The 111337-nt window shown below is 63.2% G+C and carries 113 protein-coding genes (1 of these 113 cut by a window edge); 56 read left to right on the forward strand and 57 right to left on the reverse strand.

Annotated features, from left to right (window positions below; translation table 11 throughout):
- Positions 1 to 545 precede the first annotated feature (545 nt).
- On the reverse strand, positions 546 to 1589 hold the full coding sequence (locus tag HBA54_RS15655; RefSeq protein ID WP_167226265.1) for a hypothetical protein: 1044 nt from the start codon (positions 1587 to 1589) through the stop codon (positions 546 to 548).
- Between the two features lie 227 nt (positions 1590 to 1816).
- Between HBA54_RS15655 and HBA54_RS15660 the strand changes: the two genes are divergently transcribed.
- Positions 1817 to 2263, forward strand: a complete 447-nt coding sequence (locus HBA54_RS15660) for a GNAT family N-acetyltransferase (protein WP_167226267.1) — start codon at positions 1817 to 1819, stop codon at positions 2261 to 2263.
- A gap of 747 nt (positions 2264 to 3010) precedes the next feature.
- Here HBA54_RS15660 and HBA54_RS15665 read toward each other — a convergent pair.
- On the reverse strand, positions 3011 to 3739 hold the full coding sequence (locus tag HBA54_RS15665; protein ID WP_167226269.1) for a hypothetical protein: 729 nt from the start codon (positions 3737 to 3739) through the stop codon (positions 3011 to 3013).
- Between the two features lie 163 nt (positions 3740 to 3902).
- On the opposite strand from HBA54_RS15665, the gene HBA54_RS15670 reads away from it, so the two are divergent.
- A complete protein-coding gene (locus tag HBA54_RS15670; RefSeq protein ID WP_167226271.1) occupies positions 3903 to 4136 on the forward strand; it encodes a helix-turn-helix transcriptional regulator in 234 nt (77 codons plus the stop codon).
- Positions 4137 to 4173: 37 nt separating this feature from the next.
- The gene (locus HBA54_RS15675; RefSeq protein WP_167226273.1) at positions 4174 to 4611 is read left to right on the forward strand and encodes a YqaA family protein; all 438 of its coding nucleotides are present in this window, start codon (positions 4174 to 4176) and stop codon (positions 4609 to 4611) included.
- 257 nt (positions 4612 to 4868) lie between these two features.
- On the opposite strand, the gene HBA54_RS15680 is transcribed toward HBA54_RS15675, so the two are convergent.
- Complete coding sequence (locus HBA54_RS15680) at positions 4869 to 5468, reverse strand: MarR family winged helix-turn-helix transcriptional regulator (protein WP_205944694.1); 600 nt, start codon at positions 5466 to 5468, stop codon at positions 4869 to 4871.
- 63 nt (positions 5469 to 5531) lie between these two features.
- Between HBA54_RS15680 and HBA54_RS15685 the strand changes: the two genes are divergently transcribed.
- Positions 5532 to 6146 carry a DUF3237 domain-containing protein gene (locus tag HBA54_RS15685; RefSeq protein WP_205944695.1) on the forward strand — a complete coding sequence of 205 codons (615 nt, stop codon included), beginning with the start codon at positions 5532 to 5534 and terminating at the stop codon, positions 6144 to 6146.
- Between the two features lie 165 nt (positions 6147 to 6311).
- Here the strand turns inward: HBA54_RS15685 and HBA54_RS15690 are convergent, their stop codons facing one another.
- Both HBA54_RS15690 and HBA54_RS15695 read right to left on the reverse strand, forming a co-directional pair.
- Entirely contained in the window at positions 6312 to 6878 is a 567-nt protein-coding gene (locus HBA54_RS15690) for a hypothetical protein (protein WP_205944696.1), read from the reverse strand.
- On the reverse strand, positions 6865 to 7002 hold the full coding sequence (locus HBA54_RS15695; RefSeq protein WP_167226277.1) for a hypothetical protein: 138 nt from the start codon (positions 7000 to 7002) through the stop codon (positions 6865 to 6867). The genes HBA54_RS15690 and HBA54_RS15695 overlap by 14 nt, the downstream gene beginning before the upstream one ends.
- Positions 7003 to 7290: 288 nt before the next feature.
- Here HBA54_RS15695 and HBA54_RS15700 point away from each other — a divergent pair, with 288 nt between their 5' ends.
- Complete coding sequence (locus tag HBA54_RS15700; protein ID WP_167226279.1) at positions 7291 to 7932, forward strand: SRPBCC family protein; 642 nt, start codon at positions 7291 to 7293, stop codon at positions 7930 to 7932.
- Positions 7932 to 8258, forward strand: a complete 327-nt coding sequence (locus HBA54_RS15705; protein WP_167226281.1) for an ArsR/SmtB family transcription factor — start codon at positions 7932 to 7934, stop codon at positions 8256 to 8258. The genes HBA54_RS15700 and HBA54_RS15705 overlap by 1 nt, the downstream gene beginning before the upstream one ends.
- A 416-nt stretch (positions 8259 to 8674) precedes the next feature.
- On the opposite strand, the gene HBA54_RS15710 is transcribed toward HBA54_RS15705, so the two are convergent.
- From HBA54_RS15710 to HBA54_RS15735, 6 genes are all read right to left on the reverse strand, one after another.
- Positions 8675 to 9331 carry a class I SAM-dependent methyltransferase gene (locus tag HBA54_RS15710; RefSeq protein WP_167226283.1) on the reverse strand — a complete coding sequence of 219 codons (657 nt, stop codon included), beginning with the start codon at positions 9329 to 9331 and terminating at the stop codon, positions 8675 to 8677.
- 185 nt (positions 9332 to 9516) lie between these two features.
- Positions 9517 to 10374, reverse strand: coding sequence for a ribosome small subunit-dependent GTPase A (gene rsgA / locus HBA54_RS15715; protein WP_205944697.1), 858 nt, complete (start codon positions 10372 to 10374; stop codon positions 9517 to 9519).
- Between the two features lie 965 nt (positions 10375 to 11339).
- Entirely contained in the window at positions 11340 to 12020 is a 681-nt protein-coding gene (locus HBA54_RS15720; protein WP_167226285.1) for a dimethylsulfonioproprionate lyase family protein, read from the reverse strand.
- Positions 12021 to 12278: 258 nt separating this feature from the next.
- Complete coding sequence (locus HBA54_RS15725) at positions 12279 to 13460, reverse strand: methyltransferase family protein (protein ID WP_167226287.1); 1182 nt, start codon at positions 13458 to 13460, stop codon at positions 12279 to 12281.
- A gap of 303 nt (positions 13461 to 13763) precedes the next feature.
- On the reverse strand, positions 13764 to 14516 hold the full coding sequence (locus HBA54_RS15730; RefSeq protein ID WP_167226289.1) for an SDR family NAD(P)-dependent oxidoreductase: 753 nt from the start codon (positions 14514 to 14516) through the stop codon (positions 13764 to 13766).
- 109 nt (positions 14517 to 14625) lie between these two features.
- Complete coding sequence (locus tag HBA54_RS15735) at positions 14626 to 15024, reverse strand: RidA family protein (protein WP_167226291.1); 399 nt, start codon at positions 15022 to 15024, stop codon at positions 14626 to 14628.
- A 184-nt stretch (positions 15025 to 15208) separates the two neighbouring features.
- Here HBA54_RS15735 and HBA54_RS15740 point away from each other — a divergent pair, with 184 nt between their 5' ends.
- On the forward strand, positions 15209 to 15805 hold the full coding sequence (locus HBA54_RS15740) for a TetR/AcrR family transcriptional regulator (protein ID WP_167226293.1): 597 nt from the start codon (positions 15209 to 15211) through the stop codon (positions 15803 to 15805).
- Between the two features lie 223 nt (positions 15806 to 16028).
- Positions 16029 to 16439, forward strand: a complete 411-nt coding sequence (locus HBA54_RS15745) for a DUF1801 domain-containing protein (RefSeq protein WP_167226295.1) — start codon at positions 16029 to 16031, stop codon at positions 16437 to 16439.
- A gap of 60 nt (positions 16440 to 16499) precedes the next feature.
- Here the strand turns inward: HBA54_RS15745 and HBA54_RS15750 are convergent, their stop codons facing one another.
- On the reverse strand, positions 16500 to 17168 hold the full coding sequence (locus HBA54_RS15750) for a biosynthetic peptidoglycan transglycosylase (protein ID WP_167226297.1): 669 nt from the start codon (positions 17166 to 17168) through the stop codon (positions 16500 to 16502).
- Positions 17169 to 17399: 231 nt separating this feature from the next.
- On the opposite strand from HBA54_RS15750, the gene HBA54_RS15755 reads away from it, so the two are divergent.
- The 3 genes from HBA54_RS15755 to HBA54_RS15765 all read left to right on the forward strand — a co-directional run bounded on the left by HBA54_RS15755 (position 17400) and on the right by HBA54_RS15765 (position 19928).
- Complete coding sequence (locus tag HBA54_RS15755; protein ID WP_167226299.1) at positions 17400 to 17996, forward strand: biotin transporter BioY; 597 nt, start codon at positions 17400 to 17402, stop codon at positions 17994 to 17996.
- Between the two features lie 55 nt (positions 17997 to 18051).
- Positions 18052 to 18405, forward strand: coding sequence for a nuclear transport factor 2 family protein (locus HBA54_RS15760; protein ID WP_167226301.1), 354 nt, complete (start codon positions 18052 to 18054; stop codon positions 18403 to 18405).
- Between the two features lie 200 nt (positions 18406 to 18605).
- On the forward strand, positions 18606 to 19928 hold the full coding sequence (locus HBA54_RS15765) for a hypothetical protein (RefSeq protein ID WP_167226303.1): 1323 nt from the start codon (positions 18606 to 18608) through the stop codon (positions 19926 to 19928).
- A 258-nt stretch (positions 19929 to 20186) separates the two neighbouring features.
- On the opposite strand, the gene HBA54_RS15770 is transcribed toward HBA54_RS15765, so the two are convergent.
- From HBA54_RS15770 to HBA54_RS15790, 5 genes are all read right to left on the reverse strand, one after another.
- On the reverse strand, positions 20187 to 20600 hold the full coding sequence (locus HBA54_RS15770; RefSeq protein WP_167226305.1) for a GNAT family N-acetyltransferase: 414 nt from the start codon (positions 20598 to 20600) through the stop codon (positions 20187 to 20189).
- Positions 20601 to 20648: 48 nt separating this feature from the next.
- Positions 20649 to 21179 (reverse strand): AAA family ATPase, encoded by a 531-nt coding sequence (locus tag HBA54_RS29890; RefSeq protein ID WP_367575712.1) that lies wholly within the window; start codon positions 21177 to 21179, stop codon positions 20649 to 20651.
- A 181-nt stretch (positions 21180 to 21360) separates the two neighbouring features.
- The gene (locus HBA54_RS15780) at positions 21361 to 21924 is read right to left on the reverse strand and encodes a sugar O-acetyltransferase (protein ID WP_167226309.1); all 564 of its coding nucleotides are present in this window, start codon (positions 21922 to 21924) and stop codon (positions 21361 to 21363) included.
- A gap of 112 nt (positions 21925 to 22036) precedes the next feature.
- Positions 22037 to 22381: a DUF6665 family protein gene (locus tag HBA54_RS15785; protein ID WP_167226311.1), complete on the reverse strand. Its 345-nt coding sequence runs from the start codon at positions 22379 to 22381 to the stop codon at positions 22037 to 22039.
- Between the two features lie 176 nt (positions 22382 to 22557).
- Positions 22558 to 23655, reverse strand: a complete 1098-nt coding sequence (locus tag HBA54_RS15790; protein ID WP_167226313.1) for a flavin monoamine oxidase family protein — start codon at positions 23653 to 23655, stop codon at positions 22558 to 22560.
- A gap of 275 nt (positions 23656 to 23930) precedes the next feature.
- Between HBA54_RS15790 and HBA54_RS15795 the strand changes: the two genes are divergently transcribed.
- Positions 23931 to 24746, forward strand: coding sequence for a crotonase/enoyl-CoA hydratase family protein (locus HBA54_RS15795; protein WP_167226315.1), 816 nt, complete (start codon positions 23931 to 23933; stop codon positions 24744 to 24746).
- A 136-nt stretch (positions 24747 to 24882) separates the two neighbouring features.
- Here the strand turns inward: HBA54_RS15795 and gcvA are convergent, their stop codons facing one another.
- On the reverse strand, positions 24883 to 25809 hold the full coding sequence (gene gcvA, locus HBA54_RS15800; protein ID WP_167226317.1) for a transcriptional regulator GcvA: 927 nt from the start codon (positions 25807 to 25809) through the stop codon (positions 24883 to 24885).
- Between the two features lie 106 nt (positions 25810 to 25915).
- Between gcvA and HBA54_RS15805 the strand changes: the two genes are divergently transcribed.
- The 5 genes from HBA54_RS15805 to HBA54_RS15825 all read left to right on the forward strand — a co-directional run bounded on the left by HBA54_RS15805 (position 25916) and on the right by HBA54_RS15825 (position 29666).
- On the forward strand, positions 25916 to 26377 hold the full coding sequence (locus HBA54_RS15805) for a carboxymuconolactone decarboxylase family protein (protein WP_167226319.1): 462 nt from the start codon (positions 25916 to 25918) through the stop codon (positions 26375 to 26377).
- Between the two features lie 132 nt (positions 26378 to 26509).
- On the forward strand, positions 26510 to 27415 hold the full coding sequence (locus HBA54_RS15810; RefSeq protein ID WP_167226321.1) for a sigma-70 family RNA polymerase sigma factor: 906 nt from the start codon (positions 26510 to 26512) through the stop codon (positions 27413 to 27415).
- An 88-nt stretch (positions 27416 to 27503) separates the two neighbouring features.
- Positions 27504 to 27947 carry a RidA family protein gene (locus tag HBA54_RS15815; RefSeq protein ID WP_167226323.1) on the forward strand — a complete coding sequence of 148 codons (444 nt, stop codon included), beginning with the start codon at positions 27504 to 27506 and terminating at the stop codon, positions 27945 to 27947.
- 36 nt (positions 27948 to 27983) lie between these two features.
- Positions 27984 to 28748 carry a methyltransferase domain-containing protein gene (locus tag HBA54_RS15820; RefSeq protein ID WP_167226325.1) on the forward strand — a complete coding sequence of 255 codons (765 nt, stop codon included), beginning with the start codon at positions 27984 to 27986 and terminating at the stop codon, positions 28746 to 28748.
- A 228-nt stretch (positions 28749 to 28976) separates the two neighbouring features.
- Complete coding sequence (locus HBA54_RS15825; RefSeq protein ID WP_167226327.1) at positions 28977 to 29666, forward strand: GntR family transcriptional regulator; 690 nt, start codon at positions 28977 to 28979, stop codon at positions 29664 to 29666.
- Between the two features lie 56 nt (positions 29667 to 29722).
- On the opposite strand, the gene HBA54_RS15830 is transcribed toward HBA54_RS15825, so the two are convergent.
- From HBA54_RS15830 to HBA54_RS15840, 3 genes are all read right to left on the reverse strand, one after another.
- On the reverse strand, positions 29723 to 31006 hold the full coding sequence (locus tag HBA54_RS15830; protein ID WP_167226329.1) for a TRAP transporter large permease: 1284 nt from the start codon (positions 31004 to 31006) through the stop codon (positions 29723 to 29725).
- A gap of 2 nt (positions 31007 to 31008) precedes the next feature.
- Complete coding sequence (locus HBA54_RS15835) at positions 31009 to 31569, reverse strand: TRAP transporter small permease (RefSeq protein WP_205944698.1); 561 nt, start codon at positions 31567 to 31569, stop codon at positions 31009 to 31011.
- Between the two features lie 89 nt (positions 31570 to 31658).
- On the reverse strand, positions 31659 to 32657 hold the full coding sequence (locus tag HBA54_RS15840; protein WP_167226331.1) for a TRAP transporter substrate-binding protein: 999 nt from the start codon (positions 32655 to 32657) through the stop codon (positions 31659 to 31661).
- A gap of 264 nt (positions 32658 to 32921) precedes the next feature.
- Between HBA54_RS15840 and HBA54_RS15845 the strand changes: the two genes are divergently transcribed.
- Positions 32922 to 33671: an SDR family NAD(P)-dependent oxidoreductase gene (locus HBA54_RS15845; protein WP_167226334.1), complete on the forward strand. Its 750-nt coding sequence runs from the start codon at positions 32922 to 32924 to the stop codon at positions 33669 to 33671.
- A 29-nt stretch (positions 33672 to 33700) separates the two neighbouring features.
- Here the strand turns inward: HBA54_RS15845 and HBA54_RS15850 are convergent, their stop codons facing one another.
- The gene (locus HBA54_RS15850) at positions 33701 to 34153 is read right to left on the reverse strand and encodes a GNAT family N-acetyltransferase (protein WP_167226336.1); all 453 of its coding nucleotides are present in this window, start codon (positions 34151 to 34153) and stop codon (positions 33701 to 33703) included.
- A 234-nt stretch (positions 34154 to 34387) separates the two neighbouring features.
- Here HBA54_RS15850 and HBA54_RS29125 point away from each other — a divergent pair, with 234 nt between their 5' ends.
- From HBA54_RS29125 to HBA54_RS15865, 4 genes are all read left to right on the forward strand, one after another.
- The gene (locus HBA54_RS29125) at positions 34388 to 35296 is read left to right on the forward strand and encodes an ImuA family protein (RefSeq protein ID WP_240932715.1); all 909 of its coding nucleotides are present in this window, start codon (positions 34388 to 34390) and stop codon (positions 35294 to 35296) included.
- Entirely contained in the window at positions 35181 to 36863 is a 1683-nt protein-coding gene (locus HBA54_RS15855) for a Y-family DNA polymerase (RefSeq protein WP_322096053.1), read from the forward strand. The genes HBA54_RS29125 and HBA54_RS15855 overlap by 116 nt, the downstream gene beginning before the upstream one ends.
- Before the next feature lie 253 nt (positions 36864 to 37116).
- Complete coding sequence (locus HBA54_RS15860) at positions 37117 to 37497, forward strand: endonuclease domain-containing protein (RefSeq protein ID WP_167226340.1); 381 nt, start codon at positions 37117 to 37119, stop codon at positions 37495 to 37497.
- A gap of 386 nt (positions 37498 to 37883) precedes the next feature.
- Complete coding sequence (locus HBA54_RS15865) at positions 37884 to 41171, forward strand: error-prone DNA polymerase (protein ID WP_167226342.1); 3288 nt, start codon at positions 37884 to 37886, stop codon at positions 41169 to 41171.
- Between the two features lie 1073 nt (positions 41172 to 42244).
- Here HBA54_RS15865 and HBA54_RS15870 read toward each other — a convergent pair.
- Entirely contained in the window at positions 42245 to 42850 is a 606-nt protein-coding gene (locus HBA54_RS15870) for a hypothetical protein (protein WP_167226344.1), read from the reverse strand.
- 45 nt (positions 42851 to 42895) lie between these two features.
- Between HBA54_RS15870 and HBA54_RS29680 the strand changes: the two genes are divergently transcribed.
- On the forward strand, positions 42896 to 43276 hold the full coding sequence (locus HBA54_RS29680; protein ID WP_205944699.1) for a helix-turn-helix domain-containing protein: 381 nt from the start codon (positions 42896 to 42898) through the stop codon (positions 43274 to 43276).
- A 374-nt stretch (positions 43277 to 43650) separates the two neighbouring features.
- Positions 43651 to 44523: a DNA-methyltransferase gene (locus HBA54_RS15880; RefSeq protein WP_205944700.1), complete on the forward strand. Its 873-nt coding sequence runs from the start codon at positions 43651 to 43653 to the stop codon at positions 44521 to 44523.
- Here the strand turns inward: HBA54_RS15880 and HBA54_RS15885 are convergent.
- The 4 genes from HBA54_RS15885 to HBA54_RS15900 all read right to left on the reverse strand — a co-directional run bounded on the left by HBA54_RS15885 (position 44520) and on the right by HBA54_RS15900 (position 48371).
- Positions 44520 to 45230, reverse strand: a complete 711-nt coding sequence (locus HBA54_RS15885) for a BglII/BstYI family type II restriction endonuclease (protein ID WP_167226348.1) — start codon at positions 45228 to 45230, stop codon at positions 44520 to 44522. The two genes, HBA54_RS15880 and HBA54_RS15885, sit on opposite strands and share 4 nt — an antisense overlap.
- Positions 45227 to 45457 carry a helix-turn-helix domain-containing protein gene (locus tag HBA54_RS15890; RefSeq protein WP_167226350.1) on the reverse strand — a complete coding sequence of 77 codons (231 nt, stop codon included), beginning with the start codon at positions 45455 to 45457 and terminating at the stop codon, positions 45227 to 45229. The genes HBA54_RS15885 and HBA54_RS15890 overlap by 4 nt, the downstream gene beginning before the upstream one ends.
- 133 nt (positions 45458 to 45590) lie before the next feature.
- Positions 45591 to 46751, reverse strand: a complete 1161-nt coding sequence (locus HBA54_RS15895; RefSeq protein ID WP_167226352.1) for a metal-dependent hydrolase — start codon at positions 46749 to 46751, stop codon at positions 45591 to 45593.
- A 570-nt stretch (positions 46752 to 47321) separates the two neighbouring features.
- Complete coding sequence (locus tag HBA54_RS15900; RefSeq protein ID WP_167226354.1) at positions 47322 to 48371, reverse strand: TRAP transporter substrate-binding protein; 1050 nt, start codon at positions 48369 to 48371, stop codon at positions 47322 to 47324.
- Positions 48372 to 48564: 193 nt separating this feature from the next.
- Between HBA54_RS15900 and maiA the strand changes: the two genes are divergently transcribed.
- Together maiA and bfr are read left to right on the forward strand one after the other, a co-directional pair.
- Positions 48565 to 49224, forward strand: a complete 660-nt coding sequence (gene maiA / locus HBA54_RS15905; RefSeq protein ID WP_167226356.1) for a maleylacetoacetate isomerase — start codon at positions 48565 to 48567, stop codon at positions 49222 to 49224.
- A 116-nt stretch (positions 49225 to 49340) separates the two neighbouring features.
- Positions 49341 to 49823, forward strand: a complete 483-nt coding sequence (gene bfr / locus HBA54_RS15910) for a bacterioferritin (protein WP_167226358.1) — start codon at positions 49341 to 49343, stop codon at positions 49821 to 49823.
- Between the two features lie 236 nt (positions 49824 to 50059).
- Here the strand turns inward: bfr and HBA54_RS15915 are convergent, their stop codons facing one another.
- Positions 50060 to 50275, reverse strand: coding sequence for a (2Fe-2S)-binding protein (locus tag HBA54_RS15915; protein WP_167226360.1), 216 nt, complete (start codon positions 50273 to 50275; stop codon positions 50060 to 50062).
- A 150-nt stretch (positions 50276 to 50425) separates the two neighbouring features.
- Here HBA54_RS15915 and HBA54_RS15920 point away from each other — a divergent pair, with 150 nt between their 5' ends.
- The 5 genes from HBA54_RS15920 (at position 50426) to HBA54_RS15940 (ending at position 56253) form a co-directional block, all read left to right on the forward strand.
- Complete coding sequence (locus tag HBA54_RS15920) at positions 50426 to 51700, forward strand: imelysin family protein (RefSeq protein WP_167226362.1); 1275 nt, start codon at positions 50426 to 50428, stop codon at positions 51698 to 51700.
- A 71-nt stretch (positions 51701 to 51771) separates the two neighbouring features.
- Complete coding sequence (locus HBA54_RS15925; protein ID WP_167226364.1) at positions 51772 to 53280, forward strand: di-heme oxidoreductase family protein; 1509 nt, start codon at positions 51772 to 51774, stop codon at positions 53278 to 53280.
- Positions 53281 to 53303: 23 nt separating this feature from the next.
- Positions 53304 to 54410 (forward strand): imelysin family protein, encoded by a 1107-nt coding sequence (locus tag HBA54_RS15930; RefSeq protein WP_167226366.1) that lies wholly within the window; start codon positions 53304 to 53306, stop codon positions 54408 to 54410.
- Positions 54397 to 55515 carry a DUF1513 domain-containing protein gene (locus HBA54_RS15935; RefSeq protein ID WP_167226368.1) on the forward strand — a complete coding sequence of 373 codons (1119 nt, stop codon included), beginning with the start codon at positions 54397 to 54399 and terminating at the stop codon, positions 55513 to 55515. The genes HBA54_RS15930 and HBA54_RS15935 overlap by 14 nt, the downstream gene beginning before the upstream one ends.
- A gap of 66 nt (positions 55516 to 55581) precedes the next feature.
- Positions 55582 to 56253: a Fe2+-dependent dioxygenase gene (locus HBA54_RS15940; RefSeq protein ID WP_167226370.1), complete on the forward strand. Its 672-nt coding sequence runs from the start codon at positions 55582 to 55584 to the stop codon at positions 56251 to 56253.
- A gap of 24 nt (positions 56254 to 56277) precedes the next feature.
- Here the strand turns inward: HBA54_RS15940 and HBA54_RS15945 are convergent, their stop codons facing one another.
- Both HBA54_RS15945 and HBA54_RS15950 read right to left on the reverse strand, forming a co-directional pair.
- Positions 56278 to 57033 carry an anti-sigma factor gene (locus HBA54_RS15945; protein WP_167226372.1) on the reverse strand — a complete coding sequence of 252 codons (756 nt, stop codon included), beginning with the start codon at positions 57031 to 57033 and terminating at the stop codon, positions 56278 to 56280.
- Positions 57030 to 57596, reverse strand: coding sequence for a sigma-70 family RNA polymerase sigma factor (locus HBA54_RS15950; RefSeq protein WP_205944701.1), 567 nt, complete (start codon positions 57594 to 57596; stop codon positions 57030 to 57032). The genes HBA54_RS15945 and HBA54_RS15950 overlap by 4 nt, the downstream gene beginning before the upstream one ends.
- A gap of 693 nt (positions 57597 to 58289) precedes the next feature.
- Here HBA54_RS15950 and HBA54_RS15955 point away from each other — a divergent pair.
- The 9 genes from HBA54_RS15955 to HBA54_RS15995 all read left to right on the forward strand — a co-directional run bounded on the left by HBA54_RS15955 (position 58290) and on the right by HBA54_RS15995 (position 67634).
- Entirely contained in the window at positions 58290 to 59864 is a 1575-nt protein-coding gene (locus HBA54_RS15955) for a sensor histidine kinase (protein ID WP_167226374.1), read from the forward strand.
- A gap of 606 nt (positions 59865 to 60470) precedes the next feature.
- Positions 60471 to 60920, forward strand: coding sequence for a helix-turn-helix domain-containing protein (locus tag HBA54_RS15960; RefSeq protein ID WP_167226376.1), 450 nt, complete (start codon positions 60471 to 60473; stop codon positions 60918 to 60920).
- 206 nt (positions 60921 to 61126) lie between these two features.
- Positions 61127 to 61900, forward strand: coding sequence for a helix-turn-helix transcriptional regulator (locus HBA54_RS15965; RefSeq protein ID WP_167226378.1), 774 nt, complete (start codon positions 61127 to 61129; stop codon positions 61898 to 61900).
- A 154-nt stretch (positions 61901 to 62054) separates the two neighbouring features.
- On the forward strand, positions 62055 to 62675 hold the full coding sequence (locus tag HBA54_RS15970) for an acyl-homoserine-lactone synthase (protein WP_167226380.1): 621 nt from the start codon (positions 62055 to 62057) through the stop codon (positions 62673 to 62675).
- A 41-nt stretch (positions 62676 to 62716) separates the two neighbouring features.
- Positions 62717 to 62977: a hypothetical protein gene (locus tag HBA54_RS15975; RefSeq protein WP_167226382.1), complete on the forward strand. Its 261-nt coding sequence runs from the start codon at positions 62717 to 62719 to the stop codon at positions 62975 to 62977.
- 86 nt (positions 62978 to 63063) lie between these two features.
- The gene (locus HBA54_RS15980; protein ID WP_167226384.1) at positions 63064 to 64470 is read left to right on the forward strand and encodes a cytochrome P450; all 1407 of its coding nucleotides are present in this window, start codon (positions 63064 to 63066) and stop codon (positions 64468 to 64470) included.
- A 4-nt stretch (positions 64471 to 64474) separates the two neighbouring features.
- On the forward strand, positions 64475 to 65635 hold the full coding sequence (locus HBA54_RS15985; RefSeq protein WP_167226386.1) for an MFS transporter: 1161 nt from the start codon (positions 64475 to 64477) through the stop codon (positions 65633 to 65635).
- A 25-nt stretch (positions 65636 to 65660) separates the two neighbouring features.
- Complete coding sequence (locus HBA54_RS15990; RefSeq protein WP_167226388.1) at positions 65661 to 67199, forward strand: class I adenylate-forming enzyme family protein; 1539 nt, start codon at positions 65661 to 65663, stop codon at positions 67197 to 67199.
- An 87-nt stretch (positions 67200 to 67286) separates the two neighbouring features.
- Positions 67287 to 67634, forward strand: a complete 348-nt coding sequence (locus HBA54_RS15995; RefSeq protein ID WP_167226390.1) for a hypothetical protein — start codon at positions 67287 to 67289, stop codon at positions 67632 to 67634.
- Between the two features lie 68 nt (positions 67635 to 67702).
- On the opposite strand, the gene HBA54_RS16000 is transcribed toward HBA54_RS15995, so the two are convergent.
- The 6 genes from HBA54_RS16000 to cysG all read right to left on the reverse strand — a co-directional run bounded on the left by HBA54_RS16000 (position 67703) and on the right by cysG (position 73846).
- The gene (locus tag HBA54_RS16000) at positions 67703 to 68500 is read right to left on the reverse strand and encodes a cell wall hydrolase (protein ID WP_167226392.1); all 798 of its coding nucleotides are present in this window, start codon (positions 68498 to 68500) and stop codon (positions 67703 to 67705) included.
- 587 nt (positions 68501 to 69087) lie between these two features.
- The gene (locus tag HBA54_RS16005) at positions 69088 to 69867 is read right to left on the reverse strand and encodes a phosphoadenylyl-sulfate reductase (protein WP_240932716.1); all 780 of its coding nucleotides are present in this window, start codon (positions 69865 to 69867) and stop codon (positions 69088 to 69090) included.
- Positions 69868 to 69894: 27 nt separating this feature from the next.
- The gene (locus tag HBA54_RS16010; RefSeq protein ID WP_167226394.1) at positions 69895 to 70437 is read right to left on the reverse strand and encodes a DUF934 domain-containing protein; all 543 of its coding nucleotides are present in this window, start codon (positions 70435 to 70437) and stop codon (positions 69895 to 69897) included.
- The gene (locus HBA54_RS16015; protein ID WP_167226396.1) at positions 70424 to 72079 is read right to left on the reverse strand and encodes a nitrite/sulfite reductase; all 1656 of its coding nucleotides are present in this window, start codon (positions 72077 to 72079) and stop codon (positions 70424 to 70426) included. Before HBA54_RS16015 ends, HBA54_RS16010 begins: the two co-directional genes overlap by 14 nt.
- Positions 72080 to 72107: 28 nt before the next feature.
- Positions 72108 to 72407 carry a DUF2849 domain-containing protein gene (locus tag HBA54_RS16020; RefSeq protein ID WP_167226398.1) on the reverse strand — a complete coding sequence of 100 codons (300 nt, stop codon included), beginning with the start codon at positions 72405 to 72407 and terminating at the stop codon, positions 72108 to 72110.
- A 14-nt stretch (positions 72408 to 72421) separates the two neighbouring features.
- Positions 72422 to 73846, reverse strand: a complete 1425-nt coding sequence (gene cysG / locus HBA54_RS16025; protein WP_167226400.1) for a siroheme synthase CysG — start codon at positions 73844 to 73846, stop codon at positions 72422 to 72424.
- 300 nt (positions 73847 to 74146) lie between these two features.
- On the opposite strand from cysG, the gene HBA54_RS16030 reads away from it, so the two are divergent.
- Positions 74147 to 74524: a hypothetical protein gene (locus HBA54_RS16030; RefSeq protein WP_167226402.1), complete on the forward strand. Its 378-nt coding sequence runs from the start codon at positions 74147 to 74149 to the stop codon at positions 74522 to 74524.
- A gap of 47 nt (positions 74525 to 74571) precedes the next feature.
- On the opposite strand, the gene queG is transcribed toward HBA54_RS16030, so the two are convergent.
- The 8 genes from queG to HBA54_RS16070 form a co-directional block, all read right to left on the reverse strand.
- The gene (gene queG, locus HBA54_RS16035; RefSeq protein ID WP_167226404.1) at positions 74572 to 75693 is read right to left on the reverse strand and encodes a tRNA epoxyqueuosine(34) reductase QueG; all 1122 of its coding nucleotides are present in this window, start codon (positions 75691 to 75693) and stop codon (positions 74572 to 74574) included.
- 27 nt (positions 75694 to 75720) lie between these two features.
- On the reverse strand, positions 75721 to 76878 hold the full coding sequence (gene tgt / locus HBA54_RS16040) for a tRNA guanosine(34) transglycosylase Tgt (RefSeq protein WP_167226406.1): 1158 nt from the start codon (positions 76876 to 76878) through the stop codon (positions 75721 to 75723).
- Positions 76875 to 77912 (reverse strand): tRNA preQ1(34) S-adenosylmethionine ribosyltransferase-isomerase QueA, encoded by a 1038-nt coding sequence (queA, locus tag HBA54_RS16045; protein ID WP_167226408.1) that lies wholly within the window; start codon positions 77910 to 77912, stop codon positions 76875 to 76877. The genes tgt and queA overlap by 4 nt, the downstream gene beginning before the upstream one ends.
- Before the next feature lie 35 nt (positions 77913 to 77947).
- Complete coding sequence (locus HBA54_RS16050) at positions 77948 to 78616, reverse strand: hypothetical protein (RefSeq protein ID WP_167226410.1); 669 nt, start codon at positions 78614 to 78616, stop codon at positions 77948 to 77950.
- Between the two features lie 7 nt (positions 78617 to 78623).
- Positions 78624 to 79109 carry a hypothetical protein gene (locus HBA54_RS16055; protein WP_167226412.1) on the reverse strand — a complete coding sequence of 162 codons (486 nt, stop codon included), beginning with the start codon at positions 79107 to 79109 and terminating at the stop codon, positions 78624 to 78626.
- Between the two features lie 124 nt (positions 79110 to 79233).
- The gene (locus HBA54_RS16060) at positions 79234 to 79806 is read right to left on the reverse strand and encodes a thermonuclease family protein (RefSeq protein WP_167226414.1); all 573 of its coding nucleotides are present in this window, start codon (positions 79804 to 79806) and stop codon (positions 79234 to 79236) included.
- Complete coding sequence (locus tag HBA54_RS16065) at positions 79757 to 80200, reverse strand: helix-turn-helix domain-containing protein (protein WP_322096050.1); 444 nt, start codon at positions 80198 to 80200, stop codon at positions 79757 to 79759. Before HBA54_RS16065 ends, HBA54_RS16060 begins: the two co-directional genes overlap by 50 nt.
- A 368-nt stretch (positions 80201 to 80568) precedes the next feature.
- Complete coding sequence (locus tag HBA54_RS16070) at positions 80569 to 80955, reverse strand: ArsR/SmtB family transcription factor (protein ID WP_167226416.1); 387 nt, start codon at positions 80953 to 80955, stop codon at positions 80569 to 80571.
- Positions 80956 to 81047: 92 nt separating this feature from the next.
- On the opposite strand from HBA54_RS16070, the gene HBA54_RS16075 reads away from it, so the two are divergent.
- Positions 81048 to 81290 carry a sulfurtransferase TusA family protein gene (locus HBA54_RS16075; RefSeq protein ID WP_167226418.1) on the forward strand — a complete coding sequence of 81 codons (243 nt, stop codon included), beginning with the start codon at positions 81048 to 81050 and terminating at the stop codon, positions 81288 to 81290.
- A 19-nt stretch (positions 81291 to 81309) separates the two neighbouring features.
- Here the strand turns inward: HBA54_RS16075 and HBA54_RS16080 are convergent, their stop codons facing one another.
- Both HBA54_RS16080 and HBA54_RS16085 read right to left on the reverse strand, forming a co-directional pair.
- On the reverse strand, positions 81310 to 84615 hold the full coding sequence (locus HBA54_RS16080) for an efflux RND transporter permease subunit (protein WP_167226420.1): 3306 nt from the start codon (positions 84613 to 84615) through the stop codon (positions 81310 to 81312).
- On the reverse strand, positions 84615 to 85733 hold the full coding sequence (locus tag HBA54_RS16085) for an efflux RND transporter periplasmic adaptor subunit (RefSeq protein WP_167226422.1): 1119 nt from the start codon (positions 85731 to 85733) through the stop codon (positions 84615 to 84617). Before HBA54_RS16085 ends, HBA54_RS16080 begins: the two co-directional genes overlap by 1 nt.
- Positions 85734 to 86012: 279 nt before the next feature.
- Here HBA54_RS16085 and HBA54_RS16090 point away from each other — a divergent pair, with 279 nt between their 5' ends.
- The 4 genes from HBA54_RS16090 to dxs all read left to right on the forward strand — a co-directional run bounded on the left by HBA54_RS16090 (position 86013) and on the right by dxs (position 90196).
- Complete coding sequence (locus HBA54_RS16090; protein WP_167226424.1) at positions 86013 to 86942, forward strand: histone deacetylase family protein; 930 nt, start codon at positions 86013 to 86015, stop codon at positions 86940 to 86942.
- 82 nt (positions 86943 to 87024) lie between these two features.
- The gene (locus HBA54_RS16095; RefSeq protein WP_167226426.1) at positions 87025 to 87276 is read left to right on the forward strand and encodes an exodeoxyribonuclease VII small subunit; all 252 of its coding nucleotides are present in this window, start codon (positions 87025 to 87027) and stop codon (positions 87274 to 87276) included.
- Positions 87277 to 87286: 10 nt separating this feature from the next.
- Positions 87287 to 88171 (forward strand): polyprenyl synthetase family protein, encoded by an 885-nt coding sequence (locus HBA54_RS16100; RefSeq protein WP_167226427.1) that lies wholly within the window; start codon positions 87287 to 87289, stop codon positions 88169 to 88171.
- Positions 88172 to 88261: 90 nt separating this feature from the next.
- Positions 88262 to 90196 carry a 1-deoxy-D-xylulose-5-phosphate synthase gene (gene dxs, locus HBA54_RS16105; protein WP_167226428.1) on the forward strand — a complete coding sequence of 645 codons (1935 nt, stop codon included), beginning with the start codon at positions 88262 to 88264 and terminating at the stop codon, positions 90194 to 90196.
- A gap of 45 nt (positions 90197 to 90241) precedes the next feature.
- On the opposite strand, the gene HBA54_RS16110 is transcribed toward dxs, so the two are convergent.
- Complete coding sequence (locus HBA54_RS16110; protein WP_167226429.1) at positions 90242 to 91558, reverse strand: GAF domain-containing sensor histidine kinase; 1317 nt, start codon at positions 91556 to 91558, stop codon at positions 90242 to 90244.
- 223 nt (positions 91559 to 91781) lie between these two features.
- Between HBA54_RS16110 and HBA54_RS16115 the strand changes: the two genes are divergently transcribed.
- Positions 91782 to 93209 (forward strand): MATE family efflux transporter, encoded by a 1428-nt coding sequence (locus HBA54_RS16115; RefSeq protein ID WP_167226430.1) that lies wholly within the window; start codon positions 91782 to 91784, stop codon positions 93207 to 93209.
- Between the two features lie 35 nt (positions 93210 to 93244).
- On the forward strand, positions 93245 to 94003 hold the full coding sequence (locus HBA54_RS16120; RefSeq protein ID WP_167226431.1) for a TlyA family RNA methyltransferase: 759 nt from the start codon (positions 93245 to 93247) through the stop codon (positions 94001 to 94003).
- A gap of 10 nt (positions 94004 to 94013) precedes the next feature.
- Here HBA54_RS16120 and sppA read toward each other — a convergent pair whose 3' ends face one another.
- Positions 94014 to 95843 carry a signal peptide peptidase SppA gene (gene sppA / locus HBA54_RS16125; protein WP_167226433.1) on the reverse strand — a complete coding sequence of 610 codons (1830 nt, stop codon included), beginning with the start codon at positions 95841 to 95843 and terminating at the stop codon, positions 94014 to 94016.
- Positions 95844 to 96100: 257 nt separating this feature from the next.
- Between sppA and HBA54_RS16130 the strand changes: the two genes are divergently transcribed.
- On the forward strand, positions 96101 to 97393 hold the full coding sequence (locus tag HBA54_RS16130) for a class I SAM-dependent RNA methyltransferase (protein WP_167226435.1): 1293 nt from the start codon (positions 96101 to 96103) through the stop codon (positions 97391 to 97393).
- Here the strand turns inward: HBA54_RS16130 and HBA54_RS16135 are convergent.
- From HBA54_RS16135 to fabI, 3 genes are read right to left on the reverse strand one after another with little or no spacing between them, the layout of a single operon-like run.
- The gene (locus HBA54_RS16135; RefSeq protein ID WP_167226437.1) at positions 97390 to 98436 is read right to left on the reverse strand and encodes a threonine aldolase family protein; all 1047 of its coding nucleotides are present in this window, start codon (positions 98434 to 98436) and stop codon (positions 97390 to 97392) included. The genes HBA54_RS16130 and HBA54_RS16135 overlap by 4 nt on opposite strands.
- Positions 98437 to 98474: 38 nt before the next feature.
- Positions 98475 to 99569: a chorismate synthase gene (aroC, locus tag HBA54_RS16140; RefSeq protein ID WP_167226439.1), complete on the reverse strand. Its 1095-nt coding sequence runs from the start codon at positions 99567 to 99569 to the stop codon at positions 98475 to 98477.
- Positions 99570 to 99577: 8 nt separating this feature from the next.
- Positions 99578 to 100417, reverse strand: a complete 840-nt coding sequence (fabI, locus tag HBA54_RS16145) for an enoyl-ACP reductase FabI (protein ID WP_167226441.1) — start codon at positions 100415 to 100417, stop codon at positions 99578 to 99580.
- 172 nt (positions 100418 to 100589) lie between these two features.
- Between fabI and HBA54_RS16150 the strand changes: the two genes are divergently transcribed.
- Entirely contained in the window at positions 100590 to 101858 is a 1269-nt protein-coding gene (locus HBA54_RS16150; protein ID WP_167226443.1) for a YihY family inner membrane protein, read from the forward strand.
- 140 nt (positions 101859 to 101998) lie between these two features.
- On the opposite strand, the gene HBA54_RS16155 is transcribed toward HBA54_RS16150, so the two are convergent.
- The 3 genes from HBA54_RS16155 to HBA54_RS16165 all read right to left on the reverse strand — a co-directional run bounded on the left by HBA54_RS16155 (position 101999) and on the right by HBA54_RS16165 (position 103879).
- Complete coding sequence (locus HBA54_RS16155; protein WP_167226446.1) at positions 101999 to 102346, reverse strand: chaperone modulator CbpM; 348 nt, start codon at positions 102344 to 102346, stop codon at positions 101999 to 102001.
- Positions 102347 to 102392: 46 nt separating this feature from the next.
- The gene (locus tag HBA54_RS16160) at positions 102393 to 103301 is read right to left on the reverse strand and encodes a DnaJ C-terminal domain-containing protein (RefSeq protein ID WP_167226448.1); all 909 of its coding nucleotides are present in this window, start codon (positions 103299 to 103301) and stop codon (positions 102393 to 102395) included.
- A gap of 113 nt (positions 103302 to 103414) precedes the next feature.
- Entirely contained in the window at positions 103415 to 103879 is a 465-nt protein-coding gene (locus HBA54_RS16165; protein ID WP_167226450.1) for an RT0821/Lpp0805 family surface protein, read from the reverse strand.
- 235 nt (positions 103880 to 104114) lie between these two features.
- Here HBA54_RS16165 and pdxH point away from each other — a divergent pair, with 235 nt between their 5' ends.
- From pdxH to HBA54_RS16195, 6 genes are all read left to right on the forward strand, one after another.
- A complete protein-coding gene (gene pdxH, locus HBA54_RS16170) occupies positions 104115 to 104723 on the forward strand; it encodes a pyridoxamine 5'-phosphate oxidase (protein ID WP_167226451.1) in 609 nt (202 codons plus the stop codon).
- A complete protein-coding gene (locus HBA54_RS16175; protein ID WP_322096051.1) occupies positions 104720 to 105643 on the forward strand; it encodes a cation diffusion facilitator family transporter in 924 nt (307 codons plus the stop codon). Before pdxH ends, HBA54_RS16175 begins: the two co-directional genes overlap by 4 nt.
- Positions 105644 to 105805: 162 nt before the next feature.
- The gene (locus HBA54_RS16180; protein WP_167226453.1) at positions 105806 to 106669 is read left to right on the forward strand and encodes a universal stress protein; all 864 of its coding nucleotides are present in this window, start codon (positions 105806 to 105808) and stop codon (positions 106667 to 106669) included.
- 89 nt (positions 106670 to 106758) lie between these two features.
- Positions 106759 to 107034 carry a hypothetical protein gene (locus HBA54_RS16185; protein ID WP_167226455.1) on the forward strand — a complete coding sequence of 92 codons (276 nt, stop codon included), beginning with the start codon at positions 106759 to 106761 and terminating at the stop codon, positions 107032 to 107034.
- Between the two features lie 58 nt (positions 107035 to 107092).
- A complete protein-coding gene (locus tag HBA54_RS16190; RefSeq protein WP_205944702.1) occupies positions 107093 to 107458 on the forward strand; it encodes a hypothetical protein in 366 nt (121 codons plus the stop codon).
- A 94-nt stretch (positions 107459 to 107552) separates the two neighbouring features.
- Positions 107553 to 108293 (forward strand): SDR family NAD(P)-dependent oxidoreductase, encoded by a 741-nt coding sequence (locus tag HBA54_RS16195; protein WP_167226457.1) that lies wholly within the window; start codon positions 107553 to 107555, stop codon positions 108291 to 108293.
- A gap of 149 nt (positions 108294 to 108442) precedes the next feature.
- Here HBA54_RS16195 and HBA54_RS16200 read toward each other — a convergent pair whose 3' ends face one another.
- From HBA54_RS16200 to hemA, 3 genes are all read right to left on the reverse strand, one after another.
- Positions 108443 to 108985, reverse strand: coding sequence for a hypothetical protein (locus tag HBA54_RS16200; RefSeq protein WP_167226459.1), 543 nt, complete (start codon positions 108983 to 108985; stop codon positions 108443 to 108445).
- Positions 108986 to 109154: 169 nt separating this feature from the next.
- Positions 109155 to 110294, reverse strand: a complete 1140-nt coding sequence (locus HBA54_RS16205; protein WP_167226461.1) for an extracellular solute-binding protein — start codon at positions 110292 to 110294, stop codon at positions 109155 to 109157.
- A gap of 249 nt (positions 110295 to 110543) precedes the next feature.
- Positions 110544 to 111337, reverse strand: partial view of a 5-aminolevulinate synthase gene (gene hemA / locus HBA54_RS16210; RefSeq protein WP_167226463.1) — the 3' portion only. Its footprint extends 418 nt past the window's final position; 794 of the gene's 1212 nt are visible here — the last part of the coding sequence; its start codon lies beyond the right edge, outside the window; it ends in the stop codon at positions 110544 to 110546.

Raw genomic sequence — 111337 nt, forward strand, 5'->3', positions numbered from 1 at the left:
CCTCGTCCGCGCCAATCTCATGCACCGAAAGCGCATCGACCGCCTGATCCAGTCCGATCCAGAGCCTCCGATCAACCCCGATCAGATGGTCCTCCAGTGGGCCTAGTCTTAACCGGACACCAGTGGGCTTGTCCCGAGTATCCATGGATCGGCTTCTTCCGAGTCTTGGCCGGGAAGGTTACGGCCGCGGCGCGATGGACCCTCGGAACAAGTCCGAGGGTGACGGGGGAGGAAACATTGCTGGTATGACGCGGCGCGAGGGGACCTTGCTCTCACAGCCCCGCGACACTGGACAGCAGGCTGCTGAGCGGGCCGACCAGCAGCGGCGCCAGCCTGTAACCCTGCGGTTACGGCGCGGCGCTCTTCCCGCTCTCGAATTCACCCAGTGGTCATACTCGGGCTTGTCCCGAGTATCCATGGATCGGCTTCTTCCGAGTCTTGGCCAGGAAGGTTACGGCCGCGGCGCGATGGACCCTCGGAACAAGTCCGAGGGTGACGGGGGAGGAAACATTGCTGGTATGACGCGGCGCGAGGGGCGCCCGCTCTCACAGCCCCGCGACGCTGGACAGCAGGCTGCTGAGCGGGCCGACCAGCAGCGGCGCCAGCAGGCTGAGCACCGTGGCGAACTGGCGGCGGATCGACTGGAAGACATGCTCGTGGAGCCAGTTGCGCAGGTCCGCCCCATCGCTTGAGCCCTCCGTTCCCTGCGCCGCCCCATAGGCCGCGCCCAGCAGGCGCAGGGCCGGCGTGGCGAAGGTCGCCATCAGGGTGATGGAGAACAGCGCGCCCCAGAAAGTGCTGAGCCCGCCGGCGTACTTCGAGACCGCACTCGCCAGCGCCAGCTCCCGGCTGTCGACCAGCAGGCCCGTGGGCAGATGGGCGAAGAGGGTGATGGTGATGGTGCTGGAGACCAGCACCGCGGAGAGCAGATAGACGCTGCGCTGCAGCGCCTTGATGCGCCGGTCCAGCGCCGCGCGCCAGGCAGCCTCGTCATTCCCGTCATGTGGCGGCAGGTCCCGCGCGTTGCCATAGGCAAAGGCGGCGGCAAAGGCGGTGGCGCCGATGCCGGAGAAGGTGGGCACCCAGGCCAGCCAGGTCAGATGGCTGATGTCGCCCTCCCGAAAGCACTGGCCCGGCGCGACCAGGGCGGTTGGCAGGTCTGCCGCCGCGATCAGCTGGCAGATCGCCTTGTAGCCGAGCTGCACCAGCACCACGCGGTTGGCCTCTGCCTTGAAGTAGAGGACGAGGACGGCCAGCAGTGCGAAGACGGCGGCCAGGAAGATCAGCGCGGCGCGGCGCTGGCGCCCCGGCAGGCGCAGCGTCCACAGCACGAAGGTGATTACCACCGCAAGGCAGAGCAGGCTATGGAAGGCAGCCAGCGCGTGGTAGCTCATCATGTCGCCGAGGTGGATGAAGTCGCGCAGCGGCCGGGCGACAAACCCATCCGCATCGACCGCCAGGAAGCTGAGCTGCTCGGCCGTATCCAGCAAAGGCGCCAGCAGCAGCGCGGCCAGCACCAGCGGCGCCAGCGGCACCAAGGGCAGCCAGGCATCGCGCAGCGGAAAGACGGGTGAGGCGGATGACGGCATGAATTCCCCCGGCGGCGTTGAGGCAGGCGGTCGCGGCGTGGGCCGGAGGTGTCCGGCTCTCCCCTAAGCGCGTTGACCCTCTAAGCGCGTTGACTAGGGGCCACGCTAGCACAGGGCGGCGGCGAAGGGGGAGGCCGAAGGAGGTACGCCGCGCAGTATGCTAGGCTCTTTCAGAGTTTCACGGCACCGGCCCGCTCCCCCTCCCGGCCTCTTTGAAAAGGATCGACATGACCGAGGTAACCGTTAAGCGCCTGTCTGCCGGCGAAACCGAAACCGCCGGCGCGCTGTTTTCCATGATGGCGGCGGTCTTTGAGGAAGAGAGCGAGGATCTGAGCCCGGGCTATGTCGAGCGGCTGCTGGGCCGCGACGACTTCTGGGCCATGGCCGCCTTCATGGGGGGCGAATTGGTGGGCGGCCTGACCGCGCATACCCTGCCCCTGACGCGGCTTGAGGTATCGGAGGTCTTCATATTCGATCTCGCGGTCCGCCCGGTGGCGCAGCGCAAGGGGGTGGGGCGGCACCTTGTCGAGGCGCTGCGCCATGCGGCGGGCGCGGCGGGCATCCAAGTGGTCTTCGTTCCCGCCGACAACGAAGACCTCCATGCCCTCGATTTCTACCGGGCCCTGGGCGGCGAGGCGGCGCCGGTAACGATCTTCACCTTCACGGGCCGATAGCGGGCGGCGGTGCGCCGCCTGGGTCCCCCTCACCCTCCCGCTGACGCGGGCCCCTCCCTCTCCCACGAAGGGGGAGAGGGAATGACAGCCGCCCTCTTTCGTTTCCCCTTCTCCCTTCAATCAAACGGGCCCAGGCGGGAGAGGGATCTGCGGTGGCCCCGCCATTACCTCCTCTCCAGAAAGGTGAGGCATTCACGACAGCCTCAATACTTCCCCCTCTCCCCTTGTGGGAGAGGGCCGGGGTGAGGGGGCTTTTTGTTTCCCTCTCTTCGCCTCTTGGGAGAAGGATTTGTCAGCCTGCCATTCCCCCTCACCCTCCCGCTGACGCGGGCCCCTCCCTCTCCCACGGAGGGGAGAGGGAATTACAGCCGCCCTCTTTCGTTTCCCCTTCTCCCTTCAATCAAACGGGCCCAGGCGGGAGAGGGATCTGCGGTGGCCCGGCCATTACCTCCTCTCCAGAAAGGTGAGGCATTCACGACAGCCTCAATACTTCCCCCTCTCCCCTTGTGGGAGAGGGCCGGGGTGAGGGGGCTTTTTGTTTTCCTCTCTTCCCCTCTTGGGAGAAGGACTTGTCAACCTGCCATTCCCCCTCACCCTCCCACTACGTGGGAAGCTGGTTCCCCCTCACCCTCCCACTACGTGGGCCCCTCCCTCTCCCACGAAGGGGGAGAGGGAATGACAGGCGCCCTCTTTGGTTCCCCCTCTCCCCTTGTGGGAGAGGGCCGGGGTGAGGGGGCTTTTTGTTTCCTACCCTGTCGGCCCGCCTTGCCCCGCCGCCAGACCCCTCAGGTCATCCAGGGCGGCCTCCAGCCACTCGCGGTCCTCGTACATGTAGATGCGCCCGGTGCCGCGCCGCGCGGCGACGACGGCGAGGTCGAGCTTGGCGTACAGCCCGGCGACCGTGCGCGCCGGGACGGCGACGGCCTCGCGCACCGCCTCGCCATAGCGGTAGAAGAGGTCGCGGTCGTGAAGCCATGCGTCCCGGTCGCCGGGGCCGAGCGGTTCGCGCCAGGGTGCCGGCAGCATGTGGGAGGTGTCGTAGCCCCTGCGGGCATCGCGGATATCGTGCAGGCGCTGGCGCAGGCGCCGGGCGCGGGCGTAGACCCTGCGCCGCTCCAGGGCCACCGCGATGCGGCGGAACAGCTCGGCGTCGGGGTTGGGCAGCCCCGCATCGGCGGGGCGCGCGGCCAGGGCGGCGAGGGCCGGCAGGGCCAGCCCCAGGGCCGGCAGGGCGGCGGCGGCGGCCAGCAGGGAGCGGCGGGAGACGGCTTCCGCCGCCCCGGCGTCATGCGCGGACTCGATCCGCGTATCCAGCGGGCGGCCCCCCTCAGCCGTCACCCTCGGGCTTGACCCGAGGGCCCATCCCGCAGCCGTCCGGCGCTTGCCGCCGGCGCCGCCGTCCTCCGGGGCGCTTACTGCGTCTGCGGGATCGTTTTCAGGGAGGAAAGAATCTATGTTACAAGCCGAAGTAGCCATGGCCTGACTCCTCTAAAGTCGGGTTGTGGTCAGGCGCGGGTCGGTGTTACGAGCACCTTTCCGCGCCGCTAACGCGCATCAATAGTTAGATTAATCGTCTAACTTTTAAATTGATATCAGGACGGTGTTAGCCCGTCAATTGCTTTGTGATGACAAGAGCCCGATGAGCCTGACGCCCGAACAATGCCGCGCCGCCCGCGCCCTGCTGAACTGGTCGCAACCCGACCTCGCCAAAGCGTCAGGGATCGGTAGGGCGACCATCGCCAACCTGGAACGCGGCGCTCACACACCGCACCCCAGCAACCAAGCCGCCCTCCGCGATGCCCTGGAAGAGGCAGGCATAGAATTCCTCCCCGAAACCAAATCCAAAGGCGTCGGGGTACGGCTGCGGAAATAGGCGAGGGCAGTGGTTCTTTTTGCTTTCCTCTTGCTGCATGGCTGACCTCGCGGCCTATGGGGGCCTGTTCCTGGCCGCGCTTGCCGCCGCGACCCTGCTGCCGACCCAGTCGGAGGCCGCCCTGGTCGGACTGCTGCTTACCGACAGCTATCCGGTCATCCTTCTGGTCACCGTGGCCAGCCTGGGGAACGTGATGGGGTCTCTGATCAATTGGATGCTTGGACGCGGTATCGAACGGTTTCGCGGGCGCTCCTGGTTTCCCGCCAGTCCCGCGATGCTCGATCGCGCTTCCAGATGGTATCACCGCTACGGCCGCTGGTCGCTGTTGGCAAGCTGGGTGCCGGTCATCGGCGATCCCCTGACCGTCGTTGCCGGCGTTCTTCGCGAACCGCTGTGGAGCTTTCTGCTTCTGGTCGCCGTTGCGAAAACCGGCCGTTACCTGGTCCTCACCGGCATCACCCTGAATTGGATGTAGGCGGCCTGTGAGGCTGTTCCAGTTGAACCCGTTGGGAGAGATGTCACGAGCCGAACGGCCGCTATGCGGACAAAATGGCTTTCGCTGCGCCTCGCACGAATGTCCGTTTCAGCCGGGTATACTGGTGGAACGGTTGCCTTGGAAAGCGGCGGAGGTTTGACAAACCTGCTGTCGTTCCGTCCCATCAATTTTTGGGGCAACGCGATCACTCTGTCCCGCGTGGCCATTCGCTTCGAGCGAGATCGCGAGTCGCGTGTTCACGTCTCCGCCCGCTCGTCGGCTGGGATCGGGCAGTTGCTGCAGACGCGATGATCGCATAGGCGGCAGAGCGTGCGGCGCTCCATATCTGTCGTCTCCATCGAAGACAGCATCTTGTGAAGGAGCGCCGAAAGGGTCTCCTGCTCGGCGACGGTCAACGGCGTCAGTAGCGGCCGGATGGCGGCAAGGCGCCCCTTCAGGAGTTCCTCACGAAGGGTTCTGCCCCGCCTGCTGAGGTAGAGCGCGATCGCCCGTTTATCTCGTCCTTCGCGACGCTCGACGAGGCCATCGGCGACAAGCCGATCAACGAGGCGCACTGTGCCGGGGTGAGAAAGGCCAAGAATGCGTCGCAATTGATCGTTGGACGGGCCGGCGCCGTATCCAATGACAACCAGTGCCGCGGGGGTCTCACCGGCGTGGTTGAGGATGTCGCGTGCCGTGTCCTTGATGCGATCGGCGACAGCAAGCCCGACGACACCGAGCAGATTGGCGGTACGGTCACTCATCCTTCGAAGAGTATGTGCGGCGCGCACGAATTTCAACTTGACAATATGTGCGTAGCGCACATGATTGGCGCTATGGCTGAACGGCGACTTCATGGCGCCGCCACAGATCGGCGGGCGCCTGCGCGAAACGCGTGTGGTCCGCGCGGAGGGTAAGAAATGCCAGACACGACTCGTAGAAGTATGTTTGTCGGCGCGGGACTTTATGCGGCAACGGCGCTTGTCGGGCGTGGCAATGCCCATACCCTGGAACCGGGCGCCGGCGGCCTGACACTCAGCGCCGCCGGCTGGGACGCGAACAGCCCTCCCGAATTGGCGTTCTTGTTTGAGGCGCGTGTCCAGCTTCACCTTCCGCCGATGGACGTGGGGCCGGCACCCGAAGGAAATCGCCTTATCTTTCTCGTAAAGGGCGGCACGTTCGAAGGGCCCCACCTGCGCGGACGTGTCGTGCCGGACGCAGGGGCGGACTGGGTGCGCATCCGGCCAGATGGGACGGGCGTCCTCGATGTACGTTTCTCCCTGGAGACACACGACAACGCGTTGCTTTATGTCCACTGGCAAGGGCGGTTCTGGTCGGCGCCGGAAGATGCCGAGTATGCGACCGATCTCGAAAAACCGGACGACCCAGCAGGCGCATGGCGCTATTACTTCCGCGCGGCACCGCAATTCGAGACCGGGGACCCCCGCTATGCATGGCTCAATAACATCATCGCCGTGACCAAATCCCGAACAGGCGATGGCGGTCCCATCCATCGCGTTTTTGCTGTGAAGTGATGCACTGACGGCGCGTTTCAGGCGCCCTGCGCACCTGACTGGCTGAACCGCCGATCAGCGGGCGTGCGCCGGGCTGCCCCGCCTTGCGGCGATACCTCGTCCGGCGAGGCCGGGATGACGGGGGCACGAACCGGAACTCCGACCGAAAGGCCGGGCCGAGGACCGTTACACGGTCAAGGTCACCACCCACCTATGCTTGCCGATCTTCCGTGATCGCTCGAAGCCGAGACGCTCGAAGGTCGAGAGCGCTCCGTTGAACAGGAATGCCGGCGAAGCCTTTCGGCCCTCGATGTCTTCCGGGTATCCCTCGATGCGCCCGCCGCCCAGTTTCCTGATCTGTCCGATCGCACCCTCAAGCGCGGCGGACGCCATTCCGGTGCCGCGATGACCCTTGCCGGAAAAGAAGCAGGTAATCCGCCAGTCGGGGAGCATCGGATCGGTCGCCAGATAGGCACGCTGATTATGAATTCGCGGAAGCTCGTCCGGCGATCCGAACTGGCACCAGCCGACGCAGTCCTTACCATGAAAGACCAGCGAGGCATGCGCCCGTCCTTCCCGAACGCGGCATTCCTTCGCCTTGCGTTTCCCCGCCGGGGAGTCGTCCGAGCCTTCGTCCTTACCGTGATACCACATGCACCAGCAGCCGCCCCAGACACCGTTGTTCGCCTCGACCAGACGCGCGAAGTCCGGCCAAGTGTCCGCATCGAGTGCTTTGGTTTCATATTTTGTCACGGGTTTTCTCGACATCAATCGCCATTATGTGCGCTGCGCACATACCGTCAAGCTGAAAATCGTGCGCGCCGTACATAGTGATGGCCTTGTCGAGCGTCACGACGGACGCGACAGGCGCCGGCATGGAATTCCTCCCCCAAACCAAAACCAAAGGCGTCGGGGGCTGGCTGCGGAAATAGGGAAGGGTGAACCCGGCACCCGCCCGCCGGGCTTGTCCGCAATCGACCCAAGGCAGCCGTTCGATACAGGAGACGTGAACGGCCGATAAGCGCCAGGAACTGCCGTTCCTAAAGCTGTACACACGGACATCCAAGCCCCAGCCATTCCTGATCGTGGAAATCCACGACGGCACCCGTTGACAGGATACTAAGTTGTCGTTTATATAAGTGTGAGCTTATATTGTGGTGTGAACATGAACTTCGATATCGAACGCCATCTCGGCGCCGTAGAGCGCTCCGTGTCGTCGCTGGAGCGCGAAGGGAAGCCCGTTCGCTCCGTCACGCTTGCGCGAAGTTATGACACGACGGTCGATGATTTGTGGGACGCTGTCACGAACGCCGAGCGCCTACCGCGCTGGTTTCTGCCGATCAACGGCGAGCTCGAACTCGGTGGCCGCTACCAGTTGGAGGGCAATGCCGGCGGCGTGATCACGGCGTGCGAACCTCCGTCGTATCTGGCCATCACATGGGAGTTCGGCGGAGACGTAAGCTGGGTTGAGATTCGTCTGGCTGACGAAGGAAGTGAACGCGCACGCTTGACGCTGAATCACATTCAGCATGTGAGTGAACATTGGGATACATATGGGCCGGGTGCGGTTGGTGTCGGTTGGGAGTTAGGCCTCTTCGGGCTTGCGCTTCATCTTGCTCAGCCCGATGCGGCCAAGCTCGACGAAGCGGTCTTCTCCGCATCTCCCCAAGGCAAGGCGTTCACCGTCGGCAGCAGTGACGCTTGGGGCCGAGCATCCATCGCCTCGGGGACCGATACTTCAACTGCGCGTGCCGCCGCCAGGCGGACAACAGCTTTCTATACAGGGGAAACGCAAGAGGGCGTCTAATGCACGCATTCGATGTCCTTGGCGATCCCGTTCGAAGGCGCATCCTGGAGCTCTTGGCGCAAGGAGAGCATTCCTCTGGCGCCGCCGTCGAGGTCATTCACCGTGAGTTCGGCATCAGTCAGGCGGCGGTCTCTCAGCATCTCAAGGTGCTACGTGACAATGGCTTTGCCACGGTCCGCGTTGATGGCGCGCGGCGCATTTATGCTGTGGAAACGAAACCGCTGAAGGACATCGATGCCTGGCTGGACCGATTTCGCCAACTCTGGGAGCCGAAACTCGACGCATTGGCGACTGAGATCGCGAGAGGTAAGCGCAAGCGGAAGTAGCCCTCGCAAGACCAATTCTTGTCGGCATTGGACGAGCTTCCGCAACTGGTCATCGGCGGCCGTCTGTGCCTGATCGACAATGTCCCCTTTGGGCTGCATGGTTTTGCCCCGTTTCAATGGACGGTTCCAAAAGATCCGGCTGACTGCTCTTCGAAGTCTGCCGGGCTTGTCTGATCGCGACCCGAAGCGGTCATTCATGATAGGGGGCACGAGTGTCTGCTTTGCAGGAGCGGCATGACCACTCTAGAGCGTTTTCGACTTACGTCGAATCGGTACCGGCCCGCTCCCCCTCCCGGCCACCCAATGAGATTATCCTGGTGGGTGGCCGGGAGGGGGAGCGGGCCGGTGCCGTCAAACTCTGAAAGAGTCTAGGACCGCCTGCCTCTCGCCGGGGCGGGGGCCGGTGCGGCCAACCGTCAGTTGGTTCTCGTTATGAGCTGACCGACGAAAAACTCGTAGCCATACCAGTCACCGAAACGCCGTCGCATTTCGATCTCGCGCTTGGTTGTCGCGATAATCTGGAGCGCCTCATCGTCGCCGGCGTATTTTTCAAGCAACGTCGGCAGCTTTGCCTCCAGCGGCCCATAATAGTGCTCCCACCAGGCGGCGTGGGGCAGGGTGAAATGTCCCAGCGGTTCGTAACCGCATCGCCGGACGGTCTCCAGGTTCGCCTCGATGTCCGCCATGGGCGGGTATTCGCCGCCAAAGAACTCAGCCGCTTCGGCGGGCCGATCCGGCCGAAGCCACACCAATTCGGACACAGCGATGCAACCGCCGGGTTTGAGGAACCGCCGCCAGTCGGCCAACGCCGTCTCAAAACCCATGACGTAGGCCGCTCCTTCGGCCCAGATGAGGTCAAAACTCTCAGGGCCGAAAGGCAGCGCGCTCATATCCGCCGCCAGAGTCTCGATACGTTCGGCGACACCCGCTGCCTTGGCGCGCCCGTGCAGCTCATCGAGATATTCCTGGTTGGCGTCCACGGCCGTGATAAAGCAGTCGCAAGCCTTCGCCAGGGCGACGGTTTGCATGCCCGGACCGCAACCGACGTCCAGAACAGCCGGTCGCGCAGGCATTCCACGGCACAAGGAGAGCGCTTTAAGCGTACTCTCGTCGCAACCCGGCCCTTGCCTGGGCAAGCCGCGCTGCACATCCAGGAATATCTCGAAAAGGCGTGGGTCTTCATCCATGTAAGTTGTAATAGGTCAGAACACACTGCGCGGCAAACCAGATTGTCAGCCGTCGACCGGCGCTGACTTGCTCATTCCCCATCTTGCTGCCGCTTGTCTCTCATGACGCCCTTGACCATCTTGCCGAAAGCACGGTCGCGGGCACGGCGTTCGGCGAGATTTTCGGTGTTGCGGGCTTCTTCGGCGGCGAGTTTTCGCCAGCGCTTGAGGCGCTCCGCATCAAGCGTGCCAGCATCGACCGCCGCCAATACGGCACAACCGGGCTCAGCCTCATGGCGACAGTCGGCAAACCGGCACATCCTCGCCAAGACGACGACGTCGGCAAAAACCTCCTCAAGGCCCGTTTTTACATCGGTCAACTGCAACTCGCGCATACCCGGCGTGTCCAAGAGCCAGCCGCCCGCGGGCAGACGATGGAGCACGCGTGCGGACGTCGTATGCCGCCCCTTGTCGTCATCCTCTCGAATGCTTTGTGTTGCAATCCGATTGGCGCCGCTCAGTGTGTTGATTAGCGTCGATTTGCCGACGCCCGAGGAGCCGACCAGCGCAACCGTCTCGCCGCGCGCGCACCAGTCGGCGAGGCAAGCAACGCTGTCCGGATCGCGGGCGTCCAAAACCTCCACCAAGAGGCCCGGCAAGAGCTTGGCCGCAGCTCGGGCGAAATCTTCCGGCAGGTCCGTCAGATCGGCCTTGGTGAGCACGATGACCGGCGTGACCTCGGCCTCGCGCGCCAACGCCAGATAGCGCTCCAACCGCGCGGTGTTGAAGTCCTGATTGCAGGACGAGACGATGAACAGCGTGTCGACATTGGCGGCAATGAGCTGCAGCTTGCGACCGGTTCCCGCGGCCCGGCGCTTGAACAGGCTCTTGCGTTGCAGGAGGCGCCGCGGCCGAAATGTCTCGCGGTCGAGCAATAGCCAGTCACCCACCGTGGGAACGGCCTCTTCATCGCGTGCCGTCCCAACGAAAGGCGGTATCAGCCTGTCAACGCCGGGCCCCGCCACGCTTAGACCGCCGCGGTAAACCGCCATCACCCGTACGGGGACGGTAGCTACCAGGTCGTCAGGCTCAAGTTGGGAGTCGAAAAAAGAATTCCAGCCAAAATCGGCCAGATCGGAAATTTGGGATGTCATTGGTCTCTCACCGGCTTCGGCGCCGTGCCGGCGGCACGAACGCACAACAGAACAAGCGATGTTACGCCGAAGCGCTCTGCACGTGGCAGAAGGCATTCAGCGTTCGGCTGGGTTTAGACCATACGGTTAAAGCCGTCAGTGAGGACCAAATATTCATCCTCCCTGCTACGCAGTATTACGCGGCTATCCGGTCTCTACCAGCCGAGTGGGACACAACGACAATCACAAAAAGCCCTTTCTTCAATCTGTTGCTGCGATGACTGAAATCATCAACGCCGTCATCGAATATATGGGTCGCTCGCTGATCCGATTCCAGTGTTTACAACGGACGCCCTGAAAAAAGAGGCTGAAGCAGCAGCACAGAAGATGAGAAGCGAATGACCGCTTCCCGAATGTAAACGGCTTTTTTGAGCCGTTGCTGTGAATGACGGTTCCTGGCCGTTCGGAGACGCAGGACATTGGCATGGAATTCCTCCCCGAAACCAAAGGCGTCGGGGTGGTGTTGCCGAAGCGAGGGGAGAGGCAAAACCGGCGGAAGAGGTGCCGTCGTGCTTGCCTGATCGCGACCCAACACACTTACTCAGACCGGACAATTTGAACGAGCGGGAAGCGGACAAAGCTGTTACCTGTCCGATCCATCCGAAAGGCGGCTTCGGGACAGCCTGCACAGGCGTTTGTTCGGTAAGGATAGGCCCCCGCGCGCCGTCAAGCGACAGCAGAACAGCGCCTGCCTGCGAACTTTTGGAAAGCTGGGCTTGGGTCTAGGGACGATTGACCAGTGGGGGGCGGACGACAACGCCATCGCTCCACGGTCCATTCGCGAAATGGTAGCTCGGGGCGGATGGATCGGCCTTCCAGGTGAACACCGCGAGCATCGGGTCCGCCCCGGTGCGAATGTCGTGGCGCTGATCGGGCGCGGTGTGGATCAAGTCTCCCGGCCTGGCGCGCAGGGTGTTTGTCGGCCGGTCGAGCCGCCATGTCGCTTCGCCGCTCAACAGATAGTAAACCTCGCTGGATGCATGGGCATGCTCGGTGTAGGTCGTGTTCGGTCCGAGGAGAAACAATCCTAGCGAGATGTCCGCACTCCGCACGAAACCGTTTGGTCCGACCAGTTCGCCGGATGCGAAATCCCCAAGGAAGGGCCGGGACCAGTCGCTCTCGGCATAGTAGGTCTCCCAAGGGGTTACGCCGATACACAGACGTAGGGCATCCACGATCGGGCATGGCCCCAACGCGTAACCCCCGGCAATGGCGCCTTGGAGGTGCCGAAGCCCGGGAACGATGGCCGGCGGCGGCATGGTCTGCTCGTCAGTCGACCAATCCACCGCGCGGAGCAGCGTGACGAACTCGTCCAGTTCCTGCCGCGGCGCGTATCCCCGCTCGGCCTTGGCAACATACATTTGCGCCACAGCCTCCACGAAGGCTCGGATGATATGCTTCATCAGCGGACTTCCCTACTGTCGCCGCCACGCTATCAGGACTGATCGCGGCAGCTTTGTAAATCTGGCATCCAATGCGACATCTTTCAACAGATCCCCGGATTGCCACAGCGGCCATTCATGCATCGCGCAGCATTGTTCACCCTGGGCTCAAGGCGGTCGCACACAGCCGTTGGCGTGAGTGGCGGCTTTCAGATCACGAAGCAATCCTCGGGTTGGAGAAGCTAGTTACGCAGCCATAGCCGGAGCGGGCCACGCAAGTCAGAAGATTGGCTGTGGTACGTCCCCGTAGTACGTTGTATCGGTCATCGTCAGATTGGTCAGCACCCCTGTCGGCAGGTTCAAATCCACGATCAAGACAGGGGTCATCTTGGCGCTCATGTCCATGATCTCGGCTAAAGGAACGAACCGTTTTCCGGGCTTGTCAATCTTCGAGAGAACGATCTTCACATCATCGGATTCAGTGCCCCACAGGAAGCCTTTCAAGGATAATCTGTTTGTGAAGTTGCTGATGATCTCCGCCTCATGATGTTCATTGATGGACACGAACTTTCCCAGCATACCGTAGTTCTTTGGCAGTATATGGGCCGTGAAACTCACGTTTCCCTGCGTGTCCAAGGCGCTTCGGACCGCATCGTCGGCAATGGCCTTAGTGACCGCGTCGCGCAGATACGCTTCGTCATGCGGGAAAACCGATATCGCCAGTATCTTTTGATCGGGCAGTGCCGCGACGGAGATATTCGCAATCGAAAGATTCCTTAGGCCTATCGCGCCTGCTGAGGCAACGATGACAATCGATAGAACGGCTATCAACTGGGCCAGTTTCCGACTTGGCACCCATCCGAACAGCAAACCGAACAACCTGCCCCCGGGATTGCCGGGAATAAACATGGCCGTTCTTTGCATATACGCCGAATAGTCGGGATACTGCGCCTGCATCCGGCGCTCCTCGAATTTCGCCAGATAAAAATAGAACACGCTCATAATCAGAAACAGGAGCAACATCATCATTCGGGGCCAGATGAAGAGCAGCCCAAACGCGGACAGCATGAAAAACAGGTATTGCGGGTGCCTTATGTACGCATAGATAAAGCCGCTCACCATGCCTTTGCGCGTCAGTTTTGCCCAATACACCGGCGCGGCGGATACAAAGAACCCGGCCAGCCCAATGTAGAACAGGTACTCCCCATGCCGTATGAATTCGATAAACGAACTGTTTGTCGCGTATACGGATTGGGGGAGAAAGAATGCGGCAACCCATGCCGTCAGTTCACTCTGGCGGGCCCCTGCCAGGAAGGGGTCATAAAACGAATACAACAAGATGCCGAAGGGGGAGGCCATAAGGATGCCCTCCAGCATGATCAGCCAGTAAAGAAAAATCACTGTTCCTGAAGCCAGTTTTTTCCGAACTGAATTCATTGTTGACCTGATTTGCAGCGGCAACTTGGTTCTTGCGACGCAGCAGGGCTTATCGGTGTGAGGCTCTCTTGAGGGTTTGGCTTATGCTGTCGCTATCTGGACCCGCCAGACACCACAGGATCCCATGTTCCTGAAGTCTCGGCGTTGATTCACGTCAACCTGGCGTGTAGCAAGCAGCAACGGGCAGGGCATCGCGCTTGGCGTCAGGCTGCCGGAGTAGGCGCGGGGATGAACCCGGCGCCCGCCCGCAATCGACCCGGGGCGGTCACGCAAGAGGACTGAGGCGACGGCCGGTTGGCGCCCCTTGGCTGACACGCGTCCGCAGCCCTACTGCGCGGTATATCCCCCATCCACCGGATAAAAGCCGCCGGTCGAGAAGCTGCTTTCGTCGGAGAGAAGGAACGCGATGAGGTTCGCCACCTCTTGGCGCGTCGCCATGCGGCCCATCGGATGGGCGGTTCGCATGGCCGCCAGCACTTCATCGGGTGCCTCGCGTATCTTCGGTGTCTCTACGTAGCCCGGCCCGACCGCGTTGATGCGAATGCCTTGTGCCGCGAATTCCAACGCGGCGGAGCGGGTCAGACCGAGGACGCCGTGTTTCGCGGCGGTGTAGGGGCCGATCCCGGCGACGCCAACGACGCCGTTGGCTGACGACAGGTTGACGATTGCGCCGGCCCCGCTCTTCAGCATCTCCGGAATCTCGTACTTCAGGCAGTGAAAGGTACCACTGAGGCAGGTCGCGATGACCGCGTTCCAGTCTTTGATGGTGGAGTCCGGAATCGTGGTGCCGCCCGGGCCGACGATGCCCGCATTGTTGACCGCCATATGCAGCGCGCCGAACCGCGAGACCGTTTCCTCGACCAGCCTTGAGACCTGAGCCGGATCGGAAACATCGCAGACGAAACCAAGACTGCGCACCCCGGAAGAGTCGAGCGCATCAGCCTTGTCACGGGTCTTTTGCGGATCGCGGGCCGCGATGACGACCGACGCGCCGCGGGCGTAGAGGGTCTCCGCGACGGTTTCTCCGATGCCCTCGGTTCCGCCGGTGACAATCGAGACCTTGCCGTTGAACGCCTGCATTTGCGCCTCCTTGATTACCGAACCCCCGTCACCCTATCAGACGGGCGTGTCAGAACATGTCAGGAGACTTTTCGCCGGGCGCAGTGGCGGTGTCCGGTGAGGCCGTCGATCAGGTGGGCTGAGGAATGCGCGCGATGACCTTGATCTCAAAATCGAAGCCCGCCAGCCAGTTCACACCCACGGCGGTCCAGTTCGGGTAGGGCTTCTCACCGATCGCCTTCAGTCGAACAGCGGAAACCGCCTCAATCTGCGTGGCCGGGTCGGTGTGGAAGGTGGTCACGTCCACAACGTCATCGAAGGTGCAGCCGGCCGCCTTCAACACCGCCGTGAGATTGTCGAAGGCAAGCTGGACCTGCTTTTCGAAGTCCGGCTCCGGCGACCCGTCCTCGCGGCTGCCGACCTGACCCGAGACGAACAGAAGATCGCCCGAGCGGATCGCCGCCGAATAGCGGTTGGTTTCATAGAGCGCCTGCCGGCCGGCAGGGAAGATTGCATCGCGTTTGGTCATTAGTTTTGCTCCTATCCAAACAAGGCAAAGGCAGGCCCCGACCCCGACAATCGCGACGTAAGGTCCGCTGTGCTTTATGGTCCGGGGCGATCGTTGACATACGCCCCGTATGCCGGTATTTATGAACATACGGAGCGTATGTCAATAAGCATACGATGCGTATGTGTAATTTTTGGAAGGGCCAATGGTCGCGAAACGACGTGCGGAAATGGTGGAGGAAACCCGGGCCAAGCTCATTCAGGCTGCGCGGAAGGCCTTTGCCGCCAAGGGCTATGCGGCGGCGTCGATGGACGATCTGACCGCCGATGCCGGTCTGACGCGCGGCGCGCTCTACCACAATTTCGGCGACAAGAAGGGTTTGCTGCAGGCCGTGATCGACCAGATCGACGCGGAAATGCTGGTGCGGCTGCGCAGAGAGCAGGAACGGGCGGAGACCCCATGGCGCGGACTGCTCGCGGAGTACGCCGCTTATATCGAGATGGCCTTGGAGCCGGAGATTCAGCGCATCATGCTGCTGGACGGGCCGGCCGTGCTCGGTGATCCATCGCAATGGCCCAACCAGAATGCGTGCCTTCTAAGGGCGACGCAGGAGATCCAGGCGCTCATCGACGCGGGAACGGTCAAGCCGGTGGATGCGGAAGCCGCTGCCCGGCTCCTGAATGGCGCGGCGCTCAACGCCTCTCTCTGGATTGCTGCCGCCGACGACCCTCACGCCGTTTTTCCAAAGGCTGTCGAGGCTTTCCAGGATCTTGCCGCCGGTTTGCTGCGCGCTGAGGGCTGACGTCGGAAACAGGGGCGGGACAAACCGCCGTTTGATGAAGGGCGGCCTGCCGGCCTAGAGCAGATCCCGGTCGGATGGAATCGCCGAAGGCGATCCATCGACCGGGTGAATCTGCTCTAACTGTTTGATGGCGATCGGATTCACATGCTTTGGCGCAACCACGAAGTGGTTCCGTCAAAACATGATCCGATCTAGACTGGACGGCATCATTTGTTGTGCGGATATGAAAAAAGCCAAACCACCTTTCGCGGATCCTGATGTCGAGGCCAGGTTCGCGTCCTTCCCGGAACCGGCGCGGGCGGGTCTGTTGAAGCTGCGCGGTCTGATCTTCGAAACGGCCGGGGCGACGCCCGGTGTCGGCGCGCTGCAGGAAACGTTGAAGTGGGGCCAGCCCGCTTACCTGACGCCGGAAACCAAATCAGGCTCGACGATCCGGCTGGGCGTTCCCAGGCAGGGCGGCTTCGCCCTCTACACCCATTGCCAGACCACGATCCTTTCAGACTTTCGCAGCCTGTTTGCCGACGACTTTGTCTATGAAGGCAATCGCGCCGTTTACTTCAAGGACAGCAAAGCCCTGCCGGCCGGAAAGCTGAGGCTGCTTATCCGCAGCGCCCTGACCTATCACATGAAGTGAGGGGCCCTCTCAAGCGGCGGCCATAACCCCGAGTCCGCTCTGGCATCGGCGGCTGCCGGATTACGGTGCCGACCCGCAGGCGTCATAAGTGACGTCCAGAACGTCCGCCGGCTGGCATCGGCCCGCCAGCAACGCATCGATCCTGATGACACGCTCGTTGAAAGCGGCGGGCCTGTCCGGGCGTATGTCGTTCGGCCCGAGCAGCATGGCGACGAGACCGATGAATTCATCGCGGTTCAGCTGTTCGAAGGGTTTGCCGAAATGGGCCTGGGCCGCCGCGGCAAAGCCGCGAACCTGTCCGGTTTCGGACTTACCCAGATAGGCATGGTTTATGAACAGAACAAGCTGTTGGTCCTTGCTCAAGTGGCGATCGACGACGAACCTCGCGATCAGGCTTTGCTCGATCTTGGCAAAGCCCGGCCGAAAGGGTTCGAAGTACAGGAACTTCACCAGCGCCTGGGTAATGGTGGTCATACCCTGACCGGGCGATGCAAGGTCGATGCCCTTGTGATCATAGAAGCCGGGGTCTTCGACCTTCAACAGGATGTCCTTCTGCGCGGGCGAGAGAGCAGCAAGCGCAAGCGGTCTGGGCTTCGCCAGCCATGCCGACAGGATGGCCTCGGTTCGGGTCTCGGCTTTCCAGACGGCATAAGCCTCCCAGACCACCAGGCCCGAAAGCGCCAGTAGGGCTGTGGCCAGGGCATATTTGAGGGTTCGGCGAAACGACATGGCAATGGCTCACACAACGTCTGATGACTCTTTGTGTCTAGGCCGGCAATTCGACCGGAATAAGGCGTGTTCGAATTGACCGCTCATGTCTGTGACCGGCAGTGCGGCCGGAGGGGCGTCTGCGCGGAGCCTGCGGTCGATCCTTCGCCTGTTGTCTTGCCGGCGTTTCTGTGGACTCTTTAGCGGCAGATTCCGAAATCGCCTGTAGTTTTCCGCTGCGAGGATCATGCCATGACAACTGCGCCCGCCACATCCGCCGTCACGCCCGTGTTCAGCCCGCTCGATCTGCAAAGCCGTTCCCTTGGCTGGCAGTTCGGGGCCGTGGTCCTCGGAACGCTTTTTCTCGCAGTCTCCTCCTATATCGAAGTGCCGATGGTTCCGGTGCCCGTCACCATGCAGACCTTCGCCGTTGCCCTGGTCGGCGCGCTCTACGGCTGGCGGCTCGGCTTCATCACCATCACCGCCTGGCTGGTTCAGGGCGCGCTCGGCATGCCGGTTCTCGCGGGCGGCGCTGCCGGCGCGCATCATTTCATTGGCCCGACCGCCGGCTATCTCTTCGCCTTTCCCGTCGCCGGCGCGCTCATGGGCTGGCTGGCCGAACGGGGCTGGAACGGCAGGCGCGTGGTCCTGGCCTTCTTCGGCATGCTGCTGAGCAATGCCGTCTGCCTGCTGCTTGGGGCGGCATGGCTGGCGGTCATCATCGGGGCCGAACAGGCGATCCTTGCCGGCGTGATGCCGTTTCTTGTCGGCGCACTTCTGAAATCCGCCCTCGCCGCGGCCACGCTGAAGCTGCTGTCGCGCGGCAGGATGCGCCCGGCTGCGCAATGACAGGCCTTGGCCGATCGGCATTGCCCGGCAAATAAATGGTTCCGAAAGGAACGGCATGCGTCCGAGAGAAGTCGTAAAAGCCTGGGTGGACGCCTTCAACAGCGGCGATCCCGATGCGGTCGCCGGGTTTTACGATGACGACGCCGTGAATCATCAAGTGACCCGCGAGCCGGTCGAGGGCCGCACGGCCATACGGGACATGTTCGCACAGGAGTTTGCCCAGGCTGAGATGGTCTGCATCGTCGAGGCGATTTTCGAGGACGGGGACTGGGCGATCCTGGAATGGAAAGATCCGCTCGGCCTGAGGGGCTGTGGCTTCTTCCACATCGACAACGACAAGATCGTCTTCCAACGCGGTTACTGGGACAAGCTTTCCTTCCTGAGGCAACATGGCCTGCCCATAGAGTGATCTTTGCCCCGCGCGGGCGTCATAGACGGCAATTCTCCGCCTTCATGGTCAAGCGGGGCGCTTACTCTTGGTCAATCCGAAAGCCAATAGTTTTCACTCTCAGTCTAGACACGATTTGAGTCAGAGTTAGCTCAAGCGTCCCAGGAGAAGTAGGTCTGCTTTTGCGTTCATTTAGCATTTGGTTCGGAGGTTATTGAGCCTTGAGCATCCTTGTAGATTTTTTTGCTCCTTATGTTCGGTTTCTACATGGTGCAGCATACAATATCCAACAAAACACTGAGGGACTTGGGATTCATTCCTCTCACTTCCTTGTTCGGGACGCAACGGGAAACATTGTAGGGAGTTATTGGTCGCCGGGGGAGGCAGCTGTAACGATTCTGGGAATTCTTGTGCTCTATTATTTAGGGCTCATCCTTTTGGTTTCCTTGGCTACATACATTTTGGGGCGGATGAAAGGGGTCTTCATCACAATGCTCCTTCTAGCCGTACCCGGTATTTTCAATGTGTTCGGACTCTTTCCTGACATCAACTACGTTCCCGATGAGTTCATTGTTGGAGGAACGGGGGTGCTTGGGAGTCCATGGGGCATGCTTCCACTGCTCCTCATGGCGCTGTTAACCGGCTGGAGCGTGGTTATCGTTCTATCCGATGTCTGCAGTCTGGGAGAGAGGTTTCGCCATTACTATGATCATTTGTGGTATGTGATGGTTATAATCGCCGGTATTTATTTCGTCGATGACCTGAGCGCGCAAGAGAACCTTGGAAACCTGAAAGCGGAAAACCAAAGCGCCCGTCAGGCAAGCGCCTATCTGCTGGAACAAGTGAGAGACTACCAACGCCAATGTCAGGTGGATTCGTCTCTTGGGGCAGCTTCCTGCGACTGGGCATCGCGCGTGCAGCAGCTTCTGAATCATTATGCCGCAAGAGACGAACGGACATTTCATTTGTTGGGCCCAAAGTCGAGCGCTGATGTTTACAGTGCCGGCACAGGCAGAATTTCACTTCCAGAGATCTTGCAGATCCGGCGTGAGATCATGGCTTACAACAATTCTCGGTGTCCGGTCGACGACACCGATGGATTGCACAGGTTTTACAGAATGTCCGATACCTGCCAACTCCCGCCGGCGCAGTTTTGCACCGCGTTTCCGGACCCGTTTGAAGGAGATAACAAGAACAGCGATGCGAGCAGGTTCTTTTTTGCACTTGCCGTCGAATGCATTGTACCGAGTTTGGTACGATCTCGAAAGCTGCAGGAAAAGCAAGCGGTGAAGCAATCACAAAGTGCCATAAACAAGCACTATCGTTGGATGTTTTTCATGCTGCTTTCGGCGATTGCCGGCGGCAAGGTGGCCAATTCAACATCTCGAGCGGCAGCGATAGATAAAAGGAACAAGGAAGAAAGGCAACGCCTATGGCGTGGTGTAAGGCGTGCAATTGGAGCGCTAGTCAACGCAGTCGCGGTCTCTGGTGGTTACGGCTTCGCTATGGCCCGTCATATGACCCGTGCCGTATGTAAGCGTTGAATGGGCGAGACGGCAAACAGGCACTGCCTTTTTCTGATTGTCGCAGAGCAGTTCTGCCCGGAAGAAAAACGCTGCTTGTCCTTTTTGCAAAACCGTTTCCAGGCAACACTTGCCTAACCGTTTGACGCTGTTGGACGACCGCTCAATGATCTGAAAACCGACGTTCACATCAAGCAGCGTGAACGGTCGGAGAGGGTCAAATGTATCGGAAGGATAGACTTGGCGCCTAAATCGATTGCTTTGCGCGCTCGGTCCTTTCTAAGAGTCGGGTTCGAATTTCATTCCGAAATTAATTTTGCGAAACCCGAATTTTTCATAGAACGGAACGTTCACCGGGTTCCTGTTCCAAGCGAACAGCCCGATGGATTGGTAAGGCCGGTTCTTCAACTGACCGACGATTCGCTTCATGATCTCCGTGCCGATACCGCGGCTTTGATAGGCCGGATGAACCGCAACGTCATACACCATGCACATGGTTCCATCTTCCAGTATCCGGCCCATGCCGACGAGCCGTTCACGGTCCCACGCCGTGATCAGAAGTGAGGAAAGCGCGCAAATTCGATCCCAGGCATCGGCGCCACGGCGCCCCCATCCCACGGCTTCGATCAGATCATCGAGCTTTTCGGCCGGAACTGGGTTTTCCGTGCGAAACTGGAATTCAGTGACCGCCATGCCGAATCCTTTAGAGATTAGTTTACAAGCCACCATTTCTGATGGGCGCTAGCTTTCTGTCACCCAATTGATTCTGGCAACGACCTCATCAGCGATGTCCAACGGAGAACGGCCCTCGGTGTCGACCAAGAAGTCGGCTGGGGCGCTTCTCTGAAGGCTTCGCGAAAGTTCGACGGCCCGCGCCTCGTGCCAGTTGCGCCCGGAACCCAACTCACGTGTCCGTACTCGTTCGATCAACGTCTCATCGCTGGCGCGCAACTGGCAGATTGTTGACCTGGAGTTTGGGATCCTGCGCCGAATCTCCTCAAGCTCGTGTTGCGTCTCAATGACGCGGGCGACGATCAGATTTCGCGACCCGGCAGCAGAACAGTTGGTCCAAACATCTCGTAGGTTCAAAAGTGCCAACCGGCTTGCGAACCGATCATCCGGTGGTCGAGGATATGTCTCGGCAAGAGCATCCATGTCGAGAAAGGTATGAGCCACCTTGCTTCGACTAAGTGATGCGCTTATCTCGCTGCCGATGGTCGTCTTGCCCACCCCAACAGGCCCGCTGATCAAGAGTAATGGTATTATAGTCATGTGTTGCAGAGTAAGTCTGCGATCAAGATTACGCCAGCCAACGAAGGACGGCTTTGGGTCGATTGAGCCGATCAATACAAGTCGGATGTCGGGCGTCTCTGTCTGCCTTCATGGTCAAGCGGGGCGCTGTTGATCGAACGTTCAGCCTATACACCTTGTTGTCGACCTACCTGAATGCCCTTCACCGCCCGTCCTTCGCCTCAATCACCCGCGCCGGGTTACCCACGACGGTGGCGCCCGCCGCTACATCGCGGGTGACGACGCTGCCGGCGCCGACGATGGCATCGGCGCCGATGGTGACGCCGGCCAGGATGATCGCGCCGCCGCCGATCCAGACCCGCTCGCCGAGAGTCACGGGCCGGGCGATTTCCAGCCCCGCTTCCGTCCGCTTGGCGGCGTCCTTGTGATGCTCTGCACAGTAAATCTGAACGTTCGGTCCCAGCTGGCTGCGCGCGCCGATGCGCACCGGCGCGGAGTCCAGAATGGTGCAGCCGGCGTTCAGGAACACCTGATCGCCCAGTTCGATGTTGATCCCGTAGGCGCAATGAAACGGCGCCTCGATGATCGCTGTCGGCGCGGTCATCAGGGCCCGCAGTGCCGGGCCGATGGCGCCGCGCTCCGCCGGTGGCAGGGTATTGTGCTGGTGCACCGCCGCCCGCGCCGTGACGCGCAGGGCCTCCAGCTCGTCGTCCAGGCAGGTGTACCACTCTCCGGCGGCCATTTTCTCACGTTCTGATTTCGGCATCGATCCGTCCTGTGGCGGGAAGTTTCGCGTCGGGTTTCTTGAGAATTTCAGCGTTCGGTGTTTTACAACAGGCGGGAACCGAAGGCCGAGAGAGGCAAAAAGGGGTATCGCCCTACTTGGCGCCGACGCGCGCCAGGACCTCGCGCGGGATGGCATATTGCTCAATCGGATCGTCTTGGTTCATCAGGCCGCAGAGTTCGCGTTGGATAAAATAGCCGTAGACGGCGTCTGTCGCGGCCTGCAGGGCGGCCTGCCTCCTGTTGGCGGTCTTGGGGTCGGCGGTATCGTTATCCGGGTTTTCGTCAAACGCCTTCAGATCGTCCAGGGCTTGCCGGACCAGCCGGCCGGCGCGCCCGAGCGAAGCGGCCTTTTCCGCCAGGATCTCGGCATCAAGAACGCTGGCGCCGGTCTCAATGTTCAGGCCCGTGGAGAGGTTTTGCGGCAGGCGAAACGACATGAAGTCCTGGCGGATGGTTCTATCAGTTCCGGTAGGTTGCGGTTCTTCACCCTGTCGGGGGCACTTCACCAGATGCTTCCGGCTATATGGTATCGGTTTCCCGAATTTGTACACCCAGCACTTGCCACGTGTCTCGGTTCTTAGCGGGTTACCGGCCCGTTGTGCCCGCCCGGGCTTTACGGGATCGTTGCCACAAAAGCCCCGGCCCGCTCCAGCGCGCCTTCGATCAGGCCGCCGTGCTCGCGCGATGTCTCCGTCGCTATAAAGCTCAGGCGGTGGGACCAAGAGTCGGCGAGGTGCAGCGGCATGCCGTAAGCCGGATGCTGGCCCAAGGGTGCGGCATCGCTCTCCAGGGCGGTGAAGGGCTCCCGGCTCCAGTCCTGCAGCTTCAGGGCCTGGGCCTGCCCGGCATGATCGCCGAAAAGCTCGACCAGTTGTTGTTGCGCCGCGTCAATCAGGGCCGAGGGTCCACCGGCAGTCTCCGCCAGGGCCGTCCGCTGCGCCGCGTCGAGGCCGACAAAACCGAAGAGGGCGTAGGGCCCAGCCTCCGGGGGCGAGATGTCGTGAATTTCGGCCAGCGGTCCCTTGCGGCTGATGGCATCGCCGGAAAGACCCTGTTCCCGCCAGAAGGGGCTGTCGTAGATCGCCAAAAACTTGGCGTGTCCGGCCATCCAGGTCGGCGTCTGCTCAAGGAAGCGGGTGATATCCGACGGCAGGGCCGGGGTGAAAGCGATTTTGCTCGCCAGGCGTGGCGGGATCGCCAGGGCGACGGCGCCGGCGCTGATCTGCACGGTGCCGTCGGGTGTGGCGACGCCCAGGCACAGGCCGTTCGCCGTCTTTTCCAGTGTCCGCACGGTATGGCCGAGGCGGACCTGTTCCGGTGCCAGCCTTTGCGACAGCGCCTGGATCAGCGCGCCCGGGCCGCCCTGGATGCGCAGGGCGTTGCCCATGGGGCCGAAGCCGGGGTGACGCTCGATCCGGCCGTCGGCAAGCTGATGGAGCAGGGCCCCGGTCGCATACTGCGGAAAGACCGCGATGCCAGAGGCCGCCAGCAGGCCGGCGACATGGGGCTGTCCGGGCCAGATCCACGATGGCCCAAGATCGAAATCATAGCCGCCGGCCGAGAATGACAGAATACGCCCGCCGAGGCGGTTGCGTGCCTCCAGAACCGGGGCCTCGATCCCCTGATCGGCAAGTGCCGCGGCCGCCGCCAGTCCGCTCAAGCCAGCGCCGACGATCACCACGTCGTAGTGTTGGCCGTCCGTTGCCGGCATCTCAGGTATTTGACGAGGGAGGGCGGGCCGCACAGCCGACTCTCCCGGAAAGGGTTGGGGAGTCGAGGCGTTGAGTGAGCGGTGTCATGGCGTATCGCGCTATTTTCGTCACTATGTCGGTCGGCCCGGCAGGGGTCAAGGAGACCGGCCGGGCTTCAGGACGACAGGCAGGGTATCGCATGAATTTTCTTCATCTCCTCCTGCATCCTTCGCGTTTGCCGGATGGCGTTTGCGCCGCGACCCTGGGGCTCCCTTTGATGCAGGAGTAGCCCGCCATGCCCAACCCCGCCGAGCCTGTCCTCTACGAAGTCGCTGACGGCATCGCGACGTTAACGCTGAACCGACCGGCGAAGCTGAATGCCATCAACTATGCCATGGCCGATGCTTTGCTGACGCGCCTCGACCGGCTGGAAGTCGAAGGTGCCGTGCGGGCGGTGATCCTGACGGGGGCGGAGACTCCCAAGACGGGGGAGCAAGCCTTTTCCGCCGGCGGCGACATCCACGAGTTTTCCGAGAGCGTGGCGGCGGGACCGGAAGCGGCGCTGCGCGACTTCGTGCGCCGGGGCCAGGCCATGACCGCGCGGATCGAGGCCTTTTCGAAACCCATCATCGTCGCGGTGAACGGCCTGGCTTTCGGTGGTGGTTGCGAGATTACCGAGGCTGCACCGCTGGCCGTTGCCAGTGAGACCGCGATCTTCGCCAAGCCTGAGATCAAGCTGGGCATGCCGCCCACCTTCGGCGGCACCCAACGCCTGCCGCGTCTCGCCGGGCGCAAGCGCGCGTTGGAATTGCTGCTGACGGGGGAGACCTTTTCGCCCGGCCGCGCGCTGGAACTTGGCCTGATCAATCAGGTGGTGGCGCCCGATGATCTGCTGCCCGCCGCCCGCGATCTCGCCCGGCGGATCATGGAATTTTCACCCCTGGCGGTCAGCGCGATCCTGGGTGCCGTCACCCGCGGCATCAATCTTTCCATTGCCGAGGGGCTTCTGGCCGAGGGCGAGTCCTTCGCCCGCTTGGTGCCGAGCCACGACCTGGGCGAGGGGCTGGCCGCCTGGAAGGCCCGCCGCCCGGCGGTCTATGAGGGGCGTTAGGGGAAGGCCTGCGGCTTTCCGCCCCCTCACCCCGACCCTCTCCCACGGTGGGGAGAGGGGGAAACAAAAAAGGGCCGCTGAAAAATCCCTCTCCCCTTGCGGGAGAGGGAGGGTGAGGGGAAATCGGCTTCCCGCGTCAGCGGGAGGGTGAGGGGGCGGGAGCGGTGTCAGCTGCGCTCTCGTTCAGCTCGCCACAGATCCAGTCGCGAAAGCAGGCCGCCGCCGGGCGCTGCAGGGTGTCGTGCTTGCCGGTCAGCCAATAGGCGGTTGCCGCGCGGCGCGGTGGGCCCAGCACCTGCACCAGCCGCCCGGCTGCGAGGTCGGCGTCGATCAGCGGGCGGCGGCCGATGGCGATGCCCAGGCCTGCCGCCGCGGCCTTCAGCGCCATGTCGATGTTGTCGAAGCGCGGGCCTTGTTCCAGATCGAGAGCGTCTGCATCGATCCCTGCAAGCCGCGCCCAGGCCGCCCAGTCCTCGCTGACGCTGGTGACCTGCAGCAGGCTGTGCTGCGCGAGGTCCGCCGGGCGGCGCACCGCCGGAGCCAGCGCGGGCGCGCAGACCGGCACCAGCTCTTCGCCCAACAGGTTGTCGGCATAGAGGTCGGGCCAGTCGCCGCGGCCCATGCGGATCGCCAAATGCGTGTTCACCCGCCCGAAGTCCACATGGCAATGGTCGGTGTCGAGCGTGACCTCGATGCCCGGGTGCTTTTCACTGAAGGCCGGCAGCCGCGGTATCAGCCAGCGCAGGCCGAAGCTGGGCGCGACCGAGAGGGCGAGGTGCGCGCCCTTTCTTTTCGGTCCCGGCAGGGCGGCCGTCGCGGCGGCCAGCCTGTCGAGGGCATCGCGCACTTCGGGCAGGTAGGCCGCCCCGGCTTCGCTCAGCGCCAGGCCGCGCGGGCCGCGCCGGAAGAGGGCGACACCCAGATGATCTTCCAGGGCGCGGATGGCGTGACTGACGGCACTGGGGCTGCGGTGCAGCTCGGCGGCGGCCTGCTTGAAACTCAGGTGGCGCCCGGCGGCCTCGAAGAGGCGCAGCGCGTTCAGCGGCGGCAGGGATTTGGGCATTGGAACCTCCTGAAAGAAAGGAATGGGCCCGGTGGTGTCACAAGCGTCGATCTTCAATCGTCATAGAGGTGTAGGACGCATTCAGCAGCACGAAAGAAGGACCATCATGAGCGAGACCAAGACCCTGGAAAGGGTATCACCGAAAACCAAGGCCGTGAACTATGAGGCGGTTATCCCAAACGTGCTGAAAGCCATGGCCGGGGTCAACCAGGTTATGGATGCCAGCGGCTTCGAGCGGACCATCCATCATCTGGTGCAGCTGCGCGCCTCGCAGATCAACCGCTGCGCTTTCTGCGTGAAGATGCACACCCGGGAAGCCCGTGAGGACGGTGAAACCAGCGAACGTCTGGACCGGGTGATCGTCTGGGACCAGGTCAGCGATTTCAACCCGCGAGAGCGAGCAGCCCTGGCCTGGACCGAGGCGCTGACCACCCTCGATCCCAAGGCCGATCTGGACTTGCTGCGGGCGGAGCTGCGCGAACACTTCTCCGAAGCGGAGATCGGCATCCTCACGGGGACCGTGGCCATGATAAACCTGTGGAACCGCATTGGCGTTTCCCGGCATTAGAGTTTCGACTTGCGTCAACGCGGTTCCAGCCCGCTCCCCCTCCCGGCCACCCACTAGGATACTGGCGTTGGGCGGCCGGGAGGGGGAGCGGGCCGGCGCCGAAAAAAACCAGAAACAGGTTGGATGTTCGAGATGATTCAGGATAGCGAGAGGCTGAACCGCGAAGACGCTCAGGTTTTCGAAGAGGCTCGTCCCCGGCTTCTCGGGCTGGCCTATCGCATCCTGGGCTCGCGGGCCGATGCCGAGGACGCGGTGCAGGACAGTTTCCTGAAGTGGGCGCGGGCCGAACGCGGCGAGATCGAGAATGCCGCGGCCTGGCTGACGACGATCTGCGTCCGGCGCTGCCTCGACCTGCAGCGGGCCGCCCACCGCAGCCGCGTCAACTATGTCGGTGCCTGGTTGCCGGAGGCGGTTCATACGCCGGTCGAAAGCGATGCCGAGGCCCGGCTGGACCTGGCCGCCTCCCTGACCACCGCTTTTCTGTTGATGCTGGAGCGTCTCAAGCCCAAGGAGAGGGCCGCCTATCTGCTGCACGAAATCTTCGAGATGCCCTATCCGGAGATTGCCGACATGCTGGAGATCACCGAGAGCACCTGCCGCAAATGGGTGTCGCGCGCCAAGGCCCACATCGATCAGGCGAAGGTCCGCCACGTGACGCCCTTGGAACAGCAGGATCAGTTACTCGCGGCCTTCCGGGCCGCCGTCGAGGAGGGCACGACCGGGCCGCTGGCCGAACTGCTCTCCAGCGATATCCGCCTGAGCACCGACGGCGGCGGCAAGGTGGTGGCGCTGCGCGATACACTGGAAGGCAGGGAGGCTGTTCTGCGTTTTGTCTCGCAGGGTCTCAGCCGATACTGGATCGGCTTTGACTGGGTCGTCACCGAACTCAACGGCGGCCGCGGTGTGTTGCTCGAAAAAGAGGGTGAGACGGTGGCGGCGGTTTCCTTCGCCTATGATGAGGCGGGGAAGGCGACGGGTATCTTCATCCTGCGCAACCCCGACAAGCTGGCCCATCTCGGGCCGGTGGTCATTCACTGAAAATCCCATCACTGATCAGCAATGGAGGCTCACGGCCGTGCCAACGCCGTCGTTCAAACCAATCCTACTCGCAGGAGTATTTTCCCTCATGAGCAGTTTCCCCCCGACCGCTGCCAGCGCCCAGGAATCCCGCGTTGCACTCAGCATCGTCAACCCGGCCGGTCTCTACGACCCGGCACCCAACGGCTACAGCCACGCCGTCGTTGCCAAGGGCGGCACGCGCCTTGCCTTCATCGCCGGCCAGGGCGGGGAGGATGCCAGCGGGGCCCTCTCGCCGGTCTTCGCCGAACAGCTGCGCCAGGCTTACGCCAACCTCCGCCACGCGCTGGATGCCGTCGGCGCCAGGCCGGATCAGGTCACCATGATCACCACCTATGTCGTGGACTACGACCCCGCGATGCTGGAAGTGATGACCGATCATGTGAAGGCAACCTTCGGCCAGGCCCTGCCGGCCCAGACCCTGGTGCCCGTGCCGCGCCTCGCCCTCGACGGTATGCTCTTCGAGGTCGATGCGGTGGCGGTGCTGGACTAGAATGGTGTTCGGGCAGGATGCCTGGAAAAGGAAACGATGCTGAAGTCTGCGAACCAGCCCTACGATCAAGCCGGCTTTCATGAACAACTGGTAAAGCTTGCCGGAGTTGGATCGTCGTCGCGCGTGCTTGATGTTGGTTGCGGCACCGGTCGGACTCTCCGGCAGGTTGCTCGGGTCGCCCAACAGGCCATTGGTATAGACAGCAAGGAAGAGTTTCTGGAACAGGCCCGGCGTTCTTTGAGCGACGCAGTCGACGACCGGCGCGTGGAGCTTTTAAACGTCGATCTTAATCGGGAGGCCTTACCGTTCCCCGATGCAGGTTTCGACAATATCATCTGCCAGAACGTCCTTGAATGCATCGAAGACAAACAACGGCTTATTGCCGGCTGTCACCGGGTCTTGAAACCGGACGGCGTGTTCCTTCTGGCGCACCATGATTTCGGCGGCGTCATGGTGAACAGCGGCGACAGCGGGCTTACGCGAGCGATCGTCGCCGCTTACGCCGACGAGGCACAAGGGTGGATGGACGCCGCCGACGGGGAAATCGGACGGAAGCTTCCCGGCTTTATGCGGGCCAGCGAATTCGGGGAAATGACAAGCGAGACCCAACAACTCGTCGCTTTTCGTTTTGCTGAGGGAAGCGCTGCTCACGACTACTGTGCAGACGCAGCCAAGGCGGCGATTCGGGCGGGAATCTCCAAGTCGGATGTCGATGGATGGTTTGCCGACCTCGCCGCGCTGGATCGCCGCGAAGCATTCTATTTCAGTATCCCCTGGGTCTACGTCAAAGCTTCGAAGTGACAAGTCCCGAGATTTCGGGGAAGCCTCGGCTTATCAGTCTGGCTTGGGACTATCTATGTCGAGGATACTGGTCCATGTGCCGACGGCGGTCGTTCCGGGATTCAGCCGATGGTACCTCTCTACACCGGGGAGGGACCGTGCCCCGGTGATTTCGCATTCACGGATCGAGTGCTTTCCGGATACCTCTCAGACTGGTATGGTAGATCTCCGGAAACGACGGATCTGACCATGAACGCCGAAACCCTGAACATTGAAAGCGCGCGGCGCACCACCGCGGACGACATCTTTGAAAGGCTGCGCGCGGATATCGTGTCCCTGCAACTGCCGCCGGGCACGAAGCTGTCGGAAGCGGAGGTTGCGCGGAAGTTCGATGTTTCCCGCCAGCCGGTGCGTGAGGCCTTTATCCGCCTGGGCAACATGAACCTCGTGCAGATCCAGCCGCAGCGCGCCACCATCGTCCGGCGCATCTCGCGCAGCGAAATTCTGGAGGCCCGCTTCATCCGCACGGCGGTGGAGACGGAGATCGTCCGCCGCGCCTGCAAGGCTTACACACCTGCGCAAGAGAAGGCCTTCGAAAGCAATCTCGAGCAGCAGCAGGCTGCGGTTCTGGCGATGGACCTGGATCGCTTCAATACCGCCGACTATGCGTTTCACCGTTTGATCTGCGTAACGGCGGGCTGCGAATTCGCCTTCAAGACCATCGCTGAGAATAAGGTCTACGTCGACCGGCTCTGTATGCTGTCGCTGTCCAGCAAGGCGGGCCAGCAGGAGGTCTATGACGACCACGTCGAGATATTCGAGCGGCTGCGCGCGGGCGACGAAGAAGGCCTGGTTGCCGCCACCCGGCTTCATCTGTCGCGCCTGAACGAAACGCTGGATCAGGCCCAGCAGCAGTACCCCGCCTATTTCGAAGACTGAACGGCTGTTCTCGGGTTTATCGGCACCGGTTCGCTTTGACGTCAGTCAAAAACACTCTACAGATCGACCAGGCCGGGCAGGGTCATGGATATGGCCGGCACGAAGGTAACCGCGATCAGGGCGGCCAGGATCGCCAGGTAGAACGGCCAGATCGACTTCAATGTATCCTCGATCGGAACCTTGCCGACGGCACAGCCGACGAAGAGGCAGGCGCCGACGGGTGGGGTGCAGAGACCGAGGCCGAGGTTCATCAGCATCATGATCCCGAACTGGATCGAGTCCATCCCGACCTCGTTGGCAATCGGCAGGAAGATCGGCGTGCAGATCAGAATGAGCGCCGCCATGTCCATGATCATCCCCAGCATCAGCAGCATCAGGTTGATCATCAGCAGGATCATGATGGGGTTCTCGGAGATCGCCAGCAGAGAGCGGCTGAGCAGTTCCGGCACCTGATAGAGCGCCAGCAGGTAGCCGAAGGCGCTGGCGCAGCCGATCAGGATCATCACCATGGCGGTGGTACGCACCGAGTTGACCACGGCGGTCTTGAAAGCCTCCCAAGAGAGCGAGCGGTAGACGAGCACCGTCAGGGCCAGCGCGTAGATCGCGCCGAAGGCACCGGACTCGGTGACCGTGAAGACGCCGGAGAGCACGCCGCCGACGATGATGATGGCGGTGACGAGGCCGGGTATTGCCGCGGCGGCGGAAACCAGCACCGCGCGCCAGCCGGGAAAGGCCTCTGCCGGATAGTTGTGGCGCAGGGCGACCACATAGGCGGCGACCGCCAGGCAGAAGCACATCAGGATACCCGGCACGACGCCGGCCAGGAAAAGCTTGGAGATCGAAATCCCGCCACCGGCCGCAACGGTGAAGATGATCATATTGTGGCTGGGCGGGATGACCACCCCGGCGATGGAGGAGGTGACGGTGACGTTCACCGCGTAGTCGCCGCGATAGCCCTTTTCCTTCATCACCGGGATCAGGATCGAGCCGAGGGCCGAAATATCGGCGACCGCCGATCCGGAGATGCCGCCGAACAGCATGCTTGAGAAGATGTTCACCGAAGCAAGGCCGCCGCGCACATGCCCGACCAGGGCAGAGGCGAAACGCACCAGGCGTATGGCGATGCCGCCGTGCAGCATCAGCTCGCCGGCAAAAATAAAGAACGGGATCGCCAGCAGCGAGAAAACAGTGATGCCCGAGGTGATGCGCTGAAAGGTGATCAGCAGCGGGAAGCCTTCGTAGAAGAACACCACGGCGGCGGCGATCCCCATGGAAAAGGCCACCGGGATACCGATGATAATGCAGCCGGCGAAGAGGCCGAGGAGAAGAGCCAGCGCCACGGTCAGTCCATCCTCTGTTCGGTGAGCGCAGGCCCGTCGGGTGGCGGCGCGTCAGGTGTCTGGCCGATCCAGTATTTGTGGATCATGCCGATCGCCCGGCCTCCGGCGAAGAGAAAGATCAGCCCGCCGCAGATGGCTGCCGGCAGGGTTCGCACGCCTTCGGGTACGTTCAGCATGGGCAGCAGCGTGGCCCAGCCGAAGATGACGAGTTCGACGCAGGACAGCAGCATCACCAGACCGAAGCCGGCCATGGCGACCTCGGCAACAATGCGCAGCGACCGGCGGATGGGCGTCGGCATGGCCTCGCGGATGAAGGAGACACCCAGATGGGTATTGTCCCTGACCCCGGCGGCGGCGCCGAGAAAGGCGATGTAGCAGACCAGCACAAGCGCCAGCTGTTCGACCCAGGTGGGGGTCTCGTTCAGCACATAACGCCCGAACACCAGCCAGGCGAAGATCGCGATCAGGGTGACCATGGCGAGGCTGCTGAGCAGAACGCAGCAGGCCTTGACCAGGTCGAGCGCCCTGCTGGCGGTGTTGCAGATGGAAGAAACTGACTTCACGGCATGGGCCCCTCAGCGAAGCGGTCGGCAGGCGGGCGAACCCGCGCAGAAGCGCTGATTCGCCCGCCTGGTCCGCAAAGTCCTGCCGGTCAGTCCGCGTTGCGGATCAGATTGACAAGATCAGTCAGCTCGGGGTTCTGCGCAAGGAACTGATCATAGACCGCCGCCATTGCATTCTGGAACGGTGCCTTGTCGGCGATCTGGTTCACCAAGGTGCCGCCGGCAACGACGGCTTCCATGCTCTTGCGTTCGCGTGCCTGCCACAGCTCACGCTGCTTCAGGGCGCTGGCCTTTCCGGCTTCCTTGAGCACCGCCTGGTCTTCGGCAGACAGGCCGTCCCAGGTTTTTTTGCTCATGCAGAGGCATTCCGGAATGATCAGGTGCTCGGAGATGGAATAGTATTTCGCCACCTCGAAGTGATTGGTCGATTCATAGGAGGGCGGGTTGTTCTCCGCCCCGTCGACCACGCCGGTCTTGAGGGACTGGTAGACCTCGGCAAAGGCCATCGGCGTCGCGTTGCCGCCCATCGATTCGATCATGCCGACGAAGAGATCGTTGTTCATCACGCGGACCTTCATGCCGCCAACGTCGCCGGGCGTGTTGATCGGCTTCACCGAGTTGTAGAAGGAACGGGCGCCGGCGTCGTACCAGCCCAGCGGCACGATGCCCTTGGCCGCCATGCCCTCACCGATGGCCTCGCCCGCGGCACCATCCATCAGGCGGTACATCTGGTCGATGCTTTTGAAGATGAAGGGAAGCGAGACGACGTTGGTTTCCGGTACCGCCTGACCCATTGGCCCGAGGCTGAAGACGGCGAAGTCGATCGCGCCGAGGCGGACCTGCTCGATGGCGTCGGGTTGGGACCCCAGGACACCGCCGTGAAAGACCTTGCCGGTGACACGGCCGCCGGTCTTCTCCGCCACCTCGGCGATGAACTGCTCCATGCCGTGCGAGACCGGATAGTCGGGGACGTGGATGTTCCATCCCCTGAGTTCCTTGGCTTCAGGTGCCGTCGGGAAGGACAGGCCAAGTGCCGCTAACAGGGCTCCGCCCAGGGCGAAGCTGCGCAGAATATTCTTTGTTTTCATGTTGTTTCCTCCCAATTGGGTTGCCTGCATTGCGATATTTTCGTCGCAGGTCTGTCTGTTTCACTGCACCGGGATCTGTCCCTTGACAGCATCTAACATACTACCATACTAATTTCGCTTCACAAGCCGAATTCGGTCCGGCCGCGGGTCTGGATCGGTGCGTTGAGAAGCGGCGTCGCCCGATGGCGGCAGTGGCCGTGAAGGCGTTTTCAACAAAAAACTCTGACCAAGAGCACATCCAACCACACATTCAGGGAGAGCCCCATGCAGTTCGAGGGAAAAACCGCAATCGTTACCGGCGGAGGTCGCGATATCGGCCGGGCCTGCGTGATGCGCCTGGCAGCACAGGGGGCCCGCGTCGCCATCAACTATTTCAGCAGCGCCGAGGGGGCGAAAACGGCTGTTGGTGAGATTATGTCGGTCGGGGGAGAAGCCTTTGCCTTGAAGGGCGATATGACCGATCCGGCAGATGTCTCGGCCCTCGTCGAAGAAACCCAATCCCGCTTCGGCGATAAGATCGACATCCTGGTGCATGTGACCGGCGGCCTCCTCGCCCGCAAGACGATCCTGGAGATGGACAGGGATCATTGGGACAGGGTCATGGCCCTGAACACGACGTCGCTGTTCCTGACGGCAAAGGCCGTCGTGCCGCGCATGCCGGCGGGCGGTTCCATCGTGGCCCTGGCCTCGCAGGCCGGCCGTGACGGCGGCGGGCCGGGCGCGGTTGCCTATGCCTCTTCCAAAGGGGCGGTGATGACCATGACGCGCGCCCTGGCCAAGGAACTGTCGCCGGCGATCCGGGTGAATGCGCTCTGCCCCGGCATGATCGACACCGACTTCCACAACACCTTCACCAAGCCGGAGGTGCGGGCCAATGTCGCCAAGGCGACGCCGCTGAAACGCGAGGGCACCTCCGAAGACTGCGCCGAACTGGTGGCCTTCCTGGCTTCCGATCAATCCGCTTTCATGACCGGTACCTGCATCGACATCAACGGCGGCCTGTTGTTTTCATAGCTTTTGGCCCCTGGGTGCGTTTGGGCGGTTCATGCCGAATCCCGAAGGTCGATTTCCATATCCTGATGAGGAATATCGGCATCGAGGTATTCTGTTCCGACGGGTGAGAAGCCGAGCTTTTGATAGAACGAGAGTGCGTGTGTCTGGGCGCCAAGCCGCACTTTTGAAATGCTTGGGTCGGCAGAAACCTCGGTGAGGATGAACTGAATGATCTGCGCACCCAGGCCCTCGCCGCGACAGGTTTTGGAGACGCATACCCGCTGAATTTTTGCGGTGTCTTCCAGATACTGTATCCGGCCGGCAGCAACGGGCTGCTCGTTGATCGTTGCCAGGACGTGGACGCAGTCTTTGTCCAGTCCGTCGATTTCCAATTCTTCGCTGACACCCTGTTCTTCCATGAAGACTTCGCGTCTGAGCCGCAGGCATTCCGCGATTTCGCTTTCGCTGTCGACGAACCGGATTGCGATCACTCCGTTCTCCATCCTGTTTGCTATTGGCGTCCCGGCTGTTGATATGGGCTTGGCTCAACCCAGGCCGGAGTATTTTTAGATACCCGGATTAAAGGCCGATTCCAATCCGGCAGCCGTCGCGATTCTTGCATGCCGCGTTGATTGCTATCTGCCCCCTTGTTCCCAGAATCTTGACTCTTTGCCTAGGAGATTGTAGAACAAAAAGAGAACATACAGGTTCATATTCTCCAGGTTGAAAGGCTGCTCATGGCACCTGCTCTGCACGAAAAGGGCCGGGATTTAGGGCTTTCGGGACTCTCCGGGGCTTGCCCGCAGCCTTTGTCGAGGCCTGAGGCGCGCCAGGCCGGGCTTGCGGCGCTGCGCGCCCGGATCAGCCGCATCGAATCCGGCGGGCGAGTCCCCGGGCGGCGGCCGGTGTTGCCGTTGGGGCTGGCGGCGCTGGACGAGGCTTTGCCCGGCGGCGGCCTGCCGCTTGGGGCCTTGCACGAGATCGAGGGCGAGCGCGCGGAGTGGGACGACGGCGTGACGCTTGGCTTCTGCCTCGCGATCCTGGCGCGGCTTCGGAGGTTCTCATCGAACAGCGGCAGCATTCCTCCCCAAAATATTCTCTGGGTGTCGCGCTGGGGCGATCTCTATCCCCCGGCCTTGGTTGCCCTGGGGCTCGACCCCGGGCGCTTCATCATGGTGCGCGCGAAAGGCGAAGCCGATCTGTTCTGGGCGATGGAGGAGGGGCTGCGCTGCAACCGTCTCGCTGCCGTGGTGGGAGAGGTCGAAGGCCTCGACCGCCTTGCCGGGCGACGTCTGCAACTGGCGGCTGAAGCGAGTGGCGTGACGGCCTTCGCCCTGCACCGCCGGTTCCGGCCGCGCCGCCGCGGGCGCGATGCCAGCGCCGCCCTCAGCCGCTGGCGGGTGACGGCTGCGGCGTCGAGCGACATAGAGGATGCAACTTTCATCGGCCGCCCGCGCTGGCGGCTGGACCTTCTGCGCTGCCGCGGGGCGGCGCCGGGATCATGGCAGGTGGAGTGGGACAATGCGGCGTGTGGTTTCTCTCTGGCTCCCGCGCTTCGCGACGGATCGTTGGCAGCGCAGCCACGCGCAAAGCCGACAGCGACAGCGACAGGGGCAGAGCTTATCGATTTCCGGCAAGCTGTCTGAAGGAACGCCGCTGGCGCTTGTGACGGCGGAACGCGGGCAGCTCAGCCTTGCGGCGGTGAATGCGGCGGCGCAGGGCGCGGGCCTCACCCCCGGCCTGCCCCTGGCCGAGGCCCGCGCGCTGCTGCCCGGCCTAGCGACTGCGCCCCACGAGCCGGAAGCCGACGCCAAGGCCATCGCCGGGCTCGCCGCCTGGTGCGGCCGCTACAGCCCCTGGACGGCGCCCTGTTCCACCGCCGAAGGGCAGGGCCAGGGGCCGGGTGGCGGGGCCGGGGTACTGCTCGACGTTTCCGGTTGCTGCCATCTCTTCGGCGGCGAGGCGGCGCTGCTGGAGGACCTGCAGGCGCGCTTGACGGATCTTGGTTATACAATCCGCGTTGCCATGGCCGACACCATCGGCGCTGCCTGGGCCATGGCGCGTTTCGCCGCCTCGCCCGCGCACCCTTGTGTCGTTGTCATGCCGGGCAGCCAGCGCGCCGCCATCGCCTGCCTGCCGCCCTCGGCCCTACGCCTGCCCGATGCCACGGTGGAGGTGATGGACCGGCTCGGCCTCCGGCGTGTCGAGGACCTCTATGCACTGTCGCCCGGCGTTCTGGCGCCGCGTTTCGGGGCCATGACGGTACGCCGTCTGGCTCAGGCTCTGGGCGAGGAGGCCGAGGCGCTGTCGCCGCGCCGCCCGCCGCCGGCCCATCTGCTGCGGCGCATCTTCGCCGAGCCGATCAGCGACCCCGAAGACATCGCCCGCGCCCTCGACGACCTGCTGCCGCGGCTCTGCCGCGAATTGGCCCTGGCCGGACGCGGCGCGCGGCGGCTCGACCTCACCGCCTACCGCAGCGACGGTACCTTTCAGGGTCTTTCCGTCGGCACCAGCCGGGCGAGCCGCGAGGCCAGGCACCTGCGCCGTCTCTTCACCGAGAAGCTGAGCGGCATCGACCCCGGCTTCGGCATCGAGGTGATGACCCTGGCGGCAACGCGCAGCGATCCCCTGGGTGCAAGGCAGATGAACTTCCCGGCGCCCGTACCGACGCAACAACAGAAGGACGGGAAGGAAGACGCGCCCGCAGCAATTTTCCCGGCCCAACCGGTGAACAGCACCGGGGGCGCGCCAAATGGCGCCGAAGACATTCCCGACCTGGTGGACCGCCTGGGCAGCCGCCTGGGCCTCGCCGCCGTGCGCCATCCAAGCCCCCGGGAAAGCCATCTGCCGGAGCGCGCCTTCGTCCTTGCCCCCGTTGGAGGAGAGGAGGGCGAAGAGAAGCCCGACGACGGCTGGCAGAAAACGCCCCACCCGAGCCTGCGGCCCCTGCGCCTGCTGCCGCGGCCGGAGCCGGTGGAAGCGGTTTCCCTGCTGCCCGACCACCCGCCGGCGCGTTTCCGGTGGCGCCGCGTGTTGCACGAGGTGGTGCAGGCCGAGGGGCCGGAGCGCCTGCTCGGCGAGTGGTGGCAGATCAACCCGCTAGAGGGCGACGCCGAGCCGCGCGACTACTTCCGCGTCGAGGATGCCGACGGCCGCCGCTACTGGCTCTACCGCAGCGCCGGCAACTGGTTCCTGCACGGGCTGTTCGGCTGATGGATGTGATGAAGAGAGCCCCCTCTCCCCTCCGAGGGAGAGGGAGGGGCCCGCGCAGCGGGAGGGTGAGGGGGTTTCCTGCCGCCGCTTCATCTCTTGCTGAGTATGGCCGAGGATTGCCGCTCGCGAGAGTCACCCTCACCCCGGCCCTCTCCCATCAAGGGAGAGGGGGAACCAAAAGAAGGGTGAGGGGGAACCAAAAGAAGGGTGAGGGGGAACGGTCTCTCAGCGTTGCGGGAAGGTGGGGTTGTCCATGACTAAGACCACCTTCGCCCGGCGTTTGCGGCGCGACGAGACCGCGGCGGAACGGATGCTCTGGGCCCGGCTGCGCAACCGGCAACTCGGCGGCCACAAGTTCCGGCGCCAGGTGCCGCTCGGCCGCTTCGCCGTCGACTTCGCCTGCTACGACGAGAAGCTGGTCGTGGAGTTGGACGGTGGCCAGCATGGCGAGTCTGGGAAAGACGATGCGGCGCGGACCAACTGGCTGGAGAACAAAGGCTTCCGCGTCCTGCGGTTCTGGAACAACGAGGTGCTGGAAAACCTGGAGGATGTGCTGGCGGTGATCCTTCAAACCCTGGAAGACAAAAAACCCCCTCACCCCGACCCTCTCCCACCAGGGGAGAGGGAGAAGTAGTGAGACGACCGCCAGCTCCTCACCTCTTCGGAGAGGAGGTCGTAGCGCTGCCGCTACAAGAACCCTCTCCCCTCCGTGGGAGAGGGAGGGGCCCGCGTTAGCGGGAGGGTGAGGGGGCTTTGTGCCGCGTCTCCCCTCTCACAGAGTATGGCCGAGGGTTGCCGCGCGTGAGAGTCACCCTCACCCCGGCCCTCTCCCATCAAGGGAGAGGGGGAAACAAGGGGAGAGGAAAGCCTCTCTCCACCGTGGGAGAAGGAGATTGCAGCGGCGCGGCCATAAACCCCTCTCCCCTCTGTGGGAGAGGGAGGGGCCCGCGCAGCGGGAGGGTGAGGGGGAAGTCGGGTGAGGGGGATTTGTTTGCGGCGTGAGGGCGATTGGAAATACGCATGACCCATACCCCAGTACAGGCCTACGTCCCCCTGGAGGTGACCAGCAACTACTCCTTCCTGCGCTCCGGCTCGCACCCGGAGGAGCTGGTGATGGGCGCGGCGGCACTGGGCCTGCCCGCCGTCGCCATTGCCGACCGTAATTCCCTGGCCGGTGTCGTGCGCGCCCATATGGCGGCGAAGGAGGCCGGCATCCAACTGCTGGTCGGCGCAAGGCTGATCCCGACCGACGGGCCGGAAGTGCTCTGCTTCCCCGCCGACCGCTCCGCCTATGGCCGGCTCTGCCGTCTGCTGACCCTCGGCAAGCGGCGGGCGGAGAAGGGCGCCTGCCTTTTCTCTTTCGACGAGATCATCGACCACGGCGCCGGGCAGACCTTCGTGGTCTTGCCCGGCGATGAAGGGGCGGGCGACGACATAGAAACGGACCTGGGCCGCCTCGCCGAAGCCTGTCCCGGTCAGGTCTTCCTGGGCGCCCGCGCGCTCTATCAGGGCAGCGACGCCCGCGACCTGAAGGCGCTCGCCGCGCTGGCGCAACGCAGCGGCGTACCGCTGGCCGCCTGCAACGATGTCTGCCTGCACATGGCCGCGCGCAAACCGCTGCTCGACGTCGTCACCTGCATCCGCGAGCACTGCACTATCGACACGGCGGGTTACCGCCTGCAGGCGAATGCGGAGCGCTGCCTGAAAACGCCCGAGGATATGGCCCATCTCTTCCGCCGCACCCCGGAGGCGCTGGCCAACACGCTTGTCATCGCGAAGCGCTGCAGTTTCTCCCTCGACGAACTGCGCCACGACTATCCGGAGGAACTGACGCGCGAGGGCCGCAGCCCGCAGCAGGAACTGGAACACCTGGCCTGGCTTGGCGCCGCAGACCGCTACCCGGACGGCATACCTGAAAAGGTGCGCAAGGCCGTGGCCCATGAACTGGCGCTGATCGCCCGGCTCGACTACGCGCCCTATTTCCTGACGGTGGAGGACGTGGTGCGCTTCGCCCGCTCCCAGGACATCCTCTGCCAGGGCCGCGGCTCGGCCGCCAACTCCGCGGTCTGCTACTGCCTGGGCATTACCGAGGTCGACCCGGCGCACATGGATCTGCTGTTCGAGCGTTTCGTCTCCGCCGAGCGCCGCGAGCCGCCGGACATCGATGTCGATTTCGAGCACGAACGCCGCGAAGAGGTGATGCAGTACATCTATAACAAGTACGGGCGCGAACGCACGGCCCTGACCGCCACGGTGATCTGCTACCGCTCGCGCGGCGCGATGCGCGAGGTCGGCAAGGTGATGGGCCTTTCCGCCGACACCATCACCGCGCTGGCCGGCGCCATCTGGGGCTGGAGCCAGGAGGGCGTGGAGGATAAGGAGGTGCGCGCCCTGGGCCTCGACCCCACGGACCGCCGCCTCGGCCAGACCCTCGCCCTGGTCCACGAAGTGATCGGCTTTCCCCGCCACCTGTCCCAGCACGTCGGCGGCTTCGTCATGACCCAGACGCCGCTCTGCGAAGTCGTGCCCATCGAAAACGCCGCCATGGAAAACCGCACGGTGATCGAGTGGGACAAGGACGACCTCGATGCCCTGGGCATCCTGAAGGTCGATGTGCTGGCGCTGGGCATGCTGACCTGCCTGCGCAAGGGTTTCGTCCTGATCCGCGACCACTACGGCCCCGACTTCACCCTGGCCTCGGTGCCGCAGGACGACCCGGAAGTTTACGCCATGCTCTCGCGCGCCGACACCATCGGCGTGTTTCAGGTCGAAAGCCGGGCCCAGATGTCCATGCTGCCGCGCCTGAAACCGAAGACCTTCTACGACCTGGTGATCGAGGTGGCGATCGTGCGCCCCGGGCCGATCCAGGGCGACATGGTGCACCCCTACCTGCGAAGGCGCGAGGGCCGGGAGAAGGTGGACTACCCTTCGGAGGCGCTGCGCCGCGTCCTCGAAAAAACCCTCGGCGTGCCCCTGTTTCAGGAACAGGCCATGCAGATCGCCATCGTCGCCGCCGGTTTCGCGCCGGCGGAGGCCGACCGCCTGCGCCGCGCCATGGCCACCTTCCGCCATGTCGGCACCATCCATTCCTTCCGCCAGAAGTTCATCGACGGCATGGTCGCGCGCAACTACGACCCGGCTTTCGCCGAGCGCTGCTTCAACCAGATCGAGGGCTTCGGCGACTACGGCTTTCCCGAAAGCCACGCCGCCAGCTTCGCGCTGCTGGTCTATGTCTCCGCCTGGATGAAGCACTACTACCCCGCGGTCTTCGCCGCCGCGCTGCTGAACAGCCAGCCCATGGGCTTCTACGCCCCGGCGCAGATCGTCCGCGACGCCCGCGAGCACGGGGTGGAGATCCGCGCGCCCGACGTGAACGCCAGCGCCTGGGACTGCACCCTGGAACCGGCGGCTGATGGCGAAGGCTTCGCGCTGCGTCTTGGACTCAGACAGGTGAAGGGCCTGGGCGAGGCGGAGGCGGAAGCCATCGTCAGCCATCGCGGTATCGGCTACACCGACCCCCTGGCGCTCTGGCGCCGCGCGTCCCTGAGGCCGCTGACCTTGGAGGCCCTGGCCCGCGCCGATGCCTACCGCTCCATGGGGCTGGCGCGGCGCGAGGCGCTCTGGGCGGTGAAGCGCCTGCCGGGGGAGCGCAGGCGCGCCGAACAGCTGCCGCTCTTTGCCTTTGGCGAAGACAGGGAAACGCCGCCCGAGGAACTGGGCACGGAGCCCGCCGTCACCCTGCCCGCGATGGCGCTGAGCGAACACGTGGTCGACGACTACCGCGCGCTGCGCCTCTCCCTGAAGGCCCACCCCCTGGCTTTCCTGCGCGACCAACTGGCGGCGGAGGGCATGGTGGAGATGATGCGGCTGCCCGACCTGCCGGTCGACAAGACGGTGACGGTCGCCGGGCTGGTGCTGGTGCGCCAGCGCCCGGGCAGCGCCAAGGGCGTGATCTTCGCGACCCTGGAGGACGAGACCGGCACCGCCAACGCCATCGTCTGGCCCGACGTTTTCCAGCGCCACCGCGCCACGGTGATGAAGGCCGGCCTGCTCGCCGTGCGCGGCAAGCTGCAGCGCGAGGGCCTGGTGATCCACGTGGTGGCCGACGACCTCATCGACCTCACCCCACGCCTGCTGGATTTAAAGCCGGGCCCGGCGTTACAGCCCGGCCCCCTGAAATCATCCCGGGCCCGCGCCGACGAAGTCGACCGCCCGACCAGGGATCACCGCCCCGCGCAGTATGAGACGGCCACGGCAAGGCACCCCAGGAACGTGAACCCCATGCCCAAGTCGAGAGACTTCCATTAAGCCCCCTACCGGCATGCTCGGGCTTGACCCTGATATACATGGTTCGATCAGCCCCGAACCTTCGCCGCCAAGCGTCGCAAGGCCGCACCATCCCCCTCACCCCGGCCCTCTCCCACCAGGGGAGAGGGGGAACCAAAATGAGCCCCCTACTTACCCTCTTCCCACCGTGGAAGAAGCATGCTCCATCAAAGCCGCCGCAAAAACCCTCTCCCCTCCGCGGGAGAGGGAGGGCCCCGCGCAGCGGGAGGGTGAGGGGGCCTTTGTTCCTTGTTTCACGCACCACCGGACAGCAACCGCACCCCGCCGCCCCACACTCCATCGTCATGCTCGGGCTTGACCCGAGCATCCATATTTCGGCCCGTCCCGAATCTTCGCCGTCAAGAACCGCACGGCGGCGCAATGGACCCTCGGATCAAGTCCGAGGGTGACGGCGGTTTGAGCGGAGAAAGAGGGGAGCGCCCCTTACTTACCCTCTCCCCTCCGTGGGAGAGGGAGGGCCCCGCGCAGCGGGAGGGTGAGGGGGCTTTTTGTTTCTTGTTTCACGCACCACCGGACAGCAACCGCACCCCGCCGCCCCACACTCCATCGTCATGCTCGGGCTTGACCCGAGCATCCATATTTCGGCAAGTCCCGAGCCTTTACCGTTAAGCTCAGAACAGCGGCACAATGGACCCTCGGATCAAGTCCGAGGGTGACGGCGGTTTGAGCGGAGAAAGAGGGGAGCGCCCCTTACTTACCCTCTCCCCTCCGTGGGAGAGGGAGGGCCCCGCGCAGCGGGAGGGTGAGGGGGCTTTTTGTTTCCTGTTCCGCGCTCCACCGGACAGCAACCGCACCCCGCCGCCCCACACTCCATCGTCATGCTCGGGCTTGACCCGAGCATCCATATTTCGGCAAGTCCCGAACCTTTACCGTTAAGCTCAGAACAGCGGCGCAATGGACCCTCGGATCAAGTCCGAGGGTGACGGCGGTTTGAGCGGAGAGGGAGGGCAGCGACTCCTACTTACCCTCTCCCCTCCGCGGGAGAGGGAGGGCCCCGCGCAGCGGGAGGGTGAGGGGGAAGCCCCCGCCGCGCCTTACCCCGCCGCCAGCCCCCTCAGGTCTTCCAGGGCGGCCTCCAGCCACTCGCGGTCTTCGTACATGTAGATGCGCCCGGTGCCGCGCCGCGCGGCGACGACGGCGAGATCGAGCTTGGCGTACAGCCCGGCGACCGTGCGCGCCGGGACGGCGACGGCCTCGCGCACCGCCTCGCCATAGCGGTAGAAGAGGTCGCGGTCGTGAAGCCATGCGTCCCGGTCGCCGGGGCCGAGCGGTTCGCGCCAGGGTGCCGGCAGCATGTGGGAGGTGTCGTAGCCCCTGCGGGCATCGCGGATGTCGTGGAGGCGCTGGCGCAGGCGCCGGGCGCGGGCGTAGACCTTGCGCCGCTCCAGGGCCACCGCGATACGGCGGAACAGCTCGGCGTCGGGGTTGGGCAGCCCCGCATCGGCAGGGGGCGCGGCCAGGGCGGCGAGGGCCGGCAGGGCCAGCCCCAGGGCCGGCAGGGCGGCGGCGGCGGCCAGCAGGGTGCGGCGGGAAAGGGTTATGCCGAGGCCCGGCGCGGCCGGCCCGGATTCCCCAGGCGTTTCGGCGGGTTGATCGTTGCTGGAAGGGGGCGAATCCGTGGTAAAGCTGCTGATAGCCATGACCTGACTCCTAGTGCAGTCGGGTTGCGGTCAGGCGCGGGGCGGGTGTTCCAGCACCCCCTCGTGCCGCTCGGCCCCGGGCACAGCTTGCGCCCGGAGGTTGAAATGCTACCATACGCTTATGCAATCAGCGTTTCCAGCGAAAAAATTGTCGTTAGTGAAGAATTTTCGGTCACTCAATCACCCATGAGCCTCACCACCAAAGAACAACTGCGCGCCGCCCGCGCCATGCTGGACTGGTCGCAGCAAGACCTCGCCGACCACAGCGGCGTTTCCCTCAGCAGCATCTTTCGTCTTGAGAACGGCAGCGGCCCCCTGGCCATCCGCCTGGACACCCTCCAAAAACTCCAAACCACCCTGGAAAAAGCCGGCATCCTCTTCCTCCCCGAAAACGGCGGCGGCCCGGGCTTGAGAACGCGGAAGTAGGGGACAGAGTACGTCGATCTGAAGAAGCAAAGCGCAGCGCGCATTAAACCTGTTCACTCTGCGAATCGACCCTTTCTCATCTAACCAGCAACTTGAACCCGATTAGCGAAGTCTCGAGAGCTTCGTGGAGCGAATGAAAAGGCACATGTTTTCCTCGTGCGTAGATAAGGATAGCAGTTGTGTGAACAGGACTGGATCGTGCTACTGAGATGTGCATCATCGTTTAAGTGGTCTAGTCGGATTCGACGCGAGAGCTAACAAGTCCACGCAAAAATGTTTCTCTTGCATTGGCGGTCAAAAACTGAAAAAAGATGACTATGATACCCATTCATTCAACAGAGCTAGGGCAATTATACGAAGCAGACTGTTTCGATATGATGCGTAACCTAGAAGATGAGTCGGTCGACCTTGCTTTCGCAGACCCGCCTTTCAATCTTGGAAAACAATATGCGTCGAAAATTAATGACGCCCGCGCTAGCGAGGACTACCTAGATTGGAGTCGTCGGTGGATCGACGAGATAATTCGGTTGCTGAAGCCAGGCGGCGCGCTATTTCTCTGGAATCTGCCAAAGTGGAATTTGCCGCTGGGTGCGTACGTTGGTGAGAAGCTCACTTTCCGGCATTGGATTACAGTTGATATCAAGTACTCCCTACCCATCACAGGTAGGCTTTACCCATCACACTATTCATTGCTCTATTTTATTAAGGGGAAGCGCCCGGCTATTTTTCATCCGGACAGGTTACCCATGCCTTGTTGCCGACATTGTGGCGGCGAGCTAAAGGATTATGGTGGATACAAGAACAAGATGAACCCAAAGGGTGTCAGCTTATCCGACGTATGGGTTGATATCCCGCCGGTGCGTCACGCCAAATACAAGAAACGTGCGGCGAACGGGCTTGCGTTGAAACTAATGGATCGCGTTGTGAGTATAGCTTCAGATCCAGGGTCTCTCGTGCTAGACCCGTTTGGCGGATCGGGAACCACCTATGTTGCGGCGGAACTCAACGGTCGACGCTGGATAGGCTCTGAACTGGATTGCTCAGATATTATCGATCGATTTGCCGACATTGATGCTGATGCAAATCACCTTAAGGAAATCCACTCAAATAAGAACGTCCTCTTTACCGAAGCTGATATTAAGCGTCGGCGTAAATCCGGATTGCCTTTGTCTCGGGATTATCGTGTGGACGCAAATGGCAAGCCATCGTGCGCTTGTGATGAGCCACAGGGCAGTCTGTCTATTTAACGGCGCTTAGCGCGGCCCTCGCGAGCGCGCCCATCCAAGCCAGAAGGCAAATACTGGTGTTTAGGGTCGTCTGTGAGTTCATCATGCTCGACAACGGTAATCGCAAGCAAGCCGCGGTCTGTGGTCGCTTTCAGTTCGGCCCAAAACCGCAAATAGCCGGAAAGCTCATCTATGTTCCCAATGCGATCCGTTAGATGCCTGTATAGCGGTCGGCTAGGAACAATCAAAACGCCCACCTGGATAGCGCCGTTCTGCAACGCGATTGTCAGCTTATTTAAGCTTCGGTGGCTTGACGAAATGTTCCCGGTCTCCCATTCGATAGCCACTTGAACGCCGGCGTCGGTATGCGTGACGAAATCAAACCCACCAAAGCTTGACGCTTTCTCTGGGTGGTACTCTTCTCCCGATGGGTACAGTGTAATTGAAGGCTGAAGACGCTTCTGTTCGAACTTTACAGCGGCTTCAGGTTCCCAGCTTTCAGCCCTGGTCATGTGGTCGAAAAAGCGTTCTTTCAAATATTTGACGCCGTTACGCTTCCACTTGCCATCTGCGTCCTTCATTTTGCGCCGTAGTTTCAAAGCGCCGGTTCCCAGAGGGTGATCGATACTTTCAATTGAATTTTTGTAGCTGGCGTGAATGGTATGCCAGTCAGCGGAAGAGGAAATATCCCCGTGATCGAACAGGATAAGGGTGCGTAGCCACTTCATTCCAGGTTACCTGGGATACCTGAAGTCAGCTCAGCCAAGTCACACTCGAGCGCCTCACAAATCTGGCAAAGCACTGTAAAGGTGAGATTACGCTCTCCACGCTCCACGCCGCCGATATATGAGCGATCGATACCTGCATTTTCTGCTAGGTCTTCTTGGGTCCAGCCATTTTGCGTACGTTTCTGTCGTATGCGTCGGCCAAGAACACTGAGAACTGCTTTATTCACAGTCCCGAAGATCTGCTAAATGCGGACCATGAGTCCACGGACGATGATCCCCATTTCTCTGCTCAGCGCTGAAATTCTGGATCAGTCAGTGCCCGCTGCTTCGAAAGTTGCTCAGATTGCCGTGATCTACCCCTCAACACCCCGCCGCCACGCTCTCCGCTTCCGCCACCATCACCGGGCCGCTGAGGTCCGCCAGCGCCGCCGCTTCCGCAGTCCTCACCATCGGGGTGCCGGTCAGGTTGGCTTGCAGCCAGTCGAGGTCGCCTTCGGCGCTGCGTTCGCTGGGGCGGCGCTCGGGTGCTGTGGGGGCGAGGCCCGCTGGTGTCTCGCGGGCGATGGCGAAGCGGAAGACGTAGTTGGGCGTCATCCCCATGCGCAGGTCGGCGACGTGGATCTCGCCGCCGCTTTCCTCGATGCGGTAAAAGCCGTCGCTGAATTCGGCGAGCTTGGCGAGGGCCACGGCCCCGCCTTGTGACGCTTCGCCGCCCTCCGATGCCTCGCCCGAACCCGCCAGGGCCTCCAGGCAGCCCAGGCGCCCAAGGCCCTCGGTCCCGCGCGGGTGCACATAGGCGGTGATGCTGTCCTGCCCGCCCAGCAGGGGGATGTAGAGGTTGATGTAGCGCCCCTCGTTGCCCTGGCCGTCCACCGCGATCACCTTCCACAGCAGGGTGTTGAAGGGCGTCGGGCTGCCCAGCAGGCGCTCGGGGTAGATGCCGGCTTGGGACAGCAGGGTCGCGGCCCGGGCCTGCACCACCTGCTGCGCCGCCAGCCCCCAGCCGAGATAGGCCGTGGAGAAGATGAGGGCGCCGGTCAGCGCCCGGCCGAAACCCGACGACCAGGAGCGCAGGCAGAAGGCCCAGACCATGACGATCAGCAGCGGCAGGGTATAGAGGGGGTCGATGATGAAGATCGATCCGGTGCCCACGGGGTCGGGCAGGATCGGCCAGAACACCCGGGTGCCGTAGACCGTCAGCGCGTCGATCAGCGCGTGGGTGACGAAGATCAGATAGACCGCGAGGTAGGTGCGCAGGCGCTGGTTCTTCAGCGTCTCGAAGAGGCGGACGAGGGCCTCGCCGAACAGCGGCGTCACCAGGGCCTGGATGAAAAACGAATGGCTCGGCCCGCGGTGCAGGGTGAAGGAATCGATCGGGTCGTCGAAGGGATAGAGCACGTCCATGTCGGGCAGGGTGCCCAGCAGCCCCCCGGTCACCGCGGCCTTCCAGGGCCCCATGCGTTTGCCGAGCACGGCGGCGCCGATGGTCGCGCCGAGCGCGAACTGGGTAACGGAATCCATAGGGGCGGGGCTCTCTTTCGGGGGCGGGGCCGGGCGAGCCGGTGTGGCCGGGTTGGGGGGCAAGGCTCCCGAGAAGATATAGGTGGGCGGGCGGCGATGTCACGGCCCCCTTTTGGAGCGGCCGGACAGCGGCGGGAATCACCCTCACCCCGGCCCTCTCCCATCGAGGGAGAGGGGGATTGCAGGGCTGCGGTATCGGGAGTTGAGCTTTTCCGCCAAGAGGGAGGGGGGAGACTGGGTGATGCGCCGCCGCTGGAATCCCCTCTCCCCTCGTGGGAGAGGGAGGGCCCCGCGTCAGCGGGAGGGTGAGGGGGGTAAGCATCCCGCGTCAGCGGGAGGGTGAGGGGGGTAAGCATCCCGCGTCAGCGGGAGGGTGAGGGGGCTTCTGCGCCGATGCCGCCTTCCCCTCAAAGTCTGGCTGATAATCTTCGCTTGCGAGAGTCACCCTCACCCCGGCCCTCTCCCATCAAGAGAGAGGGGGAACCAGCGGAGGCGGAAAAACCTTGTCCCCCCGGTGGGAGAGAAGGGCACCGCGAAGCAGTCAAGCGACTGACCTGGTGAAGCAGGCAGCTACTGCGCGCTGTACCCGGCGACCAGGGCGCGGGCCTCGTCCAACAGCGCCTGGCCGTCCTTACCGGACTTCTTCATTTCGGCCATCCAGGCATCGACGACCGGGGCGGTTGCCGCCTGCCAACGGGCCAGTTCCTCGCCCTCGATGGTGTGGAAGCTGTCGCCGAGCTGGGCAGCGGCCTCGCGGCCCGGCGCTTCGGCCTCATCCCAGACTTGGCCGATCTGCTTGGCCAGGGGAATACCGGAATTGTTGTCGATCACCTGGCGCAGGTCGTCGGGCAGCGACTCATATCTGGCTTTGTTCATGGCAAAGAGGAACACGGCGGTGTAAAGCCCGCGGTCGCCGCCGATCTCGGTATGGCTCTGGGTCAGTTCATGGACCTTCAGCGGGCGGGTGACTTCGAAAGGCAGGAGGGCGCCTTCGACGACCCCTTTCGACAGGGCCTCCGGAACCGCCGGAACCGGCATGCCGACCGGGGTGGCGCCCAGGTTCTTGAGCGCGATGTTGGTCATGCGGGTGGGGGCCCGGACTTTCAGGCCCTTCAGGTCTTCCAGGTTGCGCACCTCTTTGCCGCGCATGTGAAAGCTGCCCGGGGCATGGACGTGGAACATCAAGGGGTGGATGTCCTTGAACTCCTCGCGCGCGTGCTTCTCGTAGAATGCATGAGCGGCCTGGCTGGTCGCTTCGGCGGAGGCGGCCATGAACGGCAGTTCGAAGACCTCCATCGTCGGGAAGCGCCCGGCGGTATAACCCGGCAGCGTCCAGACGATGTCCACCACGCCGTCGCGGGCCTGATCGAAAAGCTGCGGCGGTTTGCCGCCAAGCTGCATGGCCGGATAGATCTCAATGCTGATGCGGCCCTGGGACTCGGCTTCGACTTTTGCCGCCCAGGGCGCGATGAAGTCTTTGTGGGTCGTCGAAGGGGGCGGCAGGAAGTGGTGGATGCGCAGCGTAACTTCCTGGGCTGTCGCAGGCCCTGTGACCATGGTGCCGGCCAGCAGGGCCAGCGGCAGCGCCAGACAGCGCAGAAGACGGTTGATGTGCAGCATCTCGAGACCTCCCTGATCGCCCCTTATGCCCAAGCCGGGCAGCGCTTGTCCTTGCGCAGGGCGGTAGTCTTTTTCGCCGTGCCTTGTGGGCACCCTGAAGGAATGACATACAATGAGCCGCCCGCGGATCAAAAGATATTCGCGACAGCGGGGCCCGGGCCGCCAGGAAGCAGGCCAAACTGCGGGAGTCGGCATGAAACTGCACAACTACTTTCGAAGCTCGACCTCCTACCGCGTTCGCATAGCGCTCGCCCTGAAGGGGCTGCCTTACGAATACGTCTCCTACCACCTGCGCGAAGGCGAACAGCGCGGCGAGAGCTATCTCTCGATCAACCCGCAGGGTTTGGTGCCGACGCTCGAGCTCGACGGCGAGGGTGTCGAAACCGGCGCCCTGCTGCCCCAGTCCATGGCGATTTTGGAATACCTGGACGAAGCCTACCCGGAACCGCCGCTGTTGCCGCAGGGCCCGCTGGAGCGGGCGCGGGTGCGCAGCCTGGCCTATGCGGTTGCCTGCGACATCCATCCGCTGAACAACCTGCGGGTCCTGAACTACCTGGTCGGGCCCCTGGGCCAGGACCGGAAAGTCCAGGGGGAATGGTTTCGTCATTGGGTGGCGGTTGAATTCGCGGCGCTGGAGCAGCGCCTCGCCGATGAGCCGCAGACCGGCCGCTTCTGTCACGGCGACAGCCCCGGCTTGGCCGATCTCTGCCTGGTGCCCCAGGTCGTCAACGGGCGGCGCTTTGACTGCGACATGACGCCCTATCCGACCATCCGGCGGATCCATGAGGCCTGCATGGAAATATCCGCTTTTGTCGAAGCGGCACCCGACCGCCAGCCCGACACAGAAAACTGACCTGAGTTTTTTCGTGGCTGTGTGTCGTTTGCAGTATTGATTCCTAGCCACTGCGAACCACGTCAGACTAGGATGCGCCACTGAACAAAGACATCGATTCGAGGAGAGATCAGCCGATGAAGGGCGACAAGGGCGTCATCGAGCACCTGAACAAGGTGCTGAAAAACGAACTGACCGCGATCAACCAGTACTTCCTGCATTCGCGCATGCTGAAGGACTGGGGCGTCACCCGTCTGGCCGAGCACGAGTACGAAGAATCCATCGACGAAATGAAGCACGCCGATCAGCTGATCGAGCGGATCCTGTTTCTGGAGGGCCTGCCGAACCTTCAGGATCTGGGCAAGCTGATGATCGGTGAGAACGTCAAGGAGGTCATGGAGTGCGATCTCAAGCTTGAGATGATGGCCATCCCCGATCTTCGTGACGCCGTCGCCCACTGCGAGTCGGTGAACGATTATGTCTCCCGGGAGCTTTTCGTCGACATTCTGGATTCAGAGGAAGAGCACGTCGATTGGCTGGAAACCAACCTGGGCCTGATCGACAAGATGGGGCTGGAGAACTTTGTGCAGCATCAGAGCGGGCACGGCGGCGGCTCCTGACGGCATCAATCGGAATTTGCCGGAGGCGGGCAACGGCGTCCGGCCGTCTTCAGGTTTTAGTCCTGTCGAGCCGGGCTGTAGACTTGTCGCCGGATTGATCGCGCTTGCGGTCTGAGGCGGTGGGCAGACCGGCAGTTTTACGCTTCCTGACTTGGCGCCGATTGTAAAACCACTGCAGAACGGCAACCAATTGGCCATCGGGTAGGTTGCCCCAGAGGTGCATCTTTCCGGCCCCTTTACTCTGCCGCCAGGAACTCGGGCGCCTGGATCTCATGCGCCGGCTTCTCGGGGCTGTGGACAGCGTCGACAATGTCCTGCGCGCAGGGCAGGCAGGCGCCGCAACGAGGCCCACTGCCCAGGGCCATATAGGCCTCCCGCGCGCAGCGGACGCCGGACTCCGCCATTTCCCGTATATCGCCGTCGCGATAGCCGTTGCACAGACACACGTACATCAGCACCTCCGATACCAAATATGGTGAGAATGATAATGATTGTCAATTGCGGTTTGAGCTGTAAGATCGCGATTGAGAGGCATTTGCGTCTTTGGTTTGTACAGAGGGCGGATTGCTGCGGGATTATTCCTTAAGAGGGGTTAGAGACTGATGAATGCGATTGGAAAGCTCGCGGTGGCAGCGGGGTTGGCCCTGTTACCTGCGACCGCCCTGGCGGCGGACGCCGACAAGCTTGCGGTGCTGGAGACCTACACGGCGATTGCCCATGCGGGTTACGAAGATTCGCTGATCACCGCGAAGGCCCTGCAGGGCGCGGTCGATGCCCTGATCGCCAATCCCAGCGAGGCCAAGCTGACAGCGGCCCGCGAGGCCTGGGTCGCGGCGCGGGTTCCCTATCAGCAGACCGAGGTTTATCGCTTCGGCAACGCCGTGGTCGATGACTGGGAGGGCAAAGTGAACGCCTGGCCGCTGGACGAGGGCCTGATCGACTACGTCGACAGCGGCCTCTACGGCGCCGAGTCGGACGAGAACCCGATCTACACCGCCAACGTGATTGCCAACAAGTCGCTGACCGTAAACGGCGCGCGCGTCGATGCATCGGTGATCACCAAGACGCTGCTGTCCGATGTTCTGCATGAAGCCGAGGAAGTCGAAGCCAATGTTTCCACCGGCTACCACGCCATCGAGTTCCTGCTCTGGGGACAGGACCTGAACGGCACGGGTCCGGGGGCCGGCCAGCGCCCGGCCAGCGACTTCAGCACAGCGGCCTGCACCAATGGCAACTGCGACCGCCGCGCTGCCTATCTGAAGGCGGCGACCAATCTGCTGATCGACGACCTGATGGAGATGACCGCGCTTTGGGCACCCGATGGCGCGGCGCGCAAGGGGCTTCTGACCGGCAATGCCGACGCCGGCATTTCAACCATTCTGACCGGTATGGGCTCGCTGTCTTACGGCGAGCTGGCGGGCGAGCGGATCAAACTCGGCCTTATGCTGCACGACCCCGAGGAAGAGCACGACTGTTTCAGCGACAACACCCACAACTCCCACTTCTACAACCAGCTCGGTATCATCAACGTCTATCGCGGCAGCTATCGGCGGATCGATGGTTCCGTTGTCTCGGGGGCGAGCCTGTCCGGCCTTGTGGCGGCGAAGGACGCCGCTGTCGACAACGACCTGCAGTCGAAGCTGGAGGCCAGCAGGCGCGCCATGCAGGCCATGGTCGACCGTGCCGAGGGCGGCGAGGCCTACGATCAGATGATCGGTGAGGGTAATGCCGCCGGCAATGCGGTGGTTGAGACGGTGGTTCAATCCCTGACGGCGCAGACGCGGCCCATCGAACGGGCCGTGGCGGTACTGAGCCTGGGCCAGATCGATTTTGAAGGCTCCGACAGCCTCGACAATCCCACGGCTATTTTCCAGTGATCGGAGAATAGCCGGAGAGGACCTGTTCTGTTATTTGACAGCGCGATACGAATCACAGTCTGAAGTTAGCGATGATCACTCGTTTCCGGGCCGTTCTGGCCCTTACCCTGGCTGTCCTTGGGCCGGCAACTTCGGTTGCCGGCCCAACGCCTGAAGAGGCCGCAAGGATTGCGGCGGTCATCCGCCCGGCCGATGATTTCACCGGGGCAGAGCCTTTTGAGGCCCTTTCCGGCGGGGCCGCGACGTCGAAAAAAAAGACCCTCGATGCGAATGCCTTCTCGCAGAGTTCGGGCAATATCAGTTTCGAGCGCGAGCTTGATTTCAAGCTCGGCAACGCCCTGTTTCGCCGGCTCTGGGTATCGTCGCCGTCGTCTACCACCTCGGCCGACGGGCTGGGCCCTTTGTTCAACGCACGTTCCTGCCAGCGTTGCCATTTGAAGGATGGCCGTGGACATCCGCCGGCCGCCAACTGGCCGGACGATTCCGCCGTGTCCATGTTCCTGCGCCTGAGTGTGCCGGCCGGGACCGAAGCCGAGCGTGAGGCCCTGGCCAGTCATCGCCGGAACGTCATTCCGGAGCCGACTTACGGTGGCCAGTTGCAGGACCTGGCGATCAAGGGCCACGACGCCGAGGGCAAGATGCGCATCCGTTATGAGGAACGGACGGTCACCCTGGCCGATGGCGAGGTGGTCAGCCTGCGCAAGCCAAGCTACAGCATCACCCACCTGGGTTATGGCCCGCTGCATCCCGACGTCATGATGTCGCCGCGGGTGGCGCCGCCGATGATCGGCCTCGGCCTTCTGGAAGCGGTGGATGAGCGCGACATCCTTGCCTGGGCCGATCCGGAGGATGCTGATGGTGACGGCATATCGGGGCGTGCCAATCGGGTCTGGGACGCGGAAATCGACAAAGCCACCTTGGGGCGTTTCGGCTGGAAGGCGGGTGAGCCGAGCCTGCTGCAGCAGTCATCCCATGCCATCAACGGCGACATCGGCATCTCCGCGCCCCTGGCGCCTGCGCCGGCCGGCGACTGCACGGCGCGCCAGACAGCCTGCCTGGAAGCGCCCCATGGCAACTCGGCACTGCACGATGGCCTGGAAGCGTCCGCGGAGATGCTGCGCCTGATCACCTTCTACAGCCGCAATCTGGCGGTCCCGGCCCGGCGCGAGCCTGGGAACCCTCAGGTTCTTGAGGGCAAGCGGGTGTTTTATGAGGCCGGATGCATTGCCTGCCATCGGCCGAAGTATGTGACCCGGCGCGACAGTCGTGGCCCTGAGCAGTCGTTCCAACTGATCTGGCCTTATAGCGATCTGTTGTTGCACGATATGGGGGAGGGTCTTGCGGATGACAGGCCGGAGGGCCGGGCCTCCGGGCGCGAGTGGCGGACGCCGCCACTCTGGGGTATCGGTCTGACGGAAACAGTCAACGGCCACAGCCAGTTCCTGCACGACGGCCGTGCGCGCAGTCTTCTGGAGGCAATTCTTTGGCATGGCGGAGAGGCAGAGGCGGCAAAGAACAGGGTGCAAGCCCTGACGAAAGCGAAAAGGGAAGCCCTTCTGACTTTCTTGAAATCGCTGTAGGATGCTTGGGGGGTAGGATTGTCATGAAGTCGCGCGACCGACGCTTTGGGGTTTTTGTCTGGATCGGCCTGGCGCTGGCGCCAGGGCCGGTGACGGCCGCGCCGACGGTCGCTGAAGTAGACGATTTTGCCAGCTTCAATGAGGCGGCGATCGAAGACTACCTTTTGCCACGCTACGAAGCGCTTGCCGCTGCCGGCGAGGGATTGAAAGGGGTTCTGCGGCGGGACTGTGCCGATGGCCGTCTCGACGACGGGGCAAGCGGGCAAGCCTACCATGTCATGATGGATGCCTGGATGGCCGTGCAGCATCTGCGCTTCGGGCCGAGCGAGCTGTTCCTGCGTGCCGAGCGCATGCAGTTCTGGCCGGACAAGCGCGGTAGCATCGGCCGGCGCCTCTCGCAGCTGTTGATGGCCGCCGATCAGAGCGATCTGGAGCCGCGGCGCTTTGCCCAGGGATCTGTCGCCATCCAGGGGCTTCCGGCTTTGGAACGTTTGCTGTTCGACATGCCGGGGGATAATGAGAATGCCTTTGCCTGCGATCTGGCGGTCAGGATCGGGGCCAATCTTCGGGACATCTCCACGGCCTTGCTGGCCGATTGGCGCGATGGCCCTTCCGCCTATGCGGCGGTGATGCGTGATGCCAGCAAGGGCAATGCCGAATACCTGGATGCCAAGGAGGCTTCACTGCAACTGGCCAAGTCCCTGCACTCGGCCCTGCTGCTCATAGTGGACTTCAAGCTCCAGCGTGTTTTGGGCGATTTTGAAGAGGCGGTAAAGCCGAAGCGTGCCGAATCCTGGCGCAGTGGGCGCTCGTTGCGGAACATCAGGATCAATCTGGCGGCCGCGCGAACGCTCTATCAGGACGTGGGGCAGGGCGGTTTCGCCGCCCTTCTGCGCCGCCAGCCGGGTGGACCGACGCTGCATGTAGAGATTGCGGCAGCTTTTCGCCATGTCGAGAAAAGACTCGCCTCCCTACCGCCGTCCTGGATCGAGGTCCTGGCCGAACCGCGTGGCTGGCAACGTGTTTCGATGATTCACCAGGACCTTCGCGATCTTCTGGCTCTGATAAGCGGGCCTTTCTCTCAGACTCTTGATCTTCCCCTGGGGTTCAACAGTTTTGACGGGGATTGATCGCCGAGGCCTGCTGCTTGCCGCGTTCGGGCTGCCGCTGGTTTTACCGGGCGGGCGTTCTGCGGCTTCGGCGCGTGCGACAGAGCGGTTGATTGTAAGCGCCTGTGCGCAGGCCGGTGGCCGCTTTGCCGCCCGTATCCTTGCCGCCGACGGTGGGAACCGGCGTGCCGTTGTGCTGCCGGGGCGTGGTCACGGTGCAGCCTGGCGCGCCGTTGCCCGGGAAGTGGTCGTTCTGGCCCGCCGTCCCGGTCGCTTCGCCCTGGTCATCGATGCTGCCGAAGGCGTTGTGAAGCAGCAGTTCGAGGCGCCGTCCACGCGCCACTTCTATGGCCACGGCGTTTTCAGCCGGGATGGCCGCTGGCTTTTCACGACGGAGAACGATTTTGAGGCCGGCCGGGGCGTGATCGGCGTCTACGACGCGGCGGCCGGTTACCGGCGCGAAGCGGAGATACCGTCCTACGGACAGGGGCCTCATGAATTGGCTTTGTTGTCGGACGGGCGGCGGCTGGTGGTGGCCAACGGCGGCATCCGGACCCATCCGGACAGCGGCCGCCGCAAGCTCAACATCGACACCATGTCGCCAAACCTCGCTTACATAGACAGCGGCAGCTCTGCGCTGGTCCGAAGCTTTGATCTGCCTGCCGAACTGCATCGGTTGTCGATCCGTCATCTGGCCGTTTCAAAAGACGATCAGGTCTGTCTGGCGTTACAGAACGAAGGGCCGCGCAACCGCCTGGTTCCGCTGGTCGGTTTTCAGCGGGGCGACGAGGAAATCGCCCTGGCTGAGACGCCGCCCGCAATCCTGAAGGATATGCGCCATTACTGCGGCAGCGCCGCGCTGGATGAGAGCGGTGCGTTCCTCGCCGTGTCGGCGCCGCGCGGCGGGTTGGTGACTTTCTGGGCGTTGGCCGACCAACGCTACCTTGCCAGCTTTGCGGTTGCCGACGGCTGCGGTGTGGCCGCGGCGGGGGGCGACGGGCGCTTTCTCATCTCCTCAGGGCAGGGCCGGCTTCTGGTCTACGACGTTGTAAACCGGGCGCCGACCATGCTGCGCGGCAATGCGGCCGGCAAGCTGGCCTGGGACAACCACCTGCTGGCGCTCTAGAGACACTCCAGTACTGTCTGCTATCACGCTGGGCGAGCCAGCCTGCTGCGTGCTATAGCTCGGTTCATGATTCTGACGATCGAAAACCTGCTTTCCGGTGATGATCTGGCGCGCCTCAGGGGCCTGCTTGATGAGGTCGACTATGTCGATGGGCGAAAGACGGCCGGCTGGCACGCCAAGCTGGTCAAAGCCAACGAGCAGTCGGACGGGCGCAACCCCAAGACGGCAGCGGCGCGCGACCTCGTGACCTCGATTCTGCGTGCCAACGTGACCTTCAACCTTACCGTCATGCCGCAGGCAATCCGCCCGGTCCTGTTCAGCCGGTATCGCGAGGGTATGTCCTACGGCGCCCACATCGACGATGCGATCATGGGCCGGGAGGTTCTGGCGCGCAGCGACGTGTCGATGACCATTTTTTTGAATGCCCCGGAAGATTATGATGGCGGCGAATTGATCATGGAGTTGGGTGGCGGCGAGTTGCGCTACAAACTGCCGGCCGGCGCTGCCGTCTTCTATCCCTCCAACACCCTGCACCGGGTGGCCGAGGTGACCCGCGGTCAGCGCGAGGTTGCCGTGACCTGGGCACAGAGCATCGTGCGCTCTGCCGAGCATCGCGAGATCCTCTACGATATCGACAAGGTGCGCAGATCGTTGTTTCGCGAAAAGGGCAAGGACCGCGACTTTGATCTCTTAAGTAAAACCCATGCCAACCTGATGCGGCTCTGGTCCGATGTATAACCGGCGTTAGCGCAACGCCTGCGCTCAGGTGTCGTTGGCTTCCCAGAGATTGATGCAGAGACCGGAGAAGAGCACGGGGCTGCTGGGCGCGGCGGCAGCAGAGCCGATTGCTTCCAAAGTAACGATCAGGGATTCCGATGACTTCACGGCATCCCAGCCGCCCTTGTCGAGCGGCTGTCCGGTTTGCTCGTCGCCGGCCAGTTGCAGCAGGGGCCGGATCGTGCCGTTGCCGCGTTCGACCGTCCAGACCTGGAAGACCTTGGCCTCTTCGCCGTCCAGGGGCCGCAACGGCTTCACCGCAAGTCGCCAGGGGCCCGTGTAGGCCGTGACCACCAGGGCCGGCTGCTCTGATCCGTCTTCCAGCACCGCCACGTAGCTGGGCAGGACTTGTTGGGGTGCTGTCTCGGCGATCTGGACGGGCTGCTGGCCGGACTGATAACCGATGAAGCCGGCGTAGCCACCCAGCAACACCACCAGAACGGCGGCGACGGCGCCGAAGGGACGCCAGAAAGCAAGGTTTTCCCAAAAACTTGATTGCCCGGTTTCGCTTAGTGGATTGATGCGCTTTTCAAGTGCACGAAAGACGCGGGCCCGCGGCGTCCTGGCCGGCGTCTGCTCGGCCAGCGGCGTTAGTCTGTCTTCCCAGGCCTCGACCCGCCGGCGCAGATCCGGCCGGGTCCGCATCAGGGCTTCAAGCCGCCGTCTTGCCGGGCCCTGCAAGGCGCCGACCGCATAGTCGCCGGCCAGCGCTTCCTGGACCTGGGGGTCGTCGTACCTCATTGGTCCAAACACTCCCTGACTTTGATCAGGCCCCTGCGGATCCAGGTCTTGACGGTTCCCACCGGGCGATCGATCCGTGCTGCCACCTCGCTCGGGGTATAGCCCTGGTGATAGGACAGCAGGATGCAATCACGCTGCTCATCTGTCAGGCCGGAAAGGCAGCGCATCACGCGTTGCATCTCCTGACTTGTTTCGGCCTGTGCCGCTGGGTTGTCGCCACTCATTCGCCCATCCTTATCAGGATTCCATTCCTCTTCGGCGGCGCGATAGTCAGCCTTTCTCAGCAGATCCAGCGATTGGTTGCGGACAACGTTGATCATCCAGGTCATTGGCCGCCCCCGGCCCGGATTGTAGCTGTCGGCATAGCGCCAGATCTTCACGTAGGCTTCCTGTAGGGCCTCCTCCGCCCAGGCCTCACGTTTTAATATACGAAAGGCAATGCCAAAGAGTTTCGCAGAAGTGGCGTCGTAGAGCTCCGTAAAGGCAGATTGATCCCCCAAGCTGCAGCGCGACAGCAGGAGACCGAGCCGTTCGGAAGAATCGTGGGTCGCCATGGGCTTCATGAATCCACCTTAAAAACCGGTTCAATCTGGCTCATGGCTGTGCCGTGGGCATCCAGTTCAGCAACGGTCTGGCCGATAGTCCGACCTGATCGACAAATAGCGCCCAAAGATGCAGGACTCCCGCATCCCTGGCAATTCGCTATGCCGGGTCTGGATGCACAGAATTTTAGAGCTGGCAGAGTGAACCTGTGACGCGGCGACGTCATTGCGGAACCATACTCACCACAACCGTGCTGATTCAATGTCAATCCTGCAAAGCTGTGTTGCGGCGCACAAGACCCTGTGAGTTGCGGTCTGGTTGATGATGATGGTCTGGTCGACGATGGCGATCTGTGAGGCGGCGCTGCAGCAGCCTTCGCAGTCGCCCTAAATAGCCGGTCCAAACATGAAGAGTTGATAGCTCGTAGAACGAATAAACGATTTTTGATGTCGTCCTCTGATGGAGGCTCTTCAAGGTCTGGGAGGCAATCTTTTTTGTCGCGGGCCCAAAAGGGGCACTTTTTGTGCAGACTGCTGTCAACTATGCTGTTCCGCTTAGTCATTTGGGACTATAGTTTCTTGCCGTGACCATGATGGTTCCACTGGATCGGGAAAAACAGGCAGTCAGATCTTCTTTTCGGGGAGGGTCGTTCAGCCGATCATAAAATGCCGGGGATGTCCTCACCTACCGAACGGGATCAACCGCCTTCACGGTTGAGCAAAACGCGTCGCCTTGCTGCTGACCGTCGCCGCGACCTTTTATTCCCGGTGCTCATGCTGGTGATCCTGACGTTGGTCGCTGTTGGCATTCTGCTGTATTGGAGCGCCGATGCGCTGAACCGTCGTCAGGCAGTGGCACAGGAATCCCTTGTCTCCTCAACGCTTGAGACCAACCTGGACGCTTTGCGCTCCCTGGTGATCGATTATGCCTGGTGGGACGAAGCCGTCACGACCTTCGACGTGGGGCTGGACGAACGCTGGGCCAAGGAGGAATTGGGCGACTACCTGCTGGAGGCTTTCGGCGTCAATTGTATCTGGGTGCTTGGTCCCGGCAACGAAACCAAGATAGCCTTTATCAACGGAAAGCCCTCGACCATCGGGCTCTTTGAGCGGATGCCGCCGAGTGTTTCGCTTCTGCTGGATGCGGCGCGTCAGGGAAGAAGCATCGATCAGGTTCCCGCTGCCGGCTTTGTCGCTATCGATGGACAACTGGAGATCGTTGCCGCCAGCATCGTATCGCCGTTTGAGACGATTGCGGGCCCACCGGACCCGGATTCTGCCTCGGTGATCGTTTTCGGTCGGCCGCTCGGCGAGGCATTCTTTGCGGCGCAAAGCCTGAACAGCTTTCTGGGAACGCCGGAGTTTTCGACGGCGGCTCCGCCGGATGGTTTCCTGGGACATGTTATCGCCGGATTTGACGGCGTTGCGCTGGGCAACATTGTGTGGCGCGACCTGCGTTCCGGCGATGATGTGATCTGGCGCGCGGCACCGCTTCTGCTTGCTGCCCTGTTGATCCTTTGTCTGTTGTTGGTTCTGACGGTCCGCCGGGTCGAGGCGGTCGTGTTGCGCGAGGGACGGCTGACGGTATCCCTCGATCACGAGCGGCAACGACGCCAGGACAAGTCCCGTTTCGTATCGATGGTATCTCATGAACTGCGAACGCCGCTGCAGGCTATCGGATCGGCCGCCGACATGTTGGACCGCTACGGCGATCAAATGAGCCTGGCGGAGCGCCAGGAAGAGACCCAGACCATTCGTCGCGGGGTCGCGGCCCTGGCGAGACTGGTCGATGACGTCCTCCTGGTCGGTCGTGTCGATGCGCCAAGGCCGGCCGGCGATGGGGAGGTTGTTGACCTGGCGGAGCTTTGTTCGGCGGTATGGCGCGAGGTGTCTCTGGCCTTGAAGGCCACACAGACCCTGCGTCTGAACGATCGTATCGGCCACCCGGTGGTGGGCGCTTCCCAAGTGATGCTCAATGCGGTTCTTTCCAATCTGCTCCAGAACGCCGCCAAATATGCCGCGGAGGCTTCGGAGATCGAGGTTGAGTTGGCGGAAGAACCGGATTGCTACAGGCTTGCGGTCCGCGACTTCGGCCCGGGAATTCCGGCCGACTTGCACGAAGCGGTTTTTGAGCCCTATTGGCGGGCGGAATCGACGGCGGCACTGGAAGGGGCGGGGCTGGGGCTTCCGGTTGCCCGTGCCGCTGCCCGCTCCCTGGGCGGAAACATCACTATCGAATCCGATGATCTCGACCGGGGCACCCGCTTCGTGTTGCGTTGGCCCCGGTGATGGCTGCCTATCGCCGTCACCTGACAGGGTGATTGCCGACCGGGCTCACTTTAGGGCAGCAAAGGAATCAATGCTTGGGGAGGGTGGCTTGCTGAGCCCGTTCTTTTCAGGTCGTCGGCCCACGCCGGCTCCGATCGGCCGGCTCGCTGCAAAGTTGAGGCTGGCAGATGCTCCGCCCAGACCAATGCCTGCCAGATTATCCACAGCCTTGAGGCGCCGGCCGATTGCGGAGGCGCAGGCGGCGCATAGTCAAGGTGGCATATACTCGGAGTTTGGCTCACCGAAAGCCGGATGTCGGGGTGGTCTCGTCATCGGGGAAAATACATAAAAATCAGATAGATAAAATGCGTCTGCCGAATTGCATGGGCATATACAACCGACGCTCTCCTTAAGGTTGTTATAGTGAATCATTTTGACGTAGAAGTATAAATCAGACTCGTTACTTAATAGAATCAGATGGATGGCCAATTGTTGACGTTTGTTAATATATCCATATGGCTAGAGATAAATTTTTACCATTTTTGCGAGAGATTTTCCTTTGTCCTTTCCCTGTAGTATCGAATATAATCACTACGGGGTCATGGAATCATTGCATAGTAAGGTGAAATGATGCTTGCTCATCAGACCGTGGGGAAGGCTAGACAGGCGCATCCCGTCGACGTACATGTCGGCGGGCGCGTTAGACTTCGTCGGGTTTTCCTGGGTTACTCTCAGGAAAAGCTGGCGAATGCGCTGGGGCTGACCTTTCAACAAATCCAAAAATACGAACGCGGCGCCAACCGCATCTCAGCGAGTAAGCTTTATGAGCTGTCGCGCATCCTGAGCGTTCCTGTGACGTATTTCTTCGAAGGAGTGGAATCAGAAGGTGAAGCCGCTACCGGCGGTGCAGAGGCTGGCGCTGCCGGCGGAAGTCATATTCATTCTTCAGACCCCGACTTCACCAACCAGCGTGAAACGCTGCAACTGATCAGTTCCTACTACCGGATTCCTGATTCCAAAGTGCGTGCCGAAGTTCTGTCTTTGCTGAAGACATTGGGCCGTACCGCGGACAGCTGATCGAATACGACGGATTTCAGGGAGGGCATGGAAAATCTGCTAGAGGTGGCAAGATCTATCTCTTTGCGTTCGCGGGACGCTGTGTTTCGCGGAGCCGTTTTCCATGCCCTGCTTGAGTCTTTTCCAACCGAAGTGCCACCGGCCATCGGCGAACGCTGTGGCGGTCCGATCTGCGGGTCGGCAGCGGTCAACGGGCGTGGCCGGCAATGAGCTCGGCGATCATGGCGCACCTGGACGCCCTCGAACGGGCGGAGAGCATCGCGGAGATCGGTGCCAGCCTGCAGGCAACGCTTGGTTCCCTTGGCTTTGACACATACTCCTATGTTCACGTGCGCCCACCGCTGGGTAAGCGCATCCGCTCTTTCGTGCCGCCGTCGTCGCAGGATGGCCGGGTGGTGCACGAGTTTCTGGCGACTTTTCCCGATGCCTGGGTCGAGCACTATATCTTGCAGGGCTATGGCGATGTTGACCCGACGTTCCAGGCCGCCATGGGAACCATCCTGCCGTTTAGTTGGCGCGATCTCGGCGGCCGCAACGACCTGAGCAGCGGCCAGCGCAGGGTGTTTGACGAGGCCAGGGATTTCGGGCTCTCGATGGGCGCCACGATCCCGATCCATGGCCCGGAGAGCGGCCTTTCGACCCTGAACGTTTCCGCGAGCGGCGGGCACGAAAAGGAGTTCGAAGAGAACTACCAGGCCGGCCGCCAGGACCTGCTTTGGGTTGCGGTGCAAACCCATGAGGCTTTCCTGCGCCTCTCTGAGGACGCCCCCGAACAGGGGAGAGTCCGGCTGACAGACCGCGAACGGGACTGCCTGTTGTGGACCGCACGTGGCAAAACCGCCTGGGAAGTCGGTCAGATTCTTGCCATCTCCGAGGAGACGGTCCTGTTTCATCTCAAGAATGGAACGCGCAAGCTTGGTGTCTTTTCCAAGCACCATGCCGTCGTCAAGGCGGTCATGCAGGGTCACATAATCCCCTAATAGTCTGAATTTAAACGATTTTTATGCCATCGCCGATTTAGGCGCCGTCTAACCGCGGCCAATTCCCGACGGCATCCCCCCATTTCTGGGGGGATGTTACGGGCCCCCAATTGCGGTCCTATTTGTCCCGGATCGAATTATGGGGGCCGGGACCATGATTGATGTTGTAACGCCTGATCTTTATTCAGCCTACGCGGGCGAACTGAGGCAAATGTTTCAGCAACGCTTCCGCGTTTTCAAGCAAAGGCTCGGGTGGAGCGTTGGTGCCGAAAACGGCGAGGAACGTGACAGCTTCGACGACCTCTATCCGATCTACCTGCTGGCAATGGATCCGGACAACAAGCTCGTCGGCAGCTGGCGATTCCTGCCGACGACCGGCCCCTACATGTTGCGCGATGTCTTTCCGCAGATCCTGCAGGGCGAGAAGATGCCTTACCACCCGCTGGTCTGGGAGGGCAGCCGTTTTGCCGTTGAGGGACGCGGCCTGCGGGCGCGGATCAGCAGCGAACTGCTTTGTGCCGTCACCGAAACCTGCCTGGCCATGGGCATCCGCGAGTTGATCACCGTCTATGACGCCCGCATGGAGCGCTTGCTGCCCCGTCTGGGCTGCCCGCCCAAACAGCAGACGCGCGCCACCATGGTTGGCCAGGATGTCGCCTATGCCGGCCGCTTCGATATGAGCCACGCCACCCTGGCCAGCCTGCGTGCGGTCGCCGGCATACAGGGGCCGATTGTCCGCAACGACTTCTTTCTGGATCAGCCGGCTGTTGCCTAGATCCTTACTCAAATGATCCCCCGAAAACTGAGGAGCACAACATGACCAAAGAAAACCAGCCCATCGAACTGAAGCTCTGCGATCCGCTGAAGGATGCCGAAGCGATTAAGCGCTGCCTGGAGTATCTGCGGATCGAAGCAAAGCGAACCGGCCTTTCCTTTGCGTCCCACCTGATCGGCGTTGCCGCCGAAGCGGTTTCGGACTCGATTGCCCTGACCGAGAAATCGGTTGCCCAGGTCGAACGCAACGATGCGGCGCGCTTGTCCCCGGTATCGGATGCCGGCATGTCCCGGCGGCACTAGATCCGGGGCTTCTTGAGACAGCAGGCATCTAACGGATCACGGCGGTAAAGGACTGACTGCCGCGGCCGCCGAAGCGGAGCAAGAACATGACCCTTGTAGTCGATCAGGTATCGGTTGCCGCCGGCCATCGGAGCAACCACCGGCCGCCGCAACTTAAGGGGCTGCCCGTCGTCGGGTTACTTCCTGAACTTCGTCGCGATCCTTTGCGTTTCTTTACCCGCGTCGCCCGCGATCACGGCGGTGCGGTCGAACTGCATTTCGGGCTCGACCGGGTGACGATGCTGAACGACCCGGTGATGATCCGTCATGTCTTGCAGGACAACCGCCTGAACTACGAGAAGAGCAAGTTCTACGATATGATGCGCTCGGTTCTCGGCGAGGGCATTTTCCTGGCCGAGGGTGAAGACTGGCTGGGCCAGCGCAAGACCGCGTCGCGTAGCTTCCAGGGATGCCAGCTGCGGCGCATGACCGACGCCATGCAGGATGCCGTCGACGACATGCTGCAACGCTGGCAGGCGCCCGCCGCACAGCAAGGCACGCTCGACATGGTGCCGGAGATGATGCGGGTAACCCTGGACATCCTCATGCGCACGCTTTTCAGCGTGCGCCTGGAGGGTGAACACGAGGCGGTCTTCCCCGCGATGACACGGGTTCTGCGCGACGCCGAGCGGCGTATCTGGTCACCCTTCGCCACGCCGCGCTGGCTCCCGACGGCGAACAATCGCGGTGTGAAGGAGGCGCTGGCCACGCTCGACAGCTTTGTCTACGGGCTCATTGACCAACGGCGGGCGGAAGGAAGCCGCCACAGCGGCGAGGCCGGCGAGGGAGCCGGGGGCGACCTGCTCGATTTGCTGATGGCCAATCAGGATGGGCGTTCGGACAAGCGGCTGCGCGATCAGATTCTTTCAATGATCCTGGCCGGGCACGAGACGACGGCAAACGCCTTGGCCTGGTGCTGGTACATGCTGTCGCTGCATCCGGAATCCCTGCGCCGCGTCAGGACGGAGTGCCGGAGCGTATTGGGCGGCCGCCGTCCCGATTTCGCCGATCTCGCCAAGCTGACTTATACCCGTAGCGTCTTTGACGAGGTTCTGCGCCTCTACCCGCCGCTCTGGACGTTCTCGCGCACCGCCGTCGCCAAGGACCGCATCGGGGACCTGGAGATTGCCGCGGGAACCAACGTGATGCTGAACATGTTCGCCGTCCATCGCCGGCCTGAGCTGTGGGACAATCCGGAAGGGTTTGATCCGGGCCGCTTTGATCCCGAGACCGGCGATCCGCGCCGGCGCTTTGCCTACTTCCCGTTCAGTGACGGCCCGCGGACCTGCCTTGGGGAACGCTTTGCCGTTCTCGAATCGCTGATCGCCATAAGCGCAGTCGTCCAGCGTTTCGACCTGCAGCTTGTGCCCGGGCAGGAAGTGAAGCCCGAGCCGATGATCACCCTGCGACCCAGCGGCCTGTTGATGCGCCCGGTGCCTGTTACAGAGGGTTGAGATTATGCCGGCGCCGATCGTGGTCACCCTGGTCTATCTCATCGGCCTGGGAATCGTGTATCCGGCTCTGCCTTTCCAGGCCCTTGATCTGGGCGCCAGTCCGGTTCAGGTATCGCTGATCCTGGTGACCGATACCTTGGCCGTGCTGTTGCTTTCGCCTTTGTTCGGACGTCTCAGCGACAAGGTCGGCCGGCGCAGCGTCGTCTGCCTTGCCTTGGCGACGGCGCCTTTTGCCTATCTCCTGATGGCCTATGCGGATTCGCTGCTCTGGTTGTTTGCGGCGCGCGCCCTGGCCGGCGTCAGCAACGCCGCGATCCCGGTGATCCAGGCGGTGATGGCGGACTGCACCTGCCACAAGCGGCGTGTCTGGGGGATGGCCAATGTGAACTCCGCCTTTGCCATCGCCTTTATCGTTGGTCCGCTGTTGGGACGGGAATGGTTGCTGGGACCAGGTGGCGACGACTATCAGGCGGGTGCCCTGGGGGGCGCAGCCTTTGCCGCCCTCGCGACGGTTCTGGCGATTATGTTGATCCGCGAAACCAGAGGGGCACCGGTCGTTGCGAAAAGCAGCGTACCTGTGCCGGCCAGTCTGTTCATGGCGCCGCTCTGTCTTGGCCCCATCGTCATCATGGCGGTTCTGGCATTTGCCTATGCCTCGATGGAGACCACTCTGGGTCTCTGGTCGGCCCGCGAGCTTTCCTGGGGGGCCGCGGATGTCTCGCTCGGCTTCATGTGCGCCGGCATTGCGGCCCTCTTCAGCCTTTGGGTGCTCATACCGCTCCTGTGCAAGCGTTTGGGTGAAGAGGCCGTGGCTGCAGGGGCGGCTTTGTCGATGGGGCTGGGCATGTCGCTCTTCGTGCTCTGGCCGAGCGATCTTGCCATCGCGGCCGCCTTGATGCTGCTGGGCGGCGGCATTGCCACGAGTCTTTCCTGTCTCCAGGCTTTGCTGTCCAAGGCCGCTCCGGCCTCGGTACAAGGCACCGCAATGGGCGTGAACCACGCGATCCTGAGCATCGCGCGCATCCTGGGGCCGGTCTGGGGGGGCTTTGCGCTGGGCAGTCTGGGCAGCGGCTGGCCCTACCTTTCAGGTGCGGCCCTGGCGTTGATCGCGCTGCTGCTGGTGATCTGGGTGTACCGGCCGCGGCAGGTGGCCACTGAGGGTTGACGGTCTTAACGAGGGAGGCTTGGCGATGTTGAACGTTGCTTTCTATCTGGATGCCACCGCGGTTCGTGCACCGCAATCAACAGCGCTGGTTTTTGAAGGACGGCGGTTCAACTACGCCCAGATTCTCCATCAGGCCAACCAGGTTGCCAACGGTCTGCTGGCCGAAGGCTTTGGCCCCGGCAGTCGCATCGCCCTGGCCTGCAGCAATCGGACGGGTTTCCTGGCCGCTTACTATGGCATCCTGAAGATCGGCGCTGTGGCCGTCGCGTTGAGCACGACACTGCGCGAACGCGATATCCTTTTCCAACTGAATGATTCCCGGGCCGAAGCGCTTCTTACTTTCGATGGCCGTGGCGATTGTGCCTATGCCGATCAGTCCCTGGCCGCCGCGGCAGCGGCGCCGCTCTGCAAGAAGGTCTGGATCATTCCCGCCGACATCGCAGCTGCCTCGACGGTTGCCGGGTATCCGGCCCTTTCGGATCTGATGTCCGGCCAGTCGGGTTCATTCCGGACTTTCGGCTACGGTGCCGATGAAACGTCGGTGCTGCTCTACACCTCGGGCTCAACCGGGCGGCCGAAGGGCGTCGAACTGACGCAGGGCAACCTGACCTCCATGGTCATGATCAACCAGCCTCTGGCGGCGCGCGAGGCGACCGCGGTGCGGTTGGTTTCGACACCGCTCTTTCACATCATGGGCCAGGTCTGCGGTTTGAACCTTGCGGTCTTGAACGGTGAAATCATGGTTCTGGTCGACGGCTTCGATCCGTCAATGATCTGGCGTCTGATCGTTGAGGAGTCGGTGACCTACTTCGTTCACATGCCGATCTACTATCAGTACATGATGGAGCGTGCCGACGGCGTCGACACACAGGCCGTGCGGCGCAGTCTTCGGCTTTGCGCTACCGGTGGTGCGCCGCTCCAGGCGGGCCTGTCCGATGCATTCAAAGACCGTTTCGGACTGGACATCATACCCGGCTATGGCCTGACCGAGGCGGCGTCGATCGTTGCCTGGGGCGGTGCGGGCGGTTTCCCCCGGGCGACGACGGTCGGCCGGGTGGTGCCCGGCGTCGAGGTGATGCTGATGGGGGAGCACGGTCTGTCGTCCGATTGCGGCGTCCAGGGCGAAATCCTGGTGCGCAGCCCCGGGGTGATGAAGCGCTACCTGAACATGCCGGGGGAAACACGCAGCCGCCTGCAGGATGGCTGGCTGCGCAGCGGCGATGTCGGACGTTTCGACGAGATGGGACGTCTCGACGTGCTGGGCCGCGTGGATGACAAGATTCTGCGGGGCGAGGAGCACATCTACCCCGCTGAGGTAGAGGCTGTTCTGAAGGGGCATCCGGCGATCAGCGAGGCCGCGGTGGTCGGCATTCCCGACGACTATCTGGGCCAGGAGGCGAAGACCTTCGTGGTGCTCAAAGAAGGCCACTCTCTGGCGCAGGAAGAGCTGCTTGGCTGGCTTCTGCACGCACTGCCTGACGGCAAGTGCCCGGGCATGGTACAGTTCCAGCATGCCCTGCCACGGACCGGGACCGGCAAGGTTGCCCGTCACCTGTTGGGGTGACGCCGTCTCAAATCAACTTCAGGTAACTTTTTCTACACAAAGCAAAAGTAGTTTTGTGCCGTATCAGAACCATCTCCGAGGCAAAACGTGAGCCGTAACATCACAGTGAAAGGCAAGAATCGCCGCCGGGACCGCCGCCACGCCTTGGATCTCCCAGCCGAGTTCGATGGGCAGAGCGTGTCGCTGGTCGACTTGTCGATTGCCGGCTTTGGCGCAGCCGTCGATGCGACAAGCGTCGAGCCGACCGACTTTGCCATCGGCAAGGTCGCCGTTCTGGCGATCACCCTGAAGGACGGGCGCCGGATGCGGCTGGATGTGATTATCGAAAGGGGTGTCGCGCCGGACGGAACCTTCGGCGGACGTTTTGTCAGTCTCTCGGACGAGAACTATCGCCTGATCGAAGCGCTGCTCATGGGGCGTGAGCACCGCGTCTGACGTTTCTCATTTCAGATTGAATGAACCCACACGACCCTTAGGCCTGATCGCTCCGCGCGACCGCTTACTTAGTTGCCCTGCGCAACCTGGGTCGGCGTTGCCTGCGGTTTGCGGGAATAGAAGATATGACGGCCGATCTTGGGGCCCCGCGCGAAGGCCTTGCGCCAGGACGGTTTCACGTAATCGGCGTGATACCAAAGCGCCCCGCCGGAGTTGTCGTTGGCACGGCCCCAGTAGACCTGGCTTGCCAGATGCATGCTCTCGGCCCAGGCATCCTTGTCGGTGACGACGTCGTCCTTACCGTCGCAGTACCATGAGAACTGGCACTTATGGAGGGTCTCGGCAGTGCCGTCACGGACCACACCGCAGACCGTTTCGGGGAAGTAACGCGATGCCATGCGGTTCATGACCACATGGGCGACGGCCAACTTGCCCTCGACCGGCTCGCTGCGTGCCTCGAAATAGATGTTCTGGGCAAGGCAGGTCAGGTCTTCGCGCAGTTGCCCCGGATTGGGCGTGAAGGCGCTGGCAATCTGCTCCTCCAGGTCAATCTGGCTGATGCCGACCTGACGGATATAGAAGTGATCGGGGTCGATGTCCTTGACGTCGACAGGAATGAAGCTCTGCGCCGTAACGCGGGTCCAGGCGCTATCGACCCGGTCGCTGGTCGCGACATGAGCCAGAGCGGCGCCGGCGATCAGGCAGGCCAAGGGCGCGCAAACGGCAGAGCTGAGCGCGGCAGCCGGCACCTTCCGGGCATCGAACCCCAGCTTCGCACTGGCAGTCACCAAGCCGCGGCGCGCACGGGCGAGCCAGCGTTTCTGGTGGGGCCGCCAGGGGGCCAGTTTGTTCGCAATTCGCTGCATCGGTCGTCCTGTACCCTGTGAACTCTTCGCGGCCTGCGCCTTTATCGGGATTGTCCTGGTTACTGAGGTGGCGGGCTCCGCAGAGCCGTCAATCTCTGTTAACAATCCAGCCGACGTTCTAGCCGCAGGTAAAGGTTTACACAATCTTAATAGCGCATATCAAGAACTTTCGTTCAAAATTTTAGATAAATTCGCACTAATTTTAAGGTAAATTAACTATTAATGCTGTATATATTCAGAAAGAACTTAGTATTTTTGGGAAATAAAATTGCCCTGTTCGATTTTTTACTTAGTATTTTTGATTGTATGAATTGTTTTATTTAATCATGGAAGTCGATCTTTCTGGAGATCGTAAGAATATGCCCGGCGATTACCTACTCTTTCGCCATTGCAAAAAAGGACTCAGAGGGCCGTCTATTGGCCTTGCAGGCATCGGATCTTTCTGCTGGGGACTGTGCCGGTGATTCAATACTGGCCGGTTCAATGCCACCGGTCGGGATCATCGCCGGCGGTCAGGCGCGAAGCGGCTGTGTCATCGCAGAGACAGCCTGCTGCGGACCTCAGTATGGTTAATTGATGTGATTAATTTAGGGGGCCCGGGACCGCTGCGCCCGCGGACCCTGGTGAATGCCGCACTCGGTCTTTTCACGCCCCTGCCAGCGCCCGCTGCGGGACCCGGCCTGGCCGTTCCCCTTGAAGGTGCAGGGCGCGCAGCCGATGGACAGATAGCCTTCCGCCGCCAGGGGATGGGCAGGAAGGCCGCGTTGCCTGAAAACCTGCTGGATTCGCTGTGGATCCCAGGCGGCGAGGGGATTCACCTTGATGCGCCCCTGCGAGGCCTCGAAAACCGGGATGGAGCCCCGCAGGCCGCCCTGGAACCGCTTGCGCCCGTTGATCCAGGCGCTGAAGCCGCTCAGTCCCCGCTCCAGCGGCAGGACCTTGCGCAGGCGGCAGCAGAGATCCGGATTGCGCCGCCACAGGGTGCCGTCTGCATCGGCCCAGGCGAGATCGTCGGCTGTGGGTGAGATCGAGCGCACGGCGCTCAGACCCAGGTGGGCAACCAGTTGGTCGCGGTAGGCAAGGGTCTCCGGGAAGTGCTTTCCGGTTTCCAGAAACACGACCGGGGTCGCCGGGTCGACCTGGGCCACCAGATCGAGCAGCACCGCCGACTCGGCGCCGAAGGATGAGACCACGGCGATGCGGCCGTCGAAGATTTCGTTGATTGCGGCGGAGAGGATGCCACGGCTGTCGCAGCCGCCGTAGCGCAGTTCCAGCAGCCGGGCCCGCTCGCGCAGCCTCAGGTCCAGATCCTGGTTCGCGGCCGGCCGGATCATCAAGTCCGATCTGCTCTTCTTTGATGCCAGCATGGACAGCGTCCCGATTCTTGAAGCCTGCTACTCGGCCGCGACCGCGCGCGAACGGCCGAAGGCCCCGCCCAGCACCCCGCTGGGCAAACGCCCGTCACCGGTCGGCTGATACCAGACGCCCATCTCGGCGATGGCTTCGCGCCAGGCGGTAGTTGCGTCCTGGCCGGCGATCTCGAAACTGTCGAAGCCGCAACGCAGCATGAAAAAAAGCTGGTCGCGCAGAATGTTGCCGACGGCGCGCAGTTCGCCTTTGAAGCCGTGGCGTTCACGCAGCAGACGGGCGTAGGAATAGGCCCGTCCGTCAGAGAATTTCGGGAACTCCAGGGCGATAAGGTCGAAGTGTTCCAGGTCGTCGACGATCTCCGCCGGCGGCTGATCGCTGCGCAGGCGCAGGCCGAGGCGGCCGTTGCGCTTCAGCAGCGCTTCACGTCCGTTGCGCCATTGTTCCAGGGTCACGATCAGATCGACGTCGATCGCTGTTTCTCCGGCGCTTTGGCCTTCCGCTTCCGACGGTTCGGGCAAATTTGCCCAGGGGTCGTCGACCACCTGGCCGTCTTTAAGCAGCGGCATAAAGCTTCTCCTTGAATGGCGTGATGCCGACGCGGGCATAGGTATCGTTGAATTTTTCGTTGTCCTGACGCAGGCCGAGATAGGTGTCGACGATGCTGTCGATCGCGTCGACCACCGCGTCGTAGGAAAACGCCGGGCCGACGATCTTGCCGATTGCTGCGTTCTCATCAGCGCTGCCGCCCAGGGTGATCTGGTAAAACTCTTCACCCTTCTTATCGACGCCCAGGATGCCGATGTGGCCGACGTGATGATGGCCGCAGGCATTGATGCAGCCGGAGATCTTGATCTTCAGATCGCCGATCTCGTGCTGGCGGTTGAGGTCGCTGAAGCGCTGCGAGATGCGCTGGGCGACGGGGATCGAACGGGCATTGGCCAGATTGCAGTAATCCAGGCCGGGGCAGGCGATCATGTCGGAAACCAGACCGATGTTCGGCGTGGCCAGTTCGTGCTGGACCAGCTTGTCCCAGACGGCGGGCAGGTCGCTCAGCTTCACATGGGGCAGCACCAGGTTCTGCTCATGGCTGATGAGGATCTCATCGAAGCTGTAGGCCTCCGCCAGGTCTGCGACGACCTCCATCTGCTCGGCGGTCGCATCGCCGGGCGCGCCGCCTTCGGGCTTCAAAGAAATGCTGACGATGGCATAGCCGTCCGCCTTGTGGGCCGAGACGTTGCTGCGCACCCAGCGGGCGAAGTCGCGGTCCTCGAAGCGGCGGGCCTCGAAAGCCGGGCTGTTGGCCGGCAGGGTCTCAAAGGCCGGTGGGGCGAAGTAGGTTTCGATGCGCTCGATCTCTTCGGCCGGCAGGGTGAGGGCGCCGTCCTTCAGCTCGGCCCATTCTTCATCGACCAGCCGGGTGAAGACCTCCGCGCCGGTCTGTTGGACCAGGATCTTGATGCGCGCCTTATAGAGATTGTCGCGCCGACCGAGCTGGTTGTAGACCCGCAGGATGGCCTCCAGATAGCTCAGCAGGTGGGCCTTGGGCAGGAACTTGCGGATGGTCACGCCGATCACCGGCGTGCGGCCCTGTCCGCCGCCGACGATTACCTCAAAGCCGACGTCGCCGGCTTCGTTGCGGCGGATCTGCAGACCGATGTCGTGAAAGCGCACCGCAGCGCGGTCGTTGGGCGCACCGGTCACCGCGATCTTGAACTTGCGCGGCAGGAAGGAGAATTCCGGATGCAGGCTGGACCACTGGCGGATGATCTCGGCATAGATGCGCGGATCCTCGATCTCGTCGGCGCTGGCGCCGGCAAAGTGGTCGGCGGTCACGTTGCGGATGCAATTGCCGCTGGTCTGGATGGCATGCATCTCGACCTCGGCCAGCTCCGCCAGAAGGTCCGGAACCTCTGCCAGCTTCGGCCAGTTGTACTGGATGTTCTGGCGCGTGGTGAAATGCCCGTAGCCGTGGTCATAGTCCCGCGCGATGCGGGCCAGCCTGCGCATCTGCTTGGATGACAGCGTGCCATAGGGAACCGCGACCCGCAGCATGTAGGCATGGAGCTGCAGGTAGAGCCCGTTCATCAGGCGCAGCGGCTTGAACTCATCCTCGCTCAGTTCGCCGGCAAGGCGGCGTTCCACCTGGCCGCGGAACTGGGCGACGCGCTGCTGGACAAAAGCCAGATCGAATTCATCGTAACGATACATTGTCTCTTCCTCTACGCAGCCGCTGGACTCAGGCGACCAGGGGGGCGGTGCGATAATCGGCGCGTACCGTGGGGCCGGCGGCGCGGATGTTCTCCCGGGTGGAGGTCGGCTGCAGGATGCCGTCCACCTCGATCAGGTCGATCAGGTAGGGGGCGACGATCTTGCGGGCGGCGACATCGGCTTCGGCGCGCTGCAGCAGGCCCTCTTGGGCCGCCGCATCGTTACTGACCGTTGCCTGGTTCAACCAGTTCGACCAGAGACCGCTTTCGGTCAGATAGACCACATCGCCTTCGCGCAGCCGATTGGCGGTAACCGCTTTGAGGGGCATCTTCGTTACCTCCGTCAAACTGCCAAGGCACGCGGCAAGGCGGCGAGCTCGGCAGTGAGTGTTTCGTCTTCGGCCGTCATGGCCTTTCTGGCGACCTCGCCGACGATGATCAGGGCCGGGCCGTTGATCCCCGCCGTCTGCAGCCGGTCGCCCAGCTCCTCGAGGCGCCCGGTGACGACGCGCTGGTCGGCGCGGGTCCCGTTCTCGATGACCACCACCGGCGTCGACGCGGCGAGGCCGTGTTCGATCAGCCGCCCGGCCACCACGGCAGCGGTGGAAACCCCCATGTAGATCGCCAGGGTCTGCTTGCCGCTGGCCAGGCTCGCCCAGTCGAGGTCGGGTTCGCCGTCTTGTGCATGGCCGGTCAGAAAGGTAACGGCCAGGGCGGTCCCGCGCAGGGTGAGGGGGATGCCCGCCGCCGCCGCGCAGCCGGCCGCGGCCGTCACGCCCGGCACCACCTCGACCGCGACGCCGCGGCTTTCCAGGTAGTCCATTTCCTCGCCGCCGCGCCCGAAGATGAAAGGATCGCCGCCTTTCAGGCGCACCACGCGCTTGCCGGCCAGGGCATGCTCGGCCATCAGGGCGTTGATCTCGTCCTGGCTCTTGCTGTGATTGGCCTTGGCTTTGCCGACGTAGATGCGCTCGGCATCGCGGCGGGCGTAGTCGATGATTTCCGGCCCGACCAGCTTGTCGTAGAGAACCACGTCGGCCTCCTGCAGGCGGCGCATGGCCTTGAAGGTCAGCAGGTCCGGGTCGCCCGGACCGGCGCCGACGATGGCGACGGAACCCGGCTCACGGTCCTGGGCGGCGCGGCCGTTGATCAGCCCCAGCATCGCTTCGCGGGCGGCGGTTTCCCGGCCAGCCAGCACTTCCCCGGCGACCGGGCCGGTGAAGAAACGCTCCCAGAATCGCCGCCGCTTGCCGCCATCGGTGATGGTCGCGCCGACCGCCGAGCGGAAGGAACCGGCAAAACGCACCAGATCGCCCAGGCGTGCCGGCAGCATCGCTTCGATCTTGGCGCGCAGCTGGCGGGCCAGGATCGGCGCATCGCCGCCGCTTGAGATACCGATCACCAGCGGATTGCGGTCGATGATCGCCGGGGTGATGAAACTGCAGAGGTCGGGGCGGTCGACCACGTTGATGGCGATCCCGGCCTCCCGGGCGGCCGCGGCGACGTCTTCGTCGACCTCAGGCTTTCCGCTGGCGGCAATCACCAACGCGCGGCCCATCACGTCCGGCGCCATGAAGGGACGGCACATCCACTCAACCCGGCTGTCATCGGCCAGGGCGGCCATATCCGCGTCCAGCCTGGGGGCCACCAGAGTGACTCTGGCGTCTGCTTTCAGGAGCAGGCGCAGCTTGCGCAGTGCCAGTTCTCCGCCGCCGACCAGCAGGCTGGTTCGGCTGGAGAGGTCGAGGAATGCCGGGAAATATCGCATGGTCCGCTTTCTCGTTGTTCCCTGCCTCGGTTCAGGCGGGGGCCTGATTGCGAGGCGAATTCAGTAACGTCATCAATGTGTTATGGGTCGCTAGGCAATCGATCCTGATCGGTCGAAGAACGATCAGCGATTAATTTCACAATAAAGTTAGGGTGATAGGTACGAATTGTCCATGAGAAAATGTATAAATAACTATATATACTATATTTTAGTGTGAAATAAACTTGTCGCTGCTTCGCGGATGACAGGAGGCTTTGGGCTGCGTATCAATGCAGCTGCAATCGTTCGAGGGAGTCTTTTATGAAGCGCGGTCTGCCGATCGGGCCTCTGGCCGTCATTTTTCTGTCGGGTGCGCTGGCGGCCTGCAGCACCCTGCCGTTTCCGGTGCAAGGTTCGGACGCCGCCGTAGCCGAGGCGACCGCGAAGCAGGCTGATGTTTTACCGCGGCTGCAGCCCTATGCCTTCGGGCTGTGCTATAGCCCGGTCGTCAACGAAGATGCGGAGATCGAAGAAGAAGCCGCCTATCAGTGCGACGGCGGCCGCCTGATCCGGCAGGACGAGGATTTCTTCTGGAACGAATGCTCGCTGAGCCAGCCCCACCGTGTCAGTTACGTCTGCTTTCCCCCGGATAAGGCCAAGCGCCGGATCACAATACAGCCGGCACCGCAGCCACAGTAAGCAGGCCCTTTGCTGAATCGCCGCAGGCTCACCGCCAGTTCTGATCGCTACGTTGCCTGGTCCCACTCCTCAAGCACGCCGGGATCGCTTTCGTTCGTGCCGTACTTGGACCGCAGTTCATCAGCGGATTCTTTCGGAAGTAATTGACTCAGGGCCCAGATCGCCATGGCACGCACCAGGGGCGAGGGGTCGACGAGCTTGGCTTCGATGGCGGCTGCCGCCTCGCTGTCCCCGGCGTTTCCCAGCGCGATCAGGACATTGCGAATGAAACGATCACGGCCGATGCGTTTGATGGGGGAGCCGGCGAAAACCCTACGGAAGCCGGCATCGTCGAGTTCGAGCAGGTCGGTCAGCCGCGGGGCCGTCAGTTCGGCGCGGGGCAGGAAGGCGGCTTCCTTGGTCGGCTGCGCGAACTTGTTCCAGGGGCAGACCGCCAGGCAGTCGTCGCAGCCGTAGATGCGGTTGCCCATGGCTTTACGGAACTCCCGGGCGATGTGGCCCTTATGCTCGATGGTCAGGTAGGAAATGCAGCGCCGGGCATCCAGCCGATAGGGTTCCGGAAAGGCAGCGGTGGGGCAGACGTCCAGACAGCTGCGGCAGCTTCCGCAATGATCGCTTTCGCCCTCATCCGGTGCCAGGGCCAGCGTGGTGTAGACCTCGCCCAGAAACAGCCAGGAACCGAGGTCGCGGGAGACCAGGTTGGAGTGCTTGCCCTGCCATCCCAAGCCGCCGGCCTGGGCCAAGTGCTTTTCCATGACCGGCGCGGTATCGACGAAGACCTTCACCTCGGCCTGCAGATCCTGATGGATCCAGCGCGCCAGGGCCTTCAGGCGCTTCTTCATCAGGTCGTGATAGTCGGCGTTGCGGGCGTAGACGGAGACCGCCGCGCGCCGGGGCTGGTCCAGCAGCGCCAGGGGATTTTCCCGCGGCCCATAGTTCTGGCCCAGCACGATGACGCTGCGGGCCTCGGGCCAGAGTACCTTGGGATCGGACCGCCGGTCGGCATTGCGGGCCAGCCAGTCCATCTCGCCGTGATAGCCGGCCTCCAGAAAGGCCATCAGGCCGGCGCGCGCTTCCGGCAGAACCTCCGGCCTGGCAAAGCCGACCGCATCGAAGCCGAGCGTGAGGGCTTTGGCGCGAATGGCGGCCTTGGCCGTCTGACCCTCCACCCCAATCTCTGACGCCGTCACGGAGAGCTAGAGGGCTGCGATATCTCCCTCTGCCTCCTGTCGGGCGAAGCCTGCAACGAAGTCGTCAAGCCGCTGATCCTCTATCGCCTGGCGCAAACCGGCCATGAGTTCCTGATAGTAGTGGAGATTGTGCCGGGTCAGCAGGATCGGGCCAAGCATCTCCTTGGCTTTGAAAAGATGATGCAGGTAGGCGCGGGAGTAATCGCTGCAACTCGGGCAGGGGCAATCCGGGTCCAGCGGACGCTGGTCTTCCTGGTGGCGGGCGTTACGCAGATTGATACTGCCGCGCCGGGTGAAGGCCTGCCCGGTGCGCCCGGAGCGGGTCGGCAGCACGCAGTCGAACATGTCGATGCCGCGCTGCACCGCGCCGACGATGTCGGCGGGCTTGCCGATCCCCATGAGATAGCGCGGCTGCGCCCTTGGCAGATGCGGAATCGTCGCGTCGAGCACGTCGAACATCGCCTCTTGGCCTTCGCCCACCGCCAGGCCGCCGACGGCATAGCCGTCGAAGCCGATCTCGATGAGGGCCTCGGCCGAGGTACGGCGCAGCGCCGGATAGACGCCGCCCTGGACGATCCCGAAGAGGCCATAGCCCGGCCGCTGTGTGAAGGCGGCCCGGCAGCGCGCCGCCCAGCGCATGGAGCGCTCCATCGATTCCCGCGCCTCGGTTTCGGTCGCGGGAAAGGGCGTACACTCGTCCAGCACCATGGTGATGTTGGAATCCAGCAGCGCCTGGATCTCCATCGCCCGTTCCGGCGTCAGGTTGTGGCGCTCGCCGTCGAGGTGGGAGCGGAAGGTGACCCCCTCCTCGGTGATCTTGCGCAGCTCCTGCAGGGACATGACCTGATAGCCACCGGAATCGGTCAGGATCGGGCCCGGCCAGTTCATGAAGCGGTGCAGGCCGCCCAGGCGCGCGACCCGCTCCGCGCCCGGGCGCAGCATCAGGTGATAGGTGTTGCCCAGGATAATCTCGGCGCCGCTCGCCTGGACCTGTTCCGTGGTCATGCCCTTTACCGTGCCCGCGGTGCCGACGGTCATGAAAGCCGGCGTTTTCACCGGGCCATGGGCGGTGGTGATGAGGCCGCGGCGCGCCGGGCCGTCCTCTGCCAGCAGTGCGAACTCCAGACCGGTCTTGCCGGCAACCGGCGCGGCAGAGTCGTTCATCGCGCGTCCTCCGGTTCCAACAGACAGGCATCGCCATAGGAATAGAAGCGATAGTTCTGCGCGATGGCATGGGCATAGGCCTGCTCCATGCGCGCTTTTCCGGCAAAGGCGCAGACCAGCATGAAGAGCGTCGAGCGCGGCAGGTGAAAGTTGGTCATCAGTAGATCGACCGCCTTGAAGCGGTGCCCCGGCAGAATGAAGAGGTCGGTCTCACCGGTGAAGGAGTGGACCTGCCCGTCGTCGTCCGCGGCGGTCTCCAGCAATCGCAAGGCCGTCGTGCCGACTGCGACGATACGGCCGCCGGCGGCGCGGGCGGCGTTGATCTTCGCGGCGGCGGCGGCGCTGATGTCGCAAGCCTCGCTGTGCATCTTGTGGGCGCCGACATCGTCTGTCTTTACTGGCAGGAAGGTCCCGGCGCCGACGTGAAGGGTGACCGCAACCCGTTCGATCCCGGCGGCGGAGAGCTTCGCCAGCAACGCCTCGGTGAAGTGCAGCCCCGCGGTGGGGGCGGCGACGGCGCCCGTCTGCTCTGCGAAGACTGTCTGGTAGTCGTGCCGGTCCTTGGGATCGCCTGTCCGCTCGCGGGTGATATAGGGCGGCAGGGGCATCACGCCGTGCCGGTCGAGCGCAGCCAGCAGGTCGCCGCCGGTGGTATCGAAAACCAGGGTGACCTCACCGGCCTCGCCTTTTTCTTCGACCAGGGCGCAGAAGCCTTCCGCAAAATCGATGCGGTCGCCGGCGGCCAGTTTGCGCGCCGGCCGGGCGAAGGCTTTCCACGTCAGGCCATTAACCGCCTTGTGCAGTGTGACCTCCACGCCTGCGGTGCCGCGTTTGCCGCTGAGGCGGGCGGGGATGACCTTGGTGTCGTTGGTCACCAACAGGTCGCCGGGCCTGAGCAGGCCGGGCAGGTCGGCGATCCTGCGGTCCGCCAGTTCGGCGCCGACGTGCAGCAGCCCGGCGGCCTCGCGGGGCTCGACTGGATGCTGGGCGATCAGGTCGCGGGGCAGGTCAAAGTCGAAGTCTTCGGTGCGCATGTCAGCTCGTTTGTGGACTGTCGGGCGATGTCCTATCACCCGCCCGGGCTGAGGCCAAGGGTTGCGACCGATCCGTCCGGCGCCCGCCGGTCGTGCCTGAAACCGACGCTGATGCGCGGTTCCGTGAAGCGATCGACGAAGTGGAAGGGGCGGTCCTCCAAGCCATAGAGGCCGGGGCCACGCATGAGAACAAGCCAGCCGACGGGTGCCGGCACCGGACGCGCCTCTGCCGCGCTCCTGTCGCGGCAGACCGCAAAGCGGCAGATGCCGCTCAGCGTAATGACGGAGATCAGCCCGCGATAGGCGATATGGTCCCGGTGGGGCGTGATGCCGCCGGAGCCTTTGGGATAGCGCTGAACGATCAGGTCGTTGATGTCGAACCGCTCTGCCAGGGGAGTGGGCGAAAGCAGTGCAAAGGCTTCGTGGAATGCGTCCTGCAGGCGGCGGGCGCAAGCACCCAGCGCGCCTTCGCGGGGAACTGCGCAGCTCACCTCGCAGTCCTGCCAGACACGCCTCTCGCCCGCTCCGATCACTGGTGTGGCCGGGCGGTAGGTTAGGGTGCTTGATTCATCAAGCAGCCCCTGGACGGTGTCGCCGCCGAGCAGCGGCAGGGAGACGGCATCCTCCGCCGGCAATCTGGCGATGGCTTCGGCCAGGGCTGCCGGGCCGCTCTCAAAGGCCGGTGGTTCGCTGGTCAGGGTCACGGCTGGGCTATTGGGGTGGCGGCGCGGCGGGTCCGGTTGCCGTTTCCAGGGGGGGCTGAAGATAAAGGCTGTTCGCCACGGTCGGCACCTGCGGCGGCGCCATCGGGTTGGCGGCCGGGCCGCGCGATGTCGGCAAGGGATTATGGGCTATGGCCTTCCCGGTGCCTTCGGCAAAGTCCTCCGACCGGAAGGTGAGCAGTCCCTGGCTGTCGATGATGTAAACAACGCTGTCCGGGGTGGCGCTCGGCTTCGCGGCGGCGGTTTCGATGGGCGGGGCAAAGGTCAGGGGCGGCGTTTGCTGAGCTTCGCCGGAAGCGCCGAAGGTGCGGGAATAGACCTCGCTGTAGGGCGATCCCTCCGCCGAGGCGGCATAGGTCGGTGAAAAATAGCCTTTACCCTGCGCATGGAGGGCGGCCGGCCAGCCTATGGCCCCGGCACTGATCAAAGCACCGAAGCCCACCAAACGGGAAAGCCGTCGCATTGGCTGTACCATGTCCGACTCTCCCCTGGTTCGTAATACCGGGCGGTCCATCATAGAGGGGCCGCTGTAGATCCTTTAGCGGCTCTTCGGGCCTGCCGTCCAGCCGCGATTGTATCAGACGACGCGGTGTCCCGGGCTAGTTGCCGGTTTCGTCGGGCAGGCGACGGCCTTCGCGCCATTCCCAGGGCGTCACGAAGCGGCCCTTCCAGAGGCCCCTTTGACGCTGTTCCGCCTGCTTCTGAATGGCCGAAAAGGCCGCAACGCTTGCCTGGCGTGTGGTTTCCGGCGGGATCAGCGCCCAGCCGGTATAGACCATGCCTTCGGAGAGATCGTAGCCGCCCGCCCGGCAGCGCGCGAGCCGGGGTGTCACAGCAGCTGTTGCCTGAAGCGCCGCCTGTTGTCCCGACACAGGCCGGCATTCCACCTCGGCGCCGGCGGTGAGATCCATCAGGGCGGCCCGTGCCAGACGGCCGCAGTCGTAGAAGCGCTCACGTTTATTGCAGCGCTGGTCGAGTTCCGGTGCGTCGATATCGGCAAGATCGAAAGACTGCCCGGCGATCCGCAGGCTGTCACCGTCGATGATCTCGGCCGGGCCGCTTATGCTTGTTGCCTGGCCTGCTGCCGCCCCGGCCGGAATGCCGGCGAGTGCCGCCGCCAGGCTAACAGTCAGGTATGCGATCGCTTTCCCCGACCGTTCTGACCAGCGCATAGATCTGCCGCCTGACACTGACATCCTCGATTTTGCTGAAAGCCTGAACCAGCCTCAGCGTATCACGCTGGCTTAGGAGGTCGGGAACACGATCCAGTGAATCGCCCGTCCGGCCCGGGGATTCGGCGGTCGACGGCCGTTGGGCCTGCGCCAGGTCCATGAAGAAATACTGAACCGGTACCTGTAACACCTGGGCAAGGCGGAACAGACGGCTGGCTACAATGCGGTTGGTACCGCGCTCATACTTTTGAATCTGTTGGAAGGTGATACCCAAGGACTGGGCCACTGTGTTTTGACTGAGCCCCATCGCCAGGCGGCGCAGCCGCAGTCTGGAGCCTATGGAGAGGTCGACGGGATCAGGTTTCGCCGCTTCTGAAAGGTTGGTCTCGGACACGCTGTTTCATCTTTCATTCAATACAACCCTGCGGCGATGGGTGGTTGAGCGGCAAAGCCGCCAAAAAACGAGGTTAGGACGCAGACTTACTGCGCTTTCTTTCCAACGATCAAGTGAGCGAATTGTTCACATATGTTTGTGCATTTATTCATGCATACGCCGTCCTGACCGAACACAAAGGTTACCGCGGCGGCAACACGGAAGCGCGTCGGTTCATCCAACGAATTTGCGTATCACATGTAAACAGATGACAGGGTGCCTACCCCTAATGCGGCACGGCCGGGCCGCAGGGTAAAAGCACATAGGGAATTTTTCCCTACCCTTTTAAGGGTCGGTCCCGGAATTGGCCCGTTAGGGAACTGCAACCCTCAGGTGCTGGACTTTCCCAGCGCCGCCCCTTCGCTCGCTGCTTCAGCACCGCCGGACTTCTCAGCGGAGAAGTCATATGCCTTGCCGTCCGCCGTATTCGCGAAGAGGTCACTGAGCGCTGCCAGCATCTTGCCCACGTCCGGGCTGGCCACTGAGTAAAGCACCGTTTGCGCGTTGCGCCGGGTCTTTACCAGGCTGTCGCGGCGAAGCTTGGCGAGGTGCTGGGATAAGGCGGATTGACTGAGGCCGACGAGGCGGCAAAGCTCAGTCACCGAGTGCTCGCGCTCGGACAGGTGGCAGAGGATAACCAGACGCCGCTCATTGCCCATGGCTTTGAGAAGGCGACTCGCCCGGCCGGCGGTCAAGAGAAGAGGTCCATATGACATATTAGTTATACTTGTTCGACGGCTGGCAGGATCAAGGCTTCCAGTGAACTTTTTTTATAGGCAGTTTACCACTAGATCGGTGTGAAATTCAGATGACGACGGAAACCCCAACCACCTTCCTGGATGCGACCGGGCTGCGCTGCCCTCTGCCGGTTCTGAGGGCCCGCAAGGCCATGAAGGCCTTGGCCTCCGGCGGCGTTCTCGAGGTGATCGCGACCGACCCCTCGGCCGTCACGGACTTCCAGTCCTTTTGCGAGACCACAGGCGACCAACTGCTGTCCTGGAAGGAAGCAGAAGGCCGTTTCACCTTTCTAATTCAAAAGGCGGCGGGTTAGAGGCAGGTCCCGGGATCGCCTATTCGCCGGGCGCCGGCGCGGGCGGTGAGGGGCGGGAAGCAGGTTCTGCGGCCTGCCTGCCTTCAAGGGTGCCGACCAGCACGGCCATCATCGGCGGGATGATGAGCAGCGTCAGAACGGCGGAAAGCGATAGTCCGCCGACCACCACCGATCCCAAACCGCGATAAAGCTCTGAGCCGGCCCCGGGGAAGAGGACCAGCGGCAGCATGCCCACGACCGAGGTCAGGGTCGACATGAAGATCGGCCGGATCCTGTTGCGTGTGGCTTCAAGGATGGCGTCGCCGGCGGCCATGCCCTCTTCACGCAGGTGGTAAAGGCTCTGATGTACCAGCAGGATCGCATTGTTCACGACAATGCCGATCAGGATGACGAAGCCCAGCAGGGTCAGCATATCCAGCGGCTGGTAGCTGTAGATGTTCAGAATGGCCAGGCCGGCGACCCCGCCCGCAGCTGCAAGCGGCACCGACAGCAGGATGATCAACGGATAGAAGAAGCTCTCGAACAGCACCGCCATGACCAGATAGACGATCGCCAAGGCCAGCAGCAGGTCGATCACCATGGCCTCCCAGGTCTGGGACAGCTTGTCCGCTGTTCCCGAGATGCCGAACTTGATCCCCGGGGGCAATCCTTCGGCGGTCATCGGGTCCATTACCTCGGCACGCAGCCTATCGAGTGCCGCTTCCAGCGGGATGCCGGGTGCCGGGCGGATTTCGAGGGTAACGGTCCGGAAACGTTCGCGGTGTCGAATTTCCGTCGGCCCGGAGGTCAGCACCACGTCGGCCAGGGACGAGGCCGGGATGATATCGCCGCCGGGCGTAACCACCGGCAGGCTGGCGATCCCCTGGGTCTCGACGATGTTGAGGTCCGGGCCTTTCAGCATCAGGTCAAGGCGGTCGGAGCCGACTGTCACCTCTGCGACCCGCAGCCCGTCGTTGAAGGTGTCGATCGCCTCGCCGAGCTGACGGGCGGTGATGCCGTTGTCGGCCAGGCGCAGCCGGTCGGGGAACAGCCGGAGCTCCGGAGCGCCCAGTTCCAATCCCGGATTGGGGCGCAGCTGATTGCCTTCCTCGCGCGGCATAATCTGCGAGATGCGTCCGACCGCCTGCAAGGCGACCCCCAGGATCTGTTCCAGATCGGGGCCCGAGATATCCAGATCGATTTTCCGGCCCGAGCCGATACCGCGTCCGAAGATCGAGGGTTGGTTGATGAAGCCGAAGGTCCCCGGTTCCCGAAACACCGGACCCTCCAGCAACGGGATAAGCTCTGCGGCCCGCTGCGGATCCATCGCGACGGCGCCGAGGAAGGTGGTCGAGCGTGTTGCGACGAAGAAGAAGCGCTCGATTTCGGGTGGGGCGGCCGCGCCGTTTCCACCGGACCAGAGACGGCTGATCCTTTCTTTGGCTGCCGCGGCGAACCCGGTGAAGGAGAACGGCTCCGACTCTTCGGGCGCGTTCTCGCTGGCGTTAATGGTGGCCTCGTCGGCCCAGAGGTAGCGGGTCGCTTCCTCAATGCCCTCGGCGATCTCGGTCGTGGTGCCGAGATTGTAGCCGGGCGGCGGGATGATGATCCCGAAGACCAGGTTGCGGTTGCCCTCCGGCAGGTATTCCAGTTTTGGCAGGAACTGCCAGGCGCCGAGCGAGGCGACGGACGTCACGGAGACAACGACCACCAAAGCGACAAGGCGGCTGCGCACCACCAGACGGGCGAAGGCCATAACCGTGGCGACGAAAAGCGATGCGAGATCGTCAATGATGGGCAGGCGCAGCCGCGTTATGCGGTCGTCGCCGGCCTTGCCGCGTCTGCCGCCCAGCAGTCGGCTGGAAAGGGCCGGCAGCACCGTGACCGAAACCAGCAGAGAGAGCATCACCGAGACCGAGATGGCTACGGCGATATCACGGAACAGCTGGCCCACTTCCAGCTGCATGACCAGAATCGGAATGAAGACCATCACCGTCGTCAGGGCGGAGACCAGGACGGCGCCCCAGACCTGCTTGGCGCCCAGGTAGGCGGCTTCGCGCAGCGGGCGCCCCTGTTCGCGCAGGCGGAAGATATTTTCCAGCACCACGATTGCCGCGTCGACCACCATGCCGACGGCAAAGGCGATCCCGGCAAGAGAAATCACGTTGATGGAGCGACCCATGGCGGCCATGGCCACAAAGGCGCCGATCACCGAAACCGGGATCGCGATGGAAACCACCAGGGTGGCGCCGAAAGAGCGCAGGAAGACCAACAGGATGACCGCGGCCAGGCTGCCGCCGATCCAGATGTTCTGCTGCACCAGGTCGATGGCGGAATTGATGTAGACGGTTTCGTCGTAGACCTGGCGCATCTTCAGGCCGGCGTTTGGAATCACACCGGCGCGCAGGTCTTCGACCGCGGCTTTGATGCCTTCCATGGTCTCGATCACATTGGCGCCGGTTTCGCGCTGGGCGTTCATCGCCAAGGCGCCCTGGCCCCGCATGCGGATCGAGGCGCCGGCGTCTTTGTAGCCGAATGAAACCTCGGCGATGTCGCTGATGCGCACGCGGGCGACACGCCCACGCTCGCCGCCCGAATCACTGCGCACGACGACGGAGCGGACGGCCTCCAGGGTGTTCAGCTCGCCTTCGGTGCGCACCACATAGCGACGCTTGCCCTCGTCCACATCGCCGGCGCTGAGCGAGGCATTGGCCCGGCGCAGCGCATCGACGACCTCGCTGACGGTCATGCGGTAGCGGGCCAGCACCCTGGGGTCGACGGTGATCTGGATTTCCCGCTCCGTCCCGCCGAAGACGTTTACGCGGCTGACCCCGGGGACCCGCTCGATACGCTCGCGGATGATGTCCTCGGCGAAGTCGCCGTATTCGTAGATCGGCCGCTCATTGCCGTCCTGGCGCGTCAGGATGAACCAGGCAATGGGGCTGTCTTCGCTGCCGGCGGTATCGAAGCTCGGCTCGTCGGCCTCGTCGGGATAGCCGTTGACCCGGTCCAGCCGGTTGGAGACCAGCAGCAAAGCGCGGTCCATATTGGTGCCGACCGCGAATTCCAGGGTGATACGGGCACGTCCCTGTTCCGACCGCGACGTAATGCTCTCCAGGCTCTCGATGCCCTTCAGCTCGTCTTCCTGGCGGTTGGTGATCTCGCGTTCCACCTCCGCCGGCGCTGCGCCGCCCCAGCTGGTCGTGACCGTGATGACCGGACGGTTTACGTCGGGGGCCAGCTGAATCGGGATCGTCTGCAGGGCGACCAGGCCGAACATCACCACCATCAGCACCGCGGCAATCACCGCAATCGGCCGTTCGATGGCGAGCCTGATCAGGTCCATCAGGTTTCTCCGTCGATGCGCACCGTGGCACCGGGGCGCAGGCGCTCGTTGCCGCGGACCACCGTCTGTTCGCCCTCCGCCAGCCCCTGCACCACCTCGTAGCGATTGCCTACCGCTTCGCCCAGGGTAATGGGCCGCGGCTGCGCATGGCCGTCGGAAACGACGAAGACCATGGTGCCGTCGGGGCGTTTGATGATGGCATCCTTGTGCACCGACACGATCTGCCGCGGCGCGCCGATCGGCACCATCACGGTGACGGACTGTTCATTGGCGAGCGGCGTGGTGATCTCGCCGAAGCGCGGTATGAAGCGTACCGCGCGGGTCCTGGTCAGGGGGTTTTCATCCGGAATGATCGCCCGCACCGTCGCCCCGATCAGCGTACCGTCATCCAGCACGACCTCCACCGCGGCGCCCTGGGTCAGGCCCAGCAGCCGGTTGGCCGGGACATCGGCTTCGACCTCCATCGACTTGTCGGCGATCATGCGAACCAGCGCATCGCCGTCGCTCGCATAGGCGCCGGCCTCGCTCAGCCGCTGTGAGATGACGCCGTCATAAGGGGCCTGCACTTCCATGTCTTCAAGATTGATATCCGCCAGCCGTAGGCTGGCACGGGCGCTGACGACCGAGGCTTCGGCTTCGCGCGCGCCTGCCTCGGCGATGGCTACTTCCTGGCGGGCATCTTCGAAGCGCGCCTGACTGAAAGCCGCGGATTGCTTCAAGCGCTCCAGCCGCTGCAGTTCCTGGCGTGCCAGGGTCACCTGGGCCTGCTTGGTGTTCAACACAGCCTGGGCCACCGTCAGCTCGGCCGCTGCCAGGTCGCGTTCCGCACCCATGGAGACACCATCGAGCACCGCAATCACGTCTCCGGCCGATACGCGGTCGCCGACCTCGACGCGAAACTCCAGAATCGGGCCGCTGTTCTTGGCGGCGACCAAACCGGCCTGGCGCGCAACCAGTCGGCCGACCACGGGGACGGTCTGGCTTAGGGGTTCGCTGCGCACCGGATCGACCCGAACCAGCGATTCGTCCTGCTGCGCCATGGCTGCGGGCGACAGCAGGCTGCCGGCAGCAAAAAGGCAGGCAACCGCCAACCAAAGGCGCGCCGTCTGTAGGCACATGATCCGCCTGACCTCCATTAGCCCGCCTGGGGCGGGTTTTCCCACATTCTGCAGTGAGATCGAAAAATGAACGAGATCACAGATTTGGCGTTTGGCGCGAGAGGAGTCAACGGCCATCGCACTTAATAAATTTAACGAAGTATGACCAATTTGCCGCGACGCGTGAGTTGGCCACACGGCGATGACGCTTTCCCGGTCAATTCAGCCCGGTTAGATTGGGGTCACCAGTCTGATGGGACATCGGTCTCATATCAGCCGACCGCGAGCGATCAGAACCCTATGAGTACACTCCTTTTCAGCCATTCCGCCTGTGAACAGCACGATCCCGGTGCGCTTCATCCCGAGAACCCGGGCCGGCTCAAGGCCATCATGAAAACCCTGGACAGGCCCGAGTTTTCCGCGCTTTTGAGGCGCGAAGCGCCGCATGCCGAGCACCAGCAGATTGCCAGGGTACATCCGGAGAGTTTCGTGCATGAGGTGCTGGCGGCGGTCCCCAGCCATGGCGAGCGCATGCTCGACGCAGATACCGTGGTCTCATCCGGCTCGGGCGAGGCCGCGCTGCGGGCCGCCGGCGCGGTCGTGGCGGCGGTGGACGCGGTTGTGGCGGGTGAGGCGGACAATGCCTTTTGCGCCGTCAGGCCGCCCGGTCATCACGCTGAGCCGCGCCAGGCCATGGGCTTCTGCATCTTCAACAATGTTGCCGTAGGCGCGCTTCATGCCCGTGTCGTGCATGGCTGCCGCCGCGTTGCCGTCGTTGATTTCGATGTCCATCACGGCAACGGCACCCAGGCCATGTTCTGGGACGATCCGGACCTGTTCTACGCTTCGACGCATCAGTTTCCGCTCTATCCCGGAACCGGCCTGAGCCACGAAAGCGGGGTCGGCGGTAACATTGTGAACGTTCCGCTGCCTTCGGATTCCGGCTCGGCTGCCTTCCGCGAAGCGCTGCGCGGGTCGATTCTACCGGCGCTGACAGAGTTTAAGCCGGACTTTTTGTTTATCTCGGCCGGCTTCGATGCCCATACTGAAGATCCTTTGGCCGGGCTGAACTTCATCGACGAGGACTATGCCTGGGCAACCCAGCAACTGATGGAACTGGCGAGAAACACCTGCGGCGGGCGTTTGGTCTCGGTTTTGGAAGGCGGATACGACCATCAGGCCCTTGCCCGCTCGGTAGCGGCCCACGTCCGTACACTGATGCGCTTTTGACCTGCTTTTGCGGCTGCGTTAGACGAAGCGCTGGCGTAGAAGGGCATATAACCGGCGGGCCGAAGAAATCTGAGAGAGGCTAATGGCGAAGAATACAAATCACGACGACATCCAGAAGCTGAGCTTTGAGGAGGCTTTGGACGAGCTCAAGGCCATCGTCGCGAAACTCGAACAAGGGCAGGGCGCCTTGGATACGGCTATCGACGACTATGACCGGGGGGCCGCCCTGAAGCGCCACTGCGATACCAAGCTGCGTGAAGCCCAGGCCAAGATCGAGAAAATCAGCCTTTCGGCTGACGGCAGCGTGGGCGCAGCCGCCCTCGACGTCGATTGAGCAGCGTCCGATGAACCTTCAGGATGCTCTGGCCAGTCAGGGCGAAACGATTTCGGCGCTGCTCGACCGCCTGCTTCCGCCGGTCGAGGGCCCGCGTGGCCGGGTTGTCGAGGCGATGCGCTATTCCGCGCTTTCCGGCGGCAAGCGCTTGCGGCCCTTTCTGGTCCGCGAATCCGCCCGCCTTTTCGACGTTCCGGAAGAGCGGGCGCTGCGGGCCGGTGCCGCCATCGAGATGATTCACTGCTACAGCCTCATCCATGACGATCTGCCGGCCATGGACGACAGCGATCTGCGCCGCGGCCGACCCACCGCGCATGTTGCCTACGACGAGGCGACGGCGATCCTGGCCGGCGATGGCCTGCTGACCGAGGCCTTTACGGTCCTGGGCGATCCCCAGACCCATGATTCGGCGGCGGTGCGGATCGAACTCGTGCGGCACCTTGCCGCAGCAGCCGGTGCCGCCGGTATGGTCGGGGGACAGATGATCGACATGTCGCCGGCGCGCGCCCACTTGGATCTTGCCGGTATTTCCCATTTGCAGAGTCTCAAGACAGGCGCCTTGATTTTGTTCTCCTGCGAGGCCGGTGCCATTCTGGCGCAGGCGCCCGATACCGCCCGCAAGGCCCTCGTCGGCTATGCCCAGGACCTCGGCCTCGCGTTCCAGATTGCCGACGATATCCTGGATGCGGAGAGCACGCCCGAGGCGCTGGGCAAACCGACCGGGCAGGATGCCAGCCTCGGTAAGGCCACATTCGTCGGTCAGCTTGGGATCGATGGGGCACGCGTAAAAGCTGTGTCGCTTGCCGCTTCCGCCGCTCAGCGGCTTGATCTTTTTGGTCAAAAAGCGGACCTTTTGAAGGAAGCTGCTGCCTTCGTCGTATCGCGGCAGTCTTAGGCCTGGGCAGGCGGTGGCGTTGCCGATCGGATAACGGGGCCCGCACAAGGCGGACGAGAGAATAGTTCACAAGCAGGAGTGGCAAGAGGCGTGGCACAAATCGGTCATAACAGGCATCAGACGCCGCTGTTGGACGGCGTCAAGGAACCCGCTGATCTACGCAAGCTGGATGAAGGTCAACTACGCGAATTTGCCGACGAGCTGCGCGCCGAAATGATCGAGGCGGTTTCGGCAACCGGTGGCCACCTGGGGGCCGGTCTGGGTGTCGTGGAACTGACCACAGCCCTGCACTACGTTTTCAATACGCCCGACGATCGTCTGATCTGGGACGTTTCGCATCAGTGCTATCCTCACAAGATTCTGACCGGCAGGCGGGACCGGATGCGCAGCCTGCGCCAGGGCGGCGGGCTCTCCGGGTTCACCAGCCGCAAGGAAAGCATCTACGATCCCTTCGGCGCGGCCCATAGCTCAACCTCGATTTCCGCCGGGCTCGGGTTCTCCGTCGCGCGCGATTTTCGTGGTGAGGACAATGCGGTCATTGCGGTGATCGGTGACGGCGCCATGAGTGCCGGCATGGCTTATGAGGCGATGAACAATGCCGGCGCGATGAACAGCAGGCTCATCGTGATCCTCAACGACAACGATATGTCCATTGCGCCGCCGGTCGGTGCGATGAGCGCCTATCTCTCCCAGCTTATTTCGTCGAAGCCGTTCCAGTCCGTCCGCAATCTGGGCCGTGAACTGGCCAAGCGCTTCCCGCGGCCGATCGAAATGGCGGCCAAGCGGGCCGAGGAATACGCCCGTGGCCTGCTGACCGGTGGAACGCTGTTCGAGGAACTGGGCTTCTTCTATATCGGCCCGATCGACGGCCACAACCTGGATCACCTTCTGCCGGTTCTGAAGAACGTGCGCGACGCGGACTACGAGGGCCCGGTCCTGATCCACTGCGTGACGCAGAAGGGCAAGGGCTACGAGCCGGCGGAAGCGGCGGCCGACAAGTATCATGGCGTTGCCAAATTCGATGTCGTGACGGGAAAGCAGGCCAAGCCGGCCCCCAAGGCGCCGGCCTATCAGAACGTCTTCGCCCAGGCACTGATTGCAGAGGCGGAGATCGATGACAAAATTGTCGCGGTGAGCGCCGCCATGCCGTCGGGTACCGGCCTCAACAAGTTCTCCGAACGCTTCCCGGAGCGCACTTTCGATGTCGGAATCGCCGAGCAGCATGCGGTGACTTTTTGTGCCGGCTTGGCCTGCGAAGGTTTTCGGCCCTTTGCGGCGATCTATTCGACCTTCCTGCAGCGTGCTTACGACCAGGTGGTCCATGACGTGGCGATTCAGAGCCTGCCGGTGCGCTTTGCGATCGACCGCGCCGGTATGGTGGGGGCTGACGGCGTGACCCACCAGGGCAGCTATGACCTCACCTATCTGGGTTGTCTGCCGAATTTCGTCCTGATGGCGCCAAGCGACGAAGTCGAGTTGATGCACATGGTGGCGACCGCCTGCCAGATCGACGACCGGCCCTCGGCCTTCCGTTATCCGCGGGGCGAAGCACTGGGCCTGGAGATGCCGGACAGGGGCAGCCCGCTGGAGATCGGCAAAGGCCGCATCGTGAGGGAAGGCAGCAAGGTCGCGATCCTCTCTCTGGGAACCCGCCTTGCCGATGCGCTGGCGGCCGCCGACGATCTGGCCGCACGGGGGCTTTCGACGACAGTTGCCGATGCCCGTTTTGCCAAACCCCTGGACGAGGACCTTGTGCGCCGTCTGGCGCATGAGCACGAGGTTCTGATCACCGTCGAGGAGGGGGCGATCGGCGGCTTCGCCACTCAGGTCATGCAGTTTCTGGCCCTGGAGGGGGCCTTCGACAAGGGGTTGCGATTCCGCCCGGTGACCCTGCCCGATATCTTTATCGATCATGACAAGCCCGACCAGCAATTGGTTCAGGCAGGCATCGACCGCGGTGGAATCTTGAGCGCGGTTCTGCAGGCGCTGGGTCAGGACGAGGTGGAGTCGCCGGCCCGGGCGTGAGGTCGCCAGGGTCGCGGGCATACTGGCGTCAGGCGTGCCGATCCGTCACTGCAGATTGATGGGTTGGGTGGCCGCAGGCACACCGGCCGCGCGCACGCGATAGGCAGGGAAACGCAAGGTCACTGTGGTTCCCTGGCCGGGTTTGCTGTTGATTGCCAGTTCGCCGCCATGCAATTCAATGAGCCGTTTGGTGAGCGGCAGGCCGATGCCCAGGCTGGGGTGTTGGCGTGCCTCGTCGCTGCGGGACCGTCCGAAAGGGATGATGGCTTTTCGGATTTCTTCGGCGCTCATGCCGCTTCCCTGGTCGACCACCGAGAAATCCAAACCGCCGTCCGCGCGCACCGCTGTGTGCAGTTCGACCGGCTTGCCGTTCGAATGCCGGGCCGCATTGCAGATAAGGTTGACCAGCATCTGCGCCACCTGCCCCCGGTCTGCAAGCAGCCGCGGCACATCGGAGCCCAGGTCCGTTTCTAAATGCGATTCGAAACGGTCGAGCTCGCTTTTGGACAGTTTCTCGGCCAGCTGGGTTACCTCAACGAGATCCACAATCGACTCTTCCAGCTTCAGTCCGCCCCGCGCCGCCCGTGACAGGTCCATCGTCTTGCCGAGCACATCAAGCAGATGCAATCCGCAGTCCTCGATCTGGCCGGCATAGGCGGCATAGCGCGGATCGCCGATGTCGCCAAAAAACTCCCGCCGAATGATTTCCGCAAAACCCAGCATGGCGCCCAAGGGCGTTCTCAACTCGTGCGCCACATGGGCGATCACATCCATTTGTGCCTGATGGGCAAGCTCTTCCTCGGCTTCGCGCAGACTGCTCAGCGCGCCGGCAACCTCGCTGCTCAACCCCAAAGAGTCGCCGCCCAGGAGCTTACGCAGCCGCCGCAGCTCCATCTCGTTGATCACCATATGGGCAAAGTCGCGCAGCCTTGCCTGCTGTGCCTCGTCCAGGGGGGCTTTGGCCTGAGAATCGACGAGGCAGAGGGTGCCAAGCCTGAATCCCTTTTCGGTGACCAATGGCGCGCCCGCGTAGAAGCGGACACCGGGTTCTCCGGTTACAAAAGGATTCTCGGCGAAACGCGGGTCCTGGGTCGCATCCGGGACTTGCATGACCTTGCTGTCCATGATCGTGAACTGGCAGAAAGAGAATTCCCGGGGTGTTTGGTCCACCTCCAGCCCGACCTTTGATTTGAACCACTGGCGTGCCGGATCGATCAGGGATATCAAAGCGATCGGAACATCGAACTGCTGCGCGGCCAAGCGGGTAATCCGGTCGAAGGCCGGTTCGGGGGGCGTGTCAAGAATATCGAGCGCCCGCAGCGACGCCAGACGCTGCACTTCGTCAAAAGGAATAGGGGGCATGCGGCCGGTCGGGTCCCAAGGTGTTGGCACCTGGAAGTCGGTGCGAGGCGAGCAAGAGCTTTAGCGTTTGCATGCTTAATGAATTGTTAATATATCCGCAATGAGGACAATAGGCGGCCTGAATTCAGGATGCCTGCCTGCAGACTCAAGATCGCTGCCTGCATAGCCGCCCTGCACCCATAGCGGGTTTTCGGTTATCTATTGAAACGTCATAGTGGGAACGATGTCAAAGAGTCTGTTATCCGATCTTCCGACGCCGCAGGCCGGTGGCAGCGGTGCGCCTGCCGGGGTCTGGCGCCGAGAGATATGGGAAACCCTGTGTCTTTCCGCGCCGCTGGCCTTTACCCAGCTGGCGATGATCGGCATCAACACTACCGATATCGTCATGATGGGGTGGCTGGGGCCGGAGTATCTGGCTGCCGGCGCGCTGGGCATGAACATCTACATCCCGCTCTTTCTCTTCGGTCTTGGCATTGCCACGGTCGTTGCGCCGATGGCCGCCCAGGCGCTTGGCGGGCGCGATTTCCGGGGCGTTCGGCGGACGGTTCGCCAGGGCTTCTGGCTGACCCTGGTCTTTGCGGTTGTGTTCAGCCTGGTGGTCTGGAACGGGCGTTGGGTCATGCTGCTCTTCGGCCAGGAGGCCGATGTCGCCCTGCGGGCGGATGACTATCTGAAAGCGGTGACCTGGGCGCTGCTGCCCAGCCTGTGGTTCGTGGTGCTGCGCTGCTTCGTGACCGCTCATTCGCGCCCGCGCTCGGCATTGGTGATTACGCTGATTGCGGTGGCGGTGAACGCGCTGGGAAACTACGGGCTGATGTTCGGCAACTTCGGGCTGCCGCGCTGGGAGCTGCTGGGGGCCGGGGTGACCAGTTCCGTGGTTTCCTGGCTTATGTTCTTTGCCCTGCTCGGCTTTGTCCTCTGGGACCGCCGCTTCAAGCGCTATGCGATCCTGCTGCGTTTCTGGCGCCCGGACTGGCCGCGCTTTCGCGAACTTTTCCGCCTCGGCCTGCCGATCGGCCTCACACTGCTGGCGGAAACCGGCCTGTTTTCCGGCGCCGCCTTTCTGATGGGGCTGATCAGCACCGAGGCTCTGGCGGCCCACGCCATAGCCCTGCAGTGCGCGGCGGTGGCCTTTATGGTGCCGATGGGGATCAGTCAGGCTGCCGTCGTGCGCGTCGGCCTGGCGGCGGGATCGCGCGATCCTGCCGCTGTCGGGCGCGCCGGTTGGGCCTCTTTGCTGGTGGGCACCCTCTTCATGACGGCCTCGGCTTTGGTGTTCTGGTTCGCCGGGCGTCAGCTCGTCGGCCTCTTCCTCGATCTGAACGTGGCCGCCAACGAGCCGGTGATCCGGCTGGCCGTTTCCTTCCTGGTTATTGCGGCGCTGTTCCAACTGGTCGACGGGGCCCAGGTGATCGGCGTTTCCGCCCTGCGCGGGCTTAAGGATACCAAGGTGCCGATGTGGCTGGCGCTGACGGGTTATTGGGGTGTGGGCTTCACAACTTCCGCAGTGCTGGCCTTTCCGCTGGGCCTTGGGGGGCAGGGCGTCTGGATCGGGTTGGCGGTCGGCCTTTTCTTCGTCGCCGTCGCGGCGGTCTGGCGCTTCTATCGCCGCGCCGTGTTGCTGCCAAATGGTGGCTTGGCGGTCGCATGACCGGGGCAGGCTCCGGGCCCCCGAAAAGCCGGGCCATGAAGGCCCGGACGGGAAAGAACAGGGCCGACGTCGCCCTCGTCGAGCGGGGATTGGTGGAAAGCCGGGCCAAGGCCCAGGCCCTGATCATGGCCGGCAAGGTCTTTGCCGGTGAGCGCAAACTGGCCAAGGCCGGCGAGGCAATTGCCGAAGATCAGGCTTTGGAGGTTCGCGGCCAGGACCATCCCTGGGTCAGCCGCGGGGGCCTGAAGCTGGCCCATGCGCTCGACGCCTTTCCGATCGACACCAAGGACGCCGTCTGCCTCGATCTCGGCGCCTCCACCGGCGGCTTTACAGACGTTCTGCTGGCCGCCGGGGCGGCGCGGGTCTATGCCGTCGACGTCGGTCACGGCCAGCTTGCCTGGAAGCTGCGCAACGACCCGCGCGTCGTGGTGCTGGAACGCACCAACGCGCGCAACCTGACGGCGGCCGAAGTGCCGGAGCCGATCGATCTGCTGGTCTGCGACGCCAGTTTCATCGGCTTGGAGGTGATCCTGCCGGCGGGGCTGGCGCTGACCAAGCCGGCGGCCGGCCTTGCGGTGCTGATCAAGCCGCAGTTCGAGGTCGGCAAGGAACGTGTCGGCAAGGGCGGGGTGGTCCGCGATCCCGTCCTTCATCAGGAGGTCTGCGCGCGGGTAGAGGCCTGGATGAACGCCCAGCCGGGCTGGCGGGTCGAGGGCATCAGCGAAAGCCCGATCACCGGCCCGGAAGGCAACAAGGAGTTCCTGCTGGTCGCCCGCAAGGACGGACCGGGCTAGGACAAAGGCTCTACGGCCGTGCGCTGGCCGGGATCGGTCCGGTATGCAGCGTCTGGGTCCGTGGATCGGCAGTGAGGCTTTCCAGGGCGCCGACCAGCGGCGCCAGTGCCTGGGCCAGACGGGCCAGGCCGCGCACCATGGAGAGGATCGCCGGGTTCTCGATTTCACCGCCGATGGCATCTTCGAACAAGGCGGAGAAGGGGTCGCGCTCTTCGGGATAGGCGCGCAGTTGCACCACGGCATCCTCAGGAATTCCCGCCGCTTCCTTTGCGACGCTGAGCGCTTTGCGATAGCCGCCCAGCTCGTCCACCAGACCGGCGGCCAGGGCATCCTCGCCGGACCAGATGCGCCCGCCTGCCACTGCCAGAACTTCTTCGCGCGACAGGTTACGGCCGCTCGCGACCTTGTCGGTGAAATCGGCGTAGGTGGTGTCCAGGTTGGCCTGCAGCCACTCCCATTCCTCACGGGAAAAGGCGGCATTGGGGCTCCACATGTTCGCCCGGCGCCCGGCCTGCACGCCGTCCCAGTTGACGCCCAGATCGCGCCACAGGTCGTTCAGGGCGAACTTGCCGGTGATCACGCCGATGGAGCCGGTCAGGGTGCCCGGCTGGGCGACGATACTGTGCGCCGGTGCAGCCACGAAATAGCCGCCCGAGCCGGCGACGTCGCCCATCGACACCACCACCGGCTTGCCCAGGTCGCGGGCACGCTGGACCTCCCGCCAAATGGTGTCGGAGGCGACATAGGAGCCGCCGGGACTGTCGACCCGGAACAGGATTGCGGCGACATCTTCATCGTCGATCGCCGTCGAAAGCGCATCGACCACGTCGACAGCGCCCATGGAAACCTTGCCGAATATCGGATCGTTTTCGCCCTGATCGAGCACGATGGGGCCGGCGCCGTGAACCAGCGCAATGACCGTTCCATCGTCGGCATCTTCATCGGCTTCTCCGGCTGTCGCCCTGGCGTAGTCGCGCAGGGACAGCAGTTCGGCTTCCGGCCCGGCGGCAACCTCCACCGCGTTGCTTACCTGATCCCAGTAACCCAGCTTGTCGATCAATCCGAGCCGCAGGGCATCGGCGCCGCGGTGCGGTGCGGTGTCGACCAGGTTGCGCACGGCGCCGGTTTCCAGATTCCGCGACTCGGCGATCGCGGTGACGATCTGCGAGAGGGTCGAATCCAGGTAGCGCTGCAGGTTCTGACGTTGCGGCTCCGGCAGGCGGGTCTCGGTAAAGATCGCCATGGCGCCCTTGTACTCCTCGCGCTGGCCGACCTGGGCGCGGACGCCGTATTCCTCAAGGAGCTGGCGCAGAAAAGGCTGCTGCAGCGCGAAGCCGGTAATGTCGATATCGCCGGAGGGCTGGACCCAGATTTCGCCGGCCGCGCTGGCCAGGTAGTAGTGCAGGGTGCCGTTGCCGGCTTCACCGAAGGTCTCGGCGAAGGCCGTGACCGGCTTGCCCTGGGCGCGAAAGTCCGCAATCGCGTCGCGCAGCTCCTGGACCTGGGCAAGCCCTGGCGATCCCCAGCCGGCGCGGATCACGAGGCCTTTTACCCGCTCGTCGCGCGACGCCGCGTGCAGGCTGCCGACCGCATCGCGCAGGATCAGCGCCGAACCCAGGGACACGCGGCCCAGGGGGTTGTCGGGCCGCTGCTCGATCAGGCCGTCGGCCATGTCGAGAACCAGAACGGATTCTTCGGGCAGCTCGGCCACCTGGGGCAGCCAGCCGTCAAAGCGCTGCAACAGCAGGGCTCCGGCAATGATCCCGGCGGCGGCGAGGAAGCCGACCGTGGCGAAAATGCCGACGAAACACTTGAGTATGAAGAGGATGATTCGGGTCATAACCCTATATCAGCCTCTGCGCGGCTCTGGTTCCAGTGAAATTTTAGAGCCAGGGGATTTGTGCGGTGCTTTGTCGCGTGATCGTTCCGGCGGATTTAGGCCGGACTTGTCTCTCGCCGATCCAGAGCGCAATCTCCCGCCCTGTTCGATAGCGATAACGTGAAGCCGGGGCTCCAAGAATGCGAAAAGACCCATGCGCCTAAAAACCTGCATTTCGGATATCAACTGCACTGATATCAGTAATTGGCGAGTTCGCCTTGCGTCGTAGGGCGCGCGGCGGCGGTGGCCGCCAGGCTGAGGTCCTGGTCGATTCCCTGGGTGCCAAGGGTGACGGCCTGGCGGAGGTCGATGGACGGCCCCTGTTCCTGCCCCAGACCGTGCCCGGCGACCGGGTGCTGGCGCGGGTCACCGGGGAGCGCAGCGGCGGCTTCAAAGGCGCGGTGATCGAGCTGCTGGAAGCAGGCCCCCTGCGCGCCGAGCCGCCCTGTCCTTTTTTCGGCCCCTGCGGCGGCTGCGCCCTGCAGCATTTCGACGATGCCGCTTACGCGGACTGGAAAGCGGCGCTGCTGCCTCTGGCGCTGGAGCGTCGCGGGCTGGAGGCGGGGCGGCTGCTTCCGCTGGTGCGGGTTCCGCCGGGCCGGCGGCGGCGTATGGTCTTGACGGCGGTGCGCACTGCCAAGGCGGTGCTACTCGGCTACCATGAGCGCGAATCCCACCAACTGGTCGATATCGACAACTGCCTGTTGGCCACCCCGGCCCTGGCGGCCCTGCTGCAGCCCCTGCACGACTTGCTGGGCGATTTGCTGGCGGTCCGGGAGGAGGCGCGGATCACCGCTCTGGAGAGCGAAACCGGCCTCGACCTGCTGATCGACTCACGCCATGTCCTGGCGCTCCAGGACCGGGAGCGGCTGGCGGCCTTTGCCGAGGCGGTGGACCTGGCCCGCCTGTCCTGGGCCGATGCAGGCAGCGACGCGGAACCCGTATGCCTGCGCCGTGATCCGATCCTCAGCTTCGGCGGGGTGCCCGTGGTGCCGCCGCCCGGCGGCTTCGTGCAGCCCACGACAGAGGGGCAACAGGTACTGGTCGACAGGGTGCTGGCGGCAATTCCCGATACGGCGGCAACGGCGGCCGACCTGTTTTCCGGCTGCGGAACCTTCACTTTCCCCTTGGCCGAGCGGCTGGAGGTTTATGCCGCCGAAGGGGAGAGGGATGCCGTGGCCTCGCTTTCCGCCGCGGCGCGCCGGTCGGACCGGGCCGGCCGCGTCACCGCCGAGACCCGTGACTTGGCGCGTTTTCCGGTACTGGCCGACGAACTCTCCGGCGGCGACGTGGTGGTCTTCGATCCGCCGCGCAATGGCGCCCGCGAACAGGTCCGCGAACTGGCGCTCAGCGACGTGCCCCTGGTGGTCGCCGTCTCCTGCAACCCGACCACCTTCGCCCGCGACGCCCGCGCCCTGGTGGACGGCGGCTACCGCCTGAAAGAGGCGACCCCCATCGACCAGTTCCCCTGGTCCGGGCACCTCGAACTGGTGGCGGTCTTCGAGCGCTAGGCGGCGACTTCGGTGACGAGGTCGCGGATAGTGTCCAGCGCCCGTTCGACGTCGTTGCGGGTGATGTCCAGGTGGGTTACGGCGCGCAGGCGCGTGCCGGCGCCGCCCAGGATGACGCCGCGCTGGTCCAGGCGCTCGCAGAACGCTTCAGCCGTCATGCCGGTCCCGGCGATGTCGAAGAAAACGATGTTGGTTTCCACCGCGTCGGCATCGACGGTGATGCCCGGCAGATTGCGCAGGCCCTCGGCCAGCAGGCGGGCGTTGGCGTGGTCTTCCGCCAGGCGTTCGACGTTGTGTTGCAGCGCGTAGATTCCGGCGGCGGCGATGATGCCGGCTTGGCGCATGGCACCGCCGGTGCGCTGCTTCAGGCGCCAGGCTTCTTCGATGAAATCGGTGGGCCCGGCCAGTACGGCACCCACCGGGCAGCCCAGTCCCTTGCTGAGATCGACCCAGAGGCTGTCGAAGGGGGCGGCATAGGCCTTGGCGGGTGTAGCGGAGGCGACGACGGCATTCAGCAGCCTGGCGCCATCCATGTGATAGGCGAGGCCGTGCCGGGCTGCCAGGGCACCCAGGGCCTGAACGGCCTCCAGGGGCCAGACGGAGCCGCCGCCCTGGTTCGCCGTCTGCTCGATGGCGATCAGCCGCGTTACCGGATTGTAGCGGTCCTTGGAACGGATAGCCGCTTGGGCATCCTCGATGCTGAAGATACCTTTGTCACCCGCCAGGCCGTGAATCTGCGCGCCGGAAAAGGCGGCGGTGCCACCGCCTTCGAAGTTCAGGATGTGGGCGCTTTTATGGGCGATGATCTCGTCGCCCGGGCGGCAGTGGATGTGGATGGCGATCTGGTTGCACATGGTGCCCGAGGGCATGAAGACCGCCGCTTCCTTGCCCAGCAGTTCCGCGGTCATCTCGCAGAGCCGGTTGACGCTGGGGTCTTCGCCGCGCTGCTCGTCTCCGACAGGCGCTTCGGCCATGGCCTGGCGCATGGGCGGCGAGGGCTGGGTCTGGGTATCGCTGTAGAGGTTGATCGGCGTTTCGCTCATCGGGCTGCCTCATAAGGTCCGGCGCGGCGAAGACCGGTCTAGTTTTCGATGTTGCCGCAGAGTGCGCGCTGGCGCAGCAGGTGATCGGCCAGCACGATCGCCATCATGGCTTCGCCGACCGGCACCGCGCGAATGCCGACGCAGGGATCATGACGCCCCTTGGTGACGATCTCGGTTTCCTGGCCATGGCGGTCCACGGTCTTGCGTGGCGTGAGGATGGAGGAGGTCGGCTTTACCGCGAAGCGCACCACCACGTCCTGGCCGCTTGAGATGCCGCCCAGCACGCCGCCGGCCTTGTTGGAGGTGAAAACGACCCGGTTGCCTTCCTTGCGCATCTCGTCGGCGTTTTCCTCGCCGCTCAGGGCGGCGGCTTCCAGGCCGGCGCCGATCTCCACTGCCTTGACCGCGTTGATCGACATCATCGCTTTGGCCAGATCGGCGTCGAGCTTGTCGTAGACCGGTTCGCCCAGGCCCGCCGGCACGCCGGCGGCGACCACCTCGATCACCGCGCCGATGGAGGAGCCGGCCTTGCGCAGGCCGTCGAGATAGCCTTCCCAATCCTTGGCGGCGACGGAGTCGGGACACCAGAAGGGGTTCTCCGTAGTCTCGGCCCAGTCCCAGTTCGCCCGATCGATCTTGTGCGGGCCCATCTGCACCAGGGCGCCGCGGATCGAAACCGGCAGCGGCAGCACATGGCCCAACACCTTGCGGGCAATGCCGCCGGCAGCGACCCGCATGGCGGTTTCGCGGGCCGAGGAGCGGCCGCCGCCACGGTAGTCGCGAATGCCGTACTTCTGCCAATAGGTATAGTCGGCATGGCCCGGCCGGAACTTGTCGGCGATGTCGCCGTAGTCCTTGGAGCGCTGATCCTGGTTCTCGATGAGCAGCGAGATCGGGGTGCCGGTGGTCATGCCCTCGAAGACGCCGGAGAGAATTTTCACCTGGTCCGGCTCGCGGCGCTGGGTGGTGAAACGCGACTGGCCGGGTTTGCGGGCGTCGAGCCAGCCCTGCAGGTCGGCGGCCTCCAGCGGGATGCGCGGCGGCACGCCGTCGACAACGCAGCCGATGGCCGGGCCGTGGCTTTCGCCCCAGGTGGTGAATCGAAAGGCTTCTCCGAAGCTGTTGCCCGCCATGGCGAGACCTAAGACTGCGGCGTGAAGTTTTTCAGCATCTCGGCAACTGCCGGCGCCGCGTCGACCGCCATCATGCCGACCACGTGGTAGCCGGAATCGACATGATGAACCTCGCCGGTCACGCCGTTCGAGAGGTCGGACAAAAGATAGAGGCCGGAGCCGCCGACCTGTTCGATGCTGACATTCTGGCGCAGCGGCGAATTCAGTTCGTTCCACTTCAGGATATGGCGGAAGTCGCCGATGCCGGAGGCGGCGAGGGTCTTGATCGGGCCGGCGGAGATTGCGTTCACGCGGATCCCCTGGTCGCCGAGATCCGCCGCCAGATAGCGCACGCTGGCCTCCAGCGCCGCCTTGGCGACGCCCATGACGTTGTAGTGCGGCATGACGCGCTCGGCACCATAGTAGGTCAGCGTCAGGATGCTGCCGCCGTCCTTCATCAGCGGAACGGCGCGCTGGCTGATCGCGGTCAGCGAGTAGCAGGAGATGTCCAGGCTGCGCACGAAGTTGTCGCGGCTGGTCGCAAGGTATTTGCCCTTCAGCTCTTCCTTGTCGGCATAGGCGATGGCATGGACGAGAAAGTCCAGCTTGCCCCACTTCTGCTCGACTTCCTGGAAGACCTGATCGATCGAGGCGTCATCGGTAACGTCGCAAGGCACGACGATGTCCGAGCCGACCGATTGCGCCAGCGGGCGGACCCGCTTTTCCAGGGCCTCGCCCTGATAGGTAAAGGCCAGTTGGGCGCCCTGATCATAGGCTGCCTTGGCGATGCCCCAGGCGATGGACCGGTCATTGGCTACACCCATGACAAGACCACGCTTGCCGGCCATCAGCGGTTGGGGCTCGGTCATTCCAATTCCTCAATGTCGGTCAGGTTATTAAAGACTTTGCAAGAATGAGCGGCATCCTACACCAAAGGTCTGCCGGGTCAACGACGTGACCGCGCATTATTCCCACATTTCTGCCGATTTCTGATGTAAAATGGCGCCTATCAGATGCTTGCCGCAGCAGCAGGAGCCAGTCATGAAAACCCCTGATTTTCCGGGATTCTTTCGCAATCTGGCCCGTTTTGCCGCCTATTGCGGCCAGCGCTTCGCCAGCGACCAGTGTCTGCGCATCGCAACCCAGCTCAGCTATGCCTCTCTACTGGCGGTCGTGCCGGTGCTGGCGATCTGTTTCGGGTTGCTTTCCGCCTTCCCGGGGTTCGAGCATCTGCGCCAGGATGCACAGGTTTTTCTCTTTGAGAATCTGGTGCCCAACGCGGGGGTGGAGGTCAGCGACCAGCTCGCCACCTTCGTCGACAATGCCCGCAGCATGACCGGCCTTGGTTCGGTTGCCCTGGCGGCAACGGCATTGTTCCTGCTGTCCACGATCAACGGCGCCTTCAACACCATCTGGCGGGTGACCGAGCCGCGCCCGCTGATGGTCCGCATCATGGCTTACTGGATGGTTCTGACCATCGGCCCGATTTTCTTCGGTATTTCCCTGTCGCTGTCCAGCTACGGCTTTGCAACGACGTTGATGGCGGAAGGCGATCGGGCATTCGGTCTGACCCGGCTGCTGCCTTTTGTTCTGACGGCAAGCGCCTTTACGGTGATCTACGCGGTGGTGCCCGCACGCAATGTCGCGGTGCGCCATGCCGTGATCGGCGGCGTCGTGGCGGCGCTCCTGTCGGAGCTGCTGAAGGCCGGATTCGCCGCCTACCTGAAGCAGTTCCCGTCCTACGAAGTGATTTACGGGGCCATGGCCTCGATCCCGATTTTCCTGATCTGGATGTATCTCTCCTGGGCGGTCGTGTTGTTCGGCGCCGAAATCGCCGCTGCCGCGCCGGAGTGGCGGCTGGTCGACCGGCTGCGGGGCGCGCGGCATGGCTCCGGTCCCCGCCTGGCCCTGGCGCTGGCCTTGCTGCATCGCCTGCGCTCGGCGGCGCGGGCCGGCACGGTGCTGAAGGAATCGGCTCTGACCCGGGGGCTTCCGGCCGGCCTGGACGAGCTGTCGGTGGTAATGCTGGCCTTGCGCAAGCATGGTTTCGTCAGCCGCGCCAACGGCCGCTGGATCCTGTCGCGGGACCTGACGGCGGCCAATCTTGAGGAACTGCTGCGCGCCCTTGAGCTGAACCTGGACCCGGGCGAAGGCTGGCCCGACGGCGTCGAGAGCATCGTCCTTGTGGCCGGGCAGATGGCCGCGGAGGTTCGCGGGAAGAGTCTGGCCGTTCTGCTCGACGAGGCGGCCGACATCGAAACGCCTGACGGCGTTGCGCGGCTGCACCCACTGCCGAGGGACGAAGGTTAGCGCCTAGATCGGATCATGTTTTGACGGAGCCACTTCGTGGTTGCGCCAAAACATGTGAATCCGATCGCCATCAAACAGTTAGAGCAGATTCACCCGGTCGATGGATCGCCTCCAGCGATTCCATCCGACCGGGATCTGCTCTAGTCTTCGTCGCCGTCTTCATCGGCATCGTCGTCGCGACTGCCCAGCTTCTCGCGGAGCTGGTCCTGAACCTCCTCCGGCAAACCGGAAATCGCCTCGTTAAGATCGGAAAGCGCGCGGCGCAGGCTGTAGATCTGATCGAGCAGGCGCAGTACCACCGGGATGGCGTCGTCGTTCACGCCCATATCGCTGCGCAGCTCGGCGATCAGCCGCACCCTGGCGACGTCGGCGTCGTCGAAAACAATGCTGTCTTGTTGGCGCGTCGGCAATACCCAGTTCTGATCGATCCAGCTGTGCAACTCGCTGGCACCGATATCCAATTCCGCCAAGACATCTTCGAAGTCCACTGCTCACGTCCTTGCACTGCTGTGGTTGCGCGTGCGGTAAATCGGTTCAGCTCATTCCCGACTTGCGCCGCGGGTCATAGTCATGGGACTGGCTCCAGTTCTCCACGAAGTCGCGCAGCTCCTGGTCCGGCCGGTCCGGCAGCATCACCCGCAGCTTTATGTATTGATCGCCGATCTCGGCGCTTTCCTTGACCTCTATCCCCTTGCCTTTCAGGCGCAGGGTGGTGCCGGAATTCGATCCCGCCGGAATCTTCATCGACACATTGCCGTGGACCGTGGGCACGGTGATGGTGGCGCCCAGCAGCGCTTCCTGCAGGGTGACCGGCAGCTCCAGGTGAACGTTGTTGCCCTTACGCTCAAAGAAGGGGTGGGGCTGGATCTGTACCGCCACCAGGGCATCGCCTGCCGGTCCACCGCCGACACCGGGCATTCCCTGGCCCTTCAGCCGGAGGGACTGGCCGTCTTCGGTGCCCGGGGGGATCCGGACATCCAGGGTTTTACCGTCGGACAGCTTGATGCGCTTCTTTGCGCCCTGGGCCGCCTCCAGGAAGGAAATCGGTACCGTATAGGAGATATTGGCACCAGGGCGGCGCACCCGGCGGGTGCGGGCCCCGAACAGGTCGGCGAAGATATCGTCGGCGCTGACATCCTCGCCGAAGTCGAAAGGATTGTATTTGGCGCCGCGCTGGGTGCCGGCGTGATTGCGATAGAAGCCGCCCTTCCAGGATTTCTCCTGTCCGCTGGCATCGATCTCCCCCTGGTCGAAGCGCTTACGCTTCTCCGTATCGCCCAGGATGCTGTAGGCGTGGGAGATTTCCTTGAATTGCTGCTCGACGGCTTCGTTGCCGGGATTGATGTCCGGATGCAGCTCCTTGGCGAGCTTCCGGTAGGCGCGCTTCACGTCCTCTTGCGAGGCGGAGCGGTCGATGTTCAGTAGCTTGTAAGGATCCTGCATAGGCTCAAACAACAGGAAGAGGAGGGCATCGGAGGGGCCATGCCGCCAGCATACCCCCTCTCAAACCCAGACCCAAGGGTCTCTGTCATACGGCTGGCGGTGACCGGCTGCCTTCAGCGGATTTCCCAGGCGCCGTCGGGCTGCCGGCAGGCGGTGCCGTAGGCTTCTTCCTGTTTGCCGCCGATGGTGACGGTCTGCTGGAACTCGCGGCAGTAGGCGCCGGTGGTGGAGGTCCCTTCGCGGGTCGGTGTTACGGTACCGCTGTTCCCGGTGTTGGGGTTGCTCCAGGCGATTTCATCGCCAATCGGCGCCGTGGTCGCCTTGTCATAGGCTTGCTGCGCTTTCAGGCGGTCGACATCGTCCATCGTGCGGCCGATCTCACTGCCCACAAAAGCGCCCAACAGGGCGCCGGCGGCGGTTGCGGCCAGTTGTCCCGAGCCGCTGCCGAACTGGGCCCCGAAGAGCCCGCCGGCGGCGCCGCCTGCGAGGGTGCCGATGGTTTGCTTGGTACCGACGTTTTCACAGGCAGCGGTTGTCAGGAGAATGGCCGCAGCGGCGATCACGACTTTCACTTTCATGGAAATACCCTCTCTCGAAGACTGGCTCTAGAAGTCTGGCTCTCGAAGACTGGCCCTGGTCACTTGCGGTCCAGGGACGAAATTCATTGAATAGCGCTTCAGCGGTACTACGCGGCAAACGCCAAAAACATCCCCCGCAGGCTGAATTCGGCCGACGATGGGATTTCGAGCTTTTTCTAGGCTATATCGGCGCTATATGGTGCAAATAAGGCAATAATCAAACAAAAAGGTCCATATGAGCGCACCGATCCAGATTCGGTCCGATGCCCCTGCCGATCCGCTCGAAATCTTCGAGGGCTGGCTGGCGGAGGCGGAGACATCAGAGCCCAACGATCCGACGGCCCTGTCGCTGTCAACCGTGGGGGACGACGGCATGCCGTCGTCGCGGATGGTTCTTTTGAAGGGTTACGATGCGCGCGGATTCGTCTTCTACACCAACTATGAAAGCCGCAAGGGCCGGCAGCTGCTGGCTCACCCGAAGGCGGCTCTGCTGTTTCACTGGAAAAGCCTGCGCCGGCAGGTGCGCATCGAAGGCGCGGTCGAGCAGGTCAGCACCGAGGAAGCCGATGCCTACTTCGCGAGCCGGCCGAAAAAGAGCCAGATCGGTGCCTGGGCCAGCGACCAGTCACGGCCTCTCCAGGGACGTTTCGATCTTGAGAAGCGGGTCGCCCTGTTCGGCGCCAAGTATGCCGTGGGCAAGGTGCCGCGCCCGCCCCACTGGTCGGGTTTCCGGGTGACGCCGCGGCTGATTGAGTTCTGGCAGGACGGTGCCTTCCGGCTGCATGACCGCCTGGTCTATTCCCGTTCGGGGGAGGGCTGGACAACGGAACGGCTGTTTCCGTGAGCAGCGCCGGCACAAAGCGCGCAGCGGGGCCGGAAGCGGCAAGACTGCTGCGGCTTGCCACCACGGCATCGGTGGCCACCGCCTGTATCCTGATTGTCGTGAAACTGATCGCCTTTCTGTTGACCGATTCGGTGAGCGTTCTCTCGACGCTGGTCGATTCGTTGCTCGATGCCGCCGCTTCGATCATCAACCTGATCGCCGTGCGCCATGCCCTGGTACCGGCGGATCGCGAGCACCGCTTTGGCCATGGCAAGGCCGAGCCCCTTGCGGCTTTGGGCCAAGCCGCCTTCATTACGGGATCGGCGGTTTTCCTTATAATCGAGGCGAGCCAGCGTTTCGTCTCGCCGCGCAGCCTGATGAACGGCGATATCGGCATTGCCGTCATGGTCTTTTCGATCCTGGCGACCATGGCGCTGGTGATGCTGCAGCGTTATGTCATCAGACGCACCGGCTCCCTCGCGATCAAGGCCGACTCGCTGCACTACGTCGGTGACATCCTGGTCAATGCCGCCGTTATCGTGGCCCTGGTGCTCACCGCGCAGTTTGGATGGCGCTACATCGATCCGATCTTCGGCCTCGCCATTGCCGCTTACATCCTGTTCAATGCCTGGCAGATTTCCGCCGGGGCGATGGACATGCTGATGGACCGCGAACTGCCGGAGGACGAGCGTGCGCGGATTCGCGAGATCGCCCTGGCTCATTCCTCGGTCAAGGGCCTGCACGACCTGCGCACCCGCGCCTCGGGCCAGCAGATCTTTATCCAGGGACATATCGAAATGGACGGCGCTCTGAGCCTTTTGAAAGCCCACGCGATTGCCGACGAGGTTGAAGATGAGCTGCGCCAGGCTTTCCCGGGGGCGGAGGTTATCCTTCACCAGGACCCCTATGGCGTTGAGGAAGAGCGCGCGCGCTTCGCCTGAAGCGCCGGGAACGGCGCTTTTATCTCTCTAATCGTTGTGGCCGGTTCACGGGGCTGCTTGCCCTGTTTGACCCAAGTCAATGCTGCTGGGGCTCATTCCCCCTTCAATTGAACCCTGATGAGCCGAAACGGCGCTGGAACTGTTGGTGAAGGGAAAGAAGAGATGAGCTGGGCAACCATTCTTGCCGTAACCGATGGAGGGACCGGAAGCGAGGCCGCCATGAAGACGGCGATCGAGCTTGGACAGCGGTTTGGTGCCAGGGTCGATTTTCTGCATGTTGAGAACGATGCGCGCGATCTGGTGCCCTATGTCGGCGAAGGCATGTCGGCCACGGCGATGGAGCAGATCATGGCTTCCGTCGATTCCCGCAACGCAGCGCGCCGGGAGGTGGTCGACAAAACCTATAAGCGCCACTGCAGCGGCGCCGGTCTGCCGGAGGTCGATCCCGGACTGCCACCAAAGCAAGGGGAATTTCGCGTCTGCATGAACCGCCTCACCGGCCGGGAGGCCGAGCAGGTAGAGCGTTTCGGCCGCTTGAGCGATGTGATCGTGCTGCCTTATCCCGGCGCCGCCGACGGGGACGGGGAAGCGACGCTGGATGCCGCCCTTTTCGGCAGCGGCCGCCCGGTTCTTCTTGCGCCTGCGGACGCGGGCCCGGGTCTCGGCAAGACGATCGCGGTGGCTTGGGATGGTTCCAAGGAAGGTGCCTGCGCCGTCACCGCCGCCTTGCCGCTGCTGGCGAAGGCTGAGAAAGTCGTGGCGATCACGGCCCGGGAAGGTGACGAGGCGGACCCGAGCGCGCTGGCGCGCTATCTGGCCGGCCACGGTATAGAGGCAAAAACCTGGGCCTACACCCCGGGGTCGGAGAGCATCGCCGACGGCCTTTTGGAACAAGCCGACCATGCCAATGCGGACATGCTGGTGATGGGCGCCTACGGTCACAGCCGGCTGCGCGAACGTATTCTCGGCGGTGCCACTCAGGGCGTTCTCGAACGCTCCAAGATCCCCGTCCTGATGATGCACTGAAGGCGGTATCTCCTCGATTGCGACCTTCGTCGGGGAATCCGGGGGATCGATCCTTCGAGAAGGTTGCTCATATCCAGGGGAGGAACCGGATGCTGACGCTAGAAGACTGCATTGCCTTGTCGGAGCTGAATGAGGATGAGATCGCTGCGATTTCCGAACATGAGCATATCCCCGAAATCGTTGCGGCGGAGTATGGCAACTATCTGCTGCACCGACCGGATGGGGTTCCCGTGCTGAAACGAATCATCCTGGAAGATATCGCGGCCGCCGAGCAGCGCGGCGATCTGAAGCATGCCCTGCAGCTGCGCCTTGTTCTACGTCACTTCGTACGCAGCCACCGCGATCTGCGGGCGGCCGGAAATTAGGCCGGGCCTGGGGAAGGACCAGCCCGGCGGTGTTGTATATTTTGTTTCTGGAGGATCGATGACCTTGAAGACCATCCGACTGGAGCTTGCCCGGGACCACGACTTTCCGAACGGTTCGCCGGCCAGGGGCTACGAAATGCGCGCGCCCCTGACGCCGGAAGGCCACATCGACGCCGAAGGCTGGCGCAAGAACCGCGATGCCTGCCGGGTGACGCGCTTCTGGGAAGGCGAAGGGGAGGAGAGCGGCCATCTGCGCCACACCCGCGGCGGGACCTGGGCCTTCCACTACGACCTCAAGGGCGATCCCGACGACGATGAGTTGGGCTACAAGTTCGAATCTCATGTGTTCAATGAAGGCGAGTACGTCTCGATCCGCGAGCATGACGGTGCGCTGCGCACTTTCCGCGTCGTCACGGTCCGCTGAGCGGCGGGCCGGCCGCCGACAGGACCGGAGCAAAAAACGCTTCGGGTGACCATTCCAGGCTGGCGCGTCGCGGCGCGGGGAGTAAGATCGCGCCATGATAAAAGATCGCCAGAGAGTGGTGCTGACCGGCGCCAGCCGCGGAATCGGGCATGCCACGGTCAAGCGGTTCAGCGATGAGGGCTGGGAGGTCATTACCTGTTCGCGCGAAGAAGTTCCGGAACACTGCCTGCGCGACCCCAACTGGACCCATCACATCACCGCGGATCTGGCCGATCATGCGGCCGTGGACAGTTTTCTCACCGAGGCCCTGGGGGTGATCGGCGACGGGCCGATCCATGCGCTGGTGAACAATGCGGCGGTTTCGCCCAAGACCGAATTCAAGGAACGGCTCGGCTGCCTGAACGGCGACCTCGATCACTGGCGCGAAGTTTTCGAACTGAATCTCTTCGCCCCTCTTGCGCTCGGCCGCGGTTTTGCGGCACCGCTGCGCAAGGGTGCCGGTGCGATCGTCAACATTACCTCCATCGCCGGGCATGGGGTGCACCCCTTTGCCGGCTCCGCCTATTCCACTTCCAAGGCGGCGCTGTCCGCCCTGACGCGGGAGATGGCAGTGGAGTTTGCCGAGTTGAATGTCCGGGTCAACGCCGTGGCGCCGGGTGAGATCGAAACGGCGATGATCGGCGAGGAGTACGAGACGCTCATTCCGCGCATTCCGCTGCACCGCATGGGCCGGCCGGAGGAAGTGGCGGCGACGGTCTATCGGCTCTGTACGGAGGATTTCGGCTACGTCACCGGCACTGAAATCTTCGTCACCGGCGGCCAACACCTTTACTGAGCGAGACGCCTGCTAGATCGGATCATGTTTTGACGGAACCACTTCGTGGTTTCGACAAAACATGTGAATCCGATCGACATCAAACAGTTAGAGCAAATTCACCGGGTTGATGGATCGCTTTCAGCGATTCCATCCAACCCGGTTCTGCTCTAGGCGAGGCGTTCGCGCAGCCCGGCGAGCCATTCGACGCGTGCCCGGGTCTGGGTGATCTCTAGGTCCAGCCAATCCTGCAGATGGCCGCTTTCTTCGGCATGGTGCTGGCGCAGATCGGTGAGCCGTGCCAGTTCGCGTTCGCCAATGTCATGCAGCAGTTCGGTTTGTACCTTCTGACCCTCCGCATCCAGCAGATGCAGAAACCGCATCTTCAGGGCGATGATCAGCTTGTTGAGGTCGCTGACCTGCGGGCGGACGTTGGCGGATAGCAGACGCAGCATTTCCGCGCGGCCCTGTTCGGTGACGGTGAGGGGCGCGTCCTCGCTTTCCGCCTCGGCATCGACGGCGGTCACCAGACCCTCGACCTTCAAGACCTCCAGAGGAGCACCCACCAGATCCAGGGAAGGGCCGACGATACGGCCGGTAAAGTGCCGCACCTCACGCGCCAGTTCCGCATAGGACGCCGGCGCATTGGCCAGGATACCCAAGGCCAGAAGGCGGATCGCTTCGCTGGGGATCAGCGTATTGTCGCGGTACATGAAGCCAAGTTCCTGTCAGCTCACGGGGCGAACCCATGGTCGGCTGGAAAGATCAATTGCACTGGCCTGAATATAGCGTGTTACGACCTGTTTGTCCATGAATTTGAGAATGATTCGCAATTAAGGGCGAATGGTAAACCGCCAGAGGCTTTTCGGGCCGGAATCCGTTCTATTTGGCCAGCCAGGCATTGAATCTTTCGACCAGGGCCTCGCCGTTTTCAGCCCAGAAGGCGGTACTGTTTCGCAGCGCCGTCGTCAGATTGTCCGGATAGGTCGGCAGCAGGGAGGTCATGTCGACGCCGTCGGCCGGGGCGTAAGCACCGACCAGGGCCGTGGATGACTTGCGGGCGGGGCCGTAGGGCGTCCATCTGGTCAGTTCCGCCAGCGGTTCGGTGCTTGTGGCGAAGCGAATGAAATCGACGGCCTGGTACTTGTTGCGTGAGCCTTTGGGAACCGCCCAGAAATCGGCGTCCCAAACCTGATGGTCCCAGATAAGCGTGTAGGCCTTCTGGTCCACTGCGATGTCCTTGAAAATGCGGCTGCTGTAGGTCGAGGTCATGAGCACGGCCTCGCGCGCCAGGAGCTGGCCCGGTTCCTTGCCATTCTCCCACCACACGATCTCGTCCTTGATGGTGTCCAGTTTGGCAAAGGCCCTGTTGATGCCTGCCGCTGTCGCCAGAAGGTCGTAGACCTCCTCGGGCGGCACCCCATCGGCAATCAGGGCCCACTCCAGATTGACCTTGGGGGATTTGCGCAACCCCCTGCGGCCGGGAAAATCATCGAGATTGAAAAGGTCAACCAGGCTGTCGGGCTGGTTCTCTCCGGCCCGGTCGCTGTCCACCGCGATCACCGTCGACCAGACGGCGGAGCCCACTGCGCAGGGGTGCAGTGTGCCCGGCAGGAAGTCTTCCACAGCCGCGGTGCCGTCGGGGGCCGGCGGCAGCAACAGTGAAAGCCGTTCCAGGAGCCCTTCGTTGCAGCCCGCCTCGGCATCGGCCAGGCCGATGTCGACCACATCCCAATAGATATCGCCGCTTTCCACCTGAGCCCGGATTTCCGCCAGGCCGCCCTGGTAGTTCTCCGTCATGATCCGCAGCCCCGTCGCTTCGGCGAAGGGCTTGTAAAAGGCCTCTTCCTGGCTGCGCGCATAGCTGCCGCCCCAGGATACGACAACCAGACTTTCCGGCGCCTCGCTGTCCTGGGCCAGTACCGGCGACCCACCCAGCAAGGTCCCGGCGGAGAGGGCCCCGGCGAGGAAAACCGCCCCCGACAGGCTTGTGGCTGCATTGGTTGTCCTGAGTTTGAGCATGGCGTTTCCCAGTTGTAGCTGTCGGAGGAGCAGCGCCGGCCTTGGTCTCGGTCGCCGGTGGTCTCGAATCCAACCGGCCAACAGCATCACGCTCCAGGACCGCTTCGGCAATCCCCGACGAAGCGCCCTTTTTCGCACAGTTCCCGGCTGGTGTCCGGAGGCAATATTCTGGCAGGGATATGGAGACCGGCAGCGGCTGTCACCACTCTCCCTACGGCCGTCCCTGCGGCCTTTCTTGCGGGCCCGTTCTTAGGCGGCGCGGCGCAGGTCCATCGCCTGCCAGATCTCGCTCAATGCCTTTACCAGGCTGTCCATGTCGTCGTCGCTGTGCAGGGGCGAGGGGGTGAGACGCAGACGCTCCGTCCCGCGCGGCACGGTTGGATAGTTGATGGGCTGAACATAGATCCCATAGTCGTCCATCAGCCGGTCCGTCACGGCGCGGCAGGCCACCGGATCGCCGACCAGGATCGGCACGATGTGGCTTGCCGACGGTATCACGGGCAGGCCGGCCGCCTCCAGGCGCCGCTTCAGGGTGGCCGCGCGCTCCTGATGAGCGTTTCGCTCCGACTGGCTGCGGCGCAGATGCGCAACGCTGGCCAGCGCGCCGGCGGCGATCGCCGGGGGCAGGGAGGTGGTGAAAATAAAGCCGGAGGCGAAGCTGCGCACAAAGTCGGTAAGGTTCGCCGAAGCGGTGATGTATCCGCCCATTACGCCGAAAGCCTTACCCAGAGTGCCTTCGATGACCGTCACCCGGTCGGCGATGCCGTCGCGCTGGGCGATGCCGCCGCCTTGTTCGCCATAGAGGCCCACGGCGTGGACTTCGTCCAGATAGGTCATCGCGCCGTGCCGCTCGGCGACGTCGCAGATCTCGTCGATCGGGGCAATGTCGCCGTCCATCGAATAGACCGATTCAAAGGCGACCAGCTTCGATCCCGCGGGATCGCTCTCGGTCAGCTTGCGGTCCAGGTCTTCCGGATCGTTATGGCGGAAGATCGCTTTTTTTGCGCGGCTCTGGCGGATGCCCTCGATCATCGAGGCGTGGT

Origin of the sequence: Pelagibius litoralis (genome assembly GCF_011683915.1) — a bacterium.
In the GTDB taxonomy this organism is placed as follows: Bacteria; Pseudomonadota; Alphaproteobacteria; order Kiloniellales; family Kiloniellaceae; genus Pelagibius; species Pelagibius litoralis.

Excerpts from the sequence above, each read along its gene's own strand:
- HBA54_RS16005 (WP_240932716.1), bottom strand. The coding sequence starts at position 69,867 with ATGCTGGCATCAAAGAAGAGCAGATCGGACTTGATGATCCGGCCGGCC.
- HBA54_RS15780 (WP_167226309.1), bottom strand. The coding sequence starts at position 21,924 with ATGCCGAAATCAGAACGTGAGAAAATGGCCGCCGGAGAGTGGTACACC.
- HBA54_RS15845 (WP_167226334.1), top strand. The coding sequence starts at position 32,922 with ATGCAGTTCGAGGGAAAAACCGCAATCGTTACCGGCGGAGGTCGCGAT.
- HBA54_RS15795 (WP_167226315.1), top strand. The coding sequence starts at position 23,931 with ATGCCCAACCCCGCCGAGCCTGTCCTCTACGAAGTCGCTGACGGCATC.
- HBA54_RS15790 (WP_167226313.1), bottom strand. The coding sequence starts at position 23,655 with ATGCCGGCAACGGACGGCCAACACTACGACGTGGTGATCGTCGGCGCT.
- HBA54_RS16010 (WP_167226394.1), bottom strand. The coding sequence starts at position 70,437 with ATGCCGCTGCTTAAAGACGGCCAGGTGGTCGACGACCCCTGGGCAAAT.
- HBA54_RS16095 (WP_167226426.1), top strand. The coding sequence starts at position 87,025 with ATGGCGAAGAATACAAATCACGACGACATCCAGAAGCTGAGCTTTGAG.
- cysG (WP_167226400.1), bottom strand. The coding sequence starts at position 73,846 with ATGCGATATTTCCCGGCATTCCTCGACCTCTCCAGCCGAACCAGCCTG.
- HBA54_RS16180 (WP_167226453.1), top strand. The coding sequence starts at position 105,806 with ATGAGCTGGGCAACCATTCTTGCCGTAACCGATGGAGGGACCGGAAGC.
- HBA54_RS16090 (WP_167226424.1), top strand. The coding sequence starts at position 86,013 with ATGAGTACACTCCTTTTCAGCCATTCCGCCTGTGAACAGCACGATCCC.
- HBA54_RS15990 (WP_167226388.1), top strand. The coding sequence starts at position 65,661 with ATGTTGAACGTTGCTTTCTATCTGGATGCCACCGCGGTTCGTGCACCG.
- HBA54_RS16185 (WP_167226455.1), top strand. The coding sequence starts at position 106,759 with ATGCTGACGCTAGAAGACTGCATTGCCTTGTCGGAGCTGAATGAGGAT.
- HBA54_RS15805 (WP_167226319.1), top strand. The coding sequence starts at position 25,916 with ATGAGCGAGACCAAGACCCTGGAAAGGGTATCACCGAAAACCAAGGCC.
- HBA54_RS15665 (WP_167226269.1), bottom strand. The coding sequence starts at position 3,739 with ATGGCTACTTCGGCTTGTAACATAGATTCTTTCCTCCCTGAAAACGAT.
- HBA54_RS16020 (WP_167226398.1), bottom strand. The coding sequence starts at position 72,407 with ATGCCCCTCAAAGCGGTTACCGCCAATCGGCTGCGCGAAGGCGATGTG.
- HBA54_RS15820 (WP_167226325.1), top strand. The coding sequence starts at position 27,984 with ATGCTGAAGTCTGCGAACCAGCCCTACGATCAAGCCGGCTTTCATGAA.
- HBA54_RS16195 (WP_167226457.1), top strand. The coding sequence starts at position 107,553 with ATGATAAAAGATCGCCAGAGAGTGGTGCTGACCGGCGCCAGCCGCGGA.
- HBA54_RS15710 (WP_167226283.1), bottom strand. The coding sequence starts at position 9,331 with ATGCCTGCGCGACCGGCTGTTCTGGACGTCGGTTGCGGTCCGGGCATG.
- HBA54_RS16135 (WP_167226437.1), bottom strand. The coding sequence starts at position 98,436 with ATGAGCGAAACGCCGATCAACCTCTACAGCGATACCCAGACCCAGCCC.
- HBA54_RS16000 (WP_167226392.1), bottom strand. The coding sequence starts at position 68,500 with ATGCAGCGAATTGCGAACAAACTGGCCCCCTGGCGGCCCCACCAGAAA.
- HBA54_RS16070 (WP_167226416.1), bottom strand. The coding sequence starts at position 80,955 with ATGTCATATGGACCTCTTCTCTTGACCGCCGGCCGGGCGAGTCGCCTT.
- HBA54_RS15970 (WP_167226380.1), top strand. The coding sequence starts at position 62,055 with ATGATTGATGTTGTAACGCCTGATCTTTATTCAGCCTACGCGGGCGAA.
- HBA54_RS15680 (WP_205944694.1), bottom strand. The coding sequence starts at position 5,468 with ATGAAGTCGCCGTTCAGCCATAGCGCCAATCATGTGCGCTACGCACAT.
- HBA54_RS15965 (WP_167226378.1), top strand. The coding sequence starts at position 61,127 with ATGAGCTCGGCGATCATGGCGCACCTGGACGCCCTCGAACGGGCGGAG.
- HBA54_RS16190 (WP_205944702.1), top strand. The coding sequence starts at position 107,093 with ATGACCTTGAAGACCATCCGACTGGAGCTTGCCCGGGACCACGACTTT.
- HBA54_RS15850 (WP_167226336.1), bottom strand. The coding sequence starts at position 34,153 with ATGGAGAACGGAGTGATCGCAATCCGGTTCGTCGACAGCGAAAGCGAA.
- HBA54_RS15950 (WP_205944701.1), bottom strand. The coding sequence starts at position 57,596 with ATGAAGCCCATGGCGACCCACGATTCTTCCGAACGGCTCGGTCTCCTG.
- HBA54_RS16030 (WP_167226402.1), top strand. The coding sequence starts at position 74,147 with ATGAAGCGCGGTCTGCCGATCGGGCCTCTGGCCGTCATTTTTCTGTCG.
- HBA54_RS15660 (WP_167226267.1), top strand. The coding sequence starts at position 1,817 with ATGACCGAGGTAACCGTTAAGCGCCTGTCTGCCGGCGAAACCGAAACC.
- HBA54_RS15880 (WP_205944700.1), top strand. The coding sequence starts at position 43,651 with ATGATGCGTAACCTAGAAGATGAGTCGGTCGACCTTGCTTTCGCAGAC.
- HBA54_RS15815 (WP_167226323.1), top strand. The coding sequence starts at position 27,504 with ATGAGCAGTTTCCCCCCGACCGCTGCCAGCGCCCAGGAATCCCGCGTT.
- pdxH (WP_167226451.1), top strand. The coding sequence starts at position 104,115 with ATGAGCGCACCGATCCAGATTCGGTCCGATGCCCCTGCCGATCCGCTC.
- HBA54_RS15655 (WP_167226265.1), bottom strand. The coding sequence starts at position 1,589 with ATGCCGTCATCCGCCTCACCCGTCTTTCCGCTGCGCGATGCCTGGCTG.
- HBA54_RS15740 (WP_167226293.1), top strand. The coding sequence starts at position 15,209 with ATGGTCGCGAAACGACGTGCGGAAATGGTGGAGGAAACCCGGGCCAAG.
- queA (WP_167226408.1), bottom strand. The coding sequence starts at position 77,912 with ATGCGCACCGAAGACTTCGACTTTGACCTGCCCCGCGACCTGATCGCC.
- HBA54_RS15925 (WP_167226364.1), top strand. The coding sequence starts at position 51,772 with ATGATCACTCGTTTCCGGGCCGTTCTGGCCCTTACCCTGGCTGTCCTT.
- HBA54_RS15770 (WP_167226305.1), bottom strand. The coding sequence starts at position 20,600 with ATGGCGGTCACTGAATTCCAGTTTCGCACGGAAAACCCAGTTCCGGCC.
- HBA54_RS15705 (WP_167226281.1), top strand. The coding sequence starts at position 7,932 with ATGCACGCATTCGATGTCCTTGGCGATCCCGTTCGAAGGCGCATCCTG.
- HBA54_RS16160 (WP_167226448.1), bottom strand. The coding sequence starts at position 103,301 with ATGCAGGATCCTTACAAGCTACTGAACATCGACCGCTCCGCCTCGCAA.
- gcvA (WP_167226317.1), bottom strand. The coding sequence starts at position 25,809 with ATGCCCAAATCCCTGCCGCCGCTGAACGCGCTGCGCCTCTTCGAGGCC.
- HBA54_RS16120 (WP_167226431.1), top strand. The coding sequence starts at position 93,245 with ATGAAGGCCCGGACGGGAAAGAACAGGGCCGACGTCGCCCTCGTCGAG.
- HBA54_RS15735 (WP_167226291.1), bottom strand. The coding sequence starts at position 15,024 with ATGACCAAACGCGATGCAATCTTCCCTGCCGGCCGGCAGGCGCTCTAT.
- tgt (WP_167226406.1), bottom strand. The coding sequence starts at position 76,878 with ATGAACGACTCTGCCGCGCCGGTTGCCGGCAAGACCGGTCTGGAGTTC.
- HBA54_RS15700 (WP_167226279.1), top strand. The coding sequence starts at position 7,291 with ATGAACTTCGATATCGAACGCCATCTCGGCGCCGTAGAGCGCTCCGTG.
- HBA54_RS15870 (WP_167226344.1), bottom strand. The coding sequence starts at position 42,850 with ATGGCTATCAGCAGCTTTACCACGGATTCGCCCCCTTCCAGCAACGAT.
- HBA54_RS15860 (WP_167226340.1), top strand. The coding sequence starts at position 37,117 with ATGACTAAGACCACCTTCGCCCGGCGTTTGCGGCGCGACGAGACCGCG.
- HBA54_RS15685 (WP_205944695.1), top strand. The coding sequence starts at position 5,532 with ATGCCAGACACGACTCGTAGAAGTATGTTTGTCGGCGCGGGACTTTAT.
- HBA54_RS15975 (WP_167226382.1), top strand. The coding sequence starts at position 62,717 with ATGACCAAAGAAAACCAGCCCATCGAACTGAAGCTCTGCGATCCGCTG.
- aroC (WP_167226439.1), bottom strand. The coding sequence starts at position 99,569 with ATGGCGGGCAACAGCTTCGGAGAAGCCTTTCGATTCACCACCTGGGGC.
- sppA (WP_167226433.1), bottom strand. The coding sequence starts at position 95,843 with ATGACCCGAATCATCCTCTTCATACTCAAGTGTTTCGTCGGCATTTTC.
- HBA54_RS15895 (WP_167226352.1), bottom strand. The coding sequence starts at position 46,751 with ATGGATTCCGTTACCCAGTTCGCGCTCGGCGCGACCATCGGCGCCGCC.
- HBA54_RS16075 (WP_167226418.1), top strand. The coding sequence starts at position 81,048 with ATGACGACGGAAACCCCAACCACCTTCCTGGATGCGACCGGGCTGCGC.
- HBA54_RS16100 (WP_167226427.1), top strand. The coding sequence starts at position 87,287 with ATGAACCTTCAGGATGCTCTGGCCAGTCAGGGCGAAACGATTTCGGCG.
- bfr (WP_167226358.1), top strand. The coding sequence starts at position 49,341 with ATGAAGGGCGACAAGGGCGTCATCGAGCACCTGAACAAGGTGCTGAAA.
- HBA54_RS15960 (WP_167226376.1), top strand. The coding sequence starts at position 60,471 with ATGATGCTTGCTCATCAGACCGTGGGGAAGGCTAGACAGGCGCATCCC.
- HBA54_RS15730 (WP_167226289.1), bottom strand. The coding sequence starts at position 14,516 with ATGCAGGCGTTCAACGGCAAGGTCTCGATTGTCACCGGCGGAACCGAG.
- HBA54_RS15825 (WP_167226327.1), top strand. The coding sequence starts at position 28,977 with ATGAACGCCGAAACCCTGAACATTGAAAGCGCGCGGCGCACCACCGCG.
- HBA54_RS15745 (WP_167226295.1), top strand. The coding sequence starts at position 16,029 with ATGAAAAAAGCCAAACCACCTTTCGCGGATCCTGATGTCGAGGCCAGG.
- HBA54_RS15945 (WP_167226372.1), bottom strand. The coding sequence starts at position 57,033 with ATGAGGTACGACGACCCCCAGGTCCAGGAAGCGCTGGCCGGCGACTAT.
- HBA54_RS16115 (WP_167226430.1), top strand. The coding sequence starts at position 91,782 with ATGTCAAAGAGTCTGTTATCCGATCTTCCGACGCCGCAGGCCGGTGGC.
- HBA54_RS15755 (WP_167226299.1), top strand. The coding sequence starts at position 17,400 with ATGACAACTGCGCCCGCCACATCCGCCGTCACGCCCGTGTTCAGCCCG.
- HBA54_RS16165 (WP_167226450.1), bottom strand. The coding sequence starts at position 103,879 with ATGAAAGTGAAAGTCGTGATCGCCGCTGCGGCCATTCTCCTGACAACC.
- HBA54_RS15760 (WP_167226301.1), top strand. The coding sequence starts at position 18,052 with ATGCGTCCGAGAGAAGTCGTAAAAGCCTGGGTGGACGCCTTCAACAGC.
- HBA54_RS15985 (WP_167226386.1), top strand. The coding sequence starts at position 64,475 with ATGCCGGCGCCGATCGTGGTCACCCTGGTCTATCTCATCGGCCTGGGA.
- HBA54_RS15810 (WP_167226321.1), top strand. The coding sequence starts at position 26,510 with ATGATTCAGGATAGCGAGAGGCTGAACCGCGAAGACGCTCAGGTTTTC.
- HBA54_RS15785 (WP_167226311.1), bottom strand. The coding sequence starts at position 22,381 with ATGTCGTTTCGCCTGCCGCAAAACCTCTCCACGGGCCTGAACATTGAG.
- HBA54_RS15695 (WP_167226277.1), bottom strand. The coding sequence starts at position 7,002 with ATGCCGGCGCCTGTCGCGTCCGTCGTGACGCTCGACAAGGCCATCACT.
- HBA54_RS16060 (WP_167226414.1), bottom strand. The coding sequence starts at position 79,806 with ATGCGCTGGTCAGAACGGTCGGGGAAAGCGATCGCATACCTGACTGTT.
- HBA54_RS16055 (WP_167226412.1), bottom strand. The coding sequence starts at position 79,109 with ATGGTACAGCCAATGCGACGGCTTTCCCGTTTGGTGGGCTTCGGTGCT.
- HBA54_RS15750 (WP_167226297.1), bottom strand. The coding sequence starts at position 17,168 with ATGTCGTTTCGCCGAACCCTCAAATATGCCCTGGCCACAGCCCTACTG.
- HBA54_RS16110 (WP_167226429.1), bottom strand. The coding sequence starts at position 91,558 with ATGCCCCCTATTCCTTTTGACGAAGTGCAGCGTCTGGCGTCGCTGCGG.
- HBA54_RS16200 (WP_167226459.1), bottom strand. The coding sequence starts at position 108,985 with ATGTACCGCGACAATACGCTGATCCCCAGCGAAGCGATCCGCCTTCTG.
- HBA54_RS15920 (WP_167226362.1), top strand. The coding sequence starts at position 50,426 with ATGAATGCGATTGGAAAGCTCGCGGTGGCAGCGGGGTTGGCCCTGTTA.
- HBA54_RS15915 (WP_167226360.1), bottom strand. The coding sequence starts at position 50,275 with ATGTACGTGTGTCTGTGCAACGGCTATCGCGACGGCGATATACGGGAA.
- HBA54_RS16205 (WP_167226461.1), bottom strand. The coding sequence starts at position 110,294 with ATGCTCAAACTCAGGACAACCAATGCAGCCACAAGCCTGTCGGGGGCG.
- HBA54_RS15840 (WP_167226331.1), bottom strand. The coding sequence starts at position 32,657 with ATGAAAACAAAGAATATTCTGCGCAGCTTCGCCCTGGGCGGAGCCCTG.
- HBA54_RS16080 (WP_167226420.1), bottom strand. The coding sequence starts at position 84,615 with ATGGACCTGATCAGGCTCGCCATCGAACGGCCGATTGCGGTGATTGCC.
- HBA54_RS15670 (WP_167226271.1), top strand. The coding sequence starts at position 3,903 with ATGAGCCTGACGCCCGAACAATGCCGCGCCGCCCGCGCCCTGCTGAAC.
- HBA54_RS15675 (WP_167226273.1), top strand. The coding sequence starts at position 4,174 with ATGGCTGACCTCGCGGCCTATGGGGGCCTGTTCCTGGCCGCGCTTGCC.
- HBA54_RS16015 (WP_167226396.1), bottom strand. The coding sequence starts at position 72,079 with ATGTATCGTTACGATGAATTCGATCTGGCTTTTGTCCAGCAGCGCGTC.
- HBA54_RS15865 (WP_167226342.1), top strand. The coding sequence starts at position 37,884 with ATGACCCATACCCCAGTACAGGCCTACGTCCCCCTGGAGGTGACCAGC.
- HBA54_RS15940 (WP_167226370.1), top strand. The coding sequence starts at position 55,582 with ATGATTCTGACGATCGAAAACCTGCTTTCCGGTGATGATCTGGCGCGC.
- maiA (WP_167226356.1), top strand. The coding sequence starts at position 48,565 with ATGAAACTGCACAACTACTTTCGAAGCTCGACCTCCTACCGCGTTCGC.
- HBA54_RS16150 (WP_167226443.1), top strand. The coding sequence starts at position 100,590 with ATGAAAACCCCTGATTTTCCGGGATTCTTTCGCAATCTGGCCCGTTTT.
- HBA54_RS29890 (WP_367575712.1), bottom strand. The coding sequence starts at position 21,179 with ATGACTATAATACCATTACTCTTGATCAGCGGGCCTGTTGGGGTGGGC.
- HBA54_RS15930 (WP_167226366.1), top strand. The coding sequence starts at position 53,304 with ATGAAGTCGCGCGACCGACGCTTTGGGGTTTTTGTCTGGATCGGCCTG.
- HBA54_RS15885 (WP_167226348.1), bottom strand. The coding sequence starts at position 45,230 with ATGAAGTGGCTACGCACCCTTATCCTGTTCGATCACGGGGATATTTCC.
- HBA54_RS16085 (WP_167226422.1), bottom strand. The coding sequence starts at position 85,733 with ATGTGCCTACAGACGGCGCGCCTTTGGTTGGCGGTTGCCTGCCTTTTT.
- HBA54_RS15720 (WP_167226285.1), bottom strand. The coding sequence starts at position 12,020 with ATGAAGCATATCATCCGAGCCTTCGTGGAGGCTGTGGCGCAAATGTAT.
- fabI (WP_167226441.1), bottom strand. The coding sequence starts at position 100,417 with ATGACCGAGCCCCAACCGCTGATGGCCGGCAAGCGTGGTCTTGTCATG.
- HBA54_RS15980 (WP_167226384.1), top strand. The coding sequence starts at position 63,064 with ATGACCCTTGTAGTCGATCAGGTATCGGTTGCCGCCGGCCATCGGAGC.
- HBA54_RS29125 (WP_240932715.1), top strand. The coding sequence starts at position 34,388 with ATGGCACCTGCTCTGCACGAAAAGGGCCGGGATTTAGGGCTTTCGGGA.
- HBA54_RS15900 (WP_167226354.1), bottom strand. The coding sequence starts at position 48,371 with ATGCTGCACATCAACCGTCTTCTGCGCTGTCTGGCGCTGCCGCTGGCC.